The following is a 115343-nucleotide window of genomic DNA, read 5'->3' as shown; positions in this document are numbered from 1 at the left end:
TCATGGTGTCCTCGCTTTCGGTGTCGCCCCCCCTGCTGGCGTCGGCACACGCGCAAACCGGCAAGCTGGTGGATGGCGTCGTCTGGCAGCCCGACAACGCGCATGCCGATCCGCATGGAAGCTGGCAGCGTCTTGGCGCTACCGAACTGCTCGTGCAATGGACCGCGGTGGATGGCGTCGCTTTCGTCTCCGGCGCGGGTGGCGCACTGCATGCGGCACCGCGTCAGCCGGACTGGCCGCGCATCGCCGCCGAGCCGTGGGCGCGCGACGTGATCGTCGGACTAGCGGGGCGTTTCAGCGAAACCGCCGCGCGCAGCGACACCAGGGCGCTGCTGGCCGAATCGCGGGAGCTGGTCGCGGCCCGGCCGCCGGTTCACATCACGGGCTGGTATTTCCCGGTGGAAATCGATCCGACGTGGAAAGACGCGAGCGCGTTGCGCCCGATACTCGATGCGCTGCCGCGGCCGCTATGGATCAGTGTGTACGACCGCGCCAACGTGGGCGGCACGGCGCTCGCCGGGTGGCTGGCCAGATGGCTGCCGCGCGATGTCGGCGTGTTCCTGCAGGATGGCGTGGGGACCTACGCGCGCGAGCCACGTGTGGCCCGCCAATACGCGGATCAGTTGACGGCGGCGCTCGGCAAAACGCGCGTGCGGGTCATTGCCGAGGCATTCCGGCCGATGCCGGGCGGCGGCTTCCGGGCCGCGACCGTGGACGAACTCAGCGCGCAGCTGGCGCTGTATCGCGGCTACCGGGTCTATCTTTTCGATGGTCCGCACTATGTGTCGGACGCGCTGGTGAATGGCCTGCTCGAGCGTCGTGCTGCCCAAACCGGCATTCAGCCGTATTGATTCGGGCTTACCCGCACCCGTTGTCTTTTAAAAATTGGCCCCGCCGACCTACCTGTTACTTGCTGCCTTTCCTGCCGCCCTGCCCGCTTGACTTGCCTTACTTGCCGACACCCGGCCGAAGCGCCATCCAACGGCGAGTGGAACGCGCTCTGGCCGCAAACGGCGTTTGTCCCGGCTGCTCGTCACGCAGCGTGGCGCCGCGGATGAACAGGATCGCGCAAACCGCGACCATGGCCCAGATACACAGAAAAACGGTCAAAGCGTTCATGTCGATCTTCAGAATGTTGCAGAACGGTGCGGCCTCGCCGCGTATCAGTGCCGGGTGCCAGGCGTTTCGTCGAGCAACATCGCTTCGATCAAACCGGTGGTCACCGCCAGTTGCGCCTGCAGCACCACGCGGGCAGCGCTGGCGCCGGCCGCGTCGCCGCGAGCAACGGCGGCGTGCGTCTGCATGGCGAGCCGCAACACCGACTCCGACGCGAGATGCAGGCCGCGCATGCTGTCCGGGGCGTCGCTTGCCGCACAGGCCGACACTTCCAGCAAACCCAGATCCAACCGACGGTTTTTATCGTGATCAACAGACATTTGAAACTCCCTGCTCGATTGGCGTACTGCCAGTGTGCACCTGCGGTCCGGCTATCAATTGGTCGAATAGAAGCCAAATCCGCGCTTATACCGTCGCGTCGCTGCGCAGCGGGGCCCTGGGCGCTCCCAGGTTGAGTTCGGTCAAGAGCTTGACCCTATCCGCCGCGTGGCTTTGCCGGCCGATCCGGCCGCTTACACTCCGCAGCGGTCTTTCGAGGGAAACCGCCTTTCGAGGCACCCCATCCCTCGATTTTTCGCCTGCCGCTCCCCCGGGCGGCAGGCTTTTTTTCATCCTCCCCGATGGCCGGACACGGCGCCCGAGCCGCCCCGTGCAGCGGGGGCGCCGCAATCAATCCAGTATCGAGAGCAGTTCGGTGACACTCACGTCCGGCAATCGCCTCGCGATCATGTCCCAGAAAATCGCGTCGTGCATAGCCCTGGCATCTTCCGCACTCTTCCAGGCCCGCGCGCCGACCAGCGTATCCGCCGTCTCGCTGGCCGCCTCGACAATCTGTTTCAGGTCTTCGATATGCATAAAAGCGTTAACGGCCCCGTTGCCCCTTTTTTTAGGTGCTCGCAATCGTTTGCTCGACATTTCCCCTCTTCTTTTCGAACCACCGAATCTTTCGCGGTATTTTTTTAGCTGCGCGATGCGTAATTATCATGCCACGAATGTTTAAATTTCTATTTCAGGCATTGGTTCTGGCATTACCAGAAATTAGCTCGGCGACTCGTCTCGAATTCATAAAAATATTACATTATTCGCTTGCCGAAGTCTCTTGAGTGTGAACCCGAAGCCCAGCCCGCATGCGATACGCGCTGCCGGATTCATCTGGGTCGCGTTCGGCCAATGTGTTGGTTAATTCGGCCATGTAATAATGAATCGAGAACGATTTGCGTAGCATGCTTCAACAACAAAAACGACATAGGGTCTCAACCGGAGACTTTGCAGGCCATTACATTTCGGGGAAATTCAAATGGAACTGGTACATACACGGTCAATCGGACCGCGCCACGGTCTCATGCCGACGACGAAGTCCTCGTCCACGCAAATGAATTCGATGACACGTGTCGACATCGCACTCTTCAACGGTTTTGCGCTGCCCAAAATCGCCGCGCTCATCGAGATATTCCACAAGGCCAATGCGCTGAGCGCGTCGCAACGCGGCGGACGCGCGCGTTACGACGTCTCGCTGCTGTCGGCCGCCGGTGGACGGATTGCCAGTTCGTCGTCGATGTTCGTCTGGACCGACAGCGTCGAGTCGCATCGCGGCACCAACGACACGCATCTGCTGTTCATCGCCGGTGGGTCCGGCGTACAGCACGCGCGCCGCGACGACCGGCTCGCGACCTGGCTGCGCCGTCGTCACCCGTTCAGCGAGATCGTTCATCCGATCGCCGAAGGGCGCGACCTGCTCGAGGCCGCGGGATTGCCGAGCCGCTATTGTCCGTTGCTCTACACCGAAGAGCGCCGCGCCGGCTGGTCGCTTAGCGATGCGCCGGCGGCCGTGGCCACCGCGCTGCGCATCATCGAGGAAGACCTCGGCGCGGAGCTCGCCCGTCAGGTCGCCGACTCGGTCGCGCCGCAGACGGCCTCGCCGTTCGGCGTGTCGATCGTGCACAGCCCGACCCCGCAGGTCAGCGAGAAGATTCTCGCCTCCGCGCGCTGGCTCGAGGCGAACGTCGACCGCCCTGTTTCCATCGACGCCGCCGCGCAGGTCGCCGCCATGAGCGAGCGCAATTTCCTGCGCCGCTTCAAGAGCGAGATCGGCATGACGCCATCGGACTATCTGTTGCGCGCACGACTGAATCTGAGCTGCCGGATGCTCGTGGAGTCGCGGCTGCCCATCGACAAGATCGCGCGCCGCTGCGGCATCGGCAGCGGCGGCCAGCTCGCGAAGCTGTTCAGAAAGTATCTCGCCACCACGCCGACCGACTACCGGCTGCGCAAGGAAACGCCGCCGGACGCTCTGTCGTGATCGCACCGGCTCTCTCGCCCTAGAACGCGTGGCGCATGCCCACCGTCACTGCCACCTGTGAATCCGTCGCCGACGGCGACAGCGTGTTGATCATCGCATGCGACAGCACCGAATCCGCCGGTGCGCCGTGCACGTTCTGGTACACGCCTTCGACATAGAAATCGGTGCGCTTGCTGACCGAGTAGTCGGCCTGCAGCATGCCCGTATTCCATCCCGGAGAGGAACCGTTGTAGGCGCCGCGCGTGTACGTGTACGCGCCCGAGACGGTCAACGCGGGCGTGAGCGAGTACTTGGCATTCACTTCGAAGTTGTCCATGCGCAGCGAACCGGACAGCGTGCCGGCCGACGCATCGTCGGCGCCGAGGTAGGTGCCCGTGCCGAACGAGAACACGCCGGACGGGTTATCCATTTGCGAGTGGCTCCACACGAGCCCGACGGTCGCCGGGCCGAACGTGTAGTTGCCACCGAGCGACCAGATGCGCTGGCGTTCGGCGATGAAGTCCGCGCTCGCGTCGCTCGATGGCGCGGCGCCGCTGCCATTGCCCGCATTGTTCAATTGCAGATAGCCCGCAGCGAGGTTGATGGGACCTTGCGCGTACGACACGCCGAAGCCGTACGAGCGGTTGTTCGAGAAGTCGCCTGCCTTATTGCTGAACGCGTACATCGTCTCGAACGTGACACCGTGCCACGTCGGGCTCGCGTACTTCGCCATGTTGTTGACCACCACCGAATTGGCGGACAGGTTGTCGTTCTCGAACGGATGACCGCCGATGCTGCCGCCCCACGTGTTGAATTCGGCGGTCAGCGGGCCCACCAGGTCGTTCATCACGTCGAACTGGCGGCCGAAGGTCACCGTGCCGTACTGATCGCTTTGCAGACCGACCCAGGCCTGCGAGCCGAAACCGTCGCCCGAGAATGCCTGCGCGCCGTTATTCAGCAAGAAGCCCTGCTCGATCTTGAACACCGCGTGCAGTCCGCCGCCGAGATCTTCCGAACCCTTCAGGCCGAACACGGTGTTTTGCGTGAGGCCGCTCGCCAGTTGCCAGTTGCTATGGCCTAGCTGATTGTTCGTATAGACCAGACCCGTGTCGATCAGACCGTACAGGGTCACGCTGCTTTGCGCGTGCGCGGTGCCCACGAACGCGCCGCACATTGCCAGCGCCAGTAAGGTTTTTTTCATGCTGAAAGCTCCGAGGTTTTGCACGTGGACGATGGCCGCGACTGCACGACTCCAGTGGCGCCATGAACACGCAGGGCAAAGCGAGATGCACTTGCGCCCTTCGAATGAAGATGGCGAGAGCATAGTGCTTGCAAAACGAACTCGGAGTGTGGCGAAAAAAAAACAACACGACGCTACACAATCAGACCGTTTCTGCTATGCCGAGTCCGAACGGCACATCGACGGAGCGCAGATAGTCCGCGAAATCGTGCTTGACCTCCGGGTGTCGCAACGCGAATTCGACCGTAGCTTTCAGATAGCCTATCTTGCTGCCGCAATCGAAACGCCTGCCTTCGTAGCGACAGGCAAGCACCTGCTCTTTTGCGACCAGCGCCTCCAGTGCGTCGGTGAGTTGCAACTCGCCGCCCGCCCCGGGCTTCAACGCGCGCAGATGATCGAAAATGCTGGGACGTAGCACGTATCGCCCGACAACGCCGAGGTTCGACGGCGCATCGGCGGGCGCCGGCTTCTCGACGATGCCGGACAGACGCAGCAAACCGTCGTCCCATTCGCGGCCGGCCACCACGCCATACGAGCGGCTCGCTTCACGCGCAATGGTTTCGACGCCGATTACCGAGCTGTGATAGTGATCGTATTTGTCGACCAGCTGTTTGAGCACCGGCGGCTCGCCGTCCAGCAGGTCGTCCGCGAGCACGACCGCGAACGGATGATCCCCGACCAGCTTCTCCGCGCAGAGCACTGCATGACCGAGACCCAGCGCTTCGGCCTGACGCACGTAGAAACAGTCGACATTGGCAGGCTTGATGCTGCGAACCAGACGCAGCAATTGCTCCTTGCCGCGCGCTTCGAGTTCGCATTCGACCTCGTAGGACTTGTCGAAATGATCTTCGATGGCCCGCTTGCTACGGCCCGTCACGAAGATCATCTCGGTGATGCCGGCCGCGATGGCCTCTTCCACCGCGTATTGAATCAACGGCTTGTCGACGACGGGCAACATCTCCTTCGGGCTGGCCTTGGTGGCCGGAAGAAAACGCGTACCCAACCCCGCTACCGGGAATACCGCCTTGGTCACCTTCTGCATGTCTTTTCCCTCTCAGGTTGATGGATTTTATCGATTGGATTGTGAAGCGCCGGCATCGCTCAAGCTGCCGCTGAAGTAGTTGAACGCGCCGCTGTAGTCGTTGCTCGTGATGGCCAGTTCGCCGGACTTTTGCAGTACCGCCGCGCCGTGCCGGATCAGCGAAAAATGCGGTACGCCCGGCGCCGACGGCACGGCGATCTCGTTCACACCCGCATTCAATTCGACGACGCGCCGGGTGTCGCCGCACGTTATCTCGAGCGTCGCGGCCTGCTTCAGGAAAGCGGTGACGTGCACCAACGCCGTCAACGCTGCATTCGCCTTAGGCGGAAATGCGGCGTGATCGGTGAATGCGCGCAACAGATTGGTCTGGACATCGACGGGATGCAGGCGATAAAAATAATAAAGCTCATCGCGCTCGATGACGGGCTCGACGCCCGACTTGAACCACCGGATAAAATGGCGGCTCGCATCGAGGTAGCCCGTGTGACTGAGTAGCGAGCCGAAGCGCGGGTTGTAGATCTGCGCCCGGCTACTCGACCCAATCGGCGCGACATAGCTGGATTCGGCCCAATCGTTCCACGTCACGATCTGAATCCAGTTGGCCCCCGCAGCAATGGCCGCTCGCCATTCCTTTGCCATGCCGCTAAAGCCATCGGTTTCGAAAGCGCGATAGTTGGTGCCCGTCGAAAGACCACGGTAATACGGCGTGACGGGTGCCATGAACGTCTTGCCCGCGCGCTTGAGCGCAGTCGAAAGCAACGCAATGGAGCGTGCCAGCGAATCGGGTGCGGCTGCCGCACCGAAGAAAAAATAGCCGTCCGCGCCGGCAATTCGTGTTGCGATCTCGCTAGCCTGATTCGCGCCGATCACGGCTTCGCCCGTCGTCGGCGAGAAATGTGGAATGAACCACGCGCCGAGCTTTTGCGCGTCGCGCATCAACGCATCGGCCCGGACGATGTCGCGACCGCCCAGACCGTAAGCCGACAAGACGGGCTTGCCGTTCTGCATCAGTTGCGCGGCGAGGCCGCGCGTCGTGTGTACGATGTCGGCGAGTTCGTCCCGAGCGTGACCGTCGGCCGATACGAATAGCCGGAACGCGCCGGCGAAGCGTTCCGCCGCCTCGTAGATCTGCAGAACACGCGCCTTGTATTGCGGCTCGTGCACGCTCCAGCCGCCACAGTTCAGCGCGAAGCCGTCGATACCGCGTTGCATCGCATCGTGTATTTCCAGCGCGTAGTCCTCGACGCCCGCATTCGGTCCGCCGCGCGGCCACGCCACCATGTAGTGGGCAAATACGTATCGCGAAAGTCCGGAAGCGGATGCGGGGGCAGGCGTAGCGCCAGCCGGCTGCATGGCCGCCGCCGGCAACAGTATCGGTGCGGCCGCGACTGCTTTCAATAGCGTGCGCCGTCTCATGCCGCGACCATGAGCTTTCTGCTGAAACTCACCGACAAGGCCAGCACGACTCCGCCGGCCAGCGCGATACCGGAAGTCGCACCGATCAGACCGAACCCGTACGACAGCACGGTCACCAGCATCAGCGACGCCCCCACTTCCACGGATGAAATGCCCACGAATACGCGCCGGTTGACCGCGAACACATGCAGCGAAAAAATCCGGCAAACGAAAATAACGCCGGCGCCGAGGAACGCGGCGAATAGAAAGCCGAACTGCAACGCAGGTGCGCCGAGCAGCGCCGTCGGAAATAGATGCACACGCAACGCAATCCAGCTTGCGAGCACCAGCAAACCCAATCCGCCGATGCCACCGGCCACGGCCATGGCACCGGAAACACGTTGCAGCGACAAGCCGGCGCGCGCGAGCCTGCCGCTTACCACCAGTGCGAAAGCCTGACCGCTATTGAACGCAAGGTTATGCACGCTCTTCACGCCGCGGTACAGCGCGGCGGCCGCCGGACCCAGGATAACGGTGACGATCATGATGTCCGCGAATTTGGCGCCGGAGAAGATCGCGTTCGAGTACCAGCTGCCGAGAATCTCTTTGCGGTTCTCCTTGAAGAACTCGCGATACGGAAACGTCCACGGGTCGAATTGCTTTGCGTCGGGATAGGATGCGAAATCCGCCGGACGCCTGTTGCCCACGCTCGCCGTGGCGATATACGCCAGCAACATCATCGCGCCGTAGGCCGCTTCCACCAGCAGCAGCAGGTCCGGCAACATCGGCTGAAGGCGGTGCTGGGAGACCACTAGCGCCACGATCGCGACGCGGCTCATTGCCGAGACCGTCGAGATCGCGCACACGGTGCCGCTGCGGCCATACAGGCGCAATACGCCCAGTGAGAAATGCGACAACCCATAGCAGGCCGGCGCAACGAACAGGGTCCAGATAAACCGCGGTTGTGCGAACAGACCCGTCTTCGTCAGCCAGAAACCAACCGACGCAAACACGAGGGTCGAACCGGTTGCGCTGAGTACATCGAGAAAAATCAGCGTGGAGACGCGCGCGCGAATCCGTTCGACCGTGAAAATGCGCGGCGAGCCGAAGTTGAACAGATCGATCGCGATATAGAAAAATGCCAGCAGCGCGTACGATTTGCCCAGCCAGTCCGGATCGAGATGACGTAACGCCATGGCGACCGCGACGAAGTTGCCGAGCGCGGGCAACGCCGAAGCCAATACGACGTACAGAAAGTCCTTTTTCATACTCAGGCCGCCGCCTTGAGCTTGCTGCAGTAGCGCCGATACTGCGCCTGCAAGGTCGAAAAGCGGAACGACCGTGCAATGGCACGATGCCGGCGCGCTTCCTCCTGACGGAACGCCGTATCGGTGGCGAGCCTTTCGATGCGCGCCGACAGTGTGTCGATATCGCCAGGCGTCAGCAGGCTTTCCGCTTCCAGCAACTCGCCGATTCCACCCACGTGGGTGGCCAGCACCGGCACACCGAGCGCCATGGCTTCGAGCATCGCGCGCGGCATTCCTTCCTGAAACGACGGCAACACGAATAGCGCATGCCGGGCGACCTGCTCGCGTACTTCGTCGCCGCTCATCGCCCCGGTGAAGTGCACCGCATCCGCCACCTCCAGTTCGGCCGCGATGCGTTCGAAGCGCTCTCGCAGTGCGCCCTCGCCGATCAGCGTGAGCCGCACGTCGACATGCCTTGCGCGCAACTGTGCGATGGCGCGTATCAATACTTCGTGGCCTTTGCTTTCGTTATGCATCATCGCGACGTTGACGATCCGGAAACCATGGCCTTGAACTTCGGGGACGTCTGGCGCCTGGTCGAACATCGCGTCCGGCAGATAGACGTCGCTGAATCCGAACGCTAGTGCATCGGGGCGTGGCGGATAGTGTCTTTGCAACGAACGCGCGGTCACGTATCGCACCGTTTGCGCACGGCTCACCGCATGCAGGGTGGCCCAGCAGTGCACGACGCGCGCGATGCGTCTCAACGGATGCCGCGAACCCGCATCGCTGAAATAATCGGCGGGGTCGGCCACCACCTCCGCGGAAAACGGTTTGCCCGTGAATTGGCAGATCAGCATGCCCAGCATGGCGATGTTGCCGGGAAAACGGATCACCAGGACCTCTGCGCGGCTCACCGCGGCATAAACGCGCCGCACGAGGCGAGGAATACCGAACAGCAGCGCCGCGACGCCGCGATTTGCACCGAGATCGACAAATGCGGTTCGCTCGCCGGTGACGCGACTGCCGACACCTGTCGACACAGGAAACGAGCGCGCGGCAATGCGCACCTCGTCGAAACTTTGCGTAAAACGCACGGCGAATTTCTCATACCCCATGTGCGGACTATAGATTTCCGTTCCGACTCGCGAGAAGTTTCCGTCCATGAGCAACGTGATCGAAGAGTTGCACTTCATCTTTGATGGTCTCCACCAGTTCGTCATAACAGTTCGCCGACGCGCGGTCGAAACTGCTCCAGAAAGGACCGGCGTCGTCCCGCAAGCGCTCGACGCGCGCGGCCACCGCGACCGGATCGAACTCGCCCGCTGCAAAAACGTAATCGTCGAGCCCCAGGTCGCTATAGGCCGCATGGCCTTTGCGCTCATACGACAGATGCACACTCGGCACGCCCGCGAGAATGCTTTCGAGGCTGCCGTGAAGACGCACCGACACCACGATCGCATCGCCCTCGCGCAGAACATCGGCCATCAGGTTTTTGCATTCGATGCCGAAGCGGCGCTGGTAGAACACGTCGTCGCTATTGCCGCGGCCCGAACTCTGCAACGCGAACTGCGCATCGGGAATCAGTTCCACGAGACGTTGAATGTTGCGGAGATAGGTCTCGGAATACGCTTTGCTGCTCAGATCGCGGAACACGAAGAAAACTTTGCGGCGCGCGTTCGCCGCGACTGAATCCGGAATCGACAGGTGCTTGCCGATTTCGAGCACGACCAGATCGCCGATCCGCCGCGCCTGCTTATGCCGCAACTCCTCCACGCTCTTGTCGTCGCGCAAAAAGAGGGTGTCCACATTGCGCCGGACCAGTGTCTTGAGCACTGCACCGGAAAGTCCTTTGAACGGCCCCACGCTCTGCGGCAAATAGATAGTTCGGCTGCGCCCGCCGAGTTTCGCGGCAAAGATTTGCGAGCCGTGAGCGATTAACGACTTCCATCCCTCGGAGGCCGTACCGGAGCGCAGATAGCCCCCGCCTACGCCGAAGAAAATCGCCGGACGCCGGGTTACGATTCGTCTCAAGCTTCGGGCCGCGAACTGCGGCAACGAAATCAGTTCGACAGCGGGGTCGTCCAGATAACCCTCGAACGCAGCCTTATCCAGACAGACCACGCTCACCCTCTGCTCGATCGCCGCCGCGCGGATGGCCCTCAGGCTCAGTTTCACCAGCAACCCGTCTCCGCTATTGCGCGGACTGTAGGCGTGCAACAGGAAGATCTCAGGCGTTTTCATAGCAGCTCATGAGTGATTTGAAAAACCGGTCCGCGCCGAACGCGTGATCGAAAACATGCCGGGCGTTCGCCCCCATGCGCCGGCACTCCTCGATCGACAGTCCGTTCAGCTGTTCCGCCAGACATGCGCCGCTGAGTTCGCGCAACATCAAGCCGTTGTAACCATGGATTACCTGCTCGGGTAACGAACCCTCGCTCGACACCACCAGCACCTTGCCGGCGCGCATGGCCTCGATCGGCACCAACGCGAGACCTTCCCAACGCGAGGGCACCACGATCACGTCCATCGCGAGCATGGCGCGGCGCGTCTCCTCCGGCCCGATCCAGCCGTGATAGGTCACGGCCGGATCGTCGGCGCGCAACTCCACGCCGCCGCGCACGGCCGCACCGAACACGTGAACGTGCAAACTCTCCTTGAGTAACGGAATCGCCTTCAACAGAATGTCGAAGCCTTTCTGATAATCGAGCCGGCCGAAGTAGCCGACCTGAATCGCCACCGGCGCCAGCCGGGTCGCCGGATAGGCATCTGCCGGGCGCTCCCCCGTCGCTTCCGATGCGATGCCGGTGTAGACCAGATCGATCTTCTCGACACCGATCCCGTGACGCTTCGCGGCGCGTACCTCGTCGAACGACATACACAGGATTCGCGTGCAACGCCGTGACAAGGCTTTCTCCACGAGCGCGAAGCCGACCCGGGTCAGTGGAGAGATATCGCGCTTCATGAACGACCACGCATGCGGCGTATAAAGAATTTTTGCCTGATCGAAGCGACTGAGCCGCACGTACAAACCCGGATAGGTACTGTGGCAATGAATGACGTCGGCGTGCAGGCTATCCAGCAGCTTCTTCAGACGATGCGCGATTAGCGGTATCAGGGCGGGATTGCGGCTGGACCGGTAATCGACGATGACAATACCGTCGACGCCGATATCGGCCCGCTTCAAGTTGCGCGGATCGCACACGAGCACGAGTTCATGCCCGAGATTGCGCTGCTCGACCATCAATGCACGCACGTAATTGGCTACGCCGCCGATCCATGTTTCGACCACGTGAACGATCTTCATATCGCACCCCTTCTGGCTAAGGAAACTATCGACGGCATCTGCTGGGCGACACGCCAGCGCGCATTCATCGCGAGGCCTTGTCGTAGCGGTACTGCACGTATCGGTACGAGCCGTATTTGGAGCGGTAGCCAAAGGCCCGTGCATCGACGGCGTTGAAGATCACGCCTTTTAGCGACGCATTCGCGCGCTGCAGTTGCCGGGCGCTTTCGGTCAGTTCGCCGATCACCGTGCGCTGGAAACGCGCGATCAGGAACGTGGTGCCCGCATTGCCGGCGACGATGCCTGCGTCCGCGACCGCCAGCACCGGTGGCGCATCGATCACGACCAGGTCGTAGCGTTCGCTCACCCGTTCCATCAACCTGTTCATGCCGTCGCTCATCAGCAACTCAGCCGCGTTCGGGGGAATGCTGCCGGTGGTGATCAGGTCGAGTCCCGCGGCGACCTCGCGGTGGATCACGTCGTCGAGTTCGGCCTCTGCGGCCAGCAGATTGGAGAGGCCCTTGCCGCGGGCGATGCCGAAGTAGCGGTTCAGATGGCCACGGCGCATGTCGGCATCGATCAGCAGCACGCGCATACCGGAGCCAGCCATGACCGCCGCCAGGTTCGATGCGACGAACGACTTGCCGACACCCGGTCCGGGCCCCGTCAACAGCAAGCGGTTATTCGGCGCATCGAGCATTGCAAAGCGCAACGCTGTGCGCAGGCTGCGCAGACTTTCGATCGACGGTTCGGCTGGGTCGGCGACGGCAAGCAGCGACGCGTTTCTCGCGACCGACCCGCTGCCGTCGTCCAGCAGTTTCTGCGCGCTCGAGTACGGAATCGTTCCGTACACGTTGAGTCCCGCGTAGCGCTCGATATCCTGCACATCGGTCAGACCGCCATAGAACTGCTCCCGCGCAAAAGCGGCGCCGATACCCAGCATCAGACCGCCGATCAACGCGAGTCCGATCACGAGTGGCTTCTTCGGCTGAACCGGCTCTTCGGGCACGCGCGCGTCGTCCACCTGGCGCACGTTGCCGACCTTGCCCGCTGCCACCAGCTTGAGTTGCTGCAGATTGTTGAGCGCACCGAGGTACACGTCGGTATTCACCTGAACATCGCGCATCAACGTGACGGCGCCCTGCTGCAGATTCGGCAGTAACTTGATGCGACCGTCCACGCTATTCAGCCTGCCCTGCATGGCGGCGATCTGCTGATCGATGGCACGCACGGACGGATGGTCGACCGAAAAGCTGCTGACCAGTTCGGCACGCTTCTGTTGCAGGGTCAGCAAACTCGTCTGCCATGCAACCGACTCCTGCAGCAGCGTTTGCGCTTCGAGCCCGACGTCGAACGTACCCTGCGTATTGCGGTAGGCGTTGTAGCGTTTCTCGGCGTTTTCGAGGTCGTGCTTCAGCCCCGGCAGCAGTCCTTCCAGGAAGGCCGCGGACTTGTCCGCTTCGGCCGCTTTGCGCTTGATGTTCTGCGCGACATATGCAGCGCCCACGGCGTTCAGAATGGCCGAGGTCTGTTGCGGATCGTGGCCACGCAGCGTCGCGGTGATGATGTCGCTCTGCTTGCCCTTCTGTTCGACCGTGAGTTTCTTCTGCAGCGCTTCGAGGGTGAGCAGTCTGGAATTGCGCGTGAGCGTGAATGCCGCTCCGGGATTACCGCTGATATGGGTCACCAGCAGGCGGATTTGCCCGACGCTTTGATCGGCTACGAGCGGCTGGCCGATCACGCCTTCTATCGGCGCATCGAGATCGGATTGCGTGACTCGAAAGCGTCCATGGTCCAGCAAGGTCAGCTTGAAGCGTTTGGACTCCAGTGCAGACGGCACGTCGAACTGGTCGACATCGATCGATTCGGCACCCCAGCAAAATCCGCCCACACCCAGCAGCCCCGGATGGGAGAGCGAGGTCGCCGCACCGGCAATAAAACGGCCGATCAGCGGAAAATAGCGTGGGGTCGCGTCGATATACAGACGCAGGTCCTGAACCGCACGATCGACAACGGCCCGCGATTGCAGAATCTCGACTTCGCCTTCGGCCTGCGTCTTCACGTCGAATAACGACGACACATCGCCGAGCAGCGAACTCGCGCTAGTCGGATTGTCTTCCTCCACCTGAATCAGAATGTTGGCTTCGTAATTGGGTCGTGCCAGAAACGCGTAGGCGGTGCCAAGCAGCACCACACCCACGCAAATGCCGGCAATCAGCCGGCGACTGCCGACCAGGACGTCCATGTACCGGATCAGGTCGGTATCCCCGTCCACCGGCTCGCTCACTGCAAAATCGAGTTTATTGCTCATCGGATTAACGTCTCTTTAAGCCAGTGCCTTGATGCGCGAAGTCCAGGATTCGGCGCCTCGTTCGATCAGATCGAATGCGTCGTTGAATTGAGCGATGGGTTGCCGGTAGGGGTCGGGCACGTCGAAACCGTCGAACTCGCCAAGACGGAAGACCTTGCCGGACGCGAACGGATACCGGCGCACGAGCTCGTATTTGTGAGCGGCCTCCATCGTCAGCACGAGATCGGCCGCGCTGACCAGCGCTGCGTTGACCTGGCGCGCACGATGAGTGTCGAGCGAAAGTCCGTGAGTCGCGCAGACAGTCACCGCGTGTGGGTCGGCGACGTGGCCCGCGAGTGCATCCAGTCCCGCGGACGTCACCGTCACGCCATCCAGATCGCGACGGAACAGACATTCCGCCATCGGACTACGGCAGATGTTGCCCACGCAGATCACCAGTAGATTTCTGATCATTTGCCGGCGATCGCTCCGTATAGCGCGGCATTGACCGCAGGCAACAGCAGATTCAGCACGCGGCTGAAACGCACCAGTCCATTGCCGTCGACGTAGACGATGTCGTGCGCCTGCAGCTCGAACTGATTGGCGAGCACCATCGCCACCGGCGATTTGGCGTCGAGGTGGTAGACCTGCGGCCGCGTGCTCAGCGAGTCGCGAATCACGTACACCTCGGCGGCGTCGGCCGTCGCGCTGTTGATGCTGCCGGCCTGCGAGATCGCGTCGCTCAGGCTGAGGGTTCCATCGCGCATCGGCAACGCGGTGGCGGGTTTCGTCACTTCACCCATCACATAGACGCCGCTGTCGTCGCGCGCTTTCACCCGCAACAGGTCGCCGTCGCGCAAAACGATTCGTGCGGGGTTGAAACCGCCGTTGAACATCGATGTCATGTCGAGCGGATAGGAGCGGCCGTTGCGCACCAGCACGAGATGACTCTGATCCGCCGTCGACGCAAAGCCGCCGGCGCGGCTGACCGCGTCGTACAGGGTCATCGGAATATCGTTCAGCGGTTGCGCACCGGGCGTATGCACCTCGCCGTCGACGAAGATCTGTTTCGCGCGGAACGACGCCATGCGTACCGTGACCTGCGGATTGAGGAACGCTTTCTGCAGGCCGATGGCGAGTAGATGCTGGATCTGTTCAGTCGTCTTGCCGGCGGCCTGAACGGTGCCGACATAAGGAAACTGCAGATTGCCGCTCTGATCGATGACGAAGCCCGGCACCGGGTCCGAAGCGCGCGTTGCGGCCTGACCGGGTGCGCCCTGTGCGAGCGCCAGTTCCGGATGATCCCAAACGGTGATCTGCAATACGTCGCCCGCGCCCACTACGTACGGCGACACGTGGCTCGACAGCTCGCGAACCGCCTGCCCGAGATCGTTATTGCGCTCGGCGCGTAGCTGCGTAATCAGGCTCGCGTCGATCGGTACGATGGGTACCGGCGTGGTGTTCTCCGTACCTTGCGCATCGTGTGAAACGGCGACTCCGGCAGGCTTGGCCATTTTCATCCCCGGCGCGGCCGCGCATGCGGTGAGCAGCAACGGCAACGCTAGCGTCGCTATCCTGCACACGGTTCCCCGAACTATTCGATTGCTCGATAAAAACGCAACCGGCTTGACTGGCATTGCCATACATTCCCCTTTTGCAACAGGTCTTCTGGTGATATCCAACTCTTTACGACTCATGATTCGCAAGCTGATCGAACTGGGCGCGCGTTCCGTTCAATAAGCCTGCTTGCCGATAAACCCGCGCAGGATCGTGGCGAATACGATCCGCAAGTCCAGCGCGAACGACCAATGACTCAGGTAATACAAGTCGTATTCCACGCGCGCGGCCATCTTCTCGACCCGCTCCGTTTCGCCCCGATGGCCGTTCACCTGGGCCCATCCGGTAATGCCCGGCTTGATGCGGTAACGGTCCATGTACCCGTCGATGAGTGGCCGATAAAGCTCGTCGTGCTCGATAGCGTGAGGACGCGGTCCGACTACCGACATCTCGCCGCGCAATACGTTGATGAACTGCGGCAGTTCGTCGAGACTCGTGCGGCGCAGGAAACGGCCGGTGCGGGTAATGCGCGGATCGTCGCGGGTCGCCTGTCTGACGACACCCTGTTCGGGCGCATGAACCCGCATGGTTCTGAACTTGTAGATCGAAAACGTGCGCCCGTTCAGACCTTTGCGGCGTTGCCTGAAGAAGACCGGTCCCGGTGACGAGCTCTTCACACAGACTGCGATGCCGAGCATCAACGGCGCTAACGCGATCAACGCGAACGCAGCGAAAAGACGATCGAAAACTTCCTTGCCGGTAATGGCGTCGCGCGAGAGCGCGAGCGGCGACAGACTGATGGCCGGCAGGCCGACCAGATCGAGTACGCCCCCGTGTTCGTTCCAACCCAATGCATTGACGTCCGGAAGAAAGCGCAGATCGATCAACGTGTCGCGCAATGTCTCGACGCATCGTTGCAACGACGCCTCCGCCGTAATGGGAATGGCCAGCCAGACTTCCTGTATGCCGTCGCGCTCGACAGCGTCGCGAAGGCTTCTCAACTGCGCCACGTCGCGCCCAACCGCCGAACCCTCTTCACGAGAATGCGTGGCTTGCAGTTCGACCACGTCGACCAGATCGAAGCCCGAGGTGCTGTTGCCGGCGAAGTCACGCGCTATGCGATCGAAGTGCTCGCCATGTCCGACGAGCGCCACCCGTCGCAAGTCGAGGCCCGCGACACGAAAACGCTGTAACAGCGAGTACGCCAGCAACCGTGTCGCCACCAGCAGAATCGCGGTGAGTACCGTCCAGCGCATCAACCACTGGCCCGAGAGCGCGTGCATGCCATCCAGCAACACGACCAATGCCCAGGCCAGAGCCTGAACAAATACCCACGCCGTGAGCAGGCGCAAAACCAGCGCGATGAGCGGCCGTCCACGCCACGACAGATAAATTCCGAATAGCGGGAATGAGATCACCACCATCGCAACGACCATTGCGACAAAGACGCCATGCAAAATGGGATTAGGAACGCTGTCGCCAAAGCAAAGTCGCGTGACGATAATCGTCCCGACCAGGACCATTGCGATATCGCAGAGTCGCGCAAGCATGATCTTCATCGGTCTCTCCAGGAAATCGGTGGGCGCGCCAACTCGCCATCGACACGCAGGCTTCTGCTGCGGTCGATCGAGTGGCGGTCCAGCTAGTGGCGTGGCTTCGGCGAGCCGGTCGATTCGGTGGAGCGGTCCTCTCCACTGAGCCATCGACCGGCATGATTGGAAACAGGGATACTTTCTAAATACTGCCCACTTCTAACGTTCTATTAATTCCGTTGTCTTTTCTATTCCTTGCCGCGAATAGGGTTGAATCTGTTTAACCCGTCCGTGGCATTTTTGAAAATTGATTTCGTCTGCTGGGAGGAATCATATTCGCGCCATGTCCGGCCAATTTTTCTGCGTCCGATACGAACACGACGTTGGCGGATTCAGGCAAAGAAGCGATGGCGGATTCCTGCCAGCTCACCGCGTTCCGACAGAACGCGTCGACGTGGAACGCGCCGGCCACTTCAGCGCAAAAGCCATGGGTACGCCGAACAGCAGGACCCAACGTACGACGTAATAGACAATCACATTGGAATCGAAGAGAAAGAACAGGAACGGGAGCGGCCAGACGACCGCTCTTAGCGCAGTCCACCGTCGCGAGCGGCTTCCAATTCGATTCAATGCAACGAGCAGCCATACGGGAATCGCAAAGGCGACTACGAAGCCCACGAGACCAAAGTTCACCAGGAACTCTCCCGGCATGCCAAAGAGCAACGTGGTCTTGTCCATCGTGCCGCGCTCGAGCGCCTTGACGATGTCGCTTTTCTCTTCGGCAAAGGTATCCGGTTTGTCGTGCCATAGCGCGGTAGGGACGATCGACGCCAACGCGCCTGCGAAACTGCGGCCCATCGCCAGCTGATAACTCGGCTTTTCGATTTCGTTGATCGCCACGGCCTGCACGTCGAAACGCGACAGATCGCGAAACAGGAAAGCACTCAACGGTCCCATGCTCACATCGAGATCGCGCTGCTCCGCAAAGCGTTGCGGCAGTTTCGCGAGATCCGAGTACCCCAATCCGAGTTTGAGCGGAATAAGCAGCATGCCGATGAGTGCGACGCCCAGCCCGAACGTGCGCGCCTTCCTGGCGCTAATCGGTCTGACGAAGCCGTGGTAGATGAATAACGCAAACACCAGAACGAACACGATGCCCTGCCGGCTGCCGGCTACACCCGCGGATAACCACCCGAGCGCCCCGAGTTGCGCGAAGGCCAGCACCGTAGACAGCGTATTCCGGCGGCGGCGCAGCGTGAGGCAAACGAACACCCACAATGGCGAAGTATTGGCGAGCGCCTGGATGACGCCCAGGCCCTTGAACGGATCGTAGTCGGTGCCGTTGCTTTCGACCCGAGTATCGTAAAGTTGGACCACATGCGAATAGCCGCCGAGTTTGGCGTACATGAAAACGAGGGCGCACAACGAGAGCGCAGCCATCAGGTAGGCAAACCCACTGGCTCTCGCAGTCGTATCGGTAGGGGCGGACCACTCGGCCAGCTTCTCGCTGTTCGAATCGAGGATGACTTTGGTCAGCGCAATTCCCGCAATGCTCAGCAAATACCACATGACGACGGGAGCGCTGTCTTGCGGAAATAATTTGAGGTAGATCTCGTCGCCCACCAGCAATTGCCAGAGCGGAAAGATGCCAAAGAAGAACAGAAGAAACAGTCTGAACCAGCGTACGGTCTGGTTACGCGGCGAGATGGCGAGGGTCGTCGCGATCAACATGCCATTCAGAATGATGGTCAGCGCATGGGCGAGTTGCGAGTAAATGACGGATAAGACCACCGCCGAAAAGAGTCCGATAGCCAGTGTCAGGCCCACGGCTTTCAGATTCCCCGAATAGGCACGTCGCGAGCTACGGTGTTCGATCGTCGACATGACGCCTATCTCCAGGTTGTTTCGCGTGTTTCGAGCGCATCGGTCGACCTGGCGGCCGCTTTGTCGTCGCGTTTGCGGAACGCGCTTTTTACCCACCGGTTCAGATTGACTTCGACGAGCACAAAACACGCGTAGCCCGTGAGTAGCGCCGTCGTCACCATGATGGCAATCGATACGAGCGGATCGTGCTGAACGCCGTAACGTTTGATGAGAAAGCTTGCAGCGGACAGTGCGAACGGATGCGACAGATACAGCGAGTAGGAAGCGGCGCCGATTGCCGTGACGACTCTGCCGGCAAAACCCGCGCAAAGCCTGCGGACCGCGCGCTCCGCGTTTACCGTGCCGGCGAAGATCAGCATGAAGGGCACGCCATAAACCAGTTGACGGTACTCGGTCAGATTGACCCACGCAACATACGTGAGTGCCGCCGCACCTATCAGTATCAGCAGGACATTCAGTCGCGACGCGTCGCTTACCGCGCACACATAGAGATACGCACCGATCCCCATGGCGAATTCGAGCAGCAACGGCGAAGTCAGGAATTTCAACGTTGGATTGGACGGCTCGAACAGAAACCCACCCAGCACGATCGCAAAGAGCGTTGCGCAGATGAATGGCAAACGCCGGCGCCAGGCAAAGCTCAACGATGCCGCGAAGACCAGATAGAACGAGAACTCGTAAGTCAACGTCCAGCCTGTCTGAATCAGAAACTTGTCACCGGTGGGAAATAGAATGAAAGAGTCGAGTACGCTCGTCGTCCCGCCACTGCTATTGACCAGCGACGGCGCAACGCAGTACACGGCGAGCGCGACCAGTGAAAGTAGCCAGTACAGTGGAATGATTCTAAGCACTCGCGCCTTGAGAAACTCGTAGACGCTGATGTTCCGGTGCATCGTGACATGACACATGATGAAGCCGGAAATGATAAAGAACAGATCGACACCCGAGCCGCCGAATTCCCAACTACCGCCCATGCCGGAAAGTTGCCCCTGCTTGTGAGTGGCATGACAGATGACCACGAGAATCGCAGCGATGGCTCGCAAAAGCTGAACCGAATACAACATAGGTGGGATCTCGATGATTGTTCGATCGATGGATGGTAGCAAAGCCCATCTCGTCGATCCGCCATATCGTTTGGCCGATTCCGCCACATTGTTTGCGCGACTTCCAGCTTTTTTCCAGTCGATTCCGACTGCAATTTCTTACTCGAAGAAAATGGCGGATCAGGCCACGCATTTGTCATTATTCGACCTGCGATGATCTTTATTCTTGATGATTTACCGACTGGATCGAGGAGACCAATTCATGGCAGAACAATCCGATATCGAAACCGCGATCTTCGAGTTCAACAAGGCTTATCTCTTACTCGCCCAGCGTATGCTCGCGCACGACCGTGATGTCGGCAAACAGATGCTCGGCATCTCCGAGCCGATCGCGAAGACGCTGGTTTCGCTGACACCCGCGGAAATGGAAGCGCTATCGGACTCCACGAGTCTCGTCTGCGAATTGCGCCTCGACAAGCTTCCCGGCAGCGCGTGAATACGGAAAGCCAACATATTGGCGCATTCGGCCAGGTGACCGGCACCTCACCCGCTCTTCTGTAGTATTCCTCGAAACATTGAAGTGCAACCTGGAGACAGCCGCGCCAGCCACTCGATACGGGGAAATCATATGGAGTCTTCTTACGACACGCAGCACAAGCATGCCTCTCCCACACAGTCCTTGTCCTCCGCCAATCCATTAAAACGAATTGGTGTCGCCCTGTTCAATGGATTCGCATTGCCCGACGTCGCCGCTCTGATCGAAATCTTCCAGGCAGCGAATGCGCTAAGCGAATCCGACACAGGCGGCAGCGCGCAATACGAAGTGTCGCTGCTATCGGCTGCGGGTGGACGGATTGCGAGCTCTTCCGCCGTGTTCGTTTGGACGGAAAGCGTCGAGTCAAGACGGCGTTCCGAGCACTTTCATGCGTTGTATATCGGCGGCGGCGCGGGAGCGGTGCAGGCGTTTCGCGACGATCGTCTGGTCGCGTGGCTTCGACAGACCTGTGCGGTCAGCAGCAACGTGCAGGCGATTGCCGAAGGTCGCCTTCTTCTGGAAGCGGTTGGCATTGCCGGCAGCGAGACGACGGACACAGCGGATAGCGGCATCCCGCGAGCCGCGTCGACCGTGCGGCCGGCCGCGCATCTGCGCAGTCCGCTGCGGAGCGCTCTACGGATCGTCGAGAACGACCTCGGTGCAGGGATAGCCCAGCAGGTGGCCGACTGGGTCGCGCCGCGCGAGAAGAGCCAGTTCAGCGCGATAGTCGGCACGAGCGCAGCCGGCCACGTCAGCGAGAAAATTCGCGCCTCGGCTCGATGGATCGAAGCGAATGGCGCGAATCCGATTTCGGTGGATGCCGCCGCACGAGTGGCCACGATGAGCGAACGTAATTTTCTGCGGCGGTTCAAAGCTGAAATGGGCGTGACACCTTCCGATTACCTGCTTTACGTGCGGCTCGATATGATCTGCAAACTTCTGGCCGAAACGAATCTGCCGGTCGACAAGATTGCGCGCCGCTGCGGAATTGGGAGCGGCGGCCGTCTCGCGAAACTCTTCCGCAAGCATCTGTCTCTCACGCCGACCGAGTACCGCGCCAGCAGACAGATTGGCCGTCACGCCCGCATTCAGGCGTGAAAGACGGCTGGGAAGCCATCACCTTATCCATACCGGTCATCTTGGTTTCTTTCTAGAATCGGCTGCATCAATCGCCGTTTCTTTGCACATGCTTGCGGGAGAAATCAGATGGAATCGGACCAGATACGCTCGCGTGTCGACATCGCACTCTTCAACGGTTTTGCGCTGCCCAAAATCGCCGCGCTTATCGAGATATTCCACAAGGCCAATGCGCTGAGCGCGTCGCAACGCGGCGGACGCGCGCGTTACGACGTCTCGCTGCTGTCGGCCGCCGGTGGACGGATTGCCAGTTCGTCGTCGATGTTCGTCTGGACCGATAGCGTCGAGTCGCATCGCGGCACCAACGACACGCATCTGCTGTTCATCGCCGGTGGGTCCGGCGTACAGCACGCGCGCCGCGACGACCGGCTCGCGACCTGGCTGCGCCGTCGTCACCCGTTCAGCGAGATCGTTCATCCGATCGCCGAAGGGCGCGACCTGCTCAAGGCCGCGGGATTGCCGAGCCGCTATTGTCCGTTGCTCTACACCGAAGAGCGTCGCGCCGGCTGGTCGCTTAGCGATGCGCCGGCGGCCGTGGCCACCGCGCTGCGCATCATCGAGGAAGACCTCGGCGCGGAGCTCGCCCGTCAGGTCGCCGACTCGGTCGCGCCGCAGACGGCCTCGCCGTTCGGCGTGTCGATCGTGCACAGCCCGACCCCGCAGGTCAGCGAGAAGATTCTCGCCTCCGCGCGCTGGCTCGAGGCGAACGTCGACCGCCCTGTTTCGATCGACGCCGCCGCGCAGGTCGCCGCCATGAGCGAGCGCAATTTCCTGCGCCGCTTCAAGAGCGAGATCGGCATGACGCCATCGGACTATCTGTTGCGCGCACGACTGAATCTGAGCTGCCGGATGCTCGTGGAGTCGCGGCTGCCCATCGACAAGATCGCGCGACGCTGCGGCATCGGCAGCGGCGGCCAGCTCGCGAAGCTGTTCAGAAAGTATCTCGCCACCACGCCGACCGACTACCGGCTGCGCAAGGAAACGCCGCCCGGCAGTCTTTGCTCTGGCGAACCCACGCCACCCGCCAGATAGTTTTACAGTCCAAAGATTGTATTTTTTAAATACAGCATTTAGACTGTATTTTTGAATTACAGTCTGAAACCTGTATTATTCTTCCGTTCCCCGGAGATTCGCAGTGGACTATCCCCTCAAGACTATCGACCAGCTTCGCCCTATCCTGCTTGGCTTTCGCAAGTCGGCGGGCCTCACTCAGGCAGCCATGGCCAGCCGGCTCGGCGTCACGCAGCAGACCTATGCTCAACTGGAAGCCAACCCGGCCGCGGTCAGCGTCGACCGTCTGTTCAGGGTATTGCGTGCGCTGGCCGTTACGCTAACGCTGGTGAGCACCGACACCACGGAAGCGGCCGCGCTGGCGCAGGCGCCGCTCGAAAGTAACGAACCGGCCGGCGGTCGTCGTCCCGTGCTGGCGAAGGCGACCAAGTCGCCGAAGGCGGTGAGCAGGTCCAGCCCGCCGGCCAACACCACCCGCATCAAACGAACCCGTACCAAACGGGAGGACTGGTAAGCATGGCTCGCCGCCCGGGCGCGAAACGCCTCGTTTTATGGATGAACGGCATCCGTGTCGGCACGTGGGACAACTCGACCGCAGGAGAGCGGCTCGTGTATCACGACGACTGGGTAGCCGACCCGCAAGGACGCCCGCTGTCTCTGTCGCTGCCGTTCCTGCCCGGTAACCAGCCTCATCGGGGCACGCTGGTCCAATACTATTTCGATAATCTGCTGCCCGATAGCGAACCCATCCGCCGGCGTATCGCGAGTCGCTACAACGTCGGCGACACGTCGCCGTTCGAACTGCTCGCCGAGTTGGGACGCGACTGCGTCGGCGCGCTGCAGTTGCTCGCCGAGGGCGAGACCCCCGAGAACCTGCGCACGATTCGCGGCGAACCGCTCGCGGACGCGGACATCGCGCGTATTTTGCGCGATACCACCGTCGCGCGCCTGCCGGGTCAGACGGGTCAGACGGGTTATATCGGCGACCTGCGCCTGTCCATCGCGGGCGCGCAGGAGAAAACCGCATTGTTATGGCATGAAGGGCAATGGCATCTGCCGGTCGGCGCCACTCCCACCACCCATATCTTCAAGCTGCCGCTCGGCCTCGTCGGCAATATGCGCGCCGACATGGGCACCTCGGTCGAAAACGAATGGTTGTGCGCGCAAATCATCGAGGCGTATGGCTTGCCCATCGCGCGTTGTCAGATCGGCCGTTTTCAGGACCAGAAGGCGCTCGTGGTCGAACGTTTCGATCGCCGGCCGTCGCAGGACGGTAGCTGGATCCTGCGCCTGCCTCAGGAAGACATGTGCCAGGCAACCGGCACTCCGGCGAGCAAAAAATATCAGTCGGACGGTGGCCCGGGCATCGACAGGGTTAACGAAGTACTGGCCGGCTCGGCGCTCGCCATTCAGGATCGACTGAACTTTCTTGCGACCCAGATCATTTTCTGGATGCTGGCCGCGACCGATGGCCATGCGAAGAATTTCAGCATCGCGCACCAACCGGGCAACCACTACGTCGCCACGCCGCTATACGACGTGCTGTCCGCCCACCCCATCATCGGTAAAGGCCGCAATCGCCTCGCGCCGCAAAAGGCAACACTCGCGATGGCCGTGCATGGCAAGAACGCACACTACGCCATTGAAGGAATCATGCGGCGCCACTGGATTTCGCAAGGTCGGCGCATCGGCTTCTCGGCCGACGAAGTGGAGACCTTGCTCGCCACGATCACGGCACGCACGGAACTCGCCATCGATGCGGCGAGCGCTTTGCTGCCACGAGATTTCCCTTCGGAGGTGGCCGAAGCGATTTTCACCGGCATGCGGCGCCAGCGACGCAGGCTGGCTGGTGCCTGAGCTGGCAGCGCGTTTTTATGCTTCGGCCAGCACCTGCCGGATAGCCTGTTCGAACGCTTCCACCGACTGTCCGCCACTCACCAGATAGCGGCCATTGAAGATGATCGACGGCACCGACTGGATACCCATCGACTGATATTTACTCTCCTCCTCACGAACCTCGTCCGCATAGGCGCCGCTTCGTAGCACTTCGCCGGCCTTGTCCGCGTCGAGCCCGACGGAGCGCGCGGCGTCGACCAGCACCGCGTGATCGCTCGGGTCACGGCCCTCGGCGTGATACGCGCGTAACAGCGCCAGCTTGAGCGGTAATTGCCGACCTTCGAGACCGGCCCAATGCAATAACCGATGTGCGTCGAACGTGTTGTAGACCCATGTGCGCGGTCCGAACGTAAAGCCCACGCTTTCGCCGCGTTCCCGGATCATCGCCTGCGTCTCGGCAATCTGCGCGGGCGTGCGGCCATACTTCTTGCCCAGATAATCGACGATGGCCTCGCCTTCGGGATCCATCTGCGGATTCAGTTCGAACGGGTGCATGACGATCTTCGCGTCGACCTCGTCGCCGAGGCGCGAGAGGGCAAGCTGAAGCGAAGACAAACCGATTGCGCACCATGGACACGCGATATCGGAGACAAAGTCGATGGTCAGTGCTTGAGACATAGCTTTCCTGATAAGAATGCGTTGAGCAGGCCGCTTTCGGGCGGCATAGGCCTTGCTGCTTTACAGACTCACGCTCACCGTTTCTGGAGTTCACATCATGAAACTGTATTACTCACCGGGTGCCTGCAGTCTTGGCGATCATATTGCATTACATGAAGCAGGACTTTCATTCGATCGCGTGCGCGTCGATCTGAAAGCGAAGACGACTGAAACCGGGCAGGCGTTCGCCGAGATCAATCCCAAAGGCTACGTGCCCGTGCTGGAACTGGACGACGGACAGATTCTGACCGAAAACATCGCGATTCTCTCGTGGGTCGCCCGGCAAAAACCGTCGCTGGCGCCATCCGGCGAGCTGGGCGACTTGCGCCTGCTCGAAATGCTCGCGTTCATCTCGACCGAAGTCCACAAACAGTTCGCCCGCGTCTTTGGAACGAGCGGCGACGCCGAAACCGCCGCCGCGCGCAAGAAAGTCACCCAGCGCCTGCAATTGCTCGGGACCATGCTGAAGGGCGATTACCTGTTCGGCGCCGATGTCAGCGTCGCCGATGCCTATCTCTTCACGATGCTGCTATGGGCGAACAAGCTCGGCGTGGACGTGCCCGCGTCACTCAACGCATTCGCCGAGCGCATGCGCGCCCGTCCGGCCGTTCGACTGGCACTCGAACACGAAGGACTCGATTGAAACCGGCTGATGGGCGGCATGGTTGCGGCCGCCCATCAGCCGGTGCATTGTCACAAAAATCGTGAAAGTCCTTTGCCTGTCCAGTTAGATGCGTCGATTCGCCGCTTACAGTAGAATGCCGGACTTTGGAAGTGTACTAACTGGTTAAGATAACCCTGACAGTCGCGTTGGGCTCCCCGATACATAGAGAATCGAAATGAAAAAGAGCGGGCCGCAAGGCAAGTCGCCACCATCGTTCATACCGTCACGCCGACAGTTTATTTTCGGCTCCGCGGTGGTCGTCGTTGCCGGCGTAACGGGAATCACGGGCCTTGCGCGCCACGGCAGCCTGGCCGGCCTCGCAAGCGCCTCCGCGCAGAATGCTGCAAGCAGCGCGGCGAGCGGCGCGACGGCCGGCGGCGCCGATTTCGCCGCCTTCATGCAGCTCTCCCAATACCTGACCGGCAAAACCACGCTCGACGCCGAGATCGGCCACGCGATCTTCGCGGGTCTGCTCGACGGCGATGCCCAATTTCCGCAGCTGGTCGCGCAGCTCAACGACTTCGTCGCCGGCTCGAAGACGCCGGCCAACGCTTTGCAGGCGGCGCTGAACAGCAGCCAGCCCGCACTTGCCGGCGTCCCGAAGCGCATCGTCCCTGCCTGGTATCTCGGCGTGGTCGGCACCGGCGCGAAAGCCCGTACGGTGGCCTACGAACAGGCGCTGATGTATCCGCCGGTCGCCGACGTCATCGTGATGCCGAGCTATGCGCGCGGCGTCCCCGGCTACTGGGCGCAACCGCCCCGCCTCTCCCATTCCTGATCCAGCCTGAACCGCCATGCCATCGAATAACTCAGCCGACGTCGTGATCGTCGGCGCCGGGATTGCCGCCGGACAGATCGCGCAGAAACTCGCCAAGGCCGGCATCGACGTGCTGATGCTCGAAGCCGGGCCGCGCATCGAGCGCTGGCGCGTCGTCGAAAACTATCGCAACAGCCCGTTCAAGTCCGACTTCCAGTCGCCTTACCCGCCGACTGAGCACGCGCCACATCCGCAGTACTCGCCGAACAACGACTATCTGGTGCAGCGCGGCCCGGAACCGTACAAGGCCGGCTATCTGCGTATGGTGGGCGGCACGACGTGGCACTGGTCCGCGCAATCGTGGCGGCTCCTGCCCAACGACATGAAACTGAAGACCCTGTACGGCGTCGGGCGCGACTGGCCGATCAGCTACGACGACATCGAGCCGTACTACTACGAAGCCGAAGTCGAAATGGGCGTCGGCGGTCCCGACGAAGGTCTCGGCTCGCCGCGCTCGAAGCCCTACCCGCACCCCGCTTTGCCGCTGTCGGATTTCGATCAGCGCTTCAAGGAAGTGGTCGAAAAAGCCGGCTATGCGCACGTGACCGAACCGGCCGCGCGCAATACCGCGCCGTTCGACGGCCGCCCGGCGTGCTGCGGCAACAGCAATTGCATGCCGATCTGCCCGATCGAAGCGCAATACACCGGCGAAACCGCCATCCGCAAGGCCGAGGCCGCCCGCGCGCGGCTGTTGCCGAACGCGGTGGTGTATCGAATCGAGCACGACGCGAACGCGCAGATCGTCGCGGTGCATTACAAGGACCCCGACGGCACCTCGCATCGCGTCACCGGCAAGCTGTTCGTGCTGGCATCGAACGCGATCGAAACGCCCAAGCTGATGTTGATCTCGAAGAGCGACAAGTTCGCCAACGGTATTGGCAACAGTTCGGACCAGGTGGGCCGCAACCTGATGGATCACCCCGGCACCAGCGTCACCTTCCTCTCCGCCGAACCGATGTGGCCGGGCCGCGGTCCGATGCGCCTGTCGTGCATCAACAATCTGCGGGACGGCCCGTCGCGCGCCGAGTATTCGGCGATGAAGATCAACGTCGGCAACTATTCGCCGATGCGCGCCGTGACCGATTACCTGATCGGCAAAGGCGTGTACGGCGCCGAGCTGGACGAGAAAATCCGCGAATACTGTTCGCGCTGGGTGGTCGTCAACAGCTTCTTCGACATTCTGCCGAACCCGGATAACCGCATTACCGCGAGCACCGAGTTCAAGGACAAGATGGGCATTCCCCGTCCCGAAGTGCATTACCAGATCGACGACTACATCAACCGCGCGGCCAAGGTGGCGCGTGGGCACTACGCGAATATCGCGAGCCTGTTCGGCGGCACCGAAGTGAATTTCGACGACAAATACTTCAACAACAATCACATCATGGGCACGCTGATCATGGGCGACGACCCGCGCGACTCCGTGGTCGACAAGGACTTGCGTTCGCACGATCACCGCAATCTGTTCATCGCGTCGAGCGGCACGATGGCGAGTGCCGGCACCGTCAACTGCACGCTGACGCTCGCCGCGTTGTCGATGCGGCTGGCCGACCGGCTGATCGACGAAATGAAGCATGCGTGAGGCGCGGGCGATGAAAAACACACGAGCCGGGCGCTTCACTGCGCTGCTGAAACACTGCGTGCCGTTCGTCGCGGCGGTTGCGGTCACCACCGTCGCGAGCCTCGGCTTCGCGGGTCCGGCGCGCGCCGCCGACAGCGAGCAACTGAAGCACGGCGAATATCTCGCCCGCGCGGCGGACTGCATCGCCTGCCACACGTCGAACAGGAGCGAACCGTTTGCAGGCGGCGTGCCGTTCAACCTGCCGTTCGGCACGATCTATTCGACCAACATCACGCCCGACAGCACGAACGGTATTGGCGGACTGAGCGACGCGGAGTTCATCAGCGCGGTGCGCGAAGGCAGATCGAAGGACGGCAAGCGTCTGTACCCGGCCATGCCCTACACCTCGTACACGCAAATGACCGACGCGGACATTCTCGCGATTCGCGCTTATCTGCGCACGGTCGCGCCGATCGCCAAACCGGCGCCGGCGAACACGCTCGGCTTCCCGTTCAACCAGCGCTGGGCAATGGTGTTCTGGAATCTGTTCAACTTCAGCTCGGGCCGCTATCAGCCCGACGCCACGAAGAGCGTGGAATGGAATCGCGGTGCGTATCTGGTCGGCGCGCTCGCGCATTGTCAGGAATGCCATACGCCGCGCAACTTCATGCAAGGTCTGTCGGGCAAGTCGCTGGCGGGCGCGCAGTTGGGCAACTGGACCGCGTACAACATCACGCCGGATCGCACCGCGGGCATCGGCGGCTGGAGCGAGGCTGAACTGATCGCTTATCTGCGTGACGGCGCGGTGCCGGGCAAGGCGAACGCGGCCGGCCCGATGGCGGAAGTGGTCGAGAACAGCACCCGCTTTCTCACGCCGGAAGATCTGAAGGCGATGGCCGTTTATCTGCGCAGCGTGCCCGCTCACAACGCCGGCGAAACGCAGCCGCGCTTCGCGTACGGCTCGCCGATCCAGTCGGTGAACCAGATTCGCAATCAGGCGCTGACGGTGCTGGGCGGCGGCGCGCCGGCCGATGGCCGCACGCTGTACAACGGCAATTGCGCGAGCTGCCACGGCTGGCAAGGCAACGGCGTGGGCGGCGCGGCGGCCGGCGCTTACCCGTCGCTGCTGCACAACAGCGCTGTCGGCGCCGCGACGCCCGACAATCTGACGATGGTGGTGCTGCACGGCGTGAGCCGTCAGACCAACGCAGGCCACGTCGTGATGCCGGATTTTGCGGATCAACTCAGCGACGCCGACGTTGCCACCCTGGTGAACTTCGTGTCGAGCCAGTTCGGCAACCCGGCGGCCACGACCAGCGCACAGAAAGTCTCGAAGATGCGCTGAGCGCCTGCTCGCATCCACGCCGGGGGCGCTCCATGCACCCGGCGTGTCTCTCCCGTTACCTCGAGCAAATCCCCGGCGTTCAGACGGTGCGTGACGGAATGTCTTCCGTCGGCATAGTCGCGCCCATCGACAGAAAAAAAGCAGATGAAACAGAACAACCCGACCCGCGACATGCTCGTCAAAACCCTGCTCGCCACGGCGGCGACTGCGGTCGCCCTGCCGGCCAGCGCGCAGAGCAGCGTGACGCTGTACGGCGTAGTGGACGATGCGCTCACCTACGTCAGCAACCAGAGCGGCCACGCCAACGTTTACCTCCGGCAGGGCAATCTCTATGCGTCCAAGTTCGGCATCAAGGGCACGGAAGATCTGGGCGGCGGCCTCGCCGCGATTTTCGACCTGCAGGCCGGTTTCGATACGAACACCGGCGCGGCCGCGTCGAGCGGCTCGCTGTTCAACCGCCAGTCGTACGTCGGGTTGAGCCAGCGCGGTTATGGCGCGGTGACCCTCGGCCGTCAGTACACCCCGTACTTCCAGTTCGTCGGGCCGCTGTCGTCGGTCAATCTGTTGACCGGCGCGACCGGCGCGCATCCGGGCGACCTCGACGGCATGGATACCACCATCCGCGCGAACAACGCCGTGGTGTACACGTCGCCGCAGTGGTATGGCATGCAGGCCAGCGTCATGTATGCGGCCGGCGGGATTGCCGGCAGCACCGGCCGCGGCCAGAGCTGGAGCGGCGCGTTGCGCTACACGCGCGGCCCGCTGGCCCTCGCGGCGGGTTATCTGCAGATGGACAACGCCTACACGAGCACCACGAGCGCGGCGTTCGATTCGACGTCGACGGGCGGCTTCGGCGTGTCGGCCGTCAACCGCGGCTATGTGAGCGCGCGCTCGGTGCGCGACGTCGCGCTGGCGGCTAACTATGCGTTCGGCGCCGTGCTGGCAGGGCTCAGCTATTCGAATGTGCGTTATCTACCGGGCGCGCGCTCGCTGTTCACGGATACCGCGGCTTTCAACACTTATGGCGCGTTTGCGCGCTGGAGCCTCACGCCGGCGGTGGATATCGCCGCAGGCTATTCGTACACGCTGGCCTCGAAAGCGAACGGCGTGGATAGCGCGGCGCGTTATCAGCAGGTCTCGGTCAGGCAAAGCTACCGGCTGTCGAAACGGACCTCGCTCTATGCGCTCGAAGCGTGGCAACACGCGGGCGGTCAGACGCTCGATGCGTCCGGCGGGGTCATCGATGCGGCGCCGGTGGTCGGCGACTCGCAGAATCTGACGCCGTCGTCCACGCGTTCGCAATTCGTCGGCATGCTGGGGATGGCGGTGTCGTTCTGACTACCGCCCGGGCGGCTAGAACTTCGGATGACATTCGAAGTTCACCGACGACGCGTGCGTGCTCATCGGCTGCACGCCGCTGACGGTTTCCTCGATCACGCTGCTCTGCATGCCGCGACGCTCGCAGTATTCGCGCGCCTCGTTGACCGCCTCTTCATGCGCGCGTGCCCACGCCATGCGACCGCCCGGCGCGCTGGCGGCCACCGAATACGTATTCGGCTTGCCGGTAGCGACGACGTCGCTCGCGGACGCGCAGCCGGCAAGGGCTGCGCAAGCCGCCACTGCAACTACCAATGCGCGAGAACTGACGCTCCACCCGCGTAGCGACCCGCCCAAAACCTTCCTGGGCCATTGCTCGGCGTTCCACGCCCGCGGCCCGCTCTCTGTGTGCTCGATCATCCGACACCCGCTCAACCAAAAAAATCAGGTTCGGCATTATGCGCAATCGCGCGAGCGAGATCATCCTGGCAGAGCCGAAAACACTGTTGCCGACACATGAACAATCGGCCCGAATCACCGCCTATCGGGCTCTTTGAGCCCCACAACGGCGCGTCGTCATGCCGCGGCACGAGGGTTGCTTCCCGCTTCCCATTGCCGACACGTGGCGCCCTCCGGAGTACGCAGCAATGCCCGATCAGCAACCTCTTCCGCCCAGACCCGCGCTGGCAGCCGACGCCCGCGGCATGATCGGCAACATGACGACCACCGCGCTCGTCTCGCTGCGCGGCTCGATCGATTTCATGTGCTTTCCTCGCATCGATTCGCCGGCGATTTTCACGGGTCTGCTCGAACCCGCGCGGGGCGGCGCGTTTTCGATCGAACCGCGCGACCCGCGCGCCAACGTCAAGCAGATGTATCTGCCCGACACCAATGTGCTGCTGACCCGCTTCATGACGCCCGACGGCGTCTGCGAACTGTTCGACTTCATGCCGCTTGCCGATAGCGGCACGCGGGTTGGGCAAGACGCCGGGTCAGTGCTGCCGAACTGTGTGATCCGCGTATTGCGGATGGTGCACGGCCGCATGTCGTTCCAGATGCGCTGCGAGCCCCGCTTCGACTACGCACGCGACAACTCGACGGCGAGCCGGTTGACCGGGGACGGCGCCGTGGAATTCGGCGCCGGCGATTCCAGCCCGCTTCTGCTGCTGCAAAGCACGCAATCGCTGGACGCAAACGACGGCGTCGCGCACGCCGAATTCGAACTGTGCGATGGCGAGTCGGCCGGATTCACGTTCGGCGAGGCAGAAGCGCTGCGTCAGGGCGAGTTCAACGGTTGCGGCGATTGCGAAGCCCTGCTGGCCGGTACGATCCGCTACTGGCAGGGCTGGTCGGCGCAGTCGACTTATCGCGGCCGGTATCGCGAAGTCGTCATGCGCTCGGCGCTGACCTTGAAACTGCTGAGTTCCAGCGAACACGGCGCGATCGTCGCCGCGCCGACGTTCGGACTTGCCGAAGCGCTCGACGGCTCGCGCCGCTGGGATTATCGCTTCACGTGGATTCGCGACGCCGCGTTCTCCGTGTACGCGTTGCTGCGGCTCGGCTATACCGGCGAGGCCCGGCATTTCATGAAATGGATTGCCGAGCGCAGCCGTCATTGCGACTCGGACGGCTCGCTGAACGTGATGTACACCGTCGACGGCAAAACCCCGCCGGAAGAAAGCGAAGTCGCGTCGCTCAAGCGTGAAGGCGACGCCGGCGCACCGCTGATCGGCAACGCCGCGCGCGATCAGACGCAGCTCGACGTGTACGGCGCGTTGCTCGACGCGATCTATCTGTACAACAAGTACGGCGCCGCGATCTCCTACGAAGGCTGGCGCGACGTGACGCGCACGGTCGACTACGTGGTCGATCACTGGCAGGAACCGGATCACGGAATCTGGGAATTCCGCAACGGTCTGCGTCCGCTGCTGCATTCGCGGCTGATGTGCTGGGTGACGGTCGATCGCGGGCTGCGCCTTGCGGAAAAGCGCTCGCTGCCGGCGCCGCTCAAGCGCTGGTTCGAAACCCGCGACGCCATTCACGCCGACATCCACGAAAACTTCTGGAACGACGAACTCGGCTCGTTCGTGCAGACACCGGGCTCGAAGATTCTCGATGCGTCCGCGTTGATGATGCCGCTCGTACGCTTTATCGGACCCACCGATCCGCGCTGGATCAGCACGCTCGACGCGATTGGCGGCGAACTCAAGGTCGATCCGCTGATCTTCCGCTACACGCGTGGCGCGACGCTGGATGGTCTGCCGGGCGTCGAAGGCGGTTTCAGCGCCTGTTCGTTCTGGTATGCCGAAGCCCTGGCGCGCGCCGGACGGGTCGACGAAGGTCGGCTCGTGTTCGAGAAGATGCTCGCTTACGCAAATCACGTTGGGCTGTTTTCGGAGGAAGTGGCGACCAGCGGCGAAGCGCTCGGCAATTTCCCGCAGGCGTTGACGCATCTCGCGTTAATCAGCGCGGCGTACCAGCTGGACCGGAATCTGGACAAGGTTCACGTGCCGTGGACCTGAGCCTGGCTTCCGTCTAAAAATCGTTCAGCGGCGGCAGCGCGGAAGCTGTGCGACGTCTATGCTGCTCGGCTTTCGCACTGTGCAGCGCCGCGCGGAGGGCCGGTTGCATGTCTTTCCATTGCGGTTCGGGAGTGGCGTGGGCGTCGTAGTGGGCCATCACCGCGTCTACCATGTGCGTGACGTCGGGCTGCTGCGAATGTTCGGGATGGGCGAGATTTTCCATCCGCGCCGGTCGGCCGAACGCCCGGCTACGATCGATCCACCGATACAACGCCGGAATCGTGCGATGTAAATCGCCACGACGCGCAAGCGCACGAAGCTGGCGCCAGGCGAGCGCATCGCTGTCGAGATAGCGCTGATGCGCTGCACGAATCGCATGCATCGCCCGCCGGAAATAGCTCGCGATAGACCTTCGCATCCACAGCAGGAAAACGAGCGCCAGCGCGATAACGCCGCCGGTCACCCACTGCCGCGCGTGAATCACCAGAATCCGGTGCGGCATGCCCTGACCGATGACTTCGGCGGGGATCGAGAAAATCGGCCGTTCGTGCACCGCCGAGACCGAGAACGTCCTGGCCGGCAAGACGATTTTTTCGGGCTTCTGTGTTGCGCTGTTCCACCATTCGATGACGACCGGGGGCAACGTGAAGCGGCCTTTGCGACCCACGACATAAGTCGCGCTGTCGATGCGTTCACCCGCCACCAGGCCGACCCGGTCCTGCACGATGTTGCGGGTAACAGGCGCACCCGGATAGCGCCTGGCCCCGTCGATCTCGCCGAGCGCGAGCGGCGGAATCATCATCGATTCGCTGCCCGCCGCGCGCTGCGTGACGGTGCGGGTGATCGTGTCGCCGGTGCGCAACGGCTCGGCCGACGACGTGATCGTCTGGGTGGCGCTCAGGCTCGCGGTCGGGAAGAAGGTAGCCATGTCGCGCGCGCCCGGCGGCAAGGTCGCTACCAGTTCGAGCGCGGGTGTCGTCAGGCGGACCGGCACGCTTGCCCCGCCGGGATGCACCGTAATCGCAAACGGCGCGATGTCGTAGGTCTTTCCCGCGCGCGGCGCGATGCGGTAGGCCCGGCGCACGCCGAACCAGCGCACGCCGTCGATATCCTCCGACAGATTGTCGGCCTGTTCGTCCGGCAGGCTGACCAGCGCGTCGTCCAGCGTAAAAAGCGGCCAGTCCGGCGCCTCGGTGAACCACGTGGTAGTGAGCAGGTCGACGACGAGTTTCACTTCGCTGCCCGCTACGACCGGGCCAGCAGGCTCGAGATGCGCACGCGCCAGTAAGCGCGGCGCCGGGTCGGCGAAAGCGGGAGCCGGCATCGCCGCGTAGAAGCTTGCCAACAAGGTTGCCAACACCAGGCACAGCAGCCGCACGATCGACGCCCGACGCCAGGCGCACGCGACTCGCACGATCCGGCCTGTCATGGCGCGACCGGCGCTTTCGCATCCGACTCCTGGGCGAAGCGTTGCTGCAGAAAAACCGCCGGGGACGTCGTCAGGTTGCGCATCCACATGTCTTCACTCGGACGCGGTGCGCCGACGATCACCGTCGTGGTGCCACGGCCCTTCTTTTTATCGACCTGAACCTGGTCGGGCTGATCCTGATCCGGGTCGGATTCGTCCTCGTTGTTTTGCGCGAGCAGCTTCTGCAGCAACGCGCGGTTCGCGATGGCCGCGTGCAGGCCTGGCTGCAACTGAAGCGCGTTGTCGTAGGCTTTGATCGCCGCCGCGTAATCGTCGAGAAACGCAAAGCTGTTGCCCATGTAGAAATACGCTTCTGCCGACTTCAGCCGCGAAAAGCTGGCTAGCGCGCCGCTGTAATCGCCCGCCAGATAGTGCGCGCGGCCCTTCCACATTGGATCGTCGAAACGTTGCGCGGCCGCCTTGTAGTCGCCCCGCTCGAATGCCCAACGGCCCTGCTGATCGTGTGTGGCGAACAGATCGATCCAGCGCCAGCCGGCCGCCTGCGCTTCGTGCGGCATGCCATAAAGCGTCAGCGACAGGAGCACTGCCGCCAGCCATCTCACCGTCCAGCCTCGACGGAAACTCCATAGCGCCAGCAGCAGCAACGGAGCGAGCAGCCAGTAGCCGCTTTCCTTCCAGCGCGGGACGATTTTCGATGCCTGCGCTTCTTCGAACCAGGCTTGCGCGCGGTGCTGGACCCAGACGATGTCGTCGTCATCGGCGCGCAGGCTGGCGAGCGGGATGCCGGCCTGATCGGCGACCTTGCGGATCGCCGCGGCGTCGAAGCTGCCGACGAGCGGCCGGCCCTGTGCATCCATCTCGATGCGGCCATCGGGGCCGCGCTGCGGCGCGCCGTCTTCGGCGCCCACCGCCAGCCATAGAAGCTGATGCCGGATGCTTCTGGCCTTCTGCACGAATGCGTCGATTTGGTCGGTGTCGAAGCCGTCGCTGATGAATACGATGGTTCCGACCGGCGATCCGGCGGCCGGCGATCCGGCGGCCGGCGATCCGGCGCCCGGCGATCCGGCGCCCGGCGATTTGGTGGCCGGCGATCCGCTCGCCGGCATTCCGCTAGCTCCAAGCGCCACCTCCGCGGCATCGCCTGCCAGCAACCTGTCCGCCACGTCCAGCCCCGCGGTCGCGTTCTTGCCGTCCCGCGGCATCAGTGAGGGCGCGAGCGCCGGCACGTACAGATCGAGCATTGCCGGATCGGCCGTGGGCGGCACGACCAGATGCCCCGTCGCAGCGAACACCACCAGCCCGGTCCGTGCGCCCGGACGCGCCCGCGCCAGATCCAGCACCTTCTGTCTGGCGCGTTCGAGCCGGGTCGGCGCCACATCGGTCGCATCCATCGAGCGGGCCAGTTCGAGCACCACCACCATCGGCGCCTTGTCCTGCTCGAACGGCGGACGCTCCTGTTGCCACGTCGGCCCGGCCGCCGCCAGCGCGCCGATGCCGAGCAGCAGGCCCAATGCATGAACCGGTTGCAGCGCCCGCCGCTTCGTCTCGCCAACGATCAGATGCTCGAGTAGCGCCGGCTCGATCAAACCACGCCAGCGCACGCGCACATCGTTGCGGCGCAGCCAGGCGAGCGGCAGGAGCAACGCCGGCAACAGCAGCCACAACCAGACGGGCCGCAGAAAATGGAAGGCGGTCAGATCAATTTCCATGCTCGACCTTCGCGTTGAGGGGCGGTTGCACAGGTTGCGCAGGTTGCGCCGATGACGCCGATGACGCGTCCCCCGGACGACGCGGTGCGCGCAGCCACGCAAACGCCAGTGCAATCAGGTGATACAGCGCGAGCAACGTCGCGGCTGCGGCGACCGGCACCCAGTAATACTCCCGTTGCGGACGGTAGCTCTCGCGTCTGACCTTCGCCGGTGTGAGCCTGTCGAGCGTGGCATACACGTCGGCGAGATCCTGCTCGCGGCCGAGCGCGCGAAACGAGCGGCCGCCGGTGAGACTCGCGATATGCGCCAACGCGTCGAGATCGACCTTGTCCTCGCCGGTCGTATCGGGGTCGCCGATGCCGATCGTATGAATCACCAGCCCATGGTTGCGGGCGATCCCGGCCGCGCGTTCAGGGGGAATCGCGCTCGCGGTGTCGTTCCCGTCGCTGAGCAGGATCAGCACTTTCTCCGGCGCCGGCGAGCGTTCCATCAGTTTGACGGTAAGCCCGATCGCATCGCCGATCGCGGTGCGCGGTCCTGCCATGCCGATCTGCATCTGCGCGAGGAGAATCTGCACGGCGTCGTGATCGAGCGTGAGCGGCGCCTGCGGATAGGCCGCGTCGCCGAATACCACGAGGCCGATACGGTCGCTTTTCCGGCGCGCGATGAAGTCCGCGACCACCCGCTTGACCGCGCTCAACCGGTCCATCCGCTCGCCGGCGGGATCGACGAAATCGCGCGTTTGCATCGAGCCGGACAGATCGATTGCCAGCATCAGGTCGCGTGCAGGCTCTTCGTGGACGATCGGCGCTTCCACGTAGACGGGCCTGGCGGCTGCCAGCACTAGCAGGCCCCAGAGCAAGGGCAGCAGCAAGCGCTGCAGCCAGTGACGACGCAAGCGTACGCCGCCGGGCGCGGGCTTTTCGCCGGCAGCCTCGGCCATCTCGTGAAAAAACGGCACGCGCACGGCCGCCGAGCGCGAGCGATAGGCGGGCACCAGCCACCACACCACGAGCGGCAGAGGCAGCAACGCGAACAGCCACGGAAAATCAAACTTCCACATGATGATGGGCAATCCAGTCGCGAGCGTGTGCGATGAGTGCGGCGGCCTCTTCGTCCGACACCGCCGCGATCTGCGCAGGCGGGGCGTAGCTGACCAGCGCGAGCAGCGCGCCGCTGCGCGCGTCGAACCGGCCATGCGTGCGCTCGATGAACGCGAGCCAGGCCGCGCCGCTCAGTCCGGCGACCTGGGCGCGCGGCGCCGCGGCCAGTGCCGTCCGCTTGAGCAGGCCCGCGAGCGCGGCGAGCGCCGCCGCGCGCTCGCTCGTCGCCGCGACGGCTTCGAGTTGCGCCAGTTCGGCGAGCGCGATGCGTCGATAGCGCTGCGCGGCGCGGTGGCGTCGCCACCCGTAGACGGCGAGGCCAAGCACACCGAGCAACACCACCGCGACGCCGATCCAGCCGGGTGTGGACGGGACATACGACACCGGTGCCGGCAGCGGCAGTTCCTGCAAGGCCTGCAGTTGCCCGGTCGCGTCCGGAGGATGCAACGGCGCTTGCGGTTGCGGTTGCGTTTGCGGTTGCGTTTGCGGTTGCGGTTGCGTTTGCGGTTGCGGTTGCGTTTGCGGTTGCGGTTGCGGTTGCGCTTGCGGTTGCGATTGCGATTGCGCTTGCGTCTGCGAACTCATAAGCCGCTGCCCGCGCCGCGGCGCGTCCGCTCGCCGAATAGCCGGCGCACCTGCTCGACACTCGATACAGCGGTAGAAATGGGCATCATCGGCACGCCGCTCGCGCGCAACAACGCGTCGACCGCGGCCACCCGTTCGCTGAACAGCGCCGCGAGCGGCTCGCGCACGCGCGCTTGCGCGGTGCGCAATTCGACCTGCAGATGCCCCTCGCTCACCACCAGGCTGCGAAGCGCCGGCACCGGCTGCGCCATCTCCCGCCCGAGCGGATCGAAGATCAGCGCTGCGACGACGTCGTTATGCGCGGCCAGTTGCCGCAACAGCCGCCGCGTGCGTTCGCCCGCGCCCGCGAAATCGCTGACGATGCAGATCAGATAGTCGTGCCCCGCCAGTTGCAGCACGCCTTCGAGCGCGACATCCAGTTGCGCGTAATTCGTCCGCGCCGAACTCTGGGCATGCAGCGCGCGGTTCATCGAAACGAGCGAGCCGAACAGCGTGCCGATACGGCTGCGGCTTCGCAACGGCTTCACCCGCACGATCCGCTGATCGTCGAACAGCACGCCGCCGACCCGGTCGCCCGCAGCGAAACCCATCCACACCGCGAGCGCCGCGACCTCCGCCGCGACTACCGACTTGAACGCGCGCCGCGAGCCGAAGAACATGCTCATGCGCTGATCCACGACGACCAGCAACGGCCGGTCGCGCTCCTCGGTATAGGCGCGCACTTGCGGCTTGCCCAGACGCAGTGAGACCTTCCAGTCGAGATGACGGATATCGTCGCCCGGCAGATACGCGCGAATCTCCTCGAAGTTGAGGCCCCGGCCGCGCAAACGCGACGCATGACTGCCCGACAGCACGCTCGACACCGGCGCGGGCGCGTGAAAGGCGAGCCCGCGCGCGTGCAGTTCGAGTTGCGCCAGATGGGCGGCGTCGACATACACGCGACCGATGGCCGGGTTCGCCATTGCCGTGTCATGTATGGCATCGACAGTCTCGTTCTGCATTCCTGTTAATTCCGATACCGAGGCAGAAGCCATACCGCTCTCCCCTGGTTGGGACCACTTCATCGGCCGGCAAGCGCCGCCTGTCGTTGCGCCGATCAGGCCGGTACGGCGACTTTTTCGATCAGACGGTCGATGACCGCGTCGGCGCCGATGTTCTCGGCGTTGGCGTCGTAAGACAGGATCAGCCGATGCCGCAGCACCGGATGCGCGATCGCGCGCACGTCGTCGGGCGTGACGAAGCTGCGCTCGGCGAGCCACGCCTGCACGCGGCTCGCCCGATCGAGACCGATGGACGCGCGCGGACTCGCGCCGATCTCGATCCATCTGCCCAGTTCGGGATCGAGCGCCGCCGCGTGCCGGGTCGCGTTGACGAGCGCCACGATGTAGTCGTCGATGGCCGGCGCGACCTGGATGTGGTGAATGTTTTCGCGCACCGCGAAGATGACGTCCTGCGCAAGCACTGCCGGCGGCACGGAGTCGGTCGCCGTCTCGCGCCGCAGCAATCGCAGCATGTCGACTTCGCTCGCCGGCGCCGGATAGTCGATCAGCACCTTCAACAGAAAGCGGTCCATCTGCGCTTCCGGCAATGGATAGGTGCCTTCCTGCTCGATTGGATTCTGCGTGGCCATGACGAGAAAAAGATCCGCCATCCTATGTGTTTTTCCCGCCACCGAGATCTGCCGCTCTTCCATGGCTTCGAGCAAAGCCGATTGCACCTTGGCCGGCGCGCGGTTGATCTCGTCGGCGAGTATCAGGTTGCCGAACAACGGTCCTGGCTGAAAACTGATCGTGCGTTGCTCGCCGCTTTGCAACAATGTCTCGGCGCCGGTGATATCGGAAGGCAACAGGTCGGGCGTGAACTGGATGCGGCTCATGGTCGCTGCGAGACGCGTGGCAATCGCCTTGACGGTCCGTGTTTTGGCGAGCCCGGGCAGGCTCTCCAGCAAGACGTGTCCATCCGCCAGCAATGCGATCAGCATCTGGCGGACAACGGCTTGCTGTCCTACTACCGCTTCGTTGACACTCGCTTCGAAGCGCAGGATGGTGTCGCGCATGCGATAAACACTCCACGTATTGAATGGCCAATTTATCTGGATACCGATGTTTACCGTGAAGTACGTTAGTGCACGAAGGTTATTTCGTCAAAGCTTGTTCTCGATCGAAAAAAAACCGTGATAAGTGTTTAAAAACTTGCTAGCCTCCGTCCTACCTGCTGATGCCTTATTTATTCATATTCGGTATCGCTAAGCTTCTTTCTGTGCAAAAGATAATTGACCTAATTTATTCGACGGGCCAGAAGCTTTAACCACGAGAGATAAGCAATGATCAGTTCACGACACCGTGGGCCGGCAACGCCTGCCCGCCCGGTCGGCGCGTCCTCGCCTGCTCTGGCGCACACGCCTCGCATCACACCTCGTTACCGCAAGCTCATGCTCTGGACCGCGCTTCTCGTCATGCTTCCCGCATGCGTCGGCGCGGCGGTCAGTTGGGCAGTCGGCTCGCATGCGGCGAATCGGACGCCAGCGGTCCAGGCCGTGTATGGCGACGGCGTGAAAGGCCCGGTCGAGATGGCGTGGATCCCCGGCGGACAATTCCTGATGGGCAGCGATTCGAAACAGGCGCAAGCCAACGAGCGACCTGCTCATCCAGTGCGAGTACACGGCTTCTGGATGGACCGCCATCACGTGACCAATGCGGAGTTTCGCGCATTCGTTCGAGCCACCGGCTATGTCACCACGGCCGAGAAGAAGCCGGACTGGGAAACCCTGAAAGTGCAATTGCCACCCGGCACGCCGCGTCCGCCCGAGAGCGCGATGGTGGCGGGCGCAATGGTGTTCGTCGGCACCAACCAGCCGGTGCCGCTCGACGATTATTCGCAATGGTGGCGCTATGTGCCCGGCGCGAACTGGCAACATCCCACCGGGCCTGATAGCGACATTACCGGCAAGGACGACCACCCGGTCGTTCAGGTTTCCTACGAAGATGCCGAAGCCTATGCGAAATGGGCCGGCAAACGTCTTCCCACCGAAGCCGAATGGGAGTTCGCCGCGCGTGGCGGTCTCGACCAGGCCACCTATGCGTGGGGCAACCAGTTCGCACCGGACGGCAAGCAGATGGCGAACGTCTGGCAAGGCCAGCAACCGCAGTCGTTCCCCGTGGTGAGCCCCGTGGTGAGCCCTGTGGTGAGCCCGGCAGTGAATCCGGTAGTGAATCCGGTCGTGAGCCCGAAAGCCGGCGGCGCGATCGGTACGAGCCCGGTCGGCACGTTTCCGGCGAACGGGTATGGCTTGTCCGATATGACGGGTAACGCGTGGCAATGGGTTGCCGACTGGTATCGCGCCGACCAGTTCCGGCGCGAAGCGACGAGTACCGGCGTGATCGACGATCCGGCCGGTCCGCGCGCGTCGTGGGACCCGTCCGAACCCGGCGTGCCGGTGGACGCTCCCAAGCGCGTGACGCGCGGCGGCTCGTTCTTGTGCAACGAGGCGTACTGCCTCAGCTACCGCCCGAGCGCGCGGCGCGGCACCGACCCGTACAACAGCATGTCGCACCTGGGCTTCCGTCTCGTGATGGACGAAGACACCTGGAAGCACCAGCCGCTTGCCCGTCAGGCATCGGCACGCGCCGCCGGCGTGAACGGTGGCTGACATGCGCACATAAGAAAAACGTCGCTTCGATTCGTAGAAACAGGTCTCGTGGGTCCCGCGCCACTCCGGTTGCGGACTCCTCGAGCCACGTCGTCATGCAATCACCATGGAGCTCAGATGCCATCTGCCCGTCTGCCTGCCGGGACGCCGCGCGCCGCCAACGCGCGCAGCGTGACTTTTACCTCGACGCTGATGGTCGCGCTCGGCGCGCTTTGTCTGGCGCTTGGCGTCGCCGGTTGCAGTGCACCCGGGAACGTCGGTAACCCTGCCGTCACCCACGCCGCGCCAGACTCCGCAGCAGTCGTTGACACCCACACTGCGCTTCCCTCCTGGCGCAACGGTGCCGCGAAGCAGACCATCGAATCCTTCGTCGCCGACGTGACCCGCCCGGGCTCGCCGAACTTCGTGCCGCCTGCCGGGCGCATTGCCGTATTCGACAACGACGGCACGCTGTGGAGCGAACAGCCAATCTATTTCCAGTTCGCTTTCATGCTCGATCAGGTCAAGGCCGCCGCGCCGAAACATCCGGAATGGCAAAGCAATCCGGCCTTCAAGGCGCTGGTCGCCAAAGACTACGGCGCGCTCGCGAGCGAGTCGAAGCAGATGCTGCAACTCGTCACCGTCGCCAACAGCGGCATGACCGTCGACGAGTACGACAAGACCATTCGCGACTGGCTAGCGAGCGCGCGTCATCCGAAGTTCAACCGGCCGTACACCGAGCTCGTCTATCAACCGCAACTGGAGCTGCTCGCCTACTTGCGCGCGAACGGATTCAAGACCTTCATCGTGTCGGGCGGCACGATCGAGTTCATGCGGCCGTGGGCCGAGAAAGCCTATGGCATTCCGCCGGAGCAGGTCATTGGTTCGAGCCAGCTCGTGCAATACGAAATGCATGACGGCCGGCCCGCGCTGGTGCGCGAACCAAAACTCGATTTCGTCGACGACGGCCCGGGCAAACCCGTCGGCATTTATCGCAACATCGGCCGCAAACCGATTCTCGCGTTCGGCAATTCCGACGGCGACCTGCAGATGCTGCAGTACACCATGTCCGGCCCCGGTCCGCATCTCGCGCTGCTGGTGCATCACGACGACGCCGTGCGCGAGTTCGCTTACGACCGCGCGTCGAAGATCGGCAAGCTCGACCACGCGTGGGATACGGCGATTGCCGAGCACTGGACCGTGGTCAGCATGAAAGACGACTGGCAAACCATTTTTCCCGCGGCCGCGCCATAACCGGCGCGCTGCGGGAACGCGAGCCGCGCCTCGTCGCGGCCGCTACGAGGCAACCCGGGCGCACACGGAACGCGCATCGGGTGGAAAAGCAGTCAACTCCTTTGGAGCGACAACATGATCAGGTTCCTGCAGAGTAAGCGCTATGCGATAGGGGCGGCGACCATCGCCCTTGCCGCATTCACGGCGCTGATTCTTCCTTCCATCAACGCGCCGGCGCAAACCCAGACGCCGACGAAACCCGTCACCGGTCCGGCCGGCAGCGCGCCGCCAGCCACCGCTGCGCCCGCCGCTGCACCCGCCGCTGCGCCCGCCGCTGCACCCGCCGCTAAAAACTCCGCCAAGCCGAACATTCTCGTGATATTCGGCGACGATATCGGGCAGGCGAACATCAGCGCGTACACACGCGGCGTGGTCGGTTACCGCACGCCGAACATCGACCGCATCGCCAGCGAAGGGATGATCTTCACCGACTACTACGCCGAAAACAGTTGCACGGCGGGACGCTCGTCGTTCATCACCGGTCAGTCGCCGCTGCGCACGGGCCTCTCGAAGGTGGGTGCGCCGGGCGCGCCGGTCGGTCTGCAGAAGACCGACATGACGATTGCCCAGGCGCTCAAACCGCTCGGCTATGCGACCGGCCAGTTCGGCAAGAACCATCTGGGCGACAAGAACGAGTACCTGCCGACCAACCACGGTTTCGACGAGTTCTACGGCAACCTGTACCACCTGAACGCGGAGGAAGAACCCGAGCGCCCGTACTGGCCGAAAGACCCGAACGACCCATACGTGAAGAACTTCGCGCCGCGTGGGGTGATTCACAGCACCGCCGACGGGAAGGTTCAGGACACCGGTCCGCTCACGACCAAACGCATGGAAACCATCGACGACGAAACCGGCGCGCATGCGGAAGAGTTCATCCGCAAGCAGGTCAAGAACGGCACGCCGTTCTTCGTCTGGATGAACTACACGCGCATGCACGTGTTCACGCACGTGCGGCCCGAGTTCAGAGGCAAGAGCGGCATGCCCGGCAACGAGTACGCGGACGGCATGTGGGAACACGACCAGGATGTCGGCAAACTGCTCAAGCTGCTGGACGACCTGAACATCTCGAAGAACACCATCGTCATCTACACGACGGATAACGGTCCGAACCAGTTCTCCTGGCCGGACGCGGCCACCACGCCGTTCCGCAGCGAGAAGGATTCGAACTGGGAAGGCGCGTTCCGCGTGCCGGCGATGGTGCGCTGGCCGGGCCATATCCAGCCGGGCTCGACGTCGAACCAGATGTTCTCCGGGCTCGACTGGTTCCCGACGCTGGTGGCCGCAGCGGGTGACGGCGGCGTGAAGGACCGGCTCATGAAGGGCTGGGCGCCGAAGGCCGGCGGCGCGAGTTTCAGGAATCACCTCGACGGCTTCAACCAGTTGCCGTTCCTGACCGGCCAGACCACCAAAGACCCGCGTACCGAGTTCTACTATTTCGACGACGACGGCCAGCTCGTCGCAATGCGCTGGGATCAGGACGGCACCGCGTGGAAAGCGGTGTTCTGCGAGCAGCGTGCGAAGGGCAACCTGGACATCTGGCAGGACCCGTTCGTGTGTCTGCGTCTGCCGAAGGTGTTCAACCTGCGCATGGACCCGTACGAGCGGGCGGACATCACGTCGGACCAGTACAACGACTGGCTCGCCAAAAACGCCTACCTCACCGGTATCGCGACGATGAAAGCGTCCACGTTCCTGCAGACCTTCGTCAGCTACCCGCCTAGCCAGCGGCCGGCGAGCTTTAGCGTCGACGGCGTGCGTCGCCAGGTCGACCGGAAGATCGACGAGTCGTTCAAGAAGCGCGGGCTCGAGTGACGGCTCGTCGTGTCACTCGTGTCGCTCGTGTCGCTCGCGTAACGCCGGCGGCCGCGGTCGCGCCGCTGGCGTGGCCGGTCGTGCCGCTCGTCTGGCCGCTGCTGATGCTGCTGGCATCGGGCGCGGCCTCGCTCGTTTATCAGGTCTTATGGATCAAGCAACTGGCGCTCGTCGTCGGCGTGGACGTGCAGGCCGTCACGGCGGGCGTCAGCGCTTTTTTTGGCGGCCTCGCGCTGGGCGGCTGGATGTTCGGACGGCTGGCCGACCGGCTGGCCGTCCGCCTGGTTCAGCCGCTGCGTCTTTATGCCTGGCTCGAAGGCGGCGTGCTCGTGCTGGCGCTCGCCAGTACGGCGGTGTTGCCTCATGCGGCGGCGCCGTTCGCGTGGCTGCAGGACAGAACCGGCCCGCTCGCGTGGATCCTGCCGTTCGCGCTGGTCGGCGTGCCGGCCGTACTGATGGGCGGCACGCTGCCGGTCCTGATGCGCGTTCTGGAACCCGCGTCGCTGCAGATGGGCCGCATCGGCGCGCGGCTCTATGCGGCGAATACGGCTGGGGCCATCGCCGGGACGCTCGCCGCGAGTTTTATTCTGATTCCACGGTTCGGTGTGTTCGGCAGTGCGTTGGCGGCTGCCTGTCTGAATGCGGCTGCCGCGCTGATCGCGGCCTTGCTCGCGAAGCGCTTTAGCGCGCTCATGCCGGCGCAGCCCTCCGCCCCACTCACGCCACTCACCCAGCCGATCCAGAACGCGCCTCGGCTCGCGTTGCTGCTGTACGCACTCGCCGGCGGCGTCGCGCTCGGCTACGAAGTAGTGTGGTCGCAGGTCATCGTGTCGTTCATCAGCACCCGCAGTTTCGCTTTCGCGGTGGTGCTGGCCACCTATCTGCTCGGTCTTGCACTCGGTAGCGCACTGGCCTCCCGCCGGGTCGACCGGGCGCGCGATCCGTGGGGCACCTTCGCGCTGCTGATCGCGGCCGCCGGACTCGTCGCGCTGCTGGAAATTGCGTTGCTGGGCGGCTGGCTGTCGCATGGGCAGAGCCTCGCGCGACGTGCCGCGCTCGGCGCCACCGACAACCTGCTGGCCGCCATGTGCGCGGGCTTCGCCGTGGCGGCCGGCTACATCGTGCTGATTCCCACGCTATTGCTAGGCGCCGCGTTCCCGTTCGCGCTGCGCCTGAACGTGGATCGTGAGCACACCGGGCGCGATGTCGGCACCGTGGTCGCACTCAACACCGCCGGCGGCATCGCCGGCACTTTGCTGGCGGGCTTCGTTCTGGTGCCGGCACTCGGCCTCGTGCACACGCTCGCGGCGCTGGCTATCGGCGCGGCCGTCATAGCGTCGATCGCGGTGTGGCGCGGCACCGGCGTCCGGCCGTGGGCGCGCTGGGGCGTGGCGGGGCTCGCCGTGCTGACGCTCGCGGGCGCGGTCGCCACGCCGAAGGACCGGCTCGCGAACTTGCTCGCTCAGGCCCGCAGCGGCAGCCTGCGCTTTTATGAGGAAAGCGCCGGCGGCACAGTGGCCGTCGTCGAGCAAGGTGCTGCGGACCGGCCCTTTCATCGGCTCTATATTCAGGGCGTGTCCAATTCCGGCGATACGCTCGCTTCGCTTCGCTACATGCGGCTGCAAGCGCTGCTGCCCTTGCTGATCCATCGCGACACGCCGCGCTCGGCGCTCGTCATCGGGCTCGGCACCGGCATTACCGGCGGCGCTTTGCTCGCGTGGCCGGGACTCACGCAACGGGTGGTCGCCGAACTGCTGCCGGCAGTGGTGCGGGCCGCGCCGCAGTTCAAAGGCAATTACGGCATGAGCCGCGATGCCCGCATGGACATCCGTCTGCGCGACGGCCGGCGTGAGTTGCTACGCAGCGACCAACGCTACGACCTGATAACGCTGGAACCGCCGCCGCCTTCCGCGGCGGGTGTCGTCAATCTGTACTCGACGGATTTTTACCGGCTGGCGGCGTCGAGATTGCAGCGCGGCGGGCTCGTCGCACAGTGGCTGCCCTTGCCCACCCAGAACGAAGAAGACACGAAGGCGCTGATCCAGAGCTTCATCCAGGTGTTTCCGCACGCGGCACTGTGGACCACGGAGTTGCACGAGATGATGCTGGTCGGCTCGCTGGAACCGCTCGAACTCGACGTGCCGCGTATCGCGTCGCGCTTCGCGCAGCCGGGTGTCGCGACGGCGCTCGGCGAGGTCGGCATTGCGTCGCCGGCCGCGCTGCTGGCTACGTGGATTACCGACCGCGCCGGTCTCGCTTACTACGTCGCCGATACGCCGCCCGTCACCGACGACCAGCCGCGCATCGAGTACGCGAGCTGGGTGCGCCGCGACGCGTTTCCGGCGACGCTGACGCGGCTCCTCGCGCTGCGTACCGAGCCGCCGCTCGTCGGCGCGAACGATGCCTTCGTCGCCGGCATGGCGACGAGCCGCAACGCGCTGCTGAGCTTTTACGCGGCGGGGCTCGACGCCTATCGCGGTGAGCGCGGGAGCTGGTCGCAGGACCTCGGCAATGCGCTGCGGCTGGACCCGGACAATGCCTACTTCCGGTGGCTGGTCGGCAACGGCGGTTGAGCGGAGCTGGTGATGCTACGTCTCGGCCTCCGCGTAGCTTCGTTCACGACCTTCTCAGCGGCTTCTCACGGCCCTCTCACGGCCCTCTCACGACCCCGCTCACGGCGATGAAGCGCCACCCGCACCAGCGGCGGAATCCGGCGACGTGGCGTCGTCGGGCGTCGGGGTCGGCGCCAATGCCGGCTCGCTGTCGCCGCGCACGGCGCCATCCACGGGAGCCCGCGACGCGGGCGAGTTCGGCACGTCGAGAATCGGCGGCTGCGCGCGCGGAGCGATATCGTCGGCCGGCGCACCCGTGGCGGGCGCGGCAGACTGAGCCGCCGAGCTAGCGTTAGACACGTTAGACCCGTTAGACCCGCCAGCCCCGCTCTGCCCACCCGCCGCCGCCCGGCGCGGCCCATTGCGCGTGCTCGCCGTCGTTACCGGCTTGACCGGCGCCTTCGCGAACAGTTGCTGGAACCAATCCCGCAAACGCGCGGAGCGCTCGTCGAACCAGCCCGGCGTCTGATCCGTCGCGAAGCGCACGCGCGTATCCACCAGTCTCGCCCGCTGCGCGCGCTGGAAGAAATCGCCGACGATCGGCAATGCGCTATGCGCCCCTTGCCCCCAGTAGTCGCTGCGCAAGGTCACGCGGCTATCGTTGAAGCCGACCCACGCCCCGGCCACCAGTTGCGGCTGGATCAGAATGAACCAGCCGTCCGCATTGCCCTGGGTCGTGCCGGTCTTGCCGGCGACGTCGCCCCGCACGCCGAAGCGGCTGCGGATGCTGGCCCCCGTGCCACGGCTCACCACATCGCGCATCACGTCGACGAGCGTGCGCGCCGTGTCCGCGGGCAACTCCTGTTTCGGCGAAACCGGCGCGAAGTCGGCCAGCACGTCGCCCTTGCGATCTTCGATACGCGTGACCATGACCGGCTCCACGTAAGCGCCGAGATTCGCGATGGTGCTGTACGCGGAAACCATCTCCTTCAACGTCACCGGACTCGTGCCGAGCGCGAGCGACGGCACCGGGTCGAGTTCGCTGTCGCGCACGCCCATCGCGCGCGCGAGCCGGGCGACCTTGTTCGGCCCGACGCTTTCCATCAGCTGCGCGGTAATCCGGTTGCGCGAATACGTGAGCCCGTCGCGCAGGCTGATGGCGCGATCGCTCGGCTCGTCCTCGTCGCCTGGCTTCCAGATTTCGCCGCCGGCCAGCGGAATTTCCACTTCCTTGTCGATCAGCGTATCGGACGGCTTCGCGCCGTTCTCGAACGCGGCCGCATAGACGAAGGGCTTGAAGGTCGAGCCCGGCTGACGCCGCGCCTGCTGCACGTGATCGAACGGGTCCTGGCCGAAGTCACGGCTCCCGACCCATGCCCTGATCTGCCCGTTACGCGGGTCCATCGCGAGAAAATCGGCCTGCACGCGGGTCTTGGCGTCGCACACGTTCTGCACGAGATCGCGGTTGGACGACACGCGTTTGAGCGCATCGTCGTCGGTCAGACCGGCGTCTTTTGCGGCCTTGTAGTCCGGCGTTTCGCGCAGGAACGTCGCCATCAGATCCTTGTCGCCCGAACAGGCGGCGCGCGCGCGCCAGGCGGAATTGGCGATGCCCTGCAACTGATTGCCCTGCAGCGTGACCGCCTGCGTCGCCATGGTCTGCAGGCGCGAATCGATCGTCGTGCGCACCACCAGTCCGTCGGCGTACAGGTTGTAGTCGTTGCGATCGGCCCAGGCGGCGAGCCACTTGCGCAACTGCTGCGTGAAATGCGGCGCGGGTCCCGGCGGCTCGGTCTGCCGCTCGAAGTCGATGCGCAACGCGCGCCGGCTCAACGTGTCGTACGCGGCGGGCGTGAGCTTGCCGTACTTGACCATCTGCGCGAGCACGGTATTGCGCCGCTGCAACGCGCGATCCGGATTCAGAACCGGGTTGTAGTAGCTATTGCCCTTCAGCATGCCGATCAGCGTCGCGCTTTGCAGCACGTTCAGCTCGGATGCCGATTTGTCGAAATACGTCCGCGCGGCCATCTCGATGCCGTACGCGTTGTACAGAAACGGCACCGTGTTCAGATAGGTCTCGAGAATCTCGTCCTTGGTATAAAGCGCTTCGATCTTGAGCGCCGTGATCGCTTCCTTGAGCTTGCGGTTCAGCGTGGGCGCACGTCCGATCTCATCCGGGTAGAGATTACGCGCGAGCTGCTGCGTGATGGTCGAGCCGCCCTGACGGTCGCCGGAAAACGTATGCAGCGCGGCCGATCCCGTGCGGCGCCAGTCGAGCCCGAAGTGCTGATAGAAGCGATGGTCTTCGGTCGCAATCAGCGCGTTCACGACGTTCGGCGAGATATCCGCGAGCTTGACCCACTGACGGTTGGACGGCTTGAATTCGGCCAGCAATTTGCCGTCGGCGGAAAGAATCTGCGCCGGCTGTTCGACCTTGGCTTTGCGGATGTCGCCGATACCCGGCGTGAACGGAATCAGCAGCAGCACGTACAGCACCGCCAGCAGCGGCAGCGCCGCGCAGGCCCGCAGGACGCCGCGCCGGGTGGGATGACGCACATGCCACCACGCCTGCGCGATAAGCGGGTTGAGCAGTATCAGCCCGCTCTCGAGGGCCGCCAGAAAATGGCTGAAAAGGCGCTTCACACTGGCCTACTGTGGGCTTGGAAAGGCGCCATCCTACCAAGACCCGGCAGCGCACCCGAATTCCGCCTCGGGAGGCCCGTGCCGCGCATGCGGATTCAAGACCCGCGGCGCTTGCCGGCAAACATTCGCGGCCCACTATAATGTCGCCAATTTCGACAAGAGGTGCTTCATGATCATCAAACCGCGCGTGCGTGGCTTCATTTGTGTATCGACCCACCCGACCGGCTGTGCAGCCAACGTCAAGGAACAGATCGACTACGTCAAGGCACGCGGCCCCATCGCCAACGGCCCGAAGAAAGTGCTCGTGATCGGCGCATCCACCGGCTATGGCCTCGCCGCGCGCATCAGCGCCGCCTTCGGCGCCGACGCCGCCACCCTCGGCGTGTTCTTCGAACGCGCCGGCAGCGAAACCAAGGCCGGCACGGCCGGCTGGTACAACACCGCCGCCTTCGAACAGTCCGCGAAGGAACAGGGCCTGTATGCGAGCAGCATCAACGGCGACGCATTCTCCGACGCGGTCAAGCAGCGCACCATCGAAGTCATCAAGCGCGATCTCGGTCAGGTCGATCTGGTGGTCTACAGCCTCGCTTCGCCCAAACGCACGCATCCAAAGACCGGTCAGGTGTTCAACTCGACGCTCAAGCCCATCGGCCACGCGGTCAACCTGCGCGGCATCGACACGGACAAGGAAGTCATCAAGGAAACCGTGCTCGAGCCGGCCACCCAGGAAGAGATCGACAACACCGTCGCGGTGATGGGCGGCGAAGACTGGCAGATGTGGATCGACGCCCTGCTGGAAGCGGGCGTGCTCGCCGATGGCGCGAAGACCACGGCCTTCACGTATCTCGGCGAGAAGATCACGCACGACATCTACTGGAACGGCTCGATCGGCGCGGCCAAGAAGGACCTCGACCAGAAGGTGCTGGGCATCCGCGAAAAGCTCGCCGCCAGACACGGCGATGCGCGCGTGGCCGTGCTGAAGGCGGTCGTCACGCAAGCCAGTTCCGCGATTCCGATGATGCCGCTGTATCTGTCGCTGCTCTTCAAGGTGATGAAGGAGAAAGGCACGCACGAAGGCTGCATCGAGCAGGTGTACGGTCTTTACAAGGACAGCCTGTACGGCGCCGAGCCTCATCTGGACGACGAAGGCCGCTTGCGGGCGGACTACAAGGAACTCGACGCCGACGTGCAGTCGCGCGTGCAGGCGCTGTGGAATCAGGTGAGCGACGACAATATCTATGAACTCACCGATTTCGCGGGCTACAAGACCGACTTTCTGCGTCTGTTCGGCTTTGAGATCGCCGGCGTGGATTACGAGGCCGACGTGAATCCCGACGTGCAAATTCCGGGACTCGTGCAGGTTTAACCACGTCCATTCTTGCCGCGGCCCGGGCAACCTGCCGGGCCGCGGCCAGTCAATTTGCGCAATCGATGGATCAGCAGGGGAACTCGGCTTGCAGCGAACGCAAGATCGCGAGACCGACCGGGAAGTCGTCCGAAATGCCCGGGTGATTCTTGAAAAACAGATCGAGCAACGGATAAACGTTCTGATTGCCGATGGCGAGCGTTTGCGGCGGGCAGTACAAAGCCGGACGCTTTTTCGCCACCAGATCGCCGTTCGCCCAGCCGAACGCGTTGATCGTACCGGTGATATACGCGGCGTAGACCGAGTTGTTATCGGCGTGCGCCCACTGCTTGTATTGCGCGGCCGTCATTTCGGCGCTTGCGTTCAGGGTAAAGCACGCTATCGCGAGGCCCAGCAGGAAATTGGAAAGCCGCATCGTCGCCCCTTCAGGCTGTGTCGAAAAGCGGCCATTGTAGGCGAGTCGGATGCGGGCGCGCAGAAGCGCAGGCATCGCCGTTGGCGGCATTCGGCGAACGCGGCGCGGAAATTGCGGGTCTAGCGGCGGAGTTCCACGACATTGACTAACTGGCCATACAGCCAGCGCACTACCGGATGTCCGGTCGTCGAAACAAGTTGTCAGGAGTGATATGCGCCCGCAGACATCCAGTTCCCCGGTCCAGAAATGGACGGGACGATCCGTCGACGTGCACCACCGCCGGTTGCGCGTGCTGGTGGTCGACGACAACACCAACGCCGCCGACGCAATGGCGGCCTACCTGTCATCGGAAAACATCGACTGCCGGGTCGCTTATGGCGGTGCAGAAGCCATTGCCGACGCCGTCGACAACAAGCCGCACGTGATCCTCATGGATATCTCGATGCCCGAGTGCAACGGCTTCCAGGCGTCGCTGACGATTCGCCGCGACGAGCGCACCAGCCACATCGCGATCCTTGCGCATACCGCGCTCGATGAGGCCGAGGTGCGCCGCCATCTGGCCGACTCGGAGTTCGACGGCTATTGCCAGAAAGGCCAGTCGCCCGAAAAACTGCTGGCGCTGATGGAGACTTTCCTGGTGTGAGGCGCGCAGCGGTCGTCGGTCGACGTCGATGCGTGCCTGAACGTCAAGGTGTGCCGTTGCGGCAGTAAAGGCGATAGGCGTCGCGTGCGGCGAGCCGGGTCATATAGGCGGTCACCGCTGGAAAATCCGCATGTTGCAGGGGCGTCTCCAGCCAGCGGTTGATCGACAGCGCAACGGGAATGTCCGCGAGCGAGAACGCCGGCCCCGCGATGTATGCGCCGGTTCGCGCGAGTTGCGACTCGACGATCGCCATGTGGCGCGTCCAGTTTTCGCAGGACGCCGCGATCTGCTGCGCGTCCCCGTGTGCCGGCGACTGCCGCACCAGCGCGAGAAACGCGTAACTCCACGAGCGGTTCAACTCACTCGCCTGCCAGTCGATCCATTGATCGCAGCGGAACCGCTGGGTGGGATCGACGGGATACAGCCACTCGCCGCGATACCGCCCGGCCAGATAACGGATGATCGAGTTCGACTCCCACAGCACGAACTCGCCGTCGCGTACGACGGGCACCATGGCGTTGGGATTCAGCGCAAGAAATTCGGGCGCCGCCGTGCTGCGAAAACCCGAGCCCCAGTCCTCCTGGTCGAAGGCGAGGCCGAGTTCCGCGCAGGTCCACAGCACTTTGCGCACGTTGATGGACGAGGTCTTACCGAGGATTTTTAGCATGGGGCGTAGCGTAACCATGACAGGCAGACACCGACAGAGACAGTTACGCCCCGTCGAACGAGGCCAGTGCGGCCTCGGGGCAGCGCGCGCGGCCCCACATAGCGCGCGCGACAGACATTGCCGAGCGTGATTTCTGCGTGATATCGTTGACCGCAACCAGAGGCGGCGCCCGCTGTCCTCTCCAGAGCAAACTACAGCAGTGAGCGTCGCCATGAGTGATGTACGCCATCATCTGAGTCCGCGTGACCGTCTGGATCTGTTGTGCTGGCTCACCTGCGGAAGTCTGGGTGCCTACTACCTGAACGAAGACTGGCCCGACGCCACGTTTCACGTGCAGGCCGCGCATAAATGGCTCGATCGCCGTTCGCGTGAAGCCGACTGGTTGAGCGTCGCGAGGTTGTCTGCGCTGGCACTGGAAATCGCGCGGCGTCACGCGGCCTTCGTCGAAACCGATTGGGCCCGCGATGCGGTCGAGGAAATTCTCGACACGGACGAGCTCGATCCGCAAGCGCGTCTGCTGCGGCAGGTGCTGGCAGACTGCGAAACGGCGCTGGCGGACAAACGCATCGCAGATTAAGAACATCGCCGGCCTGGCCAAGCAGGTTCAGCAAAAGCTCGACGCGAAGTCGAACAACGGCGGTTCGCCCTTCTGCCGCCGTTACTGCACATCCGTATCGCGCCGCTTGAACATGCGCGCGCTCGAGAGAATCACGAGCGCAATGGCCACGCTCAGAATGGCCGTCGCCTCGCGCCCGAGTCCGGCCGCCACGCCCACACCCGCACTCAACCACAGGCTCGCCGCCGTGGTCAGCCCACGCACTTCGCGATCCGCGCTGATCTTGATGATGGCGCCCGCGCCCAGAAAACCCACGCCCGACACGAGCCCTTGCAACACGCGGCTCATGTTGTCCTGCGAGAAGCCGCTTTGCAGCGGCACGACGACGAACAGCGCCGCGCCGACCGCCACCATCATGTGCGTGCGCATGCCTGCATCTCGCCGCGACATCTCCCGCTCGAAGCCGATAATGCCGCCGAGGATCAACGCGAGTCCCAGACGCATCAGGACTCGCGTGACGTCGGCCATGCTGCCGAGATCGGAGAATTCGGCTTTCGCCGTAACCCAGACGACTTCCCACACGTTCATCATTACAAATACCCGACGTTTTTTGCAAAACGCCAAGCATAGCGGGGGAAGCGGCCTCGCTGTCGAACAGAAGCGAAACAAAAAGCAACCGCGAATCGCCTAACGCGATCGGGCCGAAGCGTTGGGTTACTCCGTCGCGTGCGCGTGCAGCACGCCGGTTTGCATCGACCAGGCCATCCACGGGCGGCGCAGCGCGACGATCGCAATGAACGCACAGGCGGCCAGTGCGCCGAACGTCGCGAAGCCCATCTGATAGCTGCCGGTGCTTTCCTTCGCGATGCCCATCACGACCGGCAGATAGAAGCCGCCGATGCCGCCCGCCGCGCCGACGATGCCCGACATCAGCCCGGTGCGACCGGCCCAGCGATGCGGCACGAGCTGGAAAGTCGCGCCGTTACCCAGACCGAAGGCTACGTACATACACAACAGCAGAGCGATCCCACCCGCCATCGACGGCATGACGGCAGCGAACACGAAGTCGCACACCGAGATGATCGCAAGCAGGAACGTCAACGCGCGTACGCCGGAAATGCGGTCGGCCACCAGCCCGCCGAGCGGACGCACCATCGCACCGGTTGCCGCGAGCAAGGCCATGAAGAGGCCGGCATCGATCTTCGACAGTTGATAAAGATTGGTCAACAGCAAAGTCACGTACGACGACATGCCGACGAAACCACCGAAGGTGATGCTGTACACCAGCATGATCGCCCACGTATCGCGCTCGCCGAGCACCGAACGATAGTGCTTCGGCAACACGGCGATGGCCAGCAACGCGCCGATCACCGGCAACAGCAGCACGCCGGTTTTGCCGGAGCCGAACAGGCCGAACGAGACCAGCATCACCAGCACGATCAGGCCGACCAGCGTCACCGCGAAACTGCCGAACGCGCGCAGCACGCTGCCCGATTTGACGCCCGAGTCGTTGGCCCAGAAGTACAGCGTGATGGCCGCGATCGCCAGCAAGGGCAACGCGCCGCCGGCTGCCATCTGCCAGCCGTAGTGCGTGGCCAGTTGCGGAAACAGGAAGCCGTCGAGCACCGCGCCGATATTGCCGGCCGCGGCGAGTCCCAGCACCAGGCCCTGCACCTTCGGCGGATAGTTGCTGCCGGCCATCGGCAGCGCGACCGCGAAGCTCGCACCGCCGACGCCGAGGAATACGCCGAGCACCAGCAACAGGTTGTACGACGGCACCGACGACAGCAGCGGCAACACGATGGTCGGCACCGCGGACAGCAGTACGCCCATCAGCGCGATGCGCTTGCCATGCGCGGACTGATACAGATTACCGAGCGTCACGCGCAGAATCGCCGCCGACAGCACCGGCACCGCAACCAGCAAACCTTGCTGCGCCGGCGACATCGCAATGCTCTTGCTGATGAACGGCGCGAGCGGCCCGTACAGGACCCAGACCGTAAAGCCAGTGTCGAAATAGAGGAAACACGCCACCAGCGCGCGCCAGTCCCCACTCTTTAGGGAGCTCATCACGGTTTTCATCAGACATCCTCATAAAACGGGTTTTTTGTCGAGCCGGCCGGTGCGTGTCGCGCACCAAAGAACCGAAACGAAAGCGGTGTAAATAACCGGCCTGAAGATGCAACCTCCATGCCATTGCGGTACTGCGTGACTCCGAACTTCTGCGAACCTTGGGAACTCAGTAAACGTCGCGCACATAGCGCTTTTCCTGCGCGAGACGGGTCACGTAGTCGAGCGCCTTGTCCTCGCTCATGCCGCCGTGCTGCGCGACCACCTGCTTGAGCGTCGCGTCGACATCCTTCGCCATCCGGCTCGCGTCGCCACACACATAGACGTGCGCGCCTTCCTCGAGCCACGACCACAGTTGCGCGCCCTGCTCGCGCATCCGGTCCTGCACGTAGATCTTTTCGCTTTGATCGCGCGAGAAGGCGACATCCAGACGCGTCAGCACACCGCTGTCACGCAGACCTTCGAGTTCGTCGCGATAGTAGAAATCGGTGGCCGCATGCTGTTCGCCGAAGAACAGCCAGTTGCGGCCCGTGTCGCCGCGTGCACGGCGCTCGTGCAGGAAGCCGCGAAACGGTGCAACGCCGGTGCCGGGACCGACCATCACGATCGGCGTATCGCCGCTGTGCGGCGGCCGGAAATGCGCGGACTTCTGCACGAACACCGGCACGTTCGCCCCTTCCGCACGATCGGCGAGGAACGTCGACGACACGCCTTTGCGCTGACGCCGGCCGTTGCTGTAACGCACCGCCGACACCGTCAGATGCACTTCACCGGGATGCGCCTTCGGGCTCGATGCAATCGAATACAGACGCGGTTGCAAACGCTTGAGCAGCCCGGTCAGTTCGGCGGCGGTGAGACTCACGGGGAATTCGTGCAGCACGTCGGCGAGTTGCTGCCCCCACAACCATTGCTTGAGATCGGCGCGGCGCTCGGGCTTCAGCAACTCGCGCAACGCGCCGTCGCGGCTACGCGCGGCGATAAACGCGAGCGCGTCGGGGCTCGGCCGCGCGATCTCGTAGTGCCGCGTCAACGCATCGGCGAGACGCATCTCGCCCACGCCGCTCACGTGCACGCTGGTCTGCGCATTCGAACTGCTCAGTGCGATCAGTTCGTCCACCAGTTCGGGGCAATTGCTCGGCCACACGCCGAGCGCGTCACCCGCTTCGTATTCGATGCCGGAGCCTTGCGTGCTCAACGAGAAATAGCGCGTGTCTTTCGCGGCGCCGGGTTTGTTCAGGCGCAGGTTGCCGACCAGTTGCGAGGTGGCCGGCTGCATTTTGGTCGGCACCGTGCCCGGCACGACCGCGTTGATCATGCCGCCCGGAGGCACCGCATGCAACGCGGCGTCTTCTTCGTTGATGCGCACGATTACACGTTCGAGCCACGCGTCGGCGCTCTCCTGATACTCGCCGTCGCAATCGACGCGTTCCAGCAAACGCGACGCACCTCGTGCCGCGAACCGTTCGTCGAGCCGCCGGCCGTGGCCGCAGAACTGGTCGTAGTTGCGGTCGCCCAGCGCGAGCACCGCGAAGTGCACGCCGGCCAGATCCGGCGCTTCCGCGCTGTTCAGTTGCGTCCAGAAAGTCTGCGCGTTGTCGGGCGCGTCGCCATCGCCGAAAGTGCTCGACATCAGCAACACGTATTGCGCCTTGGCCAATGCCGACGCCGGATAGTCCGCCATACACGAGGTGCGGATTTCGAAGCCCGACTCCATCAGACGCGTGGCATAGCGCTCGGTCAGCGATTCGGCGTTACCGGTTTGCGACGCCCACAGCAGCGTGACCTTGGGACGCGCGCGCACGATGCGAACGCCTGCGTCCGCTGGCGCGTCGGCGAGTTTCTCCGCGGCAACGACGGGCGTCGTCGCGTTGCGGCTATATAGCCCGGCGAGTAAACCATCCACGTAAAGCCGACGCTTCGGATCGAACGGCGCAGCCAGCGGCAACGCGGGTACGCCGTCGAAACCCCGCACTTCGGCCGCACGTAAGCCACCGACGAAGCCCGCCAGATAAGTCTGTTCGGCCTCGCTGAATTCGGGCTCGGGCGTCGCCGGCAACTTCAGCAGACCGCTCAGTGCTTCGATACGCGACATATCTCTTTCCTCGACATCGGCGGGTGCGTCGCTGTCCCCGGCCGGCTCTGCCGCGAGCGGTTCGACCGGTACACGGCTCAGCGCGACCGCACAGAACTTCAATTCGGGCTGCTGCGAAACCGGATCGATCGCATCGCTCGTGACCGCGTTGATACACAGGTCGTCGCCGAACACATCGTTCCAGTGCATCGGCGCGAAGCAGTTGCCGGCGGCGACGCGTTCGCTGACGACAGCGGGCAGCACCGCGCGACCGCGACGCGAACGGACTTCGACCGGGTCTTTAGCCTTGATGCCGAGCGCCGCGGCGTCCTGCGGATGAATCTCGACGAACGGTCCCGGGTTCAGCTTGTTGAGCATCGCGACCTTGCCCGTCTTGGTCATCGTGTGCCATTGGTGTTGCAGGCGGCCCGTGTTCAGCACGAGCGGAAACTCACCGTCGGGCAATTCGGCGGGCGCCGCATAGGCCCGCGCGAAGAAACGGGCGCGGCCGGAAGCGGTCGGAAAAGTCAGCGCCGGTACACTGCCGTCGCCGGCCTGGCGCAGCGGCTGATTCACGCCGTCGTTGCGATAGCGCACGGGGTTTCTTTCGGCACCGTCGGGCGTGGCCAGCGGCCACTGCAACGGCGACTCCCTGAGCCGCCGATGACTCGCGCCGCGCAGGTCGTAACCCGTCTTCGGATTCGACGCACGGGTGATTTCGGTGAAGACCTCGTCGGCGCTCGCGTACGTGAACGCATCGGCAAAGCCCATTTCGCAGGCGACACGCGCGATGATCTGCCAGTCCGGCAACGCGGCGCCCGGCGGCTCGATGCCCTTTTGCATCAGCGTCAGGTTGCGCTCGGAGTTGATCATCACGCCTTCCGCTTCGGCCCAAAGCGCGCCCGGCAGCAGCACGTCCGCGTAACGGTTGGTCTCGGTGTCGAGAAACGCGTCCTGCGCGATTACGAGTGCCGCGCGTCGCAAACCGGCAATCGCGGCGCTGCGGTTCGGCACGCTCGCCACCGGATTCGTGCAGATAATCCAGCACGCCTTGATCTCGCCAGCGGCCATCCGCGCGAACATATCGACCGTGCCGGTGCCGACGTCGGTTCGCAGCGTGCCGCGCGCAATGCCCCACAAATCCTCGATGAACGCGCGGTCTTCGTCGACCAGCACCGAACGTTGTCCCGGCAAGCCGGGCCCCATGTAGCCCATTTCACGGCCGCCCATCGCGTTCGGCTGACCCGTCAGCGAAAACGGTCCGCTGCCGCGCCGGCAGATCTTGCCGGTCGCCAGATGCAGGTTGCAGATCGCGTTGGTGTGCCACGTGCCGTGCGTGCTCTGATTCAGGCCCATGGTCCAGCAGCTCATCCACTCGCCGGCGGCGCCGATCGTCTGCGCCACGCGACGGATGTCGTCGGCAGCGAGTCCGGTGATGCGCGCGACGTGTTCGGGCGTGTAGTCCGCGAGAAAAGCGGGCAACGCGTCCCAGCCTTCGGTGGCTTCGGCAATGAAAGCGGCATTCGTCTGGCCGTTCTCGTGCAGCAGATGCAGCAGGCCGTTGAGCAATGCGAGGTCGGTGCCGGGTTTGATCTGCAGGAACAGATCGGCCTTGTCCGCGGTGGTCGTGCGGCGCGGGTCTACCACGATCAGCTTCGCACCGGCCTTCACGCGATCCATCATGCGCAGATACAGAATCGGGTGACAGTCGGCCATATTCGCGCCGATCACGAAGAACAGGTCGGCGTGATCGATGTCTTCGTATGAACCCGGCGGGCCGTCCGCGCCGAGCGACAGCTTGTAGCCGCTGCCCGCGCTCGCCATGCAAAGACGTGAATTGGATTCGATGTTGTTGGTGCCGACAAAACCCTTCGCGAGCTTGTTGACGAGGTACTGCGCCTCGATCGACATCTGTCCGGACACGTAGAACGACAGCGCATCGGGTCCATGCTCGTCGAGCAGCGCACGCAGGCGCGCGGCGGTCGTGCCGATGGCCTGTGCGACCGGCAGCGGCGCCGGGTCCTGGCCGCGCGCATGCCGCACGAACGCGCCTTCGAGCCGTCCCGACTTGCGCAATGCGACGTGGGCCGACTGCCCCTTCGTGCAAAGGCGTCCGAAGTTGGCCGGATGCTCCTTGTCGCCGGAAATCTTCACGACCTGGCCGTCCTCGACGTGCAGCACCATTCCGCAGCCGACGCCGCAGTAGGGGCACACCGTTTTGACGTTAGCGGAGGACATGATGCCTGGAGGCCTGTCGAGTTTCGAAGAGTGCGCGCGCGTGCTAATGCCCGCTTAATGCCCGCTGTAAAGCCCGCTTAATGCCCGACCCACACCTGGCCGTCTTCGACCCGTGCGGCGAACGCACTGACCGAATACGCCGGGGTCTCGAGGCATTCGCCGGTGCGCAGATCGAAGTGATGCTTGTAGATCGGCGAGGCCACCACCAGCCGGTCGCCGAGACTGCCGATCAGCCCGCGCGACAGCACCGCGGCCTGCGAACCCGGATCGAAGTTGTCGATCGCATAGACCATGCTGGCCCCAGTGGAGGCGCTCCCGCTGTTCACATGAAAAACGGCGACCTGTTCGCCGTTCACGAGCGCACACACGCCCGTATTCGGAACGATGTCGTCGAGCGCGCAGATCGGCGTCCAGTGGGTCGGCAAGCGGTCATGGTTCATGGCGGGTCTCTGTGCGGAATGTGTAGGGAATGAACGGGCGCAAACGCGTCAGACGGTCTCGACGACGACGGGAATCGCCGCGAGCTTCGTTTGCCGCTCGGCGGGCGTCGCCGGGCGAATCTGTCCACGCTCTTCGACGAAGCTCACGTTGGCATCCGCCTCGCCGCTGTTGACGAAGTGACGGAAGCGTTTGCGCGTGTCGGGATCGGTGACCGCTTTCTTCCATTCGCATTCATAGGTGTCGACCACGTGCTGCATGTTCGACTCCAGTTCGGCAGCGATGCCGAGGCGGTCGTCGACCACGATCGACTTCAGATACGCAAGGCCGCCTTCGAGGTTTTCGCGCCAGACGCTGGTGCGTTGCAGACGGTCTGCGGTGCGCACGTAGAACATCAGGAAGCGGTCGATATAGCGCACCAGCGTGTCCTTATCGAGGTCGGACGCGAGCAGTTCCGCATGCCGCGGTTTCATGCCGCCATTGCCGCACACGTAGAGATTCCAGCCTTTCTCGGTCGCGATGATGCCGACGTCCTTGCCCTGCGCTTCCGCGCATTCGCGCGTGCAACCCGACACGCCGAACTTGATCTTGTGCGGCGTGCGCAGCCCCTTGTAACGGTTTTCGATTTCGACCGCGAGACCGACCGAATCGCCGACGCCATAGCGGCACCACGTCGAGCCCACGCACGACTTAACGGTGCGCAGCGATTTGCCGTACGCGTGCCCGGATTCGAAGCCGGCCGCGATCAGCTCTTCCCAGATGAACGGCAGTTGTTCGACGCGCGCGCCGAACAGATCGACCCGTTGCCCGCCGGTGATCTTCGTATAGAGCCCGTATTTCTTCGCGACCTGGCCGACTGCGATCAGGCCGTCGGGCGTGACTTCCCCGCCCGCCATGCGCGGGACGACCGAATACGTGCCGTCGCGCTGAATGTTGGCGAGGTAGTAGTCGTTGGTGTCCTGCAGCGACGCGTGCTCCTTCTTCAAGACGAACTCGTTCCAGCACGAAGCGAGAATGCTGGCCACCGTCGGCTTGCAGACATCGCAGCCGAGTCCGTGGCCGTGCTTAGTCAGCAACTCGCCGAAGCTGCGGATCGATTCGACGCGCACGAGGTGATACAACTCCTGGCGCGAATACGGAAAGTGTTCGCAGACATGGTTGTTCACGGCCATGCCCTGCTTCTTCATCTCGGCCTTCATCACCTGCGTGACGAGCGGCACGCAGCCGCCGCACGACGTGCCCGCGCCGGTCACACTCCTGAGCGCGCCGATGTCGGTCGCACCCGCGCAGACGGCGGCGCACAGCGTGCCTTTCGACACGTCGTTGCACGAGCAGATCTGCGCGGCCGCGGGCAAGGCCTCGACGCCGAGCGCCGGTTTCGCGTTGCCGTCGGAAGCCGGCAGAATCAAAAATTCCGGCGCCTCGGGCAATTCGATGCGGTTCAACATCATCTGCAAGAGCGTGCCGTATTCGCTCGCGTCGCCGACCATCACCGCGCCGAGCAGAAACTTGCCGCAGCCCGACACCACCAGCTTTTTGTAGACCTGTTTGCGTTCGTCGCTGAACTGATACGCGCGGCTGTCCGGCGTGACGCCGTGCGCATCGCCGATACTCGCGACATCGACGCCCATCAGCTTCAGCTTGGTGCTCATGTCGGCGCCGCCGAATTGCGCGGATTCGCCGAGCAACTGTTTCGCCACGGCTCTCGCCATTTCATAACCGGGCGCCACGAGTCCGAACAACTGTCCGCTCCACAGCGCGCATTCGCCGACCGCATAGATATGCTCGTCGCTCGTGCGGCAGGCGTCGTCGATCACGATGCCGCCGCGCGGCCCGAGCGTCAGACCGCTTGCACGCGCGAGGTCGTCGCGCGGACGGATGCCGGCCGAGAACACGATCATGTCGGTGTCGAGGTGACTGCCGTCGGCGAACTGCATGCGATGCGTGCCCGTCTCGCCATCGACGATTTCCGTGGTGTTCTTTTGCGTATGCACGGTGACGCCCAGTTCTTCGATCCGCGTACGCAACACGCGGCCACCGCCCTCGTCCACCTGAACCGCCATCAAACGCGGCGCGAATTCCACCACGTGCGTTTGCAGGCCCATGTCGCGCAACGCCTTCGCGCATTCCAGACCCAGCAGACCGCCGCCGACCACCGTGCCCGTCTTCGAGCGCGCGCCGCATTCGCGCATGGCTTCGAGATCGTCGATGGTCCGGTACACGAAGCAGTCGGCACGCTCACGTCCTGCTACGGGCGGCACGAACGGATACGATCCCGTCGCGAATACCAGCTTGTCGTAGGGCAGCGTTTCCCCCGTCGATACCGTGACGGTGCGCGCATCGCGATCGATCGCGACCGCTTTCGCATTCAGTTTGAGCAAGACGTTTTGCCGCTCGAAGAAACCCGGCGTGACCAGCGACAACTCGTCGGCCGTCTTGCCCGCAAAAAACTCGGACAGATGAACGCGGTCGTAGGCCGGCCGCGATTCCTCGCACAGCACGGTGATATCGAGTCCATGCGCGGCGTCTTGCGCGAGACACTCCACCAGCTTGTGGCCGACCATGCCGTGACCGATAACGATGATTTTCATGACCGCGGTTTCCTCAATACGTTGTGCTGGGCGGGGATCGCCGTGAAGCGAACGCGCAAAAAAAATGGCGTCCCGCGAACCCAGTCGATGACTGGATTCGGGGGACGCCATTGTCCTGACCGGTATTGCAGCGCGTGCTTTGTGTTGCACCCGCGCCGGATCCACGTTGATCCGATGGCAAGGCTCAATGCAAAGGCCATGCCAATCGTGCCGGATTGCCGCGAGACGGCAGCGGCGCGTGGCTTTGGGTGACTTCGACGCGTTTTTCTTCATACATCGACGCCGACGCGTTTTGATGCACGCAGGCACCCGGCTGGTGCGATGCAGCACTGCACACGTGCGTCGCAAGGGCACCCATGCGCTCGCGCGTGATGACCGCTTCAGCGCCGAAGCCCGCACTGCGATGCAGCTTCGGATTGATCGCGGCTCGCGATGGCGCAGTCCTTGCATCAGGAAACCGCAGCGTCCCTCCGGCAACGAAGCCGGAACGGTTCGGGACCCCGCGTTTTACCACGGACAACGGCGTCCGCTCGTGATGATCACGAGCGGACGCTTTTTTTTGGCCCGCACACGCAGCATCGACGATTGCGCCGCGCGCCACACCCGCAATTCAGGAACACCGCGATGACACTCTCAACCTGCTCCACCCACGCCGGCAAAGTCACTTTGCTGAGCGCAGGTCCCGGCGATCTCGATCTGCTGACGCTGCGCGCCGCGAAAACGCTGGCGCTCGCCGACGTCGTGCTGCTCGACGATCTCGCCAATCCCGAGATCGCGACGCTCGCGCCGCAAGCCCGCGTGATTCGCGTCGGCAAACGCGGCGGCTGCCGCTCGACGCCGCAGGCGTTCATCGAGCGGCTGATGCAGCACTATGCGCTCAAAGGTCTGCACGTGGTGCGGGTGAAAGGCGGAGAAGCGCTGCTGTTCGGTCGCGCAGGCGAAGAACTGGCGGCATTACGGCGTGCCGGGATCACGGTCGATATCGTCAACGGGATTTCATCGGGCTTCGCCGCCGCAGCGGGACTCGGCATCTCACTCACGCATCGGCGTCATTGCCACGGCGTGAGCTTCGTCACCGCGCATACCGAAGATCATGGCGAGCCCGATTGGGCCGCGCTCGCCGCTACTCGCATGACGCTGGCGATTTACATGGGCATGCGCCGCATCGACAGTCTCGCAGCCGAATTGCTAAAGAGCTTGCCGGCGGATACGCCCGCGGCTGTCGTGCAATGGGCAGGTGGGCAACAGGAGCGGCGCCTTGTAACCCGCCTCGATCGGCTCGCACAGCACGCAGCCGAGGCCGGCTTCGGGAGTCCGGCCGTCATTCTGGTCGGCGACGCGATCGGCGAAAGTATGGAAAGTCTGTATGGGGAAAGTCAGTCGTCTTGCGACGCAATCGCTAAAGCGGGATTGCCGCAAGAAGAAGCCATCGCGCACGCTGCATGACGACGGCGGCGGCGGCGACGGCGGGGGCACCGCCGCCTCTCAAATCCCGATCGGCAATTTCGCGACGAAACAGGTGCCCTCTTCTTCGGAGGACCTGACGTCGAGCGTGCCGCCATGCGCAGACACGATCTGTTTGCAGATATAGAGGCCGAGCCCCAGCCCGCCGCCCGGTTTGCTGCTGGCCGGCCGCCAGTAAGGCTCGAATACGCGGCTCAGGGTTTCCGGCTGGATTACGTTGCCGCCGTTGGTCACGCTCAGCACGATCTGCGCGTCGACGACCCGCGCCTGCACGCGGATCGGCAGCACTTCGGAGCCGTGCGTAACCGCGTTGCCGAGCAGATTCGACACTAGCTGTTGCACACGGGTGCGGTCGCAGCGCACCGGCATGGGCAAGTCGATATCGTCGGCGAGCACCCGTTCGGGGTTTGCCTCGCGCACTTCGGCCACCACCACGCGCAGCGCCGTCGCGAGATCGTCGACCTGTTCGATCGACACGCCGATGCCCGAGCCCAGCCGCCCACGCGCGAAATCCATCACGTCGTCGATCAGGCGCGCCATCCGCAGGCTGGTGGATTTCAGCCGCTGGCCGATTTTCACGATGTCGGGTTCGCTCTTGCGCAGCGCCAGCAATTCGGCGGTAGCCATGACTGCGGAAAGCGGATTGCGCAGATCGTGCCCCAGTACGGCGATGAACTGTTCGCGCAGACTCGAATTCTCCCGCTCGCTCGAAAGCGCGGTTTCGGCCGCCATTTGCCGGCCCTCGGTAGCGAGCTGAATGGCGATCAGATCAGCAAATACCTCGAACATGCCCAAGGTGCGCTGATTCGACAATTGAGCCGGATGTGCATCGATCGCGCAGAGATTACCGAAATAGCTCCCGTCCGGAAGCACGATGGGCACGGAAATATAGCTGCCGAGGTTGTAGATACGGGAAGTGTGATGCCCGTTGTAGACCGGGTCCTGAGCGAAATCGTCGATGACGATGGTGGCGCGCGCGTTGCGCGATTCGAAACAGAGCGTGGTTTGCAGGTCCAGCTGACCACCCACGCCGAGCCCGAAATTGACTTCGTCCTGCACCGCGCAGGCCGTCCAGTCGCAGTCCGTAACGCGCGCGACCGCCGCGAAGCCCATGCCTGTGTTCTTGCAGATGAGCCGCAGGATCGACGGCACGGCGTCGATTCGCCTCACCGCTTCGAGGTCGCGAGCGAGATTCGGATCTAGGGGCGGCAGGTTTTCGGGTGAATTTTGGGTCATGAAAAAATGGTGCCAGATACAGACGATATCCAGCATGCAACACCAGAAATTAACGAAACGCGGGCCGGAATCGTCCGGTGTCGCGCCCCAGATTCTAGCGGGACTTCAAATTGCTGGGTTCCAGACAACACAAACTGGGGTTTCCGGATGTTGACACACGACACTGCACGACTGCTGATCGCCGATGACGATCCCAACCTGCTGGCAGCCTACGTTCTGTTTTTCAGCTCGCACGGTTTCGATATCCGTACCGCGCGCAACGGCCTCGACGCTCTCGCCCAATATTGCGAGTGGCACCCGGACGCCGCGCTGCTCGATGTCGAGATGCCGCGGCTGGACGGCCGGGCGGTGGCGCGCCGGATTCGCTACGTCGACAATGTTCCGGCCCCGACGCTCGTCGCGGTTACCGGGCTCGCCCGCGACGAGGAGAAAACCGAATCGCTGCGCTCCGGGTTCAATCATCACTTCGTCAAACCGGTGCCGATGCCGCTGATTCTGGCGGCGCTCACCGGCGGCAGCCGTCATTAATCGTGTCAGGCCCATCGCGCTCGACAGCCGTGTGCGCCTGACCGGCCAGTGCCTACGAGCGTTCGGATCAATCGCCGAAACCCAGTTCGGCGTCTGCGTTCTGACCGACCCGCAGCCACGCGCCCGCGCCGCGCGCGATCAGCGCATTGTTGCCGAAGGTCACCGCACCGTCGCGTTGGGCATTGGCCCGGTAGACGCTCAACGTGTCGGTCGGCTCGTTGGGCCATGCGGGATCGGGTGCGCCTTTGGCCTGATCAACGGTCGGCATCGGGCAGCGCGCGCATAGTTTGACGAAACTCAGTTGCACGTTGCTAGCCGGATCCGCTGAATCTGCGTTCACGGTGAGCGTTTCCACATAGTCTTCCTCGTACGCGTCGATCCCGGTCAACACGATATTCGGACGGAACCGGTTCATCGGAATCGACGGCGCGCCTTTGGCGTTCAGCCGAACGTTCAGATCGTCGAGCGACGCCTGACCGATGACCAGTAGTGGAAACCCGTCCGCAAACATTGTCGTGGCGCCGCCATGGTCGGCGGTGTAGTCGGGGTCGACCGTGCGCTCATGTCGCGGGTCGAAGCGCAGCAAACGCGCCGGTATGCCCAGAAATTCCGAAAACCAGGCGGCCGTCGTTTCGCCGGTGTCGAGGCCGACCGCGGCGTCGCGCCAGACTGTCGTATGCACTTGCGCCGGGGCCATTGCGGCGTCTGCTGCCAGGCCCAGTTCGGCGGCATCGAGCGGCGTGCGCAATTCGCTCATGCCGGGCGCGCGAATCAGCAAGTCCCGCGCGCCGATTTCCACCTCGATCAGCGCAAGACGCGGATAAGCGCGTTGCGTGAGCATTGCGCCGCTCAGGTCGGTGGCCATCCAGCCGCGGTCGTATTCGAGACCGGTGGCGAGCAGGCGCGCTGCGTCGAGCGCAATGCCCGCGCAGGATTTGATTGGATAGACGAAAAGCTCGCTGATAGTCGGCATGGTGTGGGGCGTGAGTTTTCTAAAAATCTTTTCCGGCGAGGCTCGATTGTAAGATGCCCACGCATCCAGTTGCAGCGTGCCGCACGGGGCAATGCGCGGTGGCTTACTCCCATCCCTCCAGACGCAGGGTCGCACGCACCAACCGCTGCTCTTCCTGCTCGATTTCCCGCAGATTCGCGCACACGCTGTCGATATGCTCGGCGGCGGCCTTTCGCGCCTGCTCGGGCAGCTTGCCGGTGACCGCGTTATACAGCCGCGCATGCTGACGGTCGATCACTCGCTTTTGCGGCGCGCGATGGTACAGATTGTTCACCGACGCGAACACCGAACTCAGGAGCAGATCGGTCAGCGAACTCAGCGTATGGACCAGCACCGGGTTATGCGACGCCTCGCAAATCGCGAGATGGAACGCGTGATCGAGCCGCGCATGAGTCGCGGCGCTGGTCGCCTCGCCCTGCGCCGCGAGCATTTCCTCGTAGCGGCGGGTAATCAGCACGAAGTCGGCGGGCGTACCGCGCAGCGCCGCGAGCCGCGCCGATTCGGCCTCCAGCAAACCGCGCACTTCGAACAGGTCGTACAGCGTGCGCGGCTGCGAACCGAGCAGATGCATCATCGGCGTGAGCGCGGGCGCTCCTGTGAGGCTTGCAACGAACGAGCCCCGCCCATGCGAGGTTTCGATGATGCCGCGCGCGCGTAGCAACTTGAGCCCTTCGCGCAATGCCGTGCGCGACACGCCGAGCTTGTCGGTCAGGCGTCGTTCGGATGGCAGCGCCTGGCCGGTTTTGAGGACGCCGTCGACGATCAGGCGTTCGATGCGCTCCGCGACCACGTCGGCGACCTGCCGGGGCGTGTCGATATCCGCTGTCTGCATGGGAAATTCCACTGGTATGACCACTGGCGGATGCTATCACGCGATCGGCTCAAAAACGCTGAATGTGCCCGCGCTGCAAGCGATTTCACCCGGTTTCGCATCTCGTCCATCATTCATAAACTGGTACGACCACTAGACCGGAGGCTCGACACGAGCCGCCATCAGCCGCAACAATCGCCGTTGAGACACGCTCGCGCGCCCGTGCCCCACGGGCAGATAACATCCAAAGTCAGCGCGGCGTCTGGAGACGAGCCCATGAGCTACCAGTACGACGAAAGCGTCGACGGCCCGATTGCCACGCACGACAAAGCCACCGTCGTCGCGCAATTACGCGCCGCCATCCCCGAGTTGCAACTCCTGCACGAACGCGAAGCGCTGCGCCCATTCGAATGCGATGGCCTCGCCGCCTATCGCACCACGCCGATGCTCGTCGCACTGCCCGATCACGTCGACCAGGTCGTGGCCTTGCTGAAATTTGCGCACGCCCGCCGGATTCCGGTCGTCGCGCGCGGCGCCGGCACCGGTTTGTCCGGCGGCGCGCTGCCGCTCGAAAAAGGCATTCTGCTGGTGATGGCGCGCTTTAACCGCATTCTCGACGTCGACCCCGAAGCGTGCATCGCGCGCGTGCAACCGGGCGTACGCAACCTCGCGATCTCTCAGGCCGCGGCGCCGCACGGCCTCTACTACGCGCCCGATCCGTCCTCGCAGATCGCCTGCTCGATCGGCGGCAACGTCGCGGAAAACGCCGGCGGCGTGCATTGCCTCAAATACGGTCTGACCGTTCACAACATTCTCAAGCTCGAGATCGTCACCATCGATGGCGAGCGCATCACGCTCGGCTCGGACGCGCTCGATGCGCCCGGCTTCGATTACCTCGCGCTTTTCACCGGCTCCGAGGGCATGCTCGGCATCGTGACCGAAGTCACCGTGAAGCTGCTGACGCGGCCGCAAAGCGCGAAGGTGCTGCTCGCCAGTTTCGACGACATCGAAAAAGCCGGCGCGGCAGTCGCGCAGATCATCGGCGCGGGCGTGATACCGGGCGGCCTCGAAATGATGGACAACCTCGCCATCCGCGCCGCCGAAGACTTCATCCACGCCGGCTACCCGGTCGATGCCGAAGCGATTCTGCTCTGCGAAGTCGACGGCGCTGAGAGCGATGTTCACGAAGACGTGGCGCGCGTCGACGCGCTGCTGCGCGCGGCCGGCGCTACCGATATCCGGCTCGCGAAAGACGAAGCCGAGCGGCAGCGTTTCTGGGCCGGCCGCAAGAACGCGTTTCCCGCGGTCGGCCGCGTATCGCCCGATTACTACTGCATGGACGGCACGATTCCGCGTCGCGAATTGCCGCGCGTGCTCAAGGGCATCGAAGCGCTGTCGAACGAATACGGCCTGAAAGTGGCCAACGTCTTTCACGCCGGCGACGGCAACATGCATCCGCTGATCCTGTTCGATGCGAACGCAACCGGTGAAACCGAACGCGCCGAAGCACTCGGCGCGAAGATTCTCGAACTGTGCGTCGCGGTCGGCGGCAGCATCACCGGCGAACACGGCGTGGGCCGCGAGAAGATCAACCAGATGTGCGCGCAATTCAACGGCGACGAGCTGAGCTTTTTCCATGCGCTCAAAGCCGCCTTCGACCCGGACGGCCTGCTCAATCCCGGCAAAAACGTCCCCACCCTGCACCGCTGCGCCGAATTCGGGTCGATGCACGTGCATCACGGCGCGTTGCCGTTTCCCGAACTGGAGCGTTTTTAATGCGTATCGAACCGGTCTCGATGGACGACAGCGCCCGTCTCGTCGACGAAGTGTCGCAGGCGTTGGCCAACCACACCCCGCTTTCGATCCGCGGTGGCAATAGCAAGGCCTTTCTCGGCCGTCTTGTGCACGGCACGCCGCTCGATACGCGTTCGCATCGCGGCGTGGTGAGCTACGACCCGACCGAACTCGTCATCACCGCGCGCGCCGGCACGCCGCTCGCCGAACTGAACGCCACGCTCGACGCCGCCGGGCAGATGCTGCCGTGCGAGCCGCCGTCGTTCGGCACGAGCGGCGAGCCTGGCAGCGGCAACGCCACCGTCGGCGGCATGGTGGCCGCGGGTCTCGCCGGCCCGCGCCGGCCCTGGTCCGGCTCGGTGCGCGACTTCGTGCTCGGTTGCCGGTTGATCAGCGGCGAGGCGAAACATCTGCGCTTCGGCGGCGAAGTGATGAAGAACGTCGCGGGCTACGACGTCTCGCGTCTGCTGGCCGGCAGCTTCGGCTGTCTGGGGCTGATCACCGAGGTTTCGCTGAAAGTGCTGCCCAGGCCGCGCGCGAGCCACAGTCTCGCGCTGGAACTCGACGCGAGTGAAGCGCTGCGCGAGTTGTCCGCGTGGCGGCGCGCGGTGCTGCCGGTGAGCGCCGCCTGTCATATCGACGGCCGCCTGCATGTGCGGCTCGAAGGTGGTGAGGGATCGGTGGCGTCCGCGAAAGACCGGATCGGCGGCACGCCACTCGATCCGCGCTTCTGGGACGATCTGCGCGATCATCGGCTGGCGTTTTTCGACGACCCGCGTCCGCTCTGGCGGCTGTCGTTGCCGAACGCGTCGCCGCTCGTCGCACTGCCCGGCGATTGCCTGCTCGACTGGGCCGGCGCGCAACGCTGGCTGAAAAGCGATGCGCCCGCCGCCACGCTCAGGCAGATCGCGCACGCCGCGGGCGGTCATGCCACGTGCTATGGCGTGGGTGCAGGTTCGAGCAGTCAGTCCGGGCCCAACCACGAACCCTTCACCCCACTGCCCGCGCCGCTGCTGCGTTTCCACCGGCAACTCAAACAGCAACTCGACCCGCACGGCCTCTTCAACCCCGGCCGTCTGTACGCGGACCTGTGAAGTCTCGAAGGCGAAACCCATCATGCAAACCAATCTCAGCGACGCCGCCAAAACCCTGTCGCGCGCCGACGAAGCCGAGCAGATCCTGCGCTCCTGCGTGCACTGCGGCTTCTGCAATGCGACCTGCCCGACATATCAGTTGCTCGGCAACGAACTCGACGGTCCGCGCGGGCGCATCTATCTGATCAAGCAGATGCTGGAAGGCGAACCGGTCACGCAGACAACCCAGTTGCACCTCGACCGCTGCCTCAGTTGCCGCAACTGTGAAACCACCTGTCCGTCGGGTGTCACCTATCACGCGCTGCTCGACATCGGCCGCGCGGAGCTCGAAAAGCGGATCGGGCGGCCCGCGTCGGCGCGTCTTTTGCGCGAGGGTTTGCGCCGCGTGATCCCGCATCCGGCGGTGTTCGACGCGCTCCTGAAAACCGGCCGCGCGATGCGACCGTTTCTTCCGGCCGCGCTTGGACGTAAAATCCCCCGGCGGAGTGCCAGCCCGAAGCCACGGCCGGCGCCGCGGCATCCGCGCAAAATGCTGATGCTGGAAGGCTGCGTGCAACCCGCGCTGTCACCGAACACCAACGCGGCCGCCGCCCGCGTGCTCGACCGGCTCGGCATCAGTATCGTCAATGCGAAGCAGGCTGGCTGTTGCGGGGCGACCGATTATCATCTGAATGCGCAGGAGACTGGCCTCGCGCGCGCACGCCGCAATATCGACGCGTGGTGGCCCGCCATCGAAGCCGGCGCCGAAGCCATCGTGCAAACGGCGAGCGGCTGCGGCGCATTCGTGAAGGAATATGGGCATCTGTTGCGCGACGACCCGCACTATGCGTCAAAAGCGCAGCGGGTTAGCAGGCTGGCCCGAGATCTCGTCGAGGTGCTGAACGCGGAACCTCTCGACGCGTTGCGGTCGAACCCGCAGTCGAGTGAAGAGACCGCTACGGCTCCCCGCAAGATCGCGTTTCATTGCCCGTGTACCCTGCAGCATGCGCAGAAACTGGGCGGCGCGGTCGAGTCGGTGTTGCAGAAGCTCGGCTTCGATCTCACCGCGGTGCCCGATGCGCATTTGTGCTGCGGCTCGGCCGGGACGTATTCGATCACCCAACCCGAGCTTGCGCAGACCTTACGCAGCAACAGGCTCGATGCGCTGGAAAGCGGCAGGCCGGAACTGATCGTCACGGCCAACATCGGTTGTCAGACTCATCTGGACAGCGCCGGCCGCACGCCGGTGAGTCACTGGATTGAACTTGTAGAAGCATCCCTACCATAAACGAAACAGGAAATTCATTATGCTCAGCAAACCCGTCTTGACCGTCGCCGAAACCACCAGGATCCTCGAAGCCGCCCGCGCGGAAGCCGACAAGAACCAGTGGGCCGTTGCGATCGTGGTAACGGACGACGGCGGCCATCCGCTCGGCTTGCTGCGTCTGGACGGCAGCGCGCCGGCCAGCTCCTACATCGCGACGGAAAAAGCCCGCACTGCCGCGCTCGGCCGCCGCGAGACCAAGCTGTACGAAGACATGATCAACAACGGCCGCACGGCATTCCTGAGCGCGCCGCTGCAAGGCACGCTGGAAGGCGGCGTGCCGGTGATCGTCGACGGCCAGGTGGTCGGCGCCGTTGGCGTGTCGGGCGTGAAGGCGGATCAGGACGCGCAGATCGCCAGGGCGGGTATCCAGGCCATCGCCTAAACGCAGGTTGACGGCAGACCGACAGCGCTTCGGTCATTCGAAGCGACGACAATAACGAAGCAAACACGGACCGTCGCCCCCTCGGCGGTTCGACCTATCAGAGATGGAGCAGTCGATGACTCAGATGAACCCGCGCGGTGGACTGCAAGTCGCCGCCAACCTCGACCAGTTCGTCGAAACCGAAGCCCTGCCCGGCACCGGTTTGGACAGCGCCGCATTCTGGTCGGGTTTCGACGCCCTCGTGCACGAGCTGGCGCCCAAAAACCGCGCGCTGCTGGCCGAGCGCGACCGTCTGCAAACCGAACTGGACAACTGGCATCGCGCCAACCCGGGTCCGGTGCGCGACCTGCACGCGTATCGTGCGTTTCTCGAAGGCATCGGCTATATCGTGCCGGTGCCGGCCAGCGTAAAGGCCACCACCGCGAACGTCGATACCGAAATCGCCGAACAGGCCGGCCCGCAACTGGTGGTGCCGCTGTCGAACCAGCGCTACGCACTGAACGCCGCAAACGCGCGTTGGGGCAGCCTGTACGACGCGCTGTACGGCACGGACGCCATTCCCGAAAGCAACGGCGCCGAGAAGCAGAAGGCGTTCAACCCGGTGCGCGGCGCCGCGGTCATCGCGTATGCACGCAAATTTCTCGATCAGGCTGCGCCGCTCGCTAACGGCTCGCACGCCGACGCGACCCGCTATGCGGTAGCCGATGGCAAGCTCGTCGTCACGCTGAAAAGCGGCCAGTCCGAACTGAAGACGCCCACGCAATTCATCGGCTATCAGGGCGACGCCACCGCACCGTCGGCCGTGCTGCTCAAGCACAACGGCCTGCACTTCGAAATCCAGATCGACGCGAACGATTCCATCGGCAAGACCGACTCGGCGCACGTGAAAGACGTGCTGGTCGAAGCGGCGGTCAGCACGATCATCGACTGCGAAGACTCGGTCGCCGCCGTCGATGCGGACGACAAGGTCCTGCTGTACCGCAACTGGCTCGGCCTGATGAACGGCACGCTGACCGAAGAAGTCACCAAGGGCGGCAAAACCTTCACGCGCCGTCTGAATGCCGACCGCGAATACACCGGCGCGGACGGTTCGACGCCGGTCAAGCTGCATGGCCGCTCGCTGCTGTTCATCCGCAACGTCGGTCACCTGATGACCAATCCGGCGGTTCTCACCAAAGACGGTCACGAGATTCCCGAAGGCATTCTCGACGGCGTCATCACATCGCTGTGCGCGCTGCACGACCGCAAGCACCAGTTGAATTCGCGCACCGGTTCCATCTATATCGTGAAGCCGAAGATGCACGGCCCGGCGGAAATCGCGTTTGCGAGCGAGCTGTTCGCGCGCGTCGAAGACCTGCTGAAGCTGCCGCGCAACACGATCAAGATGGGCATCATGGACGAGGAGCGCCGCACCAGCGTCAACCTGCTCGCCTGTATCGGCGAAGCGTCCGAGCGTGTCGCGTTCATCAACACGGGCTTCCTCGACCGCACCGGCGACGAGATGCACACCGCCATGGAAGCGGGCCCGATGATGCGCAAGGGCGACATGAAGTCGAGCGCCTGGATTGCCGCATACGAACGCAGCAACGTGCTGGTCGGTCTGAGCGCGGGCCTGCGCGGCCGCTCGCAGATCGGCAAGGGCATGTGGGCGATGCCGGACCTGATGCACGCGATGCTCGAACAGAAAATCGCCCATCCGAAGGCCGGCGCCAACACCGCATGGGTTCCCTCGCCCACTGCCGCCACGCTGCACGCGCTGCACTATCACCAGATCGACGTGCAGGCGGTTCAGCAGGAACTCGAGCGCACCGACTACGCGAAGCTGCGTGACGAACTGCTGGATGGCCTGCTGACCATTCCGGTGGTCGAATCGGCAAAGTGGAGCGCGGACGAAATCCGCAGCGAGATCGACAACAACGTGCAGGGCATTCTCGGCTACGTGGTGCGCTGGATCGACCAGGGCGTCGGTTGCTCGAAGGTGCCGGACATTCACGATGTCGGCCTGATGGAAGACCGCGCGACGTTGCGCATTTCCAGCCAGCACATTGCCAACTGGCTGCATCACGGCGTGGTGAAGCGCGAGCAGGTCGAGGAGACCTTCAGGCGGATGGCCGCGGTGGTCGACGCCCAGAACGCCGGCGACCCGCAGTATCGGCCGATGGCGCCGGGCTTCGACGGCATCGCGTTCAAGGCTGCACAAGCGCTGGTGTTCGAAGGACGCCAGCAGCCGAGCGGCTATACGGAACCGTTGCTGCACAAGTTCCGGCTGGAAGTGAAGAAGGGCTGATAAGCCCGACTGGAAGAACGGGCGCCGCGTGGTTTGCGGCGCCCGTTTTTTATTGAACGACGACGGCCGCGTGCGGAGAATCGGACGGGACAGCATCGGCTTGCGCGACGTCGACATACTGCGCACGACCTTCGTCGATGGACAGCACCGCATCCGCCATCGCCCGCACGTTCTCCACGTCATGCGTGATGAACAGCATCGCAATGCCGGAAGCCTGCTGCAAGCTGACGAACAATCGCAACACACTCTGCGCAACCAGCGGATCGAGCGCCGAAGTCGGCTCGTCGCACACCAGCACCTTCGGCTGCGCGGCGAACGCGCGCGCAATACAGACGCGCTGCTTCTGTCCACCCGACAGTTGATGCGGATAGCGGTCGAGCAGATCCGCACTCAACTCCACCTGCTCCGCGAGCGCCATGACACGCCGCTCGCGCGCTTCGCCGCGCAGACCAAAATAGAACGTCAGCGGACGGCCGATTGCTTCGCGAATCGTCTGCGCCGGATTCAATGCGATGTCCGGTAGCTGATGAATCAGTTGCACCGCGCGCAGCTGTTCGCGGCTGCGATCCTCGAACCGGGCCGGCATGAGTTGACCGTCGACGAATACGCTGCCCTGCTGAGGTCTCAACAAGCCCGTCACCACGCGCGCGAGGCTGGACTTGCCCGAGCCGGACCGGCCTGTCACGGCGAGCGTGCGGCCCGCCTGAATGTCGAACGAGACGTCGTTCAACACCCGCGCGCCGTTGCGGTAACTGGCAAAGACGCCTTGCACCGCTAAAGCGGGCGCTCCGGCAGGCGCCGCGGCCTGCGCTTCGCGCTGCGCCAGCGACACTGCGAGCAGGCGTCGCGTATAGGCATCTCGAGGCGCCGCGACGATCTCGCGCGTCGCGCCGTATTCGACCGTCCGACCGTCGCGCAGCACCAGCAGCTGGTCGGCCAGCCGCGCCACCACCGGCAGATCGTGGCTGATATAAATCGCCGCCGTACCGGTCGCGCGCAACGCGTGCGCGATCGTTGCGAGCACCTGATCGCGGGTGGCCGCGTCGAGCGCGGTAGTCGGTTCGTCGAACACCACTACTTCGGGCGAGGTACACAGCGCCATGGCCGTCATCGCGCGCTGCAACTGGCCGCCCGACACCTGATGCGGATAACGCCGGCCAAACCGCTGCGGATCGGGCAAGCCCAGCAGTTCGAACAGTTCGATCGCGCGCGCCGTTGCATCGCGCTTCGTCATCGAGCGTCGAACGACCGCCGTTTCGATCACCTGATCGAGCAGCGTTGCCGATGGCGCAAAAGCCGACGATGCCGACTGCGCCACATAAGCGATGCGCTTGCCGCGTAATTCCCGCGCGCGGGGTTCGGACACCGTCAGCATGTCGTCGCCACCTAGCAGGAGCTTGCCGCCGGCGGCGCGCAAGCCGCTGCGCAAGTGCCCCAACACCGCGAGCCCGAGCGTCGACTTACCCGCGCCCGATTCGCCGATCACGCCCAGCACGCCGTGACGCGCGAGCGAGAACGAGACCTCGTCGAGCACGCGGCGCGTCTGTCCGTTCGCGCCGGTCGCTTCCACCGACACCTGTACCGCTTCGACCACGATGTCCGTCATGCGCGTCCCCGATGCGCCAGCCAGTCGAGCACGGCGTTGATACTCAGGCTCAAAAGGCCGATCGCCGCGCCCGGAATCAACGCGGCCCACACGCCGAACAACACGCCGTCCTTGTTTTCCTTGGCGAGACTGCCCCAGTCGGTCGCGGGCGGTTGCAGGCCGAGACCCAGAAACGACAGCGTCGAAATGAGCAGCACCGCGAACACGATCCGCAAACCGAATTCGGCCACCAGGGGCCGTGCGATATTTGGGAGCACCTCGCGAAAGATCAGCACGAGACTGCCCTCGCCGCGCAAACGCGCCACTTCGACGTAATCGAGCGCCGCGATACCGGCGGCCAGCGACCGGGCCACGCGAAAAATCCGCATCGCTTCGAGCGCGGCGACCACGAGGCAGACCGTCACCGCACCCGGCGGGACGACGGCCAGCACCACCAGGGCGAAGATCAGCGTGGGAATCGACATCAGCACGTCGTTGCCGCGCGACAGCAAACCGTCCAGCCTGCCGCCCAGTACGCCCGCAAGCAGGCCGGCCACGCCGCCGGTGGCGAACGCCAGTAACGTGGAAAGCGCCGCGAGCGTGAGCGTCGTGCGGGTACCGTAAATCAGCCGCGACCACGCATCGCGGCCGAGGTTGTCGGTGCCGAGCCACGCCTGCGACGACGGGCCGTCCCAGTTGCCGCCGACCACGTCGTTCACGCCATGGCGTGCGGCCCACGGTGCGAGCACGACGAGTAACCCGCACAGCAGCAGGAACGCGAAAGACAGATAAGGTGCGCGCTTCATCGCGGATGCCTCAGACGCGGGTTCGCGGCAATCGAAACGAGATCGGCCAGCAGATTGAGGCCGACATACAGCGCGCCGAACACCACACCGCAAGCCTGCACCGCCGGCACATCGCGCTTGACGACGCTATCCACCATGTATTGCCCCAGTCCCGGATAAACGAAGATGGTTTCGACCACCACCGCGCCCACGGTCAGATACGCGAGATTCAGCGCGACGATGCTGACGATCGGCGCAATCGCATTCGGCAACGCATGCCGCACGATCACGCGACGCGGCGGCAAGCCTTTGAGTTGTGCCATTTCGACGAACGGTTGCGCCATCACGTCGAGCAGCGCTGCGCGCGTCATGCTGGTCATGTGGCCGAGTATGGCGAGCACCAGCGTCGCACAAGGCAGTGCGAGACTCGTGAACCAGGCGCCCAGCGAACCGGACCCGGCATCGGCCGCACTGCTCGGCAGCCACTGCAACGAGACCGAGAACAACGCGATCAGCAGATAGCCAATGAAGAACTCCGGCAGCGCCACCGAGAGCCGCATGCCCGCGACGATGCAACGGTCGAGCCAACCGCCGCGCCTGAGCACCGCGAGCATGCCCAGCACGAGAGATAAAGGCACCGCGATGAACGCCGCGCTCGCAGCGAGCACCAGCGTGTAGAACAGACGCGGCGCGACGGCCTGCCCGACCGGCGCGCGCGTCGTATAGCTATCGCCGAACTCGCCATGCGCGAGATTGCCGAGCCAGCGACCGTAGCGGACCAGCACCGGCTGGTCGAGCCCGAGTTCGCGCTCCATCGCGTGCACCGCCGACGGCGTCGCGGTCTGCCCGAGTATGGTTGCGGCGATATTGCCCGGCAACAGGTTCGTGCCGGCAAAAATCAGCGTGACGGCCGCAAACAGGGTAAGGATGCCCTGCACGACCCGCCTGACGAACAACCCCAACAGCAGCGCGCGACCGCCAGAAGTCGCCCGCGCGCGCCGGCCAACGCGACCCGCCGCGCTCAGCTCGCGAACCATACTTTTTCCGCGGCGCGCGAACCCACCTCGCCCGGTATGTCGCTATAGCCTTTCAGGTTCGAACGGGTCGCCACCAGCGAATCCTGGTAAAGCGGAATAACCGACGCGCCCTGTTCGACGTACAGCACCTGAATGTCGTGATAGATCTGCTTGCGGCGTGCGTCGTTGCTCTCCGAGCGCGCCGCGGCGACCAGCTTGTCGAAAGCCGGGTTGCTCCAGCGCGACTCGTTCCACGGCGCGCCCGTCACGCAGATCATCGACAGATACGCGTCCGCAGTCGGACGGTTCGCCCACGACGACGCGCAGAACGGTTGCTTCATCCAGACCTGGGTCCAGTAACCGTCGGCGGGCACGCGGTTGACCTTGAACGGAATGCCAGCCCGGGTCGCCGAGTTCTGATACAACTCGGCGGCCGACACGGCACCCGCGAAGGTCGCGCCATCCGCAGCGGTTAGAACGATTGGCTGCGTCGCGCCGGATTTCTTCCAGTAGAACTTCGCCTTGTCCGGGTCGTAGGCGTGCTTCGGAACGTCGGTCGTATAGAAGCGGTTCGACGGATACAGCGGATTGTCGTTGGCGACCGACCCATAGCCGCCCAGCAGCGACGTGCGCAACTGCTCGCGATCGATCGCGTATTTCAGCGCGGTGCGCACGTCGTTGTTGTTGAACGGCGCCTGGTCGGCCAGCATCGGGAACAGGATGTTGTTGGTATCGCGCGCCCGGTATAGATGGATCGACGACACCGTGTCGAGACGTTTCGCGAGACGCGGTTCGACGCGGTTGATCAGATGCACCGAGCCGCTCAGCAATGCCGCAACGCGCGCGGCGCTGTCGTTGTACGCAACGGTTTCGACCGTGTCGACGAAACCGCGCGTCGGGTCCCAGTAGTTCGGATTGCGCCGCGTCAGCACGCGCACGCCCGGCTGGAATTTTTCGAGCACATACGCGCCCGTGCCAATGCCCTTATCGAAATCCGCGCCCTTAGGCGTGATGCCGAAATGCACGTCGCCAAGAAGATAAGGAAAATCGACGTTCGGTGAAGCGAGCTTGAACGTGAGTTCCAACGGGCCGGTAATGGCGATTTCCTTCACGGGGTCGAGGTAAGCCTTGGCCGCCGATTGCGAATCCTTGCCGCGATGATGGTCGAGCGAATACACGACGTCGGCGGGTTCGAGCACCTTGCCGTTATGAAACTGCACACCGCTGCGCAGCTTGACGATCCAGGTCTGCGCGTTGTCGCGGCTGTCCCAGCTCACCGCGAGCCCGGGGCGCAGCGAGCCGTCGTCGTTCAGGTCGGTCAGCGTATTGAAGACCTGGCGGCCGACGAGATACATGAACTCTTCGAAATAGAACGCCGGATCGAGCCGGTCGCTGCTCGATGCCGTGTCGCTGCCGATCACGAGATGGCCGCCACGTTTGGGCGTCCCGGCCGCGAAAGCGCGCGGCCCCAAAAGGGAGGTCGCGGACAAGGCGGCCGCCGTCGAACCGGCGCGTTGCAGGAAGCGGCGACGGGCGCGCTCTTCGGCGGACAAGGACGTGTCGCCTGATTTATCGGCTTGCATGGAGGACCAAAGAAAAAGTGAGGAGGTCACGCGCGATCAGTTGAATTCGGCGCGTACGGCAGTAGAGAGCAATGCGATATGTTCCGGCCCGATGCCACAACAACCGCCGATGATCGACGCGCCCGCATCCGCCCAGCGGCGGGCAAACACGGCGTAACCGTCCGGTTGCAGATCGTCGCGAAGCGCGCTCAGGCCCGAGTTGGCCGCGCCGCGCTGGCGTTGCGGTTCGAAGGTATTCGCATACACGCCGAGTTCGAGATCGACGCCGCGCGCATCGCGCGCCGCACGCGCGAGACGCACGGCCGCCTCCATTATTTCCGCCTGGCTGCAATTGAACAGGAATGCCTTCGCACCGAGCGACACCGCGACGGCCAGCGCCGCTTCGATGCTCTCGCCCGAGCGCAGCGTGGGAGCAAGCTCACCCTTGACGATCGCATCGATATCGGCGGTATCGTCCAATGTGAACGACAGCCACAGCGGACGCGGGTCGCCATTCAGCGCGCGATGCGCGGCTTGCGCTTCGGCGGTCGAACTGAGCGTCTCGCCGAGCCACACGTCGACATAGGGCGACAGTCCGTCGACCAGCGCGCGCAGGAGCGGCGCGGACGCTTCGGCATCGAACAGATCGGGACGGTACGAACCCAGCACCGGCGGCAACGAGCCGGCTACCTGCACCGGATGCTCGCTGGCGTTAGCGGCATCGCGCGCGAGTTGCCCCGCGAGTGCCGCGAGGCGCTCGCCGTCGGCGGCAAAGCGCGCTTCGCCGATATGAAACGGCACCACCGCGTAAGAGTTGGTCGTGATGAAATCGGCGCCTGCCCGCACGAACGAGTCATGTGCGGTACGCACATAGTCCGGCGCTTCGATCAGCGCCAGCGCCGACCACTCGGGTTGTTTGAACGGCGCGCCGATGCGCAAGAGTTCACGGCCCATGCCGCCATCCAGAATACGTAGTGCCATTGGCTTCGCTTCGAAAAAAGGAACCGAATGGTAGCGAGCTGCGCTGGCGGGTGGAACGAAGCGTTTCTTGGATCGAATCAAGCCGGGCTTCTTAGTCGGCTTTCTGGTCCGCTTTCCGGTCCGCTTATGGCATTGCGCGTATTAGCAATGCACGGGAAAATATTTGCCAATCGCGGGCTTCACTCTTACGCTTGGCGACGTTCTCAACCGATAAAAACAAAGGTAATTCATGACGCCAACCAAAACCCTCCGCTTGATGCTGGGCGCACTGACCATGATGTGCGGCGCTATCGCGATGGCCCCTGCTCATGCCGCGGATCAAACCCTGCGCGTCGGCATCATGTCCGGTGAAGACGAGGACGTATGGCGCGTCGTCGCCACGAACGCCGCGAAGCACGGTCTCACGCTGAAAATCACCACCTTCAACGACTACACGCAGCCGAACGAAGCGCTCTCGCAACACGACCTCGACGCCAACTCGTTCCAGCACAAGCCGTATCTCGACGCGCAGATCGCCGCACGCGGGTACAAGATTTCGGCGGTGGGTTATACGTACGTGCAGCCTATCGGCCTGTACTCGCGCAAGGTGAAGTCGGTCGCCGACCTGGCCCAGGGAGCGACGATCGGCGTGCCGAACGACCCGAGCAACGAAGGCCGCTCGTTGCTGCTGCTCCAGTCGCTCGGTCTCATCACGCTGCGTCAGGGTACGGGTCTGCTGCCGACCATTCGTGACATCGGCAACAATCCGAAGAACCTGCATATCAAGGAACTGGACGCGGGCATCGTCGGCCGGGCCATCGGCGATCTGGACGCAGCGGTGATCAACACCGACTGGGCGATCAAGGCCGGCATCAAGATTCCGGACGAGCGTATTGCGCAGGAGAAGGTGTCGGGCAACCCGTACCGCAACTTCATCGCCGTGAACGACAAGGATCTGCACGCGGCATGGGTGCATGACCTGGTCGACAGCTATCAGCAGCCGAATGTCGCCGCGGAAATTCTGCGTGTCTACCACGGCGCGACGTTGCCGGCCTGGAACGAGCCCGCCAAGTAAGCCGTCGAGCCAGGGGACGCAATCGGCGCAACAAGCTCAGCCGACGCGTATATACGCGTCGGCGCGATCGATAGCACAAACCATTCTTTGACGACGCGTCGGCCATTGCGCATGATGCGCGCTCATCCCGTCCGGACATCCGCTCCATGTCTCATACCAAATCGAAGTCCAATGGCGTCAGCGACGCTCGCCGTTCCATTCTGAAACTGGCTGCCGGTGTCGGCGCGGGCGTGAGCCTGCGGGGTGCCTGCGCGCTCGGCGCCACGTTCGGCACGCTGGCCGCGAGCGGCACCGCACGCGCGCAGAGCAACAAGGTGCTGAGCATCGGTTATCAGAAATACGGCAATTTCATCATTCTCAAGGCACGCGGCACGCTCGAAAAACGGCTCGCGCCGCTGGGCTTTTCGGTGCAATGGCTCGAGTTTCCGGCCGGCCCGCAACTGCTCGAAGGCGTGAACGCGAAGGCCGTGGATATTGGTGTGGTCGGCGAAACGCCGCCGGTGTTCGCCCAGGCGGGTGGTGTGGAATTCGTCTACATCGCGGCCGAACCGGACGCGCCGCGCGCCGAGGCGGTGATCGTGCGCAAGGATTCGCCGATCCGCACGCTCGCAGACCTGCGCGGCAAGAAAATCGCAGTCACCAAGGGCTCGAATGCGCACTACCTGCTGGTGAAGGCGCTGGAACACGGCAAGGTCGGCTATAACGAAATCCAGCCGGCTTATCTGGTGCCCGCCGATGCACGCGCCGCGTTCGCGAGCGGCAGCGTCGATGCCTGGTCGATCTGGGACCCCTACTTCGCCGCCGCCGAGCGCCAACTGGAAGCACGCGTGCTCAGCACCGGCGAAGGGATCGTGCGCAACGTCGAGTACTACGTTGCGCGCCGGGCTTTCGCGACCGAGCACCCGGACGTGGTGCACGCGGTGCTCGCCGAGTTGCAGCAACTCGACGGCTGGGCGGAACACAACGTGCCGGCCGTCTCCGCGCAACTCGCACCGATCACCGGTCTGGATACCGGCACACTCGAACTGGCGCTGGGACGCACCGGCTACGGCATTCTGCCGGTCGACACGACCCGCTTCGAGTATCAGCAGCAGATTGCCGACGCGCTCTACCAGATCAAGCTGATTCCGAAGAAACTGGTGGTCACGGACGCACGCTGGCAGAACGCCTGAGACAGAAAGCACGACGATAAAAAAAACTGGCCGGGGTTATGACACCCCGGCCAGTTTTTTTTCAGCGTCCAGTACTTGCGACACGGCTTGAAACTCAGATCGCTTCGATGACCTCGACGACCGGCGGCAACGCTTCGTTCACCGGCTCGTTCGCGGGCAGGTTCGCCTTCATATACGCGCGCAGATAAGCCTCGAACTCCGTTTTCACTTCCGGATGACGCAGCGCGAACTCCACCGTCGCCTTCAGATAACCGAGCTTGCTGCCGCAATCGAAGCGCGTGCCGAAGTAGCGATACGCGAGCACCTGCTCTTCGGTCAGCAGCGATTGCACGGCGTCGGTCAGTTGATACTCGCCGCCCGCGCCCGGCTTCAACGCGCGAATATGCTTGAAGATAGTCGGCATCAGCACATAGCGGCCGACCACGCCGAGATTCGACGGCGCATTTTCGGGGGCCGGCTTTTCGACGATGCCCGACAGCTTGATGACGTTGTCTTCCCACTCGCGGCCGTCCACCACGCCGTAAGAGCGGCTCTCTTCGCGGTCGATGGTTTCCACGCCGATCACCGAGCTATGGTAGTGGTTGAACGTATCCACCAGTTGGCTCATGACCGGCTTCGAGCTATGCAGCAAGTCGTCGGCGAGAATCACGGCGAACGGGCTGTCGCCCACCAGTTTCTCCGCACACAGCACGGCGTGACCGAGACCGAGCGCTTCCGCCTGACGCACGTAGAAACAGTCCACGTTGGCGGGCTTGATGCTGCGCACCAGGTCGAGCAGTTTCTGCTTGTTGCGCGCTTCCAGTTCGGCTTCGATCTCGTAGGACTTGTCGAAGTGATCTTCGATGGCGCGCTTGCTGCGGCCCGTTACGAAGATCATCTCGGTGATGCCGGCGGCGATCGCTTCTTCGACCGCATACTGAATTAGCGGCTTGTCGACGATAGGCAGCATTTCCTTCGGACTTGCCTTGGTGGCCGGCAGGAATCGCGTCCCGAGTCCCGCAACGGGAAATACGGCTTTGGTGACTTTCAACATGGCAGGCATTCCCACATTCGGTTAGAAATTAGTGCTCGCAGGGCTCGAAACCCGTCGATATCGTCGGAAAGACTAACAAAAAAATCCGTCGATTACACCCTTCCAAATAGCGCGGCTCGAATAATTAATTGAATTCGGTTCGCTCGACCGCATTCAATCCGGCCAGCAGCAACTATTACGGCGCAAAGCCGCTATTTTTTGGCGGATGCCGAAAAAGTTACATTCGGTGGCGGCCGTGCGGATGCTGCGAGCCGAGACCCGAATGAGACCGGAACAAGAACCGAACGAGGCCGTCATTCGTTTTCGTCGACTTGCGGCAGCTTGCCGGGGTTGATGCGAAAACGCCGGATCGGCTCATTGCGCAGCGCCTCCCTATAGGCGGAGGCGGCGACAAGGATCAGCAGCACGGCAATGCCGGCGAGTAAATGCAGGTTCATGACTTCACCTCGTGTCGAGAGAATCCGTGTCTGAAATTAGCACGACAAAAGCGACAAATAATTCAACTGGAATCTTCTTTCGCCTCATTACAAAAAGTCACACGCTCCACGTTTTGCGCCAAAAGCCGACAGGAATTAACGGCGCATTTTTTTACGATTTTCTTGCTTACGCGCTGCACTACGATGACAGGCAGCACGGGCGCGACCAGGCTGCGCGCGCCTTTCTTTCTCTTCGACATTTTCGAACTCCCGAATCAAGGACCGCGCATGAGCGACTCAGCCCTGCCTCTCAGTCCCGCGCCGCATGCGGCCTCCGCATCGGCCTCACGGGTTCGCAGCGATGCCGTGGCCGCCAGCGCCGGCAAGGAACACGTGATCGACGCGATGCGGGGTTTCGCCGCGCTACTGGTCGCCTATTTCCACTGCCGCCAGGTCGAATGGGTCGGCATGCAGGCGTTTCACCAGAGCGTCGGCCATTCGTTCACCCTGAATGCGATTGCCGCTTATCTGACGTTCCCGATTGCGTGGGGCTCGGCCGGCGTGCCGATTTTCTTCGTGATCAGCGGCTATTGCATTCATCGAAGCGGCGCGTTGCGTCTCGCAGCGAATCCCGCTTACCGGCTCGTTAGCGCCAACTTCTGGGTACGCCGTTTCGCGCGCATTTATCCGGTGCTGCTCGCCGCGCTCGTGCTGACGTTCGCGCTCGACTGGTTCAGCCTGCAATTGCCGCCGGTCAGTCACAAGATCCGCGAGATCGGGTTGCAGTCGTTTCTCGTCAATCTGTTTTCGCTGCAAGGCGTGGCCGGCAAGACCTATGGATCGAATGGCGCGCTCTGGACGCTGTCGCTGGAAGTGCAGTTCTATGCGGTCTACCCGCTGCTGTTCGCGCTGCGCCGGCGCATTGGCATGACGCCGGTGCTTGCGCTCGTCGCGCTGGTCAATGTCGTCTCCGCATACTGGCTCGAACGCCACGATATCCAGTTCTTCACCTCGTACTGGTTCGCATGGACGCTCGGCGCGTGGATCGCCGACGCCAAGGCTCACGGTGCCCGCGATGCGCGTGCTTCGGTCTGGTTGTATGGATTGGCGGCCGGCTTCATCGTGCTCGGCTGTGTGGCGTTTCATTTCGGCCAGTACGGCGCGTTCCAGTTGTGGGCCGTCGGCTTCGCGTTCTATCTGTACAAGGCGCTCGCACGGCATGCGTCGAACCAGGCCGCGCCGTCGGCGGGTTTGCGGCTGCTGTCGGGCTTCGGCGACTTCAGCTTCTCGCTTTATCTGATTCATCTGCCCATCTTCGTGCTGCTGTCTTCCCTGCTGTTCCGCTCGTCGTTGCAGATGTCGATCTGGCCGTCGTTCGGTTTCATGCTGGTGGCCGTGCCAATCGCTTACGCGTTCTACCGGGCAGTCGAGTTACCGGCGATGAAATGGTCGGCGTCGTTCAAGCCGAAAAATCAGCGGGCTCGCGTGGAACCGAGTCAGGTCTGACCACAGACACACCGACACGTCGACGCGTCGACGCAAAAAAAGACGGAGCGGAAATCGACAGACTTCCGCTCCGCTGCGCTAACGACAGGAACCGGCCAGTCCCTGCCTACCCCCGCGTAAAAACCTGCCTTGTTTGACTCGTTCGAGTCAGCCTGGCGCGCTCAGCGCCCGGCCACCCGCTTCAGAATCCGCTCGACACTCTCCACATAGCTGGTGGTGCCGAACCGGCTCAATGCCGTCCGATACCCGTTGCCGATCAGCTTGTCGCGCAGCGCACCGTTGCTGCGCAACTCGGCCAGCACGGCGGCCAGGCCTTCGGCATCGCCGGGCGTGCACAGCACGCCGTTCTCGCCATCGTCGATGATCTCCAGCACGCCGCCCGCGCGCGCCGCCACCACGGGCCGCAGCGCCAGCATGCCTTCGACGATCACCCGGCCGAACGGCTCCGGCGTAATGGACGTGTGCACGACGGCATCCACCGCGCGCATGCAAGCCGGAATATCGTGCTGGAAGCCCAGAAAATGCACACGCTCGCCAAGCTGATGCGCGGCCACGAACGCATGCAACTCGATCTCGTACTGGTCTTCGCCGAACAGTGCCGCGCCCACCAGCACCGCGTGCATCTGCGGATTGAGCACCATCGCTTCGAGCAACACATGCTGCCCTTTCCAGCGGGCGAGGCGGCTGAACGAGCCGACCAGAAACGCGTCGCGCGGCAGATTCAGGCGCTCGCGCAGCGTCGATTGCGGCACGCTGCGCAACGCATCGAACGGCGCCGCCGAGATGCCGTTGAACACCACGTCGATCCGTTGGCTGTCGAAGCGCGTCAGGTCGGCAAACGCACGCGCCGAAGCGCCCGAATTGGCGATCACATGCGTGAGGCCGAGCTTCGCGCACCACTTGATGATGGCCAGTTGCTTGCCGCCAAAGTGTTCGGGACTGACGATGTCGCGCAGATGCCAGACGACCGGCCGCCGCGCCAGCTTGCCCGCAATCGCGCCGATCACCATCGCGCGCTGCGTGTTCGCATAGATCACGTCGACGGCGCGCGCGCGTCGGGCCGTGGCGCGCACGAGCGACAGCAGGCCTTTGAGCGCCTGCGCTTTCGGTAACGAACCACCCTGCTTGCGCACGTGCCGCAACGCGCCCGCATCGAGCACGTTGACCTCGACGCCGGCCCGCGCGAGCGCCGTGCGAAACGGTCCGTCGTCGAACAGCACGACCTCGATACGCGAGCGCAAGGCCTTGACGATTTCCAGCAGCGAAAGCTCCGCGCCGCCGAGCACGCCGCTCTGATCGACGGCAAGAATGCGCGGCGCGTTCGCGCCCGCCGGCGCCTTGTAAGGCACGTACGCGGGCAGACGGGCGTGCCGCAAAGCGGGCACCGAGGCCCGCACGTGCGCGAAGAAACGTTCGCGGAAATGCGCTGCGGAGAACTGCTCGGCGTTCGCGCGGCAATCCACCGGCGAGATGCGCGCGCGATGCGCATCGAAGCGCTCGACTGCCGCCACGATGGACTCCGTATTCTGTTCGTCGAAGAACATGCCGGTCGGCCGCGGCTCCGACAGATCGCGCACGGTTTCGAGCGCACCGCCCTTGCCATACGCGATCACCGGCGTGCCGCAAGCCTGCGCTTCGACGACCGAGATGCCGAAGTCCTCTTCGGCGGCGAACACGAAAGCCTTCGCGCGGCTCATCCGGTCCTTGAGTACATTGAACGGCTGATAACCCATGATCTCGACATTCGGTCCCGCCTTCGCGCGAATCTTCTCCATCTCCGGGCCGTCGCCGATCACGACGAGCTTGCGCTCCGGCATCCGGGCGAACGCTTCGACGATCAGATCGATCTTCTTGTACGGCACCATCCGCGAGGCGGTCAGATAGAAGTCTTCCTTGTCGGTGCAGAGCGCGAACGCCTCGACATCCACCGGCGGAAAAATCACCTGCGCATCACGCTGATAAACCTTCTTGATGCGTCTCGCGATGAAATCGGAATTGGCGACGAAGCCGTCCACCGAATTCGACGTGCGGATATCCCAATTGCGGATGTAATGCAGAATCATCCGCGCGAGCATCGATTTCGGTCCGGCCGTCAGTTTCGACTGCTTCAGGTACTGGTGCTGCAAATCCCACGCATAGCGAATGGGCGAATGCACGTAGCTGATATGCACCTGGTCGGGCCCGGTGAGAATCCCCTTGGCCACCGCGTGACTGCTCGATATCACCACGTCGTACGCCGAGACGTCGAGTTGTTCGATCGCGAGCGGCATCAGCGGTAAATACGTGCGGTATCTGGTCCGCGCGCGCGGCAGGTTCTGGATGAAGGACGTAGTGACCGGCTTGCCGCGCAGAAAACTGCGGTCCTCGAGAAAGTCGACGAGACTGAACAGATCGGCATCGGGAAAGCACGCGACGATCTGCTCGAGCACCTTCTCCGCGCCGGCGTAGGTGACGAGCCAGTCGTGCACGATCGCGACACGCACGGTTTTATCGCTGCGCAACGCGGCGCGCCGCGGCATGGTCTGCCCGCCCGGGACGGTCGTGAGTTCGGCCAGCGCGCTACGGGTCGCGGGTTGCCGCACGGCTTCTTCAAGGACTTCGTGGTTCATGCGCTTTTCCTCGGGTTCAGTCGCAACAGCATGGAGCGCGCGAGATCGCGCAAGGCGGGCGTCATCGTGATCGACCAGGCGAGGTTGGCTCCCACCATCAATGCACCGGCAACGATCGCCAAGGCGAGGCTCGGCAGGAAGCTGGCGAGCCAGAGGCTGGCCAGCAAAAAAACCAGGTGGGCGAGCATGTCTAGCGCGATCTGGCGCGCGCGGATGGCCGACAGCCGCAACAGCAGCGCGTAGTCGAACAGCGCGCGGGCGGCGACCGTCACCGCTGCGCCGGTCAAACCGAAATGGCCGATGCCGAACCACAATGCCCCGGCAAACAAGGGCAATTCGAACAAGCCGACCCGCGCGGCGGTGGCCGGATTCACCTGCGACTGGATCAGGATGCGCGTGACGTTGGCCTGACCGACGAGCCACACGGCAACGATCATGATGCGGCCGACCGGCGCCGCAACGGTCGCGATTTCATTGCCCACCCACAAATGCAGGAACGGTTCGAGCACCAGCATCGCGACCAGCGCGACCGGCGTGAACACGCCGTTCAGAAACTCGAGCGACTGCTGCGTGATGGTGTCGGCGTCGGCGCGGCTCACGGCGGAGAGCCGCGGAAACAGCGTGCGCACCATCGCCGTGGGGACGATGTTCAGCCGCGTCACCAGGTTCTGCGGGACCGTGTAATACGTGACGAAGCGTGCGCCGAGGCTCGTGCCGAGCATCACGCGGTCGAGCGAATCCGCGATCATCGTGGTGACGCTCGCGATCAGCATCCAGCCGCCGAAGTTGAAGAGCCCCTTCGCGACGCCCAATTGCGGCGGCAGCACCTGACGGATCTCCAGCACCTTGAGCGCGGACCGTCCCAGCAGCAGCGCCGCGAGAATCCGCGCGAGTACCGCGGCGGCCAGCACGTTCTGCAAGGTCGCGCCGAGCCACAGCGCGGCGCCGAGCGGCAGCAACTGGAACAGGAAGGTGCCGATGGTCTGATTGGTGTTGTAGACGCCGAAACGCTCGGCACCGTTGATCGCCCCCGCGAAGACCCACGACACGTTGGCGATCGGAATCGCTACCGCGAGCCAGGGCAAGGCCATATACACCTCGTGCTGCAACTCGGGCGAGACCTTGGTGAAATAGGCGGTGTAGAGAAACGCGCCGAAATAGATGATGAGACCGCCCGCCACGCCGGTCGCGAGATTGAGCCACGTGGCGCTCCAGAACACGCGCACGCTTTCTTGCCGGTCACCCGACGCGCGCGCCTTCGAGATATGGTTCTGCGCCGCCATGCTCATGCCGAGATCGAGAATGCCGAAGTAGCCGATCAGCGTCCACACGAGGCTGATCACGCCGTAGCGCTCGACGCCCAGCAGCCTGATATACGCCGGCACGGTCACGAGCGAGACGAAGGTCGGCAACACCAGGCCGAAGAAATTGATCGCTACGTTCTTGAGAATGCCTTTATCCATCGGATGCCCTGGTTTCGAATGCGATTGCGAAGGTGCCGCTTGCCGTGTTCCGTCATCAAGGTTTCCAGCGATACATCATCACTTTGCCGCGCGCGTCTTCCTCGACGAACACGAGGTATTCGCCATTGCTGCGCTTCGCCGCGCTAATGCCGTTGGGCACGTCGATCCAGCCGGATGCGCGACCCACTTCCGGGCCCGGGCGAATCACGCCCAGCTCGCGACCGCTGTCCTTGTCCCACACGTGCACCGTGCCGACCGGCTCGACGCCGAACAGGTACTGGCCTTCCACCGTCAAGCCGATGATCGTGGCGATGGGTTTGCTTTGCGTCGTCCACGGCAGCTCGATCGTGTAGCGCTGCACCGGGTGGCCGCTCGACCACTTGTCGTAGCGCACCAGCACGCGGCCGGTTTCTTTCCAGAAGCCGCGATCGGGCGGTGCGCCGGCGGTATAACCCGTCACGTAGAGCGTGTCGGTGTCCGGCTCGTAGATCGCACGGTGCACTTCGGTGAACGGCGCGGGCACCGGGTATTGCGTGAGCGCGTCGTACGAATAGACCGGGTTGCCTTTCGGATCTAGTCCGCCAAACCGGAAACGCGTGATGCCCTTGTTGTCGCGCGCGCGCCAGATGTCGCCGGTTGTATCCACCCACCAGCCCCAGCCGCCGGCGAGCCTGGTGCCGCTCGTGTTCAGCGCGTATTCGTCGGCATCGAACCGGCCGTTGCCGTTCGCGTCGCGCCAGATCCAGTCGCCGCCGGCCGGCGCGTTGGGCACGTTGGCCACGGCGCGCTCGCGGCCGGCGATGAATCCCGAAGGAATCGCCGTTTCGCCGTCGTGCTGCGCGTCGAAGCGATAAATCTTCAGATGGTCCGCGTACATGTCGGTGAGAAACAGGAACGTGCGGCCCTTCAGCTTTCGCGCGATCGGCAAGCCGGGATATTGATCGGTGTGGAACACCGGATCGTCCGGGTAGCGGAACCGGTTCGACAGGAATCCCACGTATTTCCAGTCCTGTCCCGCGGGCTTCGTCAGGTCCAGTTCAAAACGCTTGTTGCCGGTATAGACGCTGTCGGGACGCGCCGGATCGACCCACGCGCCGTCGACGAACAGCAGCCCCTCCACCTGCCAGTTCCGTTTGCCGTCCGGCGCATAGCTTTCGAGCGTGGCGCCGAGCCCCGCGCCGAGCGGCGCGAAGTGCGGACCGATGCCGTTGGTCGACACCACGACATTGCCTTGCGCATCCACGCCGACGCCGGTCAGCCCGTTGAAGCGCTTCGGGCCTGGCGCGCCGGCCACCCCGCTATAGATGCCGCCGGGTTCGCCGAGCGAGCCTGTCTGTGCATAACGCCCGTTGCTCTTACCGAAGAACAGGACCTGCTGGCGCGGACCGTTGTCGGCGATCAGCAGACGCGATTTCGCATCGACCGCAATATCCACCGCGACCGTCCCGGCAGGTAGCGCGACCTTGTCGTCGAGCCGCTTGCCGGCCGGCGTGTAATGCCCGACCTGCGCTCCACCGGCCGCGTCCGTGTCGCTCAATACCCACAGCGTGCCGTCGGGCGCGAGCGCGATACGTCCCGGTCGAGTCACGCTCCACGTGGTTTTCTGCTGCATCGATTCGGCGTCGTACACCTCGATGCGATCCCGCGCGGTATTGGCTGCGTACAGCGTGGTGTCGTTCGCGGCCAGTCCGCCGATGTCGGCGTTGGTCCCGGACGGCACTTCGTTCATCATCAGAAAAGCGCCCGCGAGTTGCGCGTGCGGATCGGCGCTTCGTGCCGCCGGCTGGAACGCGGCGGCGCGTTTGACGTCGGCAATCTGTCGACGCGAAACACCAAACCATTGCTTGCCCTTGTCCGGCCACACGCCCTGCCCGACCAGACGTCCTTTTTCGTTGCCGACCGCGATGGCCAGAAACACATACTTGCGATTCACCGCGACGGCGTTGCCGCCGCCGTTGCCCCAGCCATGCGTGCCGCCCGCGAAGCCGAGCATCTTGCCGTCCTGATAGACGCTCGCCTCGGCGCCGCTTTCGTCCCACGGCGCGTTCGTATAGACCTTGCCGTCGGGCGCCACCGCAATGGCGGTGATATCGATCTGCGTCCAGCTACCGTCGCCGAAACCGAAGCTGTTGCCGAGCCACGAGGTTTTCGCGTTCAACACCGTTTGCGCATGCGCGGGGACACCGACCGATGCAACGGCCAGTCCGGTACAACACGCAAGCATGACGAGCGAGTTCCTGAACGTGAAACGGCGCAAAGTATTTTCTCCAGTCGGCGCGACGCCGCTTTGAGGCCCCGCAATTCGCACGGCTCACATTACGCGTAAAAAACACCGCGACGAAAATCGAAAATAATTCAAAAATATTCGACTAATTAGCGCGCCTCAAGCATTCCGAAAGAAAGCGATTTAAAAATCAATTAAAAATAAGCTGCCCGGTGATCCGTGAGTGGCTAGCGCAAGACCGGCCTCGATTACCGATTATGCGAAACCATGGCTGTAGGTGTTACAACGTGCATGAACCTATGCGTACAAGCATAAAAATCCAATTCGAATGAATAACGAAACACCCTGTTTCAATCTCATTCGCTTATTCAATTCATTCCGGTTTTTTCGCGATTTTCTTTTCCCTAGAATCGACTGGCACTCTGGTTACGACGCCACGCACGCGGCAGGCTTTCTTCCGGCCGCGATGCAATCTTTCGTCTGCCCTCTCGGCTCAACACCATGGACGGTTCATGACTGCCAGCGCACTGCCCTTAGCGCCTTCTCATTCCCGCCGCATCGTGCAACTCGATGGCTTGCGCGCCATCGCCGTGCTCGCGGTATTCGCGCAGCACGCGCTGAAGGCGCCGCTGTGGATGGGCGTCGATCTGTTTTTCGTCCTGAGCGGTTTTCTGATTACCGGCATCCTGCTCGAACGCAAGGCGTGCCGGCAGTCCTACTTCGGTTACTTCTATGCGCGTCGCGCGCGGCGCATCCTGCCGCCGTATGTGTTGCTGATGGTGGTGTCGTCACTGCTGTTCGGGTTCGGCTGGGCGCAGCACTGGGAGTGGTACGCGTTCTTCGCGACGAATATCGGCGACGCGCTCAATCAGAGCGGTCACGACAGCCTGAACGTGCTGTGGTCGCTCGCCGTCGAAGAGCAGTTCTATATCGTCTGGCCGTTCGTCATCCTGTTGCTGCCCGAGCGCGCGCTCGGCTACGTGGCCGCTGCGCTCGTATTGCTGGTACCGGTGCTGCGCGCCGTCGCCACGCCCTGGTTCGATTCCTTCTGGCCGGTCTACTACCTCACGCCGTTCCGCATGGATCTGCTGGCGGCCGGTGCGTTGCTCGCGGTAGCGGTGCGCCGCGACCGCAATGCGCTCGAGCCGTTCAAGGGGCTTGCAGCGTGCGGGTTTTTTGCGGCGCTCGCCGTGCTTGCGTGGTTGCATCTGCACTATCCGCGATTTCGCGCGGCCAATACGCCGCTCTCCAATGCCGCGCTTTATAGCGTGTCGCTGGTGCTGTGTACGTCCGTCGTGGTCGTCGCGCTGCAGAGCAAGGGCTGGGTCAAGCGGATGCTGTGCAATCCGGTGCTGGTCTATATCGGCACGATTAGCTACACCATCTACCTGATTCATCTGAGTGTGCTGTACACGCTGTGGCCGCTGCATCTGAACCGCTTTGCAACCGCGGCGCTCGCACTGGCGATCACGCTGGCTTACGCGAGCGCCACCTGGTTCGCGTTCGAAAAGCGCCTGATTTTCGGCTCGAAACGGCACACGGAAGCAGGCACGAGCGGCGACCCGGGATTGAGCACGGCCACCGCGCAAGCGCCGGGTAGCCGCGCATGACGCGCCGGGTATTGCAGGCTGGCGGGTCGACGGCGGTCGTCGCGCTGACGTGTTGCGCTCTGTTCTTTCACAACGTACAGGCGGCGAGCGCAAACATCGATGGCCCGATCCTGATCGAGGCCTACGGCGACTCGACCACTCTCGGCATCACCTGCAGCGACGGCCATTGCGCTGCGCAAGCGAACAACGCCGTGGCTTATCTGCAGGACGAATTGCAGGCGCGTCATGGCGCCCGGGTTCAGGTCGCGAACTATGGCGTGGGCGGCACGACGGCGGCGCAGTTACGCGACGGCACCGGCAACCGCCGCGCCGGGCCGACTGCGGGACTGGCGTGGCAGGTGCGGCTCGCGGCGTCGCCCGCGCAGATCGTCCTGATCAACTACGGCATCAACGAAGTCATGCAGAACCAGACGCCCGCGCAGTTCTACGACGCCGAGACGGCGCTCGTGAAAACCGCGCAGGCGCTCGGCAAGCAGGCCGTGCTTCAAACCTCGAATCCGATGCCCGACAACCGGCTGAATGCGAGGCTTGCCGCGATGGTCGCGATGACGCGGCGCGTGGCTGCCGAGCAGCACGCGCCGCTCGTCGACCAGTTCGCTTATATCGGCAATCTGCCGGAATGGAAGACCTTGATGTCCGATGGCGCGCACCCCAGGCCGGCGTTGTACCAGCTCAAAGCCGGGCAGGATTTTCAGGTGGTCGATCCGCTGGTGCAACGGCTGCTGGACCGGCCGCGCTGAATTTTTTCACGTTGCAGACGCAGATTTTTTTCTTTTAACAATACTGAAGGCAAGCCATGAGCCAACCACGCAAAGCGATCATCACCGGCGTATCCGGACAGGACGGCGCCTATCTGACCAAGCTGCTGCTCGACAAGGGCTACCACGTGACCGGCACTTACCGGCGCACCAGCTCCGTCAATTTCTGGCGGATTCGCGAGCTCGGCGTGCTGGATCATCCGAACCTGCGGCTAGTCGAACACGACCTGACCGATCTCGGCTCGACTTTGCGGCTGCTCGACGGCGCGCAGGCCGACGAGTTGTATAACCTCGCGGCGCAAAGTTTCGTGGGCGTGTCGTTCGATCAGCCGGCGACCACGGCTGAAGTGACCGGCATCGGCGCGCTGAATCTGCTCGAAGGCTTGCGCATTCTCAGCCCGAAGACGCGTTACTACCAGGCCTCGACCTCCGAGATGTTCGGCCTCGTGCAGGCGGTGCCGCAGCGTGAGGACACGCCGTTCTATCCGCGTAGTCCGTACGGTGTCGCCAAGCTGTTCGCGCACTGGTCGACCATCAACTATCGCGAGTCGTACAACCTGTTCGCGAGCAGCGGGATTCTGTTCAATCACGAATCGCCGCTACGGGGACGCGAATTCGTCACGCGCAAGATTACCGACACGGCCGCGAAGATCAAACTCGGCAAGCAGGACGCGCTCGAACTCGGCAACCTGGGCGCGAAGCGCGACTGGGGTTTCGCGCTCGAATACGTGGAGGGGATGTGGCGCATGTTGCAGGCCGACGAGCCGGATACCTTCGTGCTGGCCACCGGTCGCACGGAGACGGTGCGCGACTTCGTGCGCATGGCGTTCGCCGCGGCCGGCTATCAGATCGAATGGTCGGGCAAGGAGGAGCGCGAAACGGGCATCGACGTGGCGACCGGCAAGACCCTGGTGCGCGTGAACCCGAAGTTTTACCGCCCGGCGGAAGTGGATCTGCTGATCGGCTGCGCGGACAAGGCGCGCGACACGCTGGGATGGAAGCCGGAGACGACGCTGGAGCAGTTGTGCCACATGATGGTTCATGCCGATCTGGGCAGGAATGAGCATCACGAGACGTTTTAAGGGGTGGTTCAGCGCAGAGTGAGGGTTGCCCGGGCCGCTCTGCGCGGCTACGAGTAAGCGGACCTCCGCGACCCGCTCACCCGATCAAAAGCTGGATTGCGACAAAAAGCAGGGTTCGTGAGCTGGATTGCGACAAATCGGCGATTTTTCGCGGCTGGATTAGCTGGAAAACGACAACGCTTGCATCGACTGCCCGGTCGGGCCGCTTCGACTAGCGGCCCGTCACATGACCAAGTTGCGGCGCCCGCTTCAGCGCCGCAACGCGCTCAACTCAATGCACGCCCCCCGCCGCAATCGCCTCCTCATACACCGCCGCGACCCGCTTCGCGATCACCGAGTTATCGAAGTGCTCACGCGCATAGCGCCGGCAGGCATCCGCATCCGGCAGCTTCAGCGATCCGTTCAATGCGCCCGCCAGTCCCTCGGCGATCGCCTTCGCTCCAGTCTCCGGCAGCACCAGATTCGGCGACAGGGCCGCCACCGCCTCCGGCAATCCGCCCACCGGCGTCACCAGCACCGGCGTGCCCGACGCAAGCGATTCGACGGTAATCAGCCCGAAGCCTTCGAGCGCCACCGTCGGCACCACGCTGACATCTGCCGCGCGATACAGTGCCGCCAGATGCTGGTCCGGCACGAAGCCCAGCAGCTTCACGTTGTCCTCCAACCCCGCCTCGACGATCCGTGCCTGTAACTCGCCCTCGAGCCGCCCCTTGCCCGCGATCAGCAGCAGCACGTCCGGCTGACTGCGCTTGAGCAGCTTCACCGCGTCGATCAGATCTTCCAGTCCCATGCGCCGCACGAGGCGGCGCACCGCCAGCACGATCGGCCGGTCTTGCGGCAATTGCAGCTTCAGGCGCGCTTCGCCGGGCGTGATCGGCAGATTGAACTGCTCGACGTCGACGCAGCCCGGCACCACCCGCACGCGATCCGGCGCGATGCGATAGCGCGAAGTCAGAATCTTGCCGAACGCATCGGACAGCACGATCAGCCGCGACGAACGCGCGTAGACCGACTGCTCCAGATAGCGCTTCGCGCGCTGGCCGAGCGAATCCGCGCCCTCCACGTGACTTTCGTCGGCCCATGGTCCCTGAAAATGCGAGACCTGCGGAATGCCGCGCGTCACGTCGAGCCCCGGAAACGTATAGAGCGCAAAGTGCGACGAAATCACGTCCGGCCGCGACGTGCTCAATTCCTGCCGCAGCGCGCGGCGCGCCGCCATCAGACGCAGCGGCAAGGACTGCACCGCCGACCCGAAGCCGTTGATCGCACCGCCCGTATCGGCGGCGACTTTCGGCGAGCCCGCGACCACGCCCCGAACTGCGACGCCCGCGCCGGGCAGCGCGCCGACCAGCGAGTAGTACATGCGGTCGAGACCGCCCGCGCGCTCCGGAAACCAGTGCATCCCGATCTGCAGCGATTTGATTGCGCTCGTCTTCATGGTGTTTGCCCCTGTGCGTTCTGAGTGTGATGAGTTGCCTGGAACAGGCGGCATCGAAGAATCGACCGATCCGCGCCGTGTCATTCAGCGCCCTTCTGTCCGGCCAGCGTGTTCAGCGTCAACGCATCGGTCTTCGCGACCGCGCTCGCTTCCGCTTCGCTGCGCCGGCGGTCTTTCTGCTGCCCGGCAAGTTGTCGATACAGCGCGATGTACTGCGCCGCCATGCGGGCCCAGCCGAAACCCGTCGCGAGTTCGTTGGCAGCCACGCCCATTGCCCGGCGCGCGTCGTCGTGCTCCGCGAGCCGGGCAATCGCGCCGGCCAGCGCGCGCGGATCGTCCGGGTCGTCGAGCACGATCCCGCATTCCGGCGTGATGATCTCGGCGCCCCCCGCCGTGCGCGCGGTCACCACCGGCAGGCCGGCGGCCATCGCTTCGAGCAGCGACAGACTCATCGCTTCGTAGCGCGACGGAAACACGAACGCATCGACGGAATGCATCAGCACCGGCATCTCCTTCACCAGCCCGAGAAAATGCACGCGATGCGCGATGCCGAGCGCTTTCGCCTGCTCCGGGTACGGACTGCCTGGCAGGAAACCCGCTACGGCAATCTGCACGTGTTCGGGCAGATGCGTGAGCGCGGCGAGCACCGTGCCGAGGTTCTTGCGCGGCGTGCGCAAGTCGCCGACGAACAGCAGCAGGAACGCATCCGCCGGCAGACCGAAGCGGCGACGGTCGCCACTGGCCGCTGCAAATCCGGCCGTATCCACGCCGTTGTAAATGACGTCGACGCGGTTATCCGCCGTGAGTCCGATCGCGCGGATTTCGTCGGCGACTTTCTGCGAAACAGCGGTAATCACCTTCGAGCGGCGGTAAGCCCAGCGTTCCAGCCACGCGTTACAGCGCGTGTAGACGGACTGATACGCGGACCACACGCCCTTCGTCAGACCGAACGGGTAATAGCGGCTGCCGAACCAGCCGCTATGCACGAAGTGCGAAGTGTTGACGTCGGCCGGCATCCACGTGATGAAGCCGTTCACGTGCAGCACGTCGAACTCGTGTCGATGCGCGCGCAACCACATCGCGCTCCTGAACGCGAACACCTGCTGGCGCAGAAGATTAGTGGGCCACCAGCGGCCGATTTTCACCGGTATCCAGCGGACCTCCGGATGCGCGAGCAGATCCGGCGCGACGTGCGAGGCGATCAGCGTGACGCCGATTCCCTCGGCGAGCGCGGCGCGCGCGATCTCGTGGTTGACGCGCCCCTGGCCGTCGTTATGGCGCACCACGTGCGTGACAATGGCGACTCTCAATCCGTGCCTCCGTTGCGAAATAGCGTGCGTCTGCGGTTCAGTTTTTCGTAATGAACCGCAGCGAGAATCGAAAAAACACTCATGAAAAGCAGGAGTCCGCCGGTGCCGACCAGGGAGTTGGTGAACACCAGCATCGCGAAGGTGGCGAGGCTCAGGCTCAGGCACGCGGACACGTATTTGTCGTGGCGCATCCTGAACGAAGCGAGCACCGCGCGCGTTACCAGCCAGACGATGCCCGACATATAGAGCAGCGTGCCGGGCCAGCCGAGCACGAACGGAATGTTCATCACGCCGCTATCGAAGTTGCCGTACTGGCCGAGCTGGCCGCCGTCGTTCGAGAGCTTGGTGGAAGTGCCGGTGGCGCCCATGCCTTCGCCAGCGACATCGGTAAACGCGGTTTTCGCGAAGGTCGCGTAGAACTCGTTGCGCGCGGCATAGCTCTGGTCGTCGTTCAGATTGACGATGGTGGACAGCCGCGCCTGCATCCGCTCGGCCACCGGCCCTACCGCGAGCAGCGGCACGCAGAGCCCGGCGAGCAGCACCGCGCTGGCGACGATCCGCACGCGCACCTTGTTGTTCGACTTGACCAGTTGAATCAGCAGCGCGATGACCCAGCCGCCCCACGTCGAGCGCACGAGGCTCAGCGCAAAAGCGAAGAAGCCGAGCGCGGCGGCGATCCAGCGCACGCGGTGCGTGGCCGCCATCACGAACACCATCGCGCCCATCATCGCGAACGCGAACGGTCCCGACGAATTCATCGTGCTGAATACGCGCACGCCCATCGGCACGGGGTCGCCTTGCGAGTTCATCTGCGAGCCGAGCATCCACAGCACGTCCCACTGCGGCATGATGAAAAACTGGATCAGCCCGTAGCCGCCCATCGCCAGCATCCCCCAGATGAACGTGTTGACGATGGTGTCGCGATACTTCGGATACTCGCGCGTGTGCGCCATGATGTGAAAGCCGATCAGGATCGGATAGAGCCAGTTCGCGAGGTCGTAGGTGGCCGCGAGCGGCCCGCTCGACATCACGCCGATCAGGAACGCGTACGCGAGTCCGAGCAGGATCAGCAGCACCGGCAGGCCGCGCCGTTGCGACAGCAGCGTGTAATAGCGCAGCAGCGAGAGCGCGCTGATCATCGTGACCGCGAGCGGCGCAACCTGGATCAGACTGGTGGGCGTGAACGCGCCTTTGGTCCAGTCGGCCAGCCGCCTGACTTCAGGACTCAGGAACCACAGCCACCACATGAAGCCGATGTAGCGCGCCGGGCTTTTGAAGTAGAGCCACAAGCCCGTCAGGATCGCCAGCACGGGAAACGCGAGCGTGAGCACCGTGCCCTGATGCGCGACGATCAGCATGGCGGTGAGCAGCCACAGCAGCGCCTCCGGCAGCCATTCCTTGCGGCTCTGCGCATTGCCGCGAACGGAACCGGGAGCCGCGCCCGGCCCCGGCGTGCCGGGAGCGCTAGTAGGCAGGAGTGTCGACATCGGCTAGAAGCCTCCGCGCGATTCGCGCGGCGCGGACGTATCCGCGTCCGCCGTACCCGACGCGCCCGGTGCCTCGACTCGCGGACGCAGCGCCGCCCGCGCGCGCAGCATCTCCTGCGTGACGCGCACGTGCTGCATGGCGTAGTGCTGCGTGGTCAGATCGCGCGACAGCAGACCGGCAGCGGCCGCCTGCGCCTGCCGCAGCGCGTCATGCGGCGCGGCGACGAAACGGTCGACCGCTTCGCGTAGCGCTTGCGGGTCGAACGGCGGGATATACGCCGCCTCGTGCGCCGGAAAATAATCCTTCAGCGCGCCGACGTCGGTGGCGACCATCGGCTTGCCGAGCGCCGCCGCTTCGAGCATCACGGTAATGCCGGACGCGTGCGAATTCGGCCGCAGCGGCACGACGATCACGTCGGCCCAGTCGTACAGTTCATGCTGCTTGCGGATGCCCGAGAACAACGCGATCTCGACGTTCGGTGCGCGCAGCGCAGCCGGAATACGGCGCCGCGTGGCGAGCTTCACGCTATAGCGTGGGTCGTGTCCGAACGCCTTGATCAGCGTGTCCCAGTCGCGATCGCGATCGTTGCCGATAGCCGCGATCCGCAACGGTGTATGCGGCACCCACTCGCCCGGCACCCGCACCGGAAAATCGCGCGTGTTCAGTCCGTACAACAAAGGCGTCGCCTCGCGATCGAAATAGCGCTGGCACAGCGCGGCGTTGTCGCTCGCGAGCGTCGTCAGGCGATCGGCCCGCGTCATCAGCTTGCGATACAGCGCCCGGCGAAGGAGTCCATACGAGGGCCACTTGTCGAGCAGCCACACGCTTTGCGCAAGCAGCAACGGCGCGCCCGCAGCGCCAGACCTGCTGCCGCTGAGCAGCAGCATCAGCGCCGCCGACAGCCATTCCTGTTCGGTGTGCGTCCAGATCACGTCGGAGCGCAGCATCTCGGCGCGGTTGCGCCATGTGTGCAGGAAATCGAAACCGAGCGCCGCCTTCAGCGCGCGGCGCAACAGACGGACCGGCTTCTTCTCCGGCGCATCCTGCGAATATGTCAGCCTGAGCGCGTCGGATTCGGCATGGTGATACCCGTACAGGCAACCGATGTCGTCGCCCGGCCGGTAGAAGCGCGGATCGGCGCCATAGAACAGATGAACGTGGACTCTCGTGCTCATGCAGACACTCCGCTCTGCAGGGGAAAACGCACAGCGCCGGTGGCCAGCGAATGCAGGCGCCGATGTGCGGACGGAAAGAACCGGAATGCGCGGGACCTCACGCGTCAGGACAGCGCGCGTCGCGCTTCATGCGCACCGCCGCGCACCGCGCGCCAGCGCGACAGGCGCAACGGCGCCTGCTTCGACACCAGCGCGAGCGCGGCATGCGTGAGGCCCGGATAGACGCGCGTGCCGACCAGCGTCCACCACCACCACGCGGCTTCACGACGCAGCGGCGGCAGTTGATCGCGCAGGATCAGATGGAAGTTGAACGCGGCGTTGCGCAACGCCGCCATGGTTTGCGCGTCGCGCCGGTCGTCGTCGAAACGCTCGGCGGGGAAATGATCGACCGCCACGTGCGGGTCGTACATCAGTTTCCAGCCGGCGTTTTTCACGGCGAGACTGAAGGCCATGTCGTTATGAACCTGCGCGCCCGTGCCGCGCAGCCGCGCGTCGAAGCGGATGCTGCGCACCGCGTCGCGCCGGTAGCTCATGTTGGCGCCCTTGAGAATATCGACTTCGCGCGCGCCGCCCACGCCGAGATGATGATTGCCGATGATCTTGCCGTGCGCGGTGACCTTGCCCACCAGCGGCCGCTCGCCGTTCAGCACGCGGCCTTTTTCGTGCACCCAGTCGCGCCCGCCTAGTGCACCGAGACGCGCGTCGCTTTCGAACGCGGCGGCAATCCGCTCGACCCAGTCGCTGTGCGGCGCGGCATCGTCGTCGGTAATGGCGATCACGTCGCCATTGGCGGCGTCCAGTCCGCGATTGAGCGCGGCCACCTGACCGGGCGCTTCGACCAGCGCCACCGACAAAGGCAAATTCCCCGGCACCGCCGGTTCGCTCAGGCAGGCGTGCGTCGCCGCGTCGTCGGCACGCGCGACCACCACCACTTCGTCGGGGGCGCGCGTTTGCCGTTGCAGCGCCGCGAGGCAGCGCGCGAGATCGGCGGGCCGGCGGTAAGTCGGAACCAGTACCGTCACTTTCATCGTGATGTCCTTTGCTGATCGTTGAGTGAGCCGTTCGATACGTCCCGCGCCATCTTCTTCATCTTCAATCCGTGCTCAGATATTCCTGGACGGCCGCGTAACTGCGGTCGTAGCCGCCGCGCGAACGCGCCGGCATGCCGTTGAAAATCCCGCCCTGCACGTGCACGCCGGCTGCGCGCAAACGTTTCAGCGAATCGCCGATCTCGCCTTCGCTATGCACGCCCGAGCGCATCACGAAGAACGTCGAACCGGCATACGCGCCGATAATCGATGCATCGGTGACGGCGAGCACCGGCGGCGTATCGATCAGGATCACGTCGTAGCGCTTGGCGAGTCCGTCGAGGTATTGCGGCAGGCGCGGCGACATCAGCAATTCGGACGGATTGGGCGGACGGCGGCCGCACGAGATGAAGCTCAGGCTATCCACCACGGAACTGCGGATCGCCTCTTCCAGCGAGATCTGCCCGCTCAACAGTTCCGACAGGCCGTTATCCTGCGTGCCGCCCAGGTAACGCTCGAGCGCGCCGCGTCGCATGTCGGCGTCGATCATCAGCACGCGCTTGCCCGAATGCGCGAGCAGCACCGCGAGATTGACGGTCAGAAAGCTCTTGCCGACGCCGGCCATCGGGCCCGTCAACATGACGATGCGGTTCTTCGCATCCATCATCGTGAACTGCATCGAGGTGCGCAGACTGCGCAGGCTCTCGACCGTCACGTCTTTTGGACGGGCGTTCGCCAGCACCGAGCGCAATCGCTCGCCGCCGCGCTCGCCGCCGCGCTCGCCGCCGCGCTGGCCGCCGCGCTCGAACCCACTCTCGAGTTGCGCCTGCTCGGCGCTCAACGGCACGAGACCGAACACCGGCAGATGGAAGGTCCGCTCGATATGCTCGGGGTCGTCGATACCCTTGAACATGTTGCGACGCAGGAACACGAAGCCAGTCCCGGCGATCAGGCCGAGAATCACCGCCGCCGACAGGATCAGCATCTTCTTCGGCTTGACCGGCGCGCCAGGACGCAGCGCCGCGTCGACGATATGCACGTTGCCGCCGGTCCCGGCCTTCTGCACCGACAACTCCTGCACGCGGTTGAGCAGCAGCACGTAAATGTCTTCGGCCACTTTCGCGTCGCGCTGCAACTGCACGGCCTTGACTTCGGTGGCCGGCAGATCGCGGAAACGGTCCGCGTATTTCGCGCGTTGCGCCTGCAACTCCGCCATCTGCTCGCGCGCGGCGACCAGCGTCGGATGATCGTCGCCGTAGCGTTCGTTCAGTTGCGCCATCTGCAGACGCAAGCCGGCGATCTGCTGCTCGTACTGCATGCTGCCTTCGAGATACACCTTGGCTTCGTCGCTCGCATTGATCGAGCCGGACTGCCGCTGATACGCGGTCAGCGCCGCCTCGGCGCGTTCCAGATCGCTCTTCAGGCGCGGCTCCTCGCTCATCAGGAAGTCGAGCATGCGGCTCGCGTCGGCCTGCTTGCTCAGCACGTGTTGCCGCACATAGGACTGCGCCAGCGCGTTGGCCACTTCGGCGGCGTGTTCCGGGCTCTTGTCTTCCAGCGAGATCTGGATCACACCGGTCTGCTTGCCCTGCTCCTGCACGGTAATGGCCGACTGGAACGCGGCGATCGCGTCGAGGTCGTTGGCGCGCATGACGGTGAACTGTTCGCCGGGGCGCGCCACCAGCTTGTCGACGAGAATCGTCACGCCGCCGCCCTGTTCCTGCTGGCCGACCTGGCCGTGCAGCAGCAAGGCGCCGTTCGCTGCGCGCAGGTCGTAATGCTGGGCGTCCGTGGCCGTCAACGTGAGCTTCTGGCCTTCGAGCGCAGGCACCACGTCGATCGAATCGAGTTCGGCGACCTCACCGCCCCATGCGTACGAAGACAGCCCGAGCCAGGGCCGTGCCGGCTGTCCGGGCGTGGCCAGACGCGCGGCAATGGTGCCGAGCAGCGGCACGGTCTTCGGCGCGATGCTGAAGTTCAGCTTGAGTTGCTGGACCACCGGGCCGACTACGCCGCGGCTCTTGATGATTTCGATCTCGGCGTCCGTCGGCAGCCCGGTCGACCCGCTCGTGATGGCCGCACCGGTTTGCGTTTGCGTGAGGGCCTGCGAGGTGTTGTCGGACGGCTCGACGCGCACGTGCGCGTCGGCCGAGTAGATCGGCTTCGCGAGATAGCAGTAGGCGGCCGCGAGCCCGACGATTACCGCGGCAATCGCGAGCAGCCACCAGATGTCGTCGAGGATGACCTGCACCAGTTGTCCGAGGACGACGTCCTCTTCTTCGGTCCTGACCGGACCCGCCATGTGCGGAGAAAATTGTGTACTCACGGTTCGTATCCCGTATCGGTTGCTGCTGCGTGGGCTGGCTTGCTGTTATGCCGGCCGCGCGCCCTTCGACAGGCGGCGCGGGCCTCGTGACGGCCGGTCGGCCTATTGCGTCAGCTCCTTCAGGTAGAACAAGGTCTGAACGCTCGGCAAGACCTGTTGCAACACACGGTTGAAGGTGGTCGAAGCGGCCGTGCCCACGTACACGACGTCCATCGGCTGCAACTGGAATTGCGCGGACAACATGACCGCATCGGGCTGCGTCATGTCGAGGCGGTACACGTCGGGCGTGGTCGGATGCTCGCGCATGCCGCGCATCACGAAGATCTGCCGCGGATTCGCGTCGGTGTCGAGAATGCCGCCGGCCTGCGTGAGCGCATCGGCAATCGTCAGGCGGCCGCGAATCAGCGGCACCTGAATCGGCGTTTTCACTTCGCCCATCACGAAGATGCGGCTGTCGCTGCGATCCGGCACGTTGACGATGTCGCCCGCTTGCAGCATCACGTTCTGGCTGGTGTCGCCCTGATCGAGCATGCGGTTGGCGTCGAGCACGTACAGCCGGTTATTGCGCGTGAGGCGCACGCGCTGGATATCGGCGTCGGTGTTCTGGCCGCCCGAGCGCGTGATCGCGTCGACCAGCGTGAGCGGCACGTCGCTGATCGCGAGCGGACCGGGCGTCTTCACGTCACCGGTCACCTGCACTTTCTGGCCGCGATACGCGAGCACGCGGACGTCGACCTGCGGATTGCGGATGTAGCGCACGAGACCCGCGCTCAGTTGCTCGCGCAACTCGCCGGCCGTCTTGCCCGCGGCGCGAATGCGGCCGACGAACGGAAAGAAGATCGTGCCGTCGGCGGCGATGGTCTGGCCGTACGGATCGGCCTGGCCCGGCAGCGCCGCCGTGTACGGCTGCTGCAATGCGCCGGCGATGGTCTGCGTCGTGGTGCCGCCCGCCGACAACGTGCTGCCTTGCGGCGTGGTCAGTTCCGGGTGATCCCACACGGTGATGCCGAGAATGTCCTGCGGCGACAGGCGATACACGTATTGCGACGGATCGCTGAAACGCGCGGCCGGCAATTCGGCCGGTGCGGCGCTCGCCTGGGCTTGCGCTTGCGCCGCGACCAGCGTGCCGTCGATCTGATGGAGCGGATAGGTTTCGGCGGCCTGGTTCTGTTGTGCGCCGTCGTCTTTCAGACGCGAGGTGTCGAGGTAATTACCCGGTGCCGTGGCACAGGCCGACAAAAAGGACGTCAGCAAAAGCGCGGCGGCAAGCGGGGCGGCAAGCGCGGCTGCAAGCTTCGACGGCACCTGCGTCACGGCGTGAGCAGCATGACAAGCGTTAGGAGTCGGTTTTTTCATCAGCATATTTTTTGTAGCCATCCCATGACCAGGTGTTCGATGAGCACGAGACTCTCGCGATAGCCGGCTTCATCGCCGCCGTGCGGATCGGCGACGTCGGAGTCGTCTTCCCACTTGCCGAGCGGATAGACCTTGCCGCGCGAGGCCGGGTCGAGCGCTTCGACCGCGCCGACCTGTGCGCACTCGCTGACCAGCACGAGATCGGCGTCACGAACTAGCCGGCGCTCCAGACGCCGCGCGTAGTGAATCCCAGAGGCGACGCCCCGCTCGGCGAGCAGCCGCCGCATGACGGGGTCCATGCCGTGACCGTTGACCGCGCGAATCCCGGCGGAATGAAAGGCGATCGGCGTCGCGCGGTCGCGCGACGCACCGGGCTGCCGCGCCTTGAACAACATCTCGGCGGCGGGCGAACGACACACGTTGGCGTGGCAAACGATCAGCACATTGGCGAACATGGCGGGCTCCTTGTCGAGGTGTGGCGGATTCAGGCGAGTCGGGGTTAGCGACCGGCCTGCGCCGTATCGGCTGCATCGGCTGCATCGGCTGCATCGGCTGCATCGGCCGCATCGAAGAAAAGCGGCAAGCCGTTCACGCCGATCCGCGCGGGTGCCGTGCGCAGCGCGTGCTGGCGGCCGATGGCGTGATACTCGATGCCGAGTTCGAGCAGCACGTCGGGTTCGTACAGATTGCGGCCGTCGAAAATCAGCGGCGACTTGAGGCTTTGTTTGAGCGCGTCGAAGTCCGGGCTTTTGAAGACTTTCCATTCGGTGAGAATCACGAGCGCGTCGGCGCCAACCGCGGCTTCCATCTCTTCGTTCACGAAGCTCAGACGCGCGTGCTGTTGCGGAACGTCCTTAAGGTCGAGCGCGAACACACGCTTCGATTCGTCGAGCGCGACCGGGTCGTACGCCTTGACCTTCGCACCGCGCCGCAGCAGTTCGGCAATCAGCGGACGGCTTGGCGCTTCGCGCATGTCGTCGGTATTCGGCTTGAACGCGAGGCCCCATACCGCGAACGTGCGTTCCGACAGGTCTTCACCGAGCCGCGCGACGATCTTGTTCGCGAGCACCTGTTTCTGCCGGTCATTGGCCGCTTCGACCGCTTCGAGAATACGCAGATTGGCGTCGTGGTCGGCCGCGGTGCGAATCAGCGCCTGCACGTCTTTCGGGAAGCACGAACCGCCGTAGCCGCAGCCGGCGTACAGAAAGTCGTAACCGATGCGCGGGTCGGAGCCGATGCCCCGGCGCACGGCTTCGATATCCGCGCCGACCCGGTCGGCCAGATTCGCCAGTTCGTTCATGTACGAAATGCGCGTGGCAAGCATGGCGTTGGCCGCGTACTTGGTGAATTCCGCCGAGCGCACGTCCATGTACAGCGTGCGCTCGCGATTGCGATTGAACGGCGCGTACAGACGCTTCATCAGCTCACGGGCTTTTTCGCCGGGTACGTCTTCGTCGCAACCCAGCACGATGCGATCGGGCCGTGCGAAGTCGTCGACGGCGGCGCCCTCTTTCAGGAACTCCGGATTCGACACGACCGAGAACATGTGGCTCGCGTTGCGAGCGGCCAGTTCTCGCGCGATCGTTTCGCGCACGCGCGAGGCGGTGCCCACCGGCACGGTCGACTTGTCGACGATCACCTTGAAGCCCGTCATATACCGGCCGATATTGCGCGCGGCGGCCAGCACGTATTGCAGATCGGCGGAACCGTCTTCGTCCGAGGGCGTGCCCACCGCGATGAACTGGATGTCGCCGTGCGCGACGGCGGCTTCGACATCGGTCGAAAACGTCAGTCTGCCGGCCTTGCGATTACGCCCGATGATCTCCTGCAGACCCGGTTCGTGAATCGGCACGCCGCCGCCGTTGAGCACGTCGATCTTGCGCTGGTCGACGTCGAGACAGAACACGTCGTGGCCGATGTCGGCCAGGCATGCGCCCGTGACGAGTCCGACGTAGCCGCTACCGATGATCGTCAGGTTCATGTGTTGCACCTCGAAAAATTAGGTTGATCCGTTACGCTCAATACGCGTTGCTGCCGACGAAACCCTTCCACAAAGTCAGCACGACGATCTTGATGTCGAGCCAGAAGGTCCAGTGCTGCATGTAGTAGAGATCGAGCTTGACGCGCCCCATCATCTTTTCGATCCGGTCGGTTTCGCCGCGATAGCCGTTGATCTGCGCCCAGCCGGTAATGCCCGGCTTGATCCGGTAGCGGTGCATGTAGCCCTTCACGAGATCCTTGTAGATGTCGTCGTGCTCCAGCGCGTGCGGGCGCGGGCCGACTACCGACATCTCGCCGCGCAGCACGTTGATGAATTGCGGCAACTCGTCGAGACTCGTGCGCCGCAGGAACGCGCCGACCGGCGTGATGCGCGGATCGCGCCGCGTCGCCTGGGTGAGGTGGCCGGCGCTCTCCTTGTGCAGCTTCATCGAGCGGAACTTGTAGATCTCGAACTGCCGCCCGTCGATTCCCTTGCGCTTCTGGCGGAAGAACACCGGGCCGGGAGAACTCGCCTTCACCGCGATTGCGATGGCCAGCATGGCGGGTGACAGCGCGGTCAACGCGACGAGCGCGAACAGCCGGTCGAACACGCGCTTGGGCAGCACGCGCAGGTCGGTGATGGGCGAGGCGGCCAGGTTGATGGCGGGCACGCCGAGCAGGTCGACCATCGGCTGATTGAACAGCGTGAGACTGCGCACGTCGGGAATGAAGCGGATATTCACGAAGTCGTTGCGCAGGTCCATCACGAAGCGGTGAATCGCTTTTTCCTTCGAGATAGGCAGCGCGAGCCACAACTCGCGAATCGCGCGCTGACGCACCAGTTGCAACATGCGCTGATAGTCGCGCTCCACCGGCACGCCGTCGATCGAGTCGGCGGCGGCCGGGTCTTCGTAAGGGTTGATCGTGCCGTCCTCGTCGAACACCACGACGGGGCTGAAGCCGGCTTCCGGGCGGCTCTTCATCTGCGCGATCAGGAAGCGCCCATACGGTGCCCCGCCCACGATCGCCACCGCGCGCTGATTGAAGCCTTCGCGGCGCAGGCCGCGCAGGATCGAGTAGACGATCACCTTGGTGACGATCAGCAGCACGATGCTGGCCACCGCCCAGTACACCAGCCACAGACGCGACAGGCTGTCCGAACGGTGCAGGCTGAAGCTGATCAGCACGCCGGTGACTTCGACGATCGCCCAGCCGCCGGCGACGCGGCACAGCAGGTCGTAAAGCGGCTTGCCGCGCCACGACTGGTAGATGCCGAGCGCCGGAAAGAACACCACCACCAGCAGGCAATCGAACACGAGCGAAACCCGTTGCAGTTCGTCCAGCCAGACGAACTGCCCGCTATGCACGGCCGTCGCGATCACCGCGCCGAGCGCGACCATGGCGATGTCGATGATTCTCGATAGAACGCTCAGCATCCGCTGCCCCTCAGATCGTCAGTCAAGTGTCATCCGTTAGTCGGTTTAATTCCGTCGCATCCGCCGGCCCTGGATCGGCAACCGCAACGCCGGTCCCGGCGTCCTGCCTGCCCGATGCACGACGCGAAACAGGTTAAAGCGGTGCTGATTGCATTGCCGGATTTTTATTCGGCCACGCCGAATGGCCGGGGTAGAAAATCCAGATACGACTCAGTCGGTGAGTGAATACCCTGCTACAGGACTAGATAAAGCGGCATTAAAATTCGCGCTGCAAGAGCACAAAATATCTCTAAATGTATCGGTCAATTTTTCGGTATTTTTTCTGATTTTTGTACGGCAACTGTTACCGGCAGAGCGCGCAGATGGGCGCTTTTTGGTACTCGTTCGAGGAGGTTCGGAGGGGGCGCCAGCGTTGCTCCGAGCAGGCTTACACGGGGCCTTCCACTTTATTTTTTCGACGTCGCCGTGCGAAAAAAATCGTGCTGCATTTTTTGTTTAATTTTTCTTTTTTTATAAATCCATCCGGCATTTTTTAATCGATTCCGCGGGTAAATTTAACGATTGCTTTTCCGGTTTTTATCGCGGCATGGCGATTTAACGCGCTTTTATTGATTCCCGTCTTCGTGATAAAACTCGATGCATTAACCCAGCCTCGAGGAGTCCATCATGACAGCTCCGGTTACGGCGACGCCCGCCGACACCCGGTTCACGCAAGCTACGCCCTTGAACGTCAAACTCAAGGTTCATCCCGTGATCCTCGCAGGCGGTTCCGGCACCCGGCTGTGGCCGATGTCGCGCGAGCAGCATCCCAAGCAGTTGATCGGTCTGCTCGGCGACGAGTCGCTGCTGCAATCGACCACGCGGCGTCTGGATGGACTCGAGGCCGGCTATCCGCTCAGCGGACAACTCGTGGTGGTCGCCAATGAAGAACAGCGCTTCACCACGGCCGAGCAACTACGCACGAGCGGCAAACCGTCCCGGCTGATACTGGAGCCGACAGGACGCGACACTGCGCCCGCGCTGACCGTCGCCGCCCTCTCGATTGCCGCGCAGGACGAAGACGGCATCATGGTCGTCATGCCCGCCGATCACGCCGTGACCGATATGGACGGCTTTCGCGCGGCGGTGGCAAGCGGTGTGCAGCATGCGGCGGCCGGTCACATCGTAACGATGGGCATCGTGCCGACGCGCGCGGAAACCGGCTATGGATACATTCGCATCGGCGCGGAATTTGGTATCCCTAACGACGTCGTGAAGGACGATGCCGATGCCGACGCGCCTCGCGCGATCCGCGCGCACGCGCTCGATCGCTTCGTCGAGAAGCCGCATCTGGAACTCGCACAGCGTTACGTGGAGTCGCAGGAATACTGGTGGAACAGCGGGATTTTCATCATGCGTGCGTCGACCTGGCTCAAGGCGATCCGCCACTTCCAGCCGGCGATTTACGAAGCGTGCGACGCCGCTTTCGCGGGCGGCAAATCGGATGGCGATTTCTTCCGCCTGCAGCGCGATGCGTTCTGCGCATCGCCGTCCAATTCAATCGACTATGCGGTGATGGAACAACTCGGCAGCGATCAGAGCGCGGCGACCGGCGTGGTCGTGCCGTTGCAGGCGGGCTGGTCCGACGTCGGCTCGTGGGACGCCATCTGGGACATCTCCGATAAAGACGCCGAGCACAACGTGGCGCGCGGGCATGTGATGTTCGAAGGCGCCTCCTCGACGTTCGCGCACTCGGAAGGACGGTTGATCGCATGCGTGGGGACCGACAACCTCGTGGTGGTCGAGACGGCGGATGCGATTCTGGTCGCCGATAAATCGCGCGTGCAGGACGTGAAGAAAATCGTCGGCCGCATTCGCAGCGCCGGCGGACTGGAGGCCGCCAATCATCGCAAGGTGCATCGACCGTGGGGCAACTACGATTCCGTCGATACCGGCGAGCGTTTTCAGGTCAAACGCATCGTCGTGAAACCGGGCGCGCGACTGTCGCTGCAGATGCATCATCATCGCGCCGAACACTGGATCGTCGTGCGCGGCACGGCGCTCGTCACGCGCGGCGAAGAGCGCTTTATCGTGTCCGAAAACGAGTCGGCCTATATTCCGCTGGGCGTGACACACCGGCTCGAAAATCCCGGCAAGATGCCGCTCGAAATGATCGAGGTGCAGTCGGGCTCGTATCTCGGTGAAGACGATATCGTGCGCTTCGACGATACGTATGGACGCCAGTAACGAATAAGGTTGGGACCTGCGGCGGTTGCTCCTACCGGCCGCGGGAAACTGTCTGAGTTTTTATGGTGGTGCGGTGTGGTGCTGTGTGTTGCTGTGCGTCGTTGTTATCCGGCGTGTGAGATCAGTTCCTGAAACGACGGATAACGCTCCGACGCCGTGTTCGGATTGTCCGCCGACGCGACGGCCGCAGGTGAAGCCGGTTCGACCGGATAACGCCGCACCGGGCCGCCGTACGAGTTGAGCGGACTATGCAGCGGGCCGCTGTGATTGACCGCGGGTGGCGGCTCGGGGACGTGGCGGATCGGCGGCAACGGGCGCGCTATGTCCGCAATCTCCGCGCGAATCTCGGGTTCGGCCGGAGCGTGGTGGTTGGCGCTCATCGCGCCCGCCTCGGACCGGGCGCGTAGCGGGGCCGCCGCCTGCGTTCTGCACTGCCGGTCGATCCATTGATGCGCCCATTCGAGCCCGTAATGCTCGGCCTGATTCGCCTGTGCGAAACGTGGACCGACCAGACCCGAACGTTCGACACGCTTGCCGTCCTGCATGATTTCCACCCACGCGCGATACATGCCGTTCGGCACCGACTCGGCCGCGACGTAGATCGCATAACCGCGCGTATCGTCGATCTGCGTGCCGCGCGGGGCAAGACTCGTAGTCAGTGCGCGGCGCGACTCGCGCAGTTCCTGAAGCGACGGGTAGCGCTGGGAAGCGTGCGCAGCGGCTTGGGCAGCGACTTGCCCAGCGGCGTGCACGGGGCCGTTCGCAGAAGCGATTGCCGCATCGATCCGCTCCATGGCATCGCGCGCAATGGCTACGGTCGCATCCGTCGACGAAACTCCGCGTGTGTAGGCAAAGGTGTCCTGCGGACGCGGCGTGACGCCATGCGTGGCGTGCCAGCCTGCTGGCGTTGTTAGCGGCATACGCGGAGGCGGTTCATGCGGTTCACGCGATTCACGCAATGCAGCCACCGGCGGCGCGTATCCCGCACCGGACAGGTGCCGCGTGATATCGCCGATCGGATCGGCGGCGCGCCAGTTTTCGAGGCTCGTGGAAGTGCCGGCCGCACCAGGCGCCCGCCACGACTCCGGACTCTTCCACGACACTCCGCGCGGACTCTCGTCGCGCACTTCGGGCTTGCGGACGACGGGCGCCGGCGGCCTGGCCGCGAGCGGCGCCGAGGGTTGCGGTACGTAGGCAAACGTACGGCCGGTTCGCGATAACAAACGGACCATTTCGAGCAGGGTGCCGTTCAGTTGCCACTCTTCGAAACGGCGCCGGCACGTAGGCCCTGACGGATAGCGGCCCGGCAACTTGGACCAGGGCTCGCCAGTAGTCAGAATCCACAGCACGGCATTCGCCACGATGCGGGGTTCGGCGCGCGGCCGACCGCGTCGGTTCAAACGGACGGCCGGCTCGTCGGAGACAAGCGCTGCCAGCACTGCCCATTCGTCATTGCTTAGCTCATCGAAAAACATGGACTTTCTCCACGCAGCCTGGCCGGGCCGCGGCTTTGGGCTAGCCACGAATTCAACTGTGACGATTCGTGTGCTGCCCTCGGTTGCACAAATTTTGTTTTGTACGTTCTGTTGACGGGTCAATAGCGCACTGCGTTAGTGCGATTTGTCCCTGTTGCGAAGCACAAAACGTGGTCTCACTCGTGCATGGGAGAATTTGTGCACGAAGCATACCATCACCAGGGTTTGCGTGAATATCGTGGGGACAAGTGTTACGCATAGAAACAAAGTTATATTTTTTTCCGCGTTATTCCACCTATTGCCGTCATGAAACAGGTAGCTATCAAAGCGGAAATCAACTTATTGCACAGCACAATGATCGCCGCTTTTCGCCGTTATTCTTTATGAATAGATCTGCGAACGATGGCGCATTTCGACGAACCAACCTCGCCTATCCAAGAGGCATCATCCGGTTCTCAGGCTTTTTCGGCCATCCTATTTCCCGCGATTTCTCATTCGCTTGTATTCGCAGCAATCCGATAGGCATGACAGCATCAATTTGCGATGCATCACGGATAAGAAACCGCTAATTCTCTTGAATAGGATCGACAAATGAATCCGCATTGCATAGCACGGTTCCGCATAGCCATGATTGAGCTGTTTTGAATTGGCGTATTGGTTTTTTAGCCGCCGCATTCGGGAAAACCATTGTGGAACCCTGTCAACCAGAACGCATTTTTGTCCGTTGTGGCAGATAGCAATTGCCACATAATGACCGTGCCGAGGGTCTGGAAGCCGTCGACGCCCGCACGCACGGAACATCAAAAACGTATCAATCAACTGGGAGTTGTCACATGAAGATCCAATCCGCTATCGCTACGCTGGTGCTGGGCGCGGTCCTCGTTGCTCCGGCATTTGCACAGAACAGCCAGCAAACCAAAATGGCCGACTGCAACAAGCAGGCTGCCGACAAGAAAGGCGACGACCGCAAGGCGTTCATGAAAACCTGCCTGTCGGCGAAACCGGCCGCCACCAAGATGACCCAGCAGGACAAGATGAAGGCGTGCAACACCCAGGCAACGGGCAAGAAAGGCGACGACCGCAAGGCGTTCATGAAGACCTGCCTGTCTTCCGCGCCGGCGAACTGAGTTAATTCACATCGCGTTAAACCAGGCGTCGCGCGGCTCTCCGGCGCGACGCCTTCCAGCCTGGCATTTGCCGACGGTTTTGCCTCGCCTCCCCCCTCCCCGAGCATGTGCCCGAACGCGCCATTTTTCTTCTATGATGGCGGCGGAGACGGCCCACCCCCACACATAACATCAGACGGGCCGCCATCTTGTCGTTGGTGCTGCACAGCACCGATTGGAGGCAAGGATGGTATCGAAACACAAGAACCGCTGGTTAAGGCGGTGGCTGGTCGTGATCGTCTTCTGGGCCGTTCCCGTGGCGATCGTGGCAGTCAGCGAGATCAGGGAGGAGATGGCCTATAACGCCGTCGATCTGGATCGCGCGTTGAACGCCTGGCAGTTCACCGATGCACAACGCGCCGCCGGCGCGCCGGCCCACTGTCATGGCCGGGCCGACGAAGCCCGCGCCGCCGGCTGCCCGGCCGACGTGCTCACCGCCAACGCGCAGCGTCAGCAGGACGCGCGCAACGAATACGGCGTGCGTCGTTCCACCTTGTTGGCTTATCTCTGGCATGCGTTCGTCGGTTATTGGGTCGTGCCGGCCGTCGTACTGTTCCTGATCGGCGTGCTGATCGGCATGCTGCGCCGCGCGCTGCGACGTCCGCCGGGCAAGAGTCCCGCGAATCACGGGTAAGTCACGTCAGAAAGTCAGAATTGCAGCGCGACGACAACACTTTCATTTCGATTTCAGCTAAATCGACGGATCGAAAAATCGGTAAAAATTAACCGTTCCAGTATTTGGAGTCGCGTTCCCGACGGGCTGGTGCACCCCGACTCGGGTTGGCGAAAAACGTGTTCGACGCGAGCCGCAGAGACCCTCGCAGCACCCTGAAGGGTACGGTCATTTTTACCTTGACAATTTTTACAATTCGCCCCAAAGCCCCGCCACACAAGGCTTTTGGGCTAGCGCCGAAACGCACTATTCGCGCTTCATTGTGATATAACCCTTAGGCAACCCGGCACCACCAAATAGGGTTGCGACCCG

Annotated in this window: 94 protein-coding genes (1 of these 94 only partly in view); 37 read left to right on the top strand and 57 right to left on the bottom strand. The window is 63.6% G+C overall.

Annotation, left to right across the window (positions count from 1 at the left end; genetic code table 11):
• Positions 1-851, top strand: partial view of a hypothetical protein gene (locus FQ746_RS05485; protein WP_144107905.1) — the 3' portion only. It extends 61 nt beyond the left edge of the window; the window shows 851 of its 912 coding nt (coding positions 62-912); its start codon lies off the left edge, out of view; its stop codon occupies positions 849-851.
• A 97-nt stretch (positions 852-948) separates the two neighbouring features.
• On the opposite strand, the gene FQ746_RS34710 is transcribed toward FQ746_RS05485, so the two are convergent.
• From FQ746_RS34710 to FQ746_RS05475, 3 genes are all read right to left on the bottom strand, one after another.
• Positions 949-1119 carry a hypothetical protein gene (locus FQ746_RS34710; protein ID WP_186310647.1) on the bottom strand — a complete coding sequence of 57 codons (171 nt, stop codon included), beginning with the start codon at positions 1117-1119 and terminating at the stop codon, positions 949-951.
• A 44-nt stretch (positions 1120-1163) separates the two neighbouring features.
• Positions 1164-1436 (bottom strand): hypothetical protein, encoded by a 273-nt coding sequence (locus FQ746_RS05480; protein ID WP_144107904.1) that lies wholly within the window; start codon positions 1434-1436, stop codon positions 1164-1166.
• Positions 1437-1785: 349 nt separating this feature from the next.
• Entirely contained in the window at positions 1786-2031 is a 246-nt protein-coding gene (locus FQ746_RS05475) for a hypothetical protein (RefSeq protein WP_260853900.1), read from the bottom strand.
• A 382-nt stretch (positions 2032-2413) separates the two neighbouring features.
• Here FQ746_RS05475 and FQ746_RS05470 point away from each other — a divergent pair, with 382 nt between their 5' ends.
• Positions 2414-3415: a GlxA family transcriptional regulator gene (locus FQ746_RS05470; protein ID WP_409932366.1), complete on the top strand. Its 1002-nt coding sequence runs from the start codon at positions 2414-2416 to the stop codon at positions 3413-3415.
• Positions 3416-3434: 19 nt separating this feature from the next.
• Here the strand turns inward: FQ746_RS05470 and FQ746_RS05465 are convergent, their stop codons facing one another.
• From FQ746_RS05465 to FQ746_RS05405, 13 genes are all read right to left on the bottom strand, one after another.
• Positions 3435-4595, bottom strand: a complete 1161-nt coding sequence (locus FQ746_RS05465; protein ID WP_144107902.1) for a porin — start codon at positions 4593-4595, stop codon at positions 3435-3437.
• Between the two features lie 181 nt (positions 4596-4776).
• The gene (gene galU, locus FQ746_RS05460; protein ID WP_144107901.1) at positions 4777-5676 is read right to left on the bottom strand and encodes a UTP--glucose-1-phosphate uridylyltransferase GalU; all 900 of its coding nucleotides are present in this window, start codon (positions 5674-5676) and stop codon (positions 4777-4779) included.
• Between the two features lie 27 nt (positions 5677-5703).
• The gene (locus FQ746_RS05455; RefSeq protein ID WP_144107900.1) at positions 5704-7092 is read right to left on the bottom strand and encodes a glycoside hydrolase family 71 protein; all 1389 of its coding nucleotides are present in this window, start codon (positions 7090-7092) and stop codon (positions 5704-5706) included.
• On the bottom strand, positions 7089-8339 hold the full coding sequence (locus FQ746_RS05450; RefSeq protein ID WP_144107899.1) for a hypothetical protein: 1251 nt from the start codon (positions 8337-8339) through the stop codon (positions 7089-7091). Before FQ746_RS05450 ends, FQ746_RS05455 begins: the two co-directional genes overlap by 4 nt.
• Before the next feature lie 2 nt (positions 8340-8341).
• Complete coding sequence (locus FQ746_RS05445; protein WP_144107898.1) at positions 8342-9514, bottom strand: glycosyltransferase family 4 protein; 1173 nt, start codon at positions 9512-9514, stop codon at positions 8342-8344.
• Positions 9444-10562, bottom strand: coding sequence for a polysaccharide pyruvyl transferase family protein (locus FQ746_RS05440; RefSeq protein WP_144107897.1), 1119 nt, complete (start codon positions 10560-10562; stop codon positions 9444-9446). Before FQ746_RS05440 ends, FQ746_RS05445 begins: the two co-directional genes overlap by 71 nt.
• Complete coding sequence (locus FQ746_RS05435) at positions 10549-11625, bottom strand: glycosyltransferase family 4 protein (RefSeq protein ID WP_144107896.1); 1077 nt, start codon at positions 11623-11625, stop codon at positions 10549-10551. Before FQ746_RS05435 ends, FQ746_RS05440 begins: the two co-directional genes overlap by 14 nt.
• A gap of 64 nt (positions 11626-11689) precedes the next feature.
• Positions 11690-13915 carry a polysaccharide biosynthesis tyrosine autokinase gene (locus FQ746_RS05430; protein ID WP_144107895.1) on the bottom strand — a complete coding sequence of 742 codons (2226 nt, stop codon included), beginning with the start codon at positions 13913-13915 and terminating at the stop codon, positions 11690-11692.
• A 15-nt stretch (positions 13916-13930) separates the two neighbouring features.
• Complete coding sequence (locus FQ746_RS05425; RefSeq protein WP_144107894.1) at positions 13931-14368, bottom strand: low molecular weight protein-tyrosine-phosphatase; 438 nt, start codon at positions 14366-14368, stop codon at positions 13931-13933.
• Positions 14365-15531 carry a polysaccharide biosynthesis/export family protein gene (locus FQ746_RS05420; protein WP_144107934.1) on the bottom strand — a complete coding sequence of 389 codons (1167 nt, stop codon included), beginning with the start codon at positions 15529-15531 and terminating at the stop codon, positions 14365-14367. Before FQ746_RS05420 ends, FQ746_RS05425 begins: the two co-directional genes overlap by 4 nt.
• A gap of 96 nt (positions 15532-15627) precedes the next feature.
• Positions 15628-17010 (bottom strand): undecaprenyl-phosphate glucose phosphotransferase, encoded by a 1383-nt coding sequence (locus FQ746_RS05415; RefSeq protein WP_144107893.1) that lies wholly within the window; start codon positions 17008-17010, stop codon positions 15628-15630.
• Between the two features lie 399 nt (positions 17011-17409).
• Positions 17410-18867: a hypothetical protein gene (locus FQ746_RS05410; RefSeq protein ID WP_144107892.1), complete on the bottom strand. Its 1458-nt coding sequence runs from the start codon at positions 18865-18867 to the stop codon at positions 17410-17412.
• Positions 18868-18872: 5 nt separating this feature from the next.
• Complete coding sequence (locus tag FQ746_RS05405) at positions 18873-19931, bottom strand: acyltransferase family protein (RefSeq protein ID WP_144107891.1); 1059 nt, start codon at positions 19929-19931, stop codon at positions 18873-18875.
• 241 nt (positions 19932-20172) lie between these two features.
• Between FQ746_RS05405 and FQ746_RS05400 the strand changes: the two genes are divergently transcribed.
• The 5 genes from FQ746_RS05400 to FQ746_RS05380 all read left to right on the top strand — a co-directional run bounded on the left by FQ746_RS05400 (position 20173) and on the right by FQ746_RS05380 (position 24450).
• The gene (locus tag FQ746_RS05400; protein WP_144107890.1) at positions 20173-20406 is read left to right on the top strand and encodes a flagellar transcriptional regulator FlhD; all 234 of its coding nucleotides are present in this window, start codon (positions 20173-20175) and stop codon (positions 20404-20406) included.
• A 240-nt stretch (positions 20407-20646) separates the two neighbouring features.
• The gene (locus FQ746_RS05395) at positions 20647-21543 is read left to right on the top strand and encodes a helix-turn-helix domain-containing protein (protein WP_313955562.1); all 897 of its coding nucleotides are present in this window, start codon (positions 20647-20649) and stop codon (positions 21541-21543) included.
• Between the two features lie 108 nt (positions 21544-21651).
• Positions 21652-22614 carry a GlxA family transcriptional regulator gene (locus FQ746_RS05390; protein ID WP_144107888.1) on the top strand — a complete coding sequence of 321 codons (963 nt, stop codon included), beginning with the start codon at positions 21652-21654 and terminating at the stop codon, positions 22612-22614.
• Positions 22615-22717: 103 nt separating this feature from the next.
• Positions 22718-23107 carry a helix-turn-helix transcriptional regulator gene (locus FQ746_RS05385; RefSeq protein WP_144107887.1) on the top strand — a complete coding sequence of 130 codons (390 nt, stop codon included), beginning with the start codon at positions 22718-22720 and terminating at the stop codon, positions 23105-23107.
• 2 nt (positions 23108-23109) lie between these two features.
• Positions 23110-24450, top strand: coding sequence for a type II toxin-antitoxin system HipA family toxin (locus tag FQ746_RS05380; RefSeq protein WP_144107886.1), 1341 nt, complete (start codon positions 23110-23112; stop codon positions 24448-24450).
• A gap of 15 nt (positions 24451-24465) precedes the next feature.
• Here FQ746_RS05380 and FQ746_RS05375 read toward each other — a convergent pair whose 3' ends face one another.
• Positions 24466-25107, bottom strand: a complete 642-nt coding sequence (locus FQ746_RS05375; RefSeq protein WP_144107885.1) for a DsbA family oxidoreductase — start codon at positions 25105-25107, stop codon at positions 24466-24468.
• A 97-nt stretch (positions 25108-25204) separates the two neighbouring features.
• On the opposite strand from FQ746_RS05375, the gene FQ746_RS05370 reads away from it, so the two are divergent.
• From FQ746_RS05370 to FQ746_RS05350, 5 genes are all read left to right on the top strand, one after another.
• Entirely contained in the window at positions 25205-25789 is a 585-nt protein-coding gene (locus FQ746_RS05370) for a glutathione binding-like protein (RefSeq protein ID WP_144107884.1), read from the top strand.
• A 196-nt stretch (positions 25790-25985) separates the two neighbouring features.
• A complete protein-coding gene (locus FQ746_RS05365; protein ID WP_144107883.1) occupies positions 25986-26588 on the top strand; it encodes a sugar dehydrogenase complex small subunit in 603 nt (200 codons plus the stop codon).
• A 16-nt stretch (positions 26589-26604) separates the two neighbouring features.
• Positions 26605-28209: a GMC family oxidoreductase gene (locus FQ746_RS05360; RefSeq protein WP_144107882.1), complete on the top strand. Its 1605-nt coding sequence runs from the start codon at positions 26605-26607 to the stop codon at positions 28207-28209.
• Between the two features lie 10 nt (positions 28210-28219).
• Entirely contained in the window at positions 28220-29533 is a 1314-nt protein-coding gene (locus FQ746_RS05355) for a c-type cytochrome (protein WP_144107881.1), read from the top strand.
• A gap of 144 nt (positions 29534-29677) precedes the next feature.
• Complete coding sequence (locus FQ746_RS05350) at positions 29678-30871, top strand: porin (protein ID WP_409932365.1); 1194 nt, start codon at positions 29678-29680, stop codon at positions 30869-30871.
• Between the two features lie 15 nt (positions 30872-30886).
• Here FQ746_RS05350 and FQ746_RS05345 read toward each other — a convergent pair whose 3' ends face one another.
• Positions 30887-31165, bottom strand: a complete 279-nt coding sequence (locus FQ746_RS05345; RefSeq protein ID WP_260853905.1) for a hypothetical protein — start codon at positions 31163-31165, stop codon at positions 30887-30889.
• A 332-nt stretch (positions 31166-31497) separates the two neighbouring features.
• Between FQ746_RS05345 and FQ746_RS05340 the strand changes: the two genes are divergently transcribed.
• Positions 31498-33372: a glycoside hydrolase family 15 protein gene (locus FQ746_RS05340; RefSeq protein WP_144107880.1), complete on the top strand. Its 1875-nt coding sequence runs from the start codon at positions 31498-31500 to the stop codon at positions 33370-33372.
• Between the two features lie 13 nt (positions 33373-33385).
• Here the strand turns inward: FQ746_RS05340 and FQ746_RS05335 are convergent, their stop codons facing one another.
• The 6 genes from FQ746_RS05335 to FQ746_RS05310 all read right to left on the bottom strand — a co-directional run bounded on the left by FQ746_RS05335 (position 33386) and on the right by FQ746_RS05310 (position 40254).
• Positions 33386-34801 carry a BatD family protein gene (locus tag FQ746_RS05335; RefSeq protein WP_144107879.1) on the bottom strand — a complete coding sequence of 472 codons (1416 nt, stop codon included), beginning with the start codon at positions 34799-34801 and terminating at the stop codon, positions 33386-33388.
• Positions 34798-36510 carry a VWA domain-containing protein gene (locus FQ746_RS05330; protein ID WP_144107878.1) on the bottom strand — a complete coding sequence of 571 codons (1713 nt, stop codon included), beginning with the start codon at positions 36508-36510 and terminating at the stop codon, positions 34798-34800. The genes FQ746_RS05335 and FQ746_RS05330 overlap by 4 nt, the downstream gene beginning before the upstream one ends.
• The gene (locus FQ746_RS05325; RefSeq protein ID WP_144107877.1) at positions 36500-37573 is read right to left on the bottom strand and encodes a vWA domain-containing protein; all 1074 of its coding nucleotides are present in this window, start codon (positions 37571-37573) and stop codon (positions 36500-36502) included. The genes FQ746_RS05330 and FQ746_RS05325 overlap by 11 nt, the downstream gene beginning before the upstream one ends.
• Positions 37560-38198 (bottom strand): DUF4381 domain-containing protein, encoded by a 639-nt coding sequence (locus FQ746_RS05320; RefSeq protein ID WP_144107876.1) that lies wholly within the window; start codon positions 38196-38198, stop codon positions 37560-37562. Before FQ746_RS05320 ends, FQ746_RS05325 begins: the two co-directional genes overlap by 14 nt.
• A complete protein-coding gene (locus FQ746_RS05315) occupies positions 38195-39160 on the bottom strand; it encodes a DUF58 domain-containing protein (RefSeq protein WP_144107931.1) in 966 nt (321 codons plus the stop codon). Before FQ746_RS05315 ends, FQ746_RS05320 begins: the two co-directional genes overlap by 4 nt.
• 134 nt (positions 39161-39294) lie before the next feature.
• Positions 39295-40254 carry an AAA family ATPase gene (locus tag FQ746_RS05310; protein WP_144107875.1) on the bottom strand — a complete coding sequence of 320 codons (960 nt, stop codon included), beginning with the start codon at positions 40252-40254 and terminating at the stop codon, positions 39295-39297.
• A 375-nt stretch (positions 40255-40629) separates the two neighbouring features.
• On the opposite strand from FQ746_RS05310, the gene FQ746_RS05305 reads away from it, so the two are divergent.
• The 4 genes from FQ746_RS05305 to FQ746_RS05290 all read left to right on the top strand — a co-directional run bounded on the left by FQ746_RS05305 (position 40630) and on the right by FQ746_RS05290 (position 47507).
• On the top strand, positions 40630-41847 hold the full coding sequence (locus FQ746_RS05305) for a formylglycine-generating enzyme family protein (protein ID WP_144107874.1): 1218 nt from the start codon (positions 40630-40632) through the stop codon (positions 41845-41847).
• 192 nt (positions 41848-42039) lie between these two features.
• Entirely contained in the window at positions 42040-43080 is a 1041-nt protein-coding gene (locus FQ746_RS05300; protein ID WP_144107930.1) for an HAD family hydrolase, read from the top strand.
• A gap of 114 nt (positions 43081-43194) precedes the next feature.
• On the top strand, positions 43195-44934 hold the full coding sequence (locus tag FQ746_RS05295) for an arylsulfatase (RefSeq protein WP_144107873.1): 1740 nt from the start codon (positions 43195-43197) through the stop codon (positions 44932-44934).
• 104 nt (positions 44935-45038) lie between these two features.
• A complete protein-coding gene (locus FQ746_RS05290; protein ID WP_186310650.1) occupies positions 45039-47507 on the top strand; it encodes a fused MFS/spermidine synthase in 2469 nt (822 codons plus the stop codon).
• 99 nt (positions 47508-47606) lie between these two features.
• Here FQ746_RS05290 and FQ746_RS05285 read toward each other — a convergent pair whose 3' ends face one another.
• Positions 47607-50129, bottom strand: a complete 2523-nt coding sequence (locus tag FQ746_RS05285; RefSeq protein WP_144107872.1) for a penicillin-binding protein 1A — start codon at positions 50127-50129, stop codon at positions 47607-47609.
• A gap of 169 nt (positions 50130-50298) precedes the next feature.
• On the opposite strand from FQ746_RS05285, the gene fabV reads away from it, so the two are divergent.
• Positions 50299-51495, top strand: a complete 1197-nt coding sequence (gene fabV / locus FQ746_RS05280) for an enoyl-ACP reductase FabV (RefSeq protein WP_144107871.1) — start codon at positions 50299-50301, stop codon at positions 51493-51495.
• A gap of 70 nt (positions 51496-51565) precedes the next feature.
• Here fabV and FQ746_RS05275 read toward each other — a convergent pair whose 3' ends face one another.
• Positions 51566-51910 (bottom strand): hypothetical protein, encoded by a 345-nt coding sequence (locus FQ746_RS05275; protein ID WP_144107870.1) that lies wholly within the window; start codon positions 51908-51910, stop codon positions 51566-51568.
• Positions 51911-52199: 289 nt separating this feature from the next.
• Between FQ746_RS05275 and FQ746_RS05270 the strand changes: the two genes are divergently transcribed.
• Positions 52200-52553, top strand: a complete 354-nt coding sequence (locus FQ746_RS05270) for a response regulator (protein WP_260853898.1) — start codon at positions 52200-52202, stop codon at positions 52551-52553.
• A 43-nt stretch (positions 52554-52596) separates the two neighbouring features.
• On the opposite strand, the gene FQ746_RS05265 is transcribed toward FQ746_RS05270, so the two are convergent.
• Positions 52597-53220, bottom strand: coding sequence for a glutathione S-transferase family protein (locus tag FQ746_RS05265; RefSeq protein WP_144107868.1), 624 nt, complete (start codon positions 53218-53220; stop codon positions 52597-52599).
• Positions 53221-53431: 211 nt separating this feature from the next.
• Here FQ746_RS05265 and FQ746_RS05260 point away from each other — a divergent pair, with 211 nt between their 5' ends.
• A complete protein-coding gene (locus FQ746_RS05260; RefSeq protein WP_144107867.1) occupies positions 53432-53797 on the top strand; it encodes a hypothetical protein in 366 nt (121 codons plus the stop codon).
• An 81-nt stretch (positions 53798-53878) separates the two neighbouring features.
• On the opposite strand, the gene FQ746_RS05255 is transcribed toward FQ746_RS05260, so the two are convergent.
• The 5 genes from FQ746_RS05255 to nirB all read right to left on the bottom strand — a co-directional run bounded on the left by FQ746_RS05255 (position 53879) and on the right by nirB (position 63184).
• Positions 53879-54367, bottom strand: a complete 489-nt coding sequence (locus FQ746_RS05255) for an MgtC/SapB family protein (RefSeq protein ID WP_144107866.1) — start codon at positions 54365-54367, stop codon at positions 53879-53881.
• Between the two features lie 123 nt (positions 54368-54490).
• Positions 54491-55858, bottom strand: coding sequence for an MFS transporter (locus FQ746_RS05250; protein WP_144107865.1), 1368 nt, complete (start codon positions 55856-55858; stop codon positions 54491-54493).
• Between the two features lie 157 nt (positions 55859-56015).
• The gene (locus FQ746_RS05245; protein WP_144107864.1) at positions 56016-60155 is read right to left on the bottom strand and encodes a sulfite reductase subunit alpha; all 4140 of its coding nucleotides are present in this window, start codon (positions 60153-60155) and stop codon (positions 56016-56018) included.
• A gap of 77 nt (positions 60156-60232) precedes the next feature.
• A complete protein-coding gene (gene nirD / locus FQ746_RS05240; protein ID WP_144107863.1) occupies positions 60233-60595 on the bottom strand; it encodes a nitrite reductase small subunit NirD in 363 nt (120 codons plus the stop codon).
• Between the two features lie 48 nt (positions 60596-60643).
• Positions 60644-63184 carry a nitrite reductase large subunit NirB gene (gene nirB, locus FQ746_RS05235; RefSeq protein ID WP_144107862.1) on the bottom strand — a complete coding sequence of 847 codons (2541 nt, stop codon included), beginning with the start codon at positions 63182-63184 and terminating at the stop codon, positions 60644-60646.
• 238 nt (positions 63185-63422) lie between these two features.
• Between nirB and FQ746_RS34705 the strand changes: the two genes are divergently transcribed.
• Both FQ746_RS34705 and cobA read left to right on the top strand, forming a co-directional pair.
• Positions 63423-63812, top strand: a complete 390-nt coding sequence (locus tag FQ746_RS34705; protein WP_186310646.1) for a hypothetical protein — start codon at positions 63423-63425, stop codon at positions 63810-63812.
• Positions 63809-64630 (top strand): uroporphyrinogen-III C-methyltransferase, encoded by an 822-nt coding sequence (cobA, locus tag FQ746_RS05230; protein WP_144107861.1) that lies wholly within the window; start codon positions 63809-63811, stop codon positions 64628-64630. Before FQ746_RS34705 ends, cobA begins: the two co-directional genes overlap by 4 nt.
• Before the next feature lie 39 nt (positions 64631-64669).
• Here cobA and FQ746_RS05225 read toward each other — a convergent pair whose 3' ends face one another.
• Entirely contained in the window at positions 64670-65884 is a 1215-nt protein-coding gene (locus FQ746_RS05225) for a GAF domain-containing sensor histidine kinase (RefSeq protein WP_144107860.1), read from the bottom strand.
• Positions 65885-66031: 147 nt separating this feature from the next.
• On the opposite strand from FQ746_RS05225, the gene FQ746_RS05220 reads away from it, so the two are divergent.
• Positions 66032-66412, top strand: coding sequence for a response regulator (locus tag FQ746_RS05220; RefSeq protein ID WP_144107859.1), 381 nt, complete (start codon positions 66032-66034; stop codon positions 66410-66412).
• A 67-nt stretch (positions 66413-66479) separates the two neighbouring features.
• Here FQ746_RS05220 and FQ746_RS05215 read toward each other — a convergent pair whose 3' ends face one another.
• Together FQ746_RS05215 and glcC are read right to left on the bottom strand one after the other, a co-directional pair.
• Positions 66480-67385 (bottom strand): MOSC domain-containing protein, encoded by a 906-nt coding sequence (locus FQ746_RS05215; RefSeq protein WP_144107858.1) that lies wholly within the window; start codon positions 67383-67385, stop codon positions 66480-66482.
• Positions 67386-67488: 103 nt separating this feature from the next.
• Positions 67489-68256: a transcriptional regulator GlcC gene (glcC, locus tag FQ746_RS05210; RefSeq protein WP_144107857.1), complete on the bottom strand. Its 768-nt coding sequence runs from the start codon at positions 68254-68256 to the stop codon at positions 67489-67491.
• A gap of 255 nt (positions 68257-68511) precedes the next feature.
• Between glcC and glcD the strand changes: the two genes are divergently transcribed.
• The 5 genes from glcD to FQ746_RS05185 all read left to right on the top strand — a co-directional run bounded on the left by glcD (position 68512) and on the right by FQ746_RS05185 (position 75098).
• A complete protein-coding gene (glcD, locus tag FQ746_RS05205) occupies positions 68512-70011 on the top strand; it encodes a glycolate oxidase subunit GlcD (RefSeq protein WP_144107856.1) in 1500 nt (499 codons plus the stop codon).
• Complete coding sequence (glcE, locus tag FQ746_RS05200; protein WP_144107855.1) at positions 70011-71123, top strand: glycolate oxidase subunit GlcE; 1113 nt, start codon at positions 70011-70013, stop codon at positions 71121-71123. Before glcD ends, glcE begins: the two co-directional genes overlap by 1 nt.
• 22 nt (positions 71124-71145) lie before the next feature.
• A complete protein-coding gene (gene glcF, locus FQ746_RS05195) occupies positions 71146-72390 on the top strand; it encodes a glycolate oxidase subunit GlcF (RefSeq protein WP_144107854.1) in 1245 nt (414 codons plus the stop codon).
• A gap of 19 nt (positions 72391-72409) precedes the next feature.
• Positions 72410-72811: a heme-binding protein gene (locus FQ746_RS05190; RefSeq protein ID WP_144107853.1), complete on the top strand. Its 402-nt coding sequence runs from the start codon at positions 72410-72412 to the stop codon at positions 72809-72811.
• Between the two features lie 115 nt (positions 72812-72926).
• Entirely contained in the window at positions 72927-75098 is a 2172-nt protein-coding gene (locus FQ746_RS05185) for a malate synthase G (RefSeq protein WP_144107852.1), read from the top strand.
• 49 nt (positions 75099-75147) lie between these two features.
• Here FQ746_RS05185 and FQ746_RS05180 read toward each other — a convergent pair whose 3' ends face one another.
• From FQ746_RS05180 to FQ746_RS05160, 5 genes are read right to left on the bottom strand one after another with little or no spacing between them, the layout of a single operon-like run.
• A complete protein-coding gene (locus FQ746_RS05180) occupies positions 75148-76704 on the bottom strand; it encodes an ABC transporter ATP-binding protein (RefSeq protein WP_144107851.1) in 1557 nt (518 codons plus the stop codon).
• Positions 76701-77489 carry an ABC transporter permease gene (locus FQ746_RS05175; protein ID WP_144107850.1) on the bottom strand — a complete coding sequence of 263 codons (789 nt, stop codon included), beginning with the start codon at positions 77487-77489 and terminating at the stop codon, positions 76701-76703. Before FQ746_RS05175 ends, FQ746_RS05180 begins: the two co-directional genes overlap by 4 nt.
• Positions 77486-78505: an ABC transporter permease gene (locus tag FQ746_RS05170; RefSeq protein WP_144107849.1), complete on the bottom strand. Its 1020-nt coding sequence runs from the start codon at positions 78503-78505 to the stop codon at positions 77486-77488. The genes FQ746_RS05175 and FQ746_RS05170 overlap by 4 nt, the downstream gene beginning before the upstream one ends.
• Complete coding sequence (locus FQ746_RS05165) at positions 78490-80067, bottom strand: ABC transporter substrate-binding protein (protein WP_144107848.1); 1578 nt, start codon at positions 80065-80067, stop codon at positions 78490-78492. Before FQ746_RS05165 ends, FQ746_RS05170 begins: the two co-directional genes overlap by 16 nt.
• A 36-nt stretch (positions 80068-80103) precedes the next feature.
• Positions 80104-81027 (bottom strand): homocysteine S-methyltransferase family protein, encoded by a 924-nt coding sequence (locus FQ746_RS05160; RefSeq protein ID WP_144107847.1) that lies wholly within the window; start codon positions 81025-81027, stop codon positions 80104-80106.
• A 229-nt stretch (positions 81028-81256) separates the two neighbouring features.
• On the opposite strand from FQ746_RS05160, the gene FQ746_RS05155 reads away from it, so the two are divergent.
• A complete protein-coding gene (locus FQ746_RS05155; RefSeq protein WP_144107846.1) occupies positions 81257-82081 on the top strand; it encodes a MetQ/NlpA family lipoprotein in 825 nt (274 codons plus the stop codon).
• 146 nt (positions 82082-82227) lie between these two features.
• A complete protein-coding gene (locus FQ746_RS05150; protein ID WP_144107845.1) occupies positions 82228-83253 on the top strand; it encodes a sulfonate ABC transporter substrate-binding protein in 1026 nt (341 codons plus the stop codon).
• 94 nt (positions 83254-83347) lie between these two features.
• On the opposite strand, the gene galU (FQ746_RS05145) is transcribed toward FQ746_RS05150, so the two are convergent.
• The 3 genes from galU (FQ746_RS05145) to FQ746_RS34695 all read right to left on the bottom strand — a co-directional run bounded on the left by galU (FQ746_RS05145) (position 83348) and on the right by FQ746_RS34695 (position 84962).
• Entirely contained in the window at positions 83348-84286 is a 939-nt protein-coding gene (gene galU / locus FQ746_RS05145; protein ID WP_260853897.1) for a UTP--glucose-1-phosphate uridylyltransferase GalU, read from the bottom strand.
• A gap of 293 nt (positions 84287-84579) precedes the next feature.
• Positions 84580-84723, bottom strand: a complete 144-nt coding sequence (locus FQ746_RS34700; RefSeq protein ID WP_167530938.1) for a hypothetical protein — start codon at positions 84721-84723, stop codon at positions 84580-84582.
• 62 nt (positions 84724-84785) lie between these two features.
• On the bottom strand, positions 84786-84962 hold the full coding sequence (locus FQ746_RS34695; RefSeq protein ID WP_186310645.1) for a hypothetical protein: 177 nt from the start codon (positions 84960-84962) through the stop codon (positions 84786-84788).
• Positions 84963-84990: 28 nt separating this feature from the next.
• On the opposite strand from FQ746_RS34695, the gene FQ746_RS05140 reads away from it, so the two are divergent.
• Complete coding sequence (locus tag FQ746_RS05140; protein WP_144107844.1) at positions 84991-86208, top strand: acyltransferase family protein; 1218 nt, start codon at positions 84991-84993, stop codon at positions 86206-86208.
• 161 nt (positions 86209-86369) lie between these two features.
• On the opposite strand, the gene FQ746_RS05135 is transcribed toward FQ746_RS05140, so the two are convergent.
• From FQ746_RS05135 to FQ746_RS05125, 3 genes are read right to left on the bottom strand one after another with little or no spacing between them, the layout of a single operon-like run.
• The gene (locus tag FQ746_RS05135) at positions 86370-88817 is read right to left on the bottom strand and encodes a glycosyltransferase family 4 protein (protein WP_144107843.1); all 2448 of its coding nucleotides are present in this window, start codon (positions 88815-88817) and stop codon (positions 86370-86372) included.
• Positions 88814-90280 carry a flippase gene (locus FQ746_RS05130; protein WP_144107842.1) on the bottom strand — a complete coding sequence of 489 codons (1467 nt, stop codon included), beginning with the start codon at positions 90278-90280 and terminating at the stop codon, positions 88814-88816. The genes FQ746_RS05135 and FQ746_RS05130 overlap by 4 nt, the downstream gene beginning before the upstream one ends.
• Positions 90281-90335: 55 nt before the next feature.
• Complete coding sequence (locus FQ746_RS05125; protein ID WP_144107841.1) at positions 90336-92537, bottom strand: hypothetical protein; 2202 nt, start codon at positions 92535-92537, stop codon at positions 90336-90338.
• 479 nt (positions 92538-93016) lie between these two features.
• Between FQ746_RS05125 and FQ746_RS05120 the strand changes: the two genes are divergently transcribed.
• The 3 genes from FQ746_RS05120 to gmd are packed head-to-tail and all read left to right on the top strand — an operon-like array spanning position 93017 to position 95954.
• Complete coding sequence (locus tag FQ746_RS05120; RefSeq protein WP_144107840.1) at positions 93017-94114, top strand: acyltransferase family protein; 1098 nt, start codon at positions 93017-93019, stop codon at positions 94112-94114.
• Positions 94111-94854 (top strand): SGNH/GDSL hydrolase family protein, encoded by a 744-nt coding sequence (locus FQ746_RS05115; protein ID WP_144107839.1) that lies wholly within the window; start codon positions 94111-94113, stop codon positions 94852-94854. The genes FQ746_RS05120 and FQ746_RS05115 overlap by 4 nt, the downstream gene beginning before the upstream one ends.
• A gap of 56 nt (positions 94855-94910) precedes the next feature.
• Positions 94911-95954 carry a GDP-mannose 4,6-dehydratase gene (gmd, locus tag FQ746_RS05110; protein WP_144107838.1) on the top strand — a complete coding sequence of 348 codons (1044 nt, stop codon included), beginning with the start codon at positions 94911-94913 and terminating at the stop codon, positions 95952-95954.
• A 271-nt stretch (positions 95955-96225) separates the two neighbouring features.
• On the opposite strand, the gene FQ746_RS05105 is transcribed toward gmd, so the two are convergent.
• The 10 genes from FQ746_RS05105 to FQ746_RS05060 all read right to left on the bottom strand — a co-directional run bounded on the left by FQ746_RS05105 (position 96226) and on the right by FQ746_RS05060 (position 109491).
• Positions 96226-97392, bottom strand: coding sequence for a glycosyltransferase family 4 protein (locus tag FQ746_RS05105; protein ID WP_144107837.1), 1167 nt, complete (start codon positions 97390-97392; stop codon positions 96226-96228).
• Positions 97393-97472: 80 nt separating this feature from the next.
• Positions 97473-98702, bottom strand: a complete 1230-nt coding sequence (locus FQ746_RS05100) for a glycosyltransferase family 4 protein (protein ID WP_186310644.1) — start codon at positions 98700-98702, stop codon at positions 97473-97475.
• A complete protein-coding gene (locus FQ746_RS05095; RefSeq protein ID WP_144107836.1) occupies positions 98699-100189 on the bottom strand; it encodes a glucose-6-phosphate isomerase in 1491 nt (496 codons plus the stop codon). The genes FQ746_RS05100 and FQ746_RS05095 overlap by 4 nt, the downstream gene beginning before the upstream one ends.
• Before the next feature lie 3 nt (positions 100190-100192).
• The gene (locus FQ746_RS05090; protein WP_144107835.1) at positions 100193-101365 is read right to left on the bottom strand and encodes a glycosyltransferase; all 1173 of its coding nucleotides are present in this window, start codon (positions 101363-101365) and stop codon (positions 100193-100195) included.
• Between the two features lie 104 nt (positions 101366-101469).
• Entirely contained in the window at positions 101470-102393 is a 924-nt protein-coding gene (locus FQ746_RS05085; RefSeq protein ID WP_144107834.1) for a glycosyltransferase family 2 protein, read from the bottom strand.
• A 64-nt stretch (positions 102394-102457) separates the two neighbouring features.
• Positions 102458-104695, bottom strand: a complete 2238-nt coding sequence (locus FQ746_RS05080; RefSeq protein ID WP_144107927.1) for a polysaccharide biosynthesis tyrosine autokinase — start codon at positions 104693-104695, stop codon at positions 102458-102460.
• Positions 104696-104821: 126 nt separating this feature from the next.
• Positions 104822-106081 carry a polysaccharide biosynthesis/export family protein gene (locus FQ746_RS05075; protein WP_409932368.1) on the bottom strand — a complete coding sequence of 420 codons (1260 nt, stop codon included), beginning with the start codon at positions 106079-106081 and terminating at the stop codon, positions 104822-104824.
• Positions 106075-106530, bottom strand: coding sequence for a low molecular weight phosphotyrosine protein phosphatase (locus tag FQ746_RS05070; RefSeq protein ID WP_144107832.1), 456 nt, complete (start codon positions 106528-106530; stop codon positions 106075-106077). The genes FQ746_RS05075 and FQ746_RS05070 overlap by 7 nt, the downstream gene beginning before the upstream one ends.
• 44 nt (positions 106531-106574) lie before the next feature.
• Positions 106575-108056 carry a UDP-glucose dehydrogenase family protein gene (locus FQ746_RS05065; RefSeq protein ID WP_144107831.1) on the bottom strand — a complete coding sequence of 494 codons (1482 nt, stop codon included), beginning with the start codon at positions 108054-108056 and terminating at the stop codon, positions 106575-106577.
• Positions 108057-108093: 37 nt separating this feature from the next.
• Positions 108094-109491, bottom strand: coding sequence for an undecaprenyl-phosphate glucose phosphotransferase (locus tag FQ746_RS05060; RefSeq protein ID WP_144107830.1), 1398 nt, complete (start codon positions 109489-109491; stop codon positions 108094-108096).
• Between the two features lie 666 nt (positions 109492-110157).
• On the opposite strand from FQ746_RS05060, the gene FQ746_RS05055 reads away from it, so the two are divergent.
• Positions 110158-111717, top strand: coding sequence for a mannose-1-phosphate guanylyltransferase/mannose-6-phosphate isomerase (locus FQ746_RS05055; protein ID WP_144107829.1), 1560 nt, complete (start codon positions 110158-110160; stop codon positions 111715-111717).
• 104 nt (positions 111718-111821) lie between these two features.
• Here FQ746_RS05055 and FQ746_RS05050 read toward each other — a convergent pair whose 3' ends face one another.
• On the bottom strand, positions 111822-113192 hold the full coding sequence (locus FQ746_RS05050) for a DUF6566 family protein (RefSeq protein ID WP_144107828.1): 1371 nt from the start codon (positions 113190-113192) through the stop codon (positions 111822-111824).
• Positions 113193-114025: 833 nt separating this feature from the next.
• On the opposite strand from FQ746_RS05050, the gene FQ746_RS05045 reads away from it, so the two are divergent.
• Together FQ746_RS05045 and FQ746_RS05040 are read left to right on the top strand one after the other, a co-directional pair.
• A complete protein-coding gene (locus tag FQ746_RS05045) occupies positions 114026-114319 on the top strand; it encodes a PsiF family protein (RefSeq protein ID WP_144107827.1) in 294 nt (97 codons plus the stop codon).
• Positions 114320-114545: 226 nt separating this feature from the next.
• The gene (locus tag FQ746_RS05040) at positions 114546-114992 is read left to right on the top strand and encodes a hypothetical protein (RefSeq protein ID WP_144107826.1); all 447 of its coding nucleotides are present in this window, start codon (positions 114546-114548) and stop codon (positions 114990-114992) included.
• Positions 114993-115343: the final 351 nt, after the last annotated feature.

The organism is Paraburkholderia sp. BCC1886 (genome assembly GCF_900996245.1).
In the GTDB taxonomy this organism is placed as follows: domain Bacteria; phylum Pseudomonadota; class Gammaproteobacteria; order Burkholderiales; family Burkholderiaceae; genus Paraburkholderia.
The sequence above is the reverse complement of the archived record's forward strand: the minus strand, read 5'-3'. Positions and strand labels throughout refer to the sequence as shown.

What these genes read in the sequence shown, in the direction of transcription:
- FQ746_RS34710 (WP_186310647.1), bottom strand. Translation starts at nt 1,119, where the DNA reads ATGAACGCTTTGACCGTTTTTCTGTGTATCTGGGCCATGGTCGCGGTT.
- FQ746_RS05480 (WP_144107904.1), bottom strand. Translation starts at nt 1,436, where the DNA reads ATGTCTGTTGATCACGATAAAAACCGTCGGTTGGATCTGGGTTTGCTG.
- FQ746_RS05475 (WP_260853900.1), bottom strand. Translation starts at nt 2,031, where the DNA reads ATGTCGAGCAAACGATTGCGAGCACCTAAAAAAAGGGGCAACGGGGCC.
- FQ746_RS05470 (WP_409932366.1), top strand. Translation starts at nt 2,414, where the DNA reads ATGGAACTGGTACATACACGGTCAATCGGACCGCGCCACGGTCTCATG.
- FQ746_RS05465 (WP_144107902.1), bottom strand. Translation starts at nt 4,595, where the DNA reads ATGAAAAAAACCTTACTGGCGCTGGCAATGTGCGGCGCGTTCGTGGGC.
- galU (WP_144107901.1), bottom strand. Translation starts at nt 5,676, where the DNA reads ATGCAGAAGGTGACCAAGGCGGTATTCCCGGTAGCGGGGTTGGGTACG.
- FQ746_RS05455 (WP_144107900.1), bottom strand. Translation starts at nt 7,092, where the DNA reads ATGAGACGGCGCACGCTATTGAAAGCAGTCGCGGCCGCACCGATACTG.
- FQ746_RS05450 (WP_144107899.1), bottom strand. Translation starts at nt 8,339, where the DNA reads ATGAAAAAGGACTTTCTGTACGTCGTATTGGCTTCGGCGTTGCCCGCG.
- FQ746_RS05445 (WP_144107898.1), bottom strand. Translation starts at nt 9,514, where the DNA reads ATGAAGTGCAACTCTTCGATCACGTTGCTCATGGACGGAAACTTCTCG.
- FQ746_RS05440 (WP_144107897.1), bottom strand. Translation starts at nt 10,562, where the DNA reads ATGAAAACGCCTGAGATCTTCCTGTTGCACGCCTACAGTCCGCGCAAT.
- FQ746_RS05435 (WP_144107896.1), bottom strand. Translation starts at nt 11,625, where the DNA reads ATGAAGATCGTTCACGTGGTCGAAACATGGATCGGCGGCGTAGCCAAT.
- FQ746_RS05430 (WP_144107895.1), bottom strand. Translation starts at nt 13,915, where the DNA reads ATGAGCAATAAACTCGATTTTGCAGTGAGCGAGCCGGTGGACGGGGAT.
- FQ746_RS05425 (WP_144107894.1), bottom strand. Translation starts at nt 14,368, where the DNA reads ATGATCAGAAATCTACTGGTGATCTGCGTGGGCAACATCTGCCGTAGT.
- FQ746_RS05420 (WP_144107934.1), bottom strand. Translation starts at nt 15,531, where the DNA reads ATGCCAGTCAAGCCGGTTGCGTTTTTATCGAGCAATCGAATAGTTCGG.
- FQ746_RS05415 (WP_144107893.1), bottom strand. Translation starts at nt 17,010, where the DNA reads ATGAAGATCATGCTTGCGCGACTCTGCGATATCGCAATGGTCCTGGTC.
- FQ746_RS05410 (WP_144107892.1), bottom strand. Translation starts at nt 18,867, where the DNA reads ATGTCGACGATCGAACACCGTAGCTCGCGACGTGCCTATTCGGGGAAT.
- FQ746_RS05405 (WP_144107891.1), bottom strand. Translation starts at nt 19,931, where the DNA reads ATGTTGTATTCGGTTCAGCTTTTGCGAGCCATCGCTGCGATTCTCGTG.
- FQ746_RS05400 (WP_144107890.1), top strand. Translation starts at nt 20,173, where the DNA reads ATGGCAGAACAATCCGATATCGAAACCGCGATCTTCGAGTTCAACAAG.
- FQ746_RS05390 (WP_144107888.1), top strand. Translation starts at nt 21,652, where the DNA reads ATGGAATCGGACCAGATACGCTCGCGTGTCGACATCGCACTCTTCAAC.
- FQ746_RS05380 (WP_144107886.1), top strand. Translation starts at nt 23,110, where the DNA reads ATGGCTCGCCGCCCGGGCGCGAAACGCCTCGTTTTATGGATGAACGGC.
- FQ746_RS05375 (WP_144107885.1), bottom strand. Translation starts at nt 25,107, where the DNA reads ATGTCTCAAGCACTGACCATCGACTTTGTCTCCGATATCGCGTGTCCA.
- FQ746_RS05370 (WP_144107884.1), top strand. Translation starts at nt 25,205, where the DNA reads ATGAAACTGTATTACTCACCGGGTGCCTGCAGTCTTGGCGATCATATT.
- FQ746_RS05365 (WP_144107883.1), top strand. Translation starts at nt 25,986, where the DNA reads ATGAAAAAGAGCGGGCCGCAAGGCAAGTCGCCACCATCGTTCATACCG.
- FQ746_RS05360 (WP_144107882.1), top strand. Translation starts at nt 26,605, where the DNA reads ATGCCATCGAATAACTCAGCCGACGTCGTGATCGTCGGCGCCGGGATT.
- FQ746_RS05355 (WP_144107881.1), top strand. Translation starts at nt 28,220, where the DNA reads ATGAAAAACACACGAGCCGGGCGCTTCACTGCGCTGCTGAAACACTGC.
- FQ746_RS05350 (WP_409932365.1), top strand. Translation starts at nt 29,678, where the DNA reads ATGAAACAGAACAACCCGACCCGCGACATGCTCGTCAAAACCCTGCTC.
- FQ746_RS05340 (WP_144107880.1), top strand. Translation starts at nt 31,498, where the DNA reads ATGCCCGATCAGCAACCTCTTCCGCCCAGACCCGCGCTGGCAGCCGAC.
- FQ746_RS05335 (WP_144107879.1), bottom strand. Translation starts at nt 34,801, where the DNA reads ATGACAGGCCGGATCGTGCGAGTCGCGTGCGCCTGGCGTCGGGCGTCG.
- FQ746_RS05330 (WP_144107878.1), bottom strand. Translation starts at nt 36,510, where the DNA reads ATGGAAATTGATCTGACCGCCTTCCATTTTCTGCGGCCCGTCTGGTTG.
- FQ746_RS05325 (WP_144107877.1), bottom strand. Translation starts at nt 37,573, where the DNA reads ATGTGGAAGTTTGATTTTCCGTGGCTGTTCGCGTTGCTGCCTCTGCCG.
- FQ746_RS05320 (WP_144107876.1), bottom strand. Translation starts at nt 38,198, where the DNA reads ATGAGTTCGCAGACGCAAGCGCAATCGCAATCGCAACCGCAAGCGCAA.
- FQ746_RS05315 (WP_144107931.1), bottom strand. Translation starts at nt 39,160, where the DNA reads ATGGCGAACCCGGCCATCGGTCGCGTGTATGTCGACGCCGCCCATCTG.
- FQ746_RS05310 (WP_144107875.1), bottom strand. Translation starts at nt 40,254, where the DNA reads ATGCGCGACACCATCCTGCGCTTCGAAGCGAGTGTCAACGAAGCGGTA.
- FQ746_RS05305 (WP_144107874.1), top strand. Translation starts at nt 40,630, where the DNA reads ATGCTCTGGACCGCGCTTCTCGTCATGCTTCCCGCATGCGTCGGCGCG.
- FQ746_RS05300 (WP_144107930.1), top strand. Translation starts at nt 42,040, where the DNA reads ATGGTCGCGCTCGGCGCGCTTTGTCTGGCGCTTGGCGTCGCCGGTTGC.
- FQ746_RS05295 (WP_144107873.1), top strand. Translation starts at nt 43,195, where the DNA reads ATGATCAGGTTCCTGCAGAGTAAGCGCTATGCGATAGGGGCGGCGACC.
- FQ746_RS05290 (WP_186310650.1), top strand. Translation starts at nt 45,039, where the DNA reads ATGCTGCTGGCATCGGGCGCGGCCTCGCTCGTTTATCAGGTCTTATGG.
- fabV (WP_144107871.1), top strand. Translation starts at nt 50,299, where the DNA reads ATGATCATCAAACCGCGCGTGCGTGGCTTCATTTGTGTATCGACCCAC.
- FQ746_RS05275 (WP_144107870.1), bottom strand. Translation starts at nt 51,910, where the DNA reads ATGCGGCTTTCCAATTTCCTGCTGGGCCTCGCGATAGCGTGCTTTACC.
- FQ746_RS05265 (WP_144107868.1), bottom strand. Translation starts at nt 53,220, where the DNA reads ATGCTAAAAATCCTCGGTAAGACCTCGTCCATCAACGTGCGCAAAGTG.
- FQ746_RS05260 (WP_144107867.1), top strand. Translation starts at nt 53,432, where the DNA reads ATGAGTGATGTACGCCATCATCTGAGTCCGCGTGACCGTCTGGATCTG.
- FQ746_RS05255 (WP_144107866.1), bottom strand. Translation starts at nt 54,367, where the DNA reads ATGATGAACGTGTGGGAAGTCGTCTGGGTTACGGCGAAAGCCGAATTC.
- FQ746_RS05250 (WP_144107865.1), bottom strand. Translation starts at nt 55,858, where the DNA reads ATGAAAACCGTGATGAGCTCCCTAAAGAGTGGGGACTGGCGCGCGCTG.
- FQ746_RS05245 (WP_144107864.1), bottom strand. Translation starts at nt 60,155, where the DNA reads ATGTCCTCCGCTAACGTCAAAACGGTGTGCCCCTACTGCGGCGTCGGC.
- nirD (WP_144107863.1), bottom strand. Translation starts at nt 60,595, where the DNA reads ATGAACCATGACCGCTTGCCGACCCACTGGACGCCGATCTGCGCGCTC.
- nirB (WP_144107862.1), bottom strand. Translation starts at nt 63,184, where the DNA reads ATGAAAATCATCGTTATCGGTCACGGCATGGTCGGCCACAAGCTGGTG.
- cobA (WP_144107861.1), top strand. Translation starts at nt 63,809, where the DNA reads ATGACACTCTCAACCTGCTCCACCCACGCCGGCAAAGTCACTTTGCTG.
- FQ746_RS05225 (WP_144107860.1), bottom strand. Translation starts at nt 65,884, where the DNA reads ATGACCCAAAATTCACCCGAAAACCTGCCGCCCCTAGATCCGAATCTC.
- FQ746_RS05220 (WP_144107859.1), top strand. Translation starts at nt 66,032, where the DNA reads ATGTTGACACACGACACTGCACGACTGCTGATCGCCGATGACGATCCC.
- FQ746_RS05215 (WP_144107858.1), bottom strand. Translation starts at nt 67,385, where the DNA reads ATGCCGACTATCAGCGAGCTTTTCGTCTATCCAATCAAATCCTGCGCG.
- glcC (WP_144107857.1), bottom strand. Translation starts at nt 68,256, where the DNA reads ATGCAGACAGCGGATATCGACACGCCCCGGCAGGTCGCCGACGTGGTC.
- glcD (WP_144107856.1), top strand. Translation starts at nt 68,512, where the DNA reads ATGAGCTACCAGTACGACGAAAGCGTCGACGGCCCGATTGCCACGCAC.
- glcE (WP_144107855.1), top strand. Translation starts at nt 70,011, where the DNA reads ATGCGTATCGAACCGGTCTCGATGGACGACAGCGCCCGTCTCGTCGAC.
- glcF (WP_144107854.1), top strand. Translation starts at nt 71,146, where the DNA reads ATGCAAACCAATCTCAGCGACGCCGCCAAAACCCTGTCGCGCGCCGAC.
- FQ746_RS05190 (WP_144107853.1), top strand. Translation starts at nt 72,410, where the DNA reads ATGCTCAGCAAACCCGTCTTGACCGTCGCCGAAACCACCAGGATCCTC.
- FQ746_RS05185 (WP_144107852.1), top strand. Translation starts at nt 72,927, where the DNA reads ATGACTCAGATGAACCCGCGCGGTGGACTGCAAGTCGCCGCCAACCTC.
- FQ746_RS05180 (WP_144107851.1), bottom strand. Translation starts at nt 76,704, where the DNA reads ATGACGGACATCGTGGTCGAAGCGGTACAGGTGTCGGTGGAAGCGACC.
- FQ746_RS05175 (WP_144107850.1), bottom strand. Translation starts at nt 77,489, where the DNA reads ATGAAGCGCGCACCTTATCTGTCTTTCGCGTTCCTGCTGCTGTGCGGG.
- FQ746_RS05170 (WP_144107849.1), bottom strand. Translation starts at nt 78,505, where the DNA reads ATGGTTCGCGAGCTGAGCGCGGCGGGTCGCGTTGGCCGGCGCGCGCGG.
- FQ746_RS05165 (WP_144107848.1), bottom strand. Translation starts at nt 80,067, where the DNA reads ATGCAAGCCGATAAATCAGGCGACACGTCCTTGTCCGCCGAAGAGCGC.
- FQ746_RS05160 (WP_144107847.1), bottom strand. Translation starts at nt 81,027, where the DNA reads ATGGCACTACGTATTCTGGATGGCGGCATGGGCCGTGAACTCTTGCGC.
- FQ746_RS05155 (WP_144107846.1), top strand. Translation starts at nt 81,257, where the DNA reads ATGACGCCAACCAAAACCCTCCGCTTGATGCTGGGCGCACTGACCATG.
- FQ746_RS05150 (WP_144107845.1), top strand. Translation starts at nt 82,228, where the DNA reads ATGTCTCATACCAAATCGAAGTCCAATGGCGTCAGCGACGCTCGCCGT.
- galU (WP_260853897.1), bottom strand. Translation starts at nt 84,286, where the DNA reads ATGTTGAAAGTCACCAAAGCCGTATTTCCCGTTGCGGGACTCGGGACG.
- FQ746_RS34700 (WP_167530938.1), bottom strand. Translation starts at nt 84,723, where the DNA reads ATGAACCTGCATTTACTCGCCGGCATTGCCGTGCTGCTGATCCTTGTC.
- FQ746_RS34695 (WP_186310645.1), bottom strand. Translation starts at nt 84,962, where the DNA reads ATGTCGAAGAGAAAGAAAGGCGCGCGCAGCCTGGTCGCGCCCGTGCTG.
- FQ746_RS05140 (WP_144107844.1), top strand. Translation starts at nt 84,991, where the DNA reads ATGAGCGACTCAGCCCTGCCTCTCAGTCCCGCGCCGCATGCGGCCTCC.
- FQ746_RS05135 (WP_144107843.1), bottom strand. Translation starts at nt 88,817, where the DNA reads ATGAACCACGAAGTCCTTGAAGAAGCCGTGCGGCAACCCGCGACCCGT.
- FQ746_RS05130 (WP_144107842.1), bottom strand. Translation starts at nt 90,280, where the DNA reads ATGGATAAAGGCATTCTCAAGAACGTAGCGATCAATTTCTTCGGCCTG.
- FQ746_RS05120 (WP_144107840.1), top strand. Translation starts at nt 93,017, where the DNA reads ATGACTGCCAGCGCACTGCCCTTAGCGCCTTCTCATTCCCGCCGCATC.
- FQ746_RS05115 (WP_144107839.1), top strand. Translation starts at nt 94,111, where the DNA reads ATGACGCGCCGGGTATTGCAGGCTGGCGGGTCGACGGCGGTCGTCGCG.
- gmd (WP_144107838.1), top strand. Translation starts at nt 94,911, where the DNA reads ATGAGCCAACCACGCAAAGCGATCATCACCGGCGTATCCGGACAGGAC.
- FQ746_RS05105 (WP_144107837.1), bottom strand. Translation starts at nt 97,392, where the DNA reads ATGAAGACGAGCGCAATCAAATCGCTGCAGATCGGGATGCACTGGTTT.
- FQ746_RS05095 (WP_144107836.1), bottom strand. Translation starts at nt 100,189, where the DNA reads ATGTCGACACTCCTGCCTACTAGCGCTCCCGGCACGCCGGGGCCGGGC.
- FQ746_RS05090 (WP_144107835.1), bottom strand. Translation starts at nt 101,365, where the DNA reads ATGAGCACGAGAGTCCACGTTCATCTGTTCTATGGCGCCGATCCGCGC.
- FQ746_RS05085 (WP_144107834.1), bottom strand. Translation starts at nt 102,393, where the DNA reads ATGAAAGTGACGGTACTGGTTCCGACTTACCGCCGGCCCGCCGATCTC.
- FQ746_RS05080 (WP_144107927.1), bottom strand. Translation starts at nt 104,695, where the DNA reads ATGGCGGGTCCGGTCAGGACCGAAGAAGAGGACGTCGTCCTCGGACAA.
- FQ746_RS05075 (WP_409932368.1), bottom strand. Translation starts at nt 106,081, where the DNA reads ATGCTGATGAAAAAACCGACTCCTAACGCTTGTCATGCTGCTCACGCC.
- FQ746_RS05070 (WP_144107832.1), bottom strand. Translation starts at nt 106,530, where the DNA reads ATGTTCGCCAATGTGCTGATCGTTTGCCACGCCAACGTGTGTCGTTCG.
- FQ746_RS05065 (WP_144107831.1), bottom strand. Translation starts at nt 108,056, where the DNA reads ATGAACCTGACGATCATCGGTAGCGGCTACGTCGGACTCGTCACGGGC.
- FQ746_RS05060 (WP_144107830.1), bottom strand. Translation starts at nt 109,491, where the DNA reads ATGCTGAGCGTTCTATCGAGAATCATCGACATCGCCATGGTCGCGCTC.
- FQ746_RS05055 (WP_144107829.1), top strand. Translation starts at nt 110,158, where the DNA reads ATGACAGCTCCGGTTACGGCGACGCCCGCCGACACCCGGTTCACGCAA.
- FQ746_RS05050 (WP_144107828.1), bottom strand. Translation starts at nt 113,192, where the DNA reads ATGTTTTTCGATGAGCTAAGCAATGACGAATGGGCAGTGCTGGCAGCG.
- FQ746_RS05045 (WP_144107827.1), top strand. Translation starts at nt 114,026, where the DNA reads ATGAAGATCCAATCCGCTATCGCTACGCTGGTGCTGGGCGCGGTCCTC.
- FQ746_RS05040 (WP_144107826.1), top strand. Translation starts at nt 114,546, where the DNA reads ATGGTATCGAAACACAAGAACCGCTGGTTAAGGCGGTGGCTGGTCGTG.